Below are 110,790 nucleotides of genomic sequence, written 5' to 3'. Positions count from 1 at the left end.
CCACTACACCGCGATGAAGAGCTGTGAGGCCGCCCTCCGGGCGCTTTGCGATCCGGCGCGGGAGGTTTCGGCCCATTACCTGATTTCGGAGACGGGCGAACTGCTGTCGCTGGTCGATGAGGAGATGCGGGCCTGGCATGCAGGCGCCGGAGCATGGGCGGGCGCCGGCGATGTGAATTCCCGCTCGATCGGGATCGAACTCGCCAATACTGGCTTCGCTCCCTTCCCTGCCCCGCAGATGGATACGCTTGAGACCCTGCTGGCCGGTATCCTTACCCGCTGGAACATCCCGCCGCAAAACGTCATCGCCCATTCCGACATGACGCCCGGACGGAAAATCGACCCTGGTCCACGCTTTGACTGGCGGCGCTTGGCGTTTGGCGGGGTATCTGTCTGGCCCGAAGCCAACGCCATGCAAGAGCCGAACCCCTTGCAGTTTGCCGCCGATGCTGCGCGGTTTGGTTATCCGGAGAGCGATCTCGACCAGCTACTCCGCTCGGTTCGGCTTCGATTCAGGCCCTGGGCGAAAGGCCCGCTTGACGGAGAGGATATGGCATTGATTGCCGATCTCGCGGCCCGCTATGGCGTTGACCGCGAACGGCCAAAGGCCTAGATGAACCCCGCGCGGAGGGTTGGATGGCCGCGAGGCTTTTGTCTCGAGGAAAGTCCGGACTCCCTGAAGCAACGGTGCCGGGTAACGCCCGGGCGGAGCGATCCGACGGAAAGCGCCACAGAAAACAGACCGCCCTCGTTCGCGGGGGTAAGGGTGAAACGGTGGGGTAAGGGCCCACCGCGCTTCTGGCAACAGCGGCGGCACGGCAAGCCCCACCGGGAGCAATGCCAAATAGGGATTTCGCGGGGCCAGACCCCAGGGCCGCTTCAGCCCGAGAGGTCCGGGTTGGCAGCTAGAGCCAACGGGTAACCGTTGGCGTAGAGGAATGGTCATCTAGGGCGGCAACGCCTGGACAAAATCCGGCTTACAGACTCTCCGCGCGATTTCCACTGATCCTTATTGAGCGCCTCCGGCGCAGCGTTTTTGCCTCGCCTTCGCCCTTCGGGCACGGCTCAGGCACCAACCTCAACCGCGCCGACGGCGTTGAGCGTGTCGCAGGCTGCCATGACGCGGTGCCTCCGGCGGCCATATTTGAGAAGCAAAGAGGCAAGCGGTTCGCCTTCCCCGCTATCCGTCTGCCGGCTTCGCGCGGGAAGGCGCCCCATCTTCGCTTACGGTCATCGGCATGGCTGCCTGTACCGCAGTGGCAAAACTACAGCGATCTGGTTAACAAAGGGTAAGGTGCCATCTTTGCTTCAAAAATATGGCGGGGGAGGCGCGAAGCGCCCGGGGGCAGAGCCCCCTCATCAACTACCTATCCTCGCCGCGACCTGAAGAAGTCTCGCAGTAAGAGTTCGGCCCCATCTTCCCCGATACCGCCATAGATTTCTGGCACATGATGGGTCTGCGGATGTTCGAAAACCCGAGGCCCCTGCGCAACGCCGCCGGATTTCGGGTCCGCCGCGCCATAGTAGAGCCGTGACACCCGCGCCGCTGCAATGGCTCCGGCACACGCAGGACAGGGCTCCAACGTCACATAGAGGTCGCAGCCGGTAAGCCGTTCGGAACCAAGAGCCGCTGCGGCCGCGCGGATCGCCAGCATCTCTGCATGGGCAGTGGGATCAGACAGCTCCCGCATCCGGTTGCCTGCCCGCGCCAGCACCTCGTCACCGCGCACGATGACAGCGCCCACGGGCACCTCACCGCGTGTGGCTGCCGCGCGCGCTTCGGCCAAAGCTTCATCCATGAATGTACGAAACCCAGTCATGTGCTCTGGTCTTGCCGCTTTCCTTCGCCCTGTCAAACCGCTAGGCACCGCGCATGAGTGATGAGACCCCCAAAGGCGACCGGATCGCCAAGGTACTGGCCCGCGCGGGCGTGGCGTCCCGCCGCGAGGCGGAGCGGATGATCGAGGCTGGACGCGTGACGGTAAACGGCAAGCGGATCACCAGCCCGGCGCTGAATGTCACCGCCGAGGATTCGCTGAGCGTCGATGGCAAACCCGTGGGAGCGCCGGACCGGGCGCGGCTGTGGCTCTATCACAAGCCGCTTGGCCTGGTGACCAGCAATGCCGATGAGAAGGGCCGGAAAACGGTGTTCGATGCGCTGCCCGAGGGGTTGCCGCGGGTGATGAGCGTCGGGCGGCTCGACATCAACTCTGAAGGGTTGCTGCTCTTAACCAATGATGGCGGGTTGAAACGCAAGCTGGAGCTGCCCTCGACCGGCTGGTTGCGCAAATACCGGGTGCGCGTGAAGGGCACGCCAAAGACCGAGGATTTCGCGCCGCTCCGCAAAGGGGTGACAATTGAGGGCGAGCGGTTTCAGCCGATGGAGGTGGTGCTAGACCGACAGCAGGGCGCCAATGCCTGGCTGACGGTCGGGTTGCGCGAGGGCAAGAATCGCGAGATTCGGCGGGCAATGGGCGAAATCGGGCTGGATGTGAATCGTTTGATCCGCGTCAGCTACGGCCCGTTTCGACTCAACGACTTGAAACCCGGCGAGGTCGAAGAGATCAAACCGCGCGTTTTATCTGACCAATTGGGGGTCCCGCTACCCGAGGGCCATGCGCAGGCGAAGCCGAAACCGAAACGCCCCGGGCTGCGCAAAGCGCCAGCAAAACCAGGCGGCGCTACCCCGCGTCACCCTCGCCCGGCTCCTCGTCGGAAAGGCTGAACCGCTCAATCAGGCGCGCCTGAGTCATGAAGACCACAAAGAGGAAGGCCGGCAAGCCGAAGGTCTCGAAGGTCACCCAAAATTCGGTGCTCTGCGTCCGCCAGACGATCTCATTGGCCAACCCCATCAACGCAAAAGCGCCGGCGAGCCGTTTGGTCAGGATCATCCACCCCTCGTCGCGCATCGGCAGCAGATCCCCCATGACAAATTGCAGCCAGGATTGGCCGCGCAGAAGGCCGATCCCGAGCACCACCGCGAAGAAGCCATAGACCAGCGTGGTCTTCATCTTGAAGAACCGCTCATCGTTGAACCAGATGGTCAGCGCCCCAAACACCACGACCAAGATCGCGGTAAACACTTGAATTCGAGAAATTTTCCGAGTGAGCATCCAAAGTGCTGCGATCGAGGCCAGAAGCAGAGGCACAAACGCCGCCGTGACCAGGATGAACCCGTCATATTCCGTGCCGCCGATCTCCCAGGTCACATCCCGGAACCGCATATAAGCGACAAAGAACAGAAGCGGCGGGCCGAGCTCCAGTGCCGATTTCAGCCAGGGTTTGATGTCGCGTTCTGCCATGCCGGGTTCCTTATCCACCCATCTCAACTATCACCGCCCCCGCCGCAATCAACCCCATCAACGCCACACGGCGCGGACCAACGGTTTCGCGCAGGACGAGCCAGCCGATCAGCGCCGCGAAGACGGTCGAGGTCTCGCGGAGAACGGCGGCCTCGCCGACGTGATCGAGCCGGGTCGCCAGCATGATCGAACCGAAGCTGCCAAAGGCAACCACCCCGCCGATGAACCCGCGCAAGGCCAAGGGGCCAAAGGCGGGTGGGTTCTCCATCCGCAGATAGGCGCGACCTGCGATGATCGGGAAGAGCAACCCGTCGATGAAGAAAAACCAGGCCAAGAAGGTGAAGGGATCCGCCGCCGCGCGGATGCCATACGCATCATAGGTGGTGTAGAGCGCCACGAAGAGGCCCGTCAGGACGGCCAGCCAAAGCGCTGGCACCAATGTGTCCCGCGCGACGGTAATCGTGCGCATATTGTAGATCGCAAGCCCGTAAATCCCGGCCAGCAACACGGCGACGCCCAGCCATTGCACGCCGTTAAACGTCTCGCCAAAGAGCAACCAAGCCCCGATCACCGTGAATAGCGGGCCGGTGCCCCGCATCACCGGATAGACCACCGTGAACGCACCACGCCGATAGCTGGCCAATGCCGCCCATTTGTAAAGCGCGTGAATGACAAACGCGCCCGCAAAGATCGGCCACATATGCGGCTCCGGCCAGGGCACGAGAAAAAATGCGAAGGGGGCGGCCATAAGCCCGTAAGACGCATCAATCGCGCCACGCGCCAGAAGCGGATCATGGCGGCCCTTTTGCAGCGCGCCGAAAAAGGCGTGTAGGAACGCCGCAAGGAGCGCCAACCCCAAAGCCACCCACTCGCCGGAGGGCGTGCCTTCTAAAGAGATGATGAAATCGCCCAAAGCGCGGGATCAGCGCAGATAGCGCGCCATCCCATAGCGCTCGGTAAAGCCGAATTTCGCATAGAGATGTTCGGCGCCCGGATCCGCGATCAGGCTGATATAACAGCCCTTTGGCAGGTAGGTCTCCGCCCAATCCATGAGCGCCGCCATCACCTGCGTCCCAAGACCCTGGCGTTGATGGTCAGGATGCACCGCAATATCTGTGACCTGCGCAAAACAGCCGCCATCGCCGATCAGCCGCCCCATCGCCACAAGCTGCCCTTCGGCATCACGGAACCAGGTGCCGTGGAGCCCTTGCGCTAGCCCGATACGGGCAGCCTTTTCCGGGTATCCGCCCATCCCCGCAGCGTCGCGAAGACCAAGATATTCCGCAACCGATGCGGGCTGATCCGACAGTGCGATCATGCCTCGGCCCCGGTCAGGGCGCGCGCGAAGTCTTCCGGATCAAATGGGGCCAGATCGTCGATCTGCTCGCCCACACCAATCGCGTGGATCGGCAAGCCAAACTTATCGGCCAGCGCGACCAGAACGCCGCCCTTCGCCGTTCCGTCGAGCTTGGTCATCACCAAGCCGGTCACATCGGCCATCTTTTGGAAGGTCTCGACCTGCGAGAGGGCGTTTTGCCCGGTCGTCGCATCAAGCACCAAGAGTGTGTTATGCGGCGCGTCAGGGTCTTTTTTGCGGATGACGCGGACGATTTTAGCCAGTTCCTCCATCAGATCGGCCCGGTTCTGCAGCCGTCCGGCGGTGTCGATCATCAGAAGATCGGCGCCATCAGCCTCCGCTTTGGTCATCGCATCAAAGGCCAGCGCCGCGGGGTCCGACCCCTCGGGCGCGGTCAAAACCGGCACGCCAGCGCGTTCGCCCCAGACCTGCAATTGCTCCACGGCGGCGGCCCGAAACGTGTCGCCCGCCGCGATCACCACCTGTTTCCCGGCGGCTTTGAATTGGCTGGCCAGTTTGCCGATGGTTGTGGTCTTGCCCGACCCGTTGACACCGACCACCAAAACCACCTGAGGTTTCTTCGGATAGATCGGGAGCGGCCGCGCCACGGGCTCCATCACGCGCGCCACCTCGGCAGACAACAAGTCTTTGATATCGCTGGCCGTCATCAGCTTGCCATAGCGCCCCTCGGCCATATTCGCCGTCACACGGAGCGCGGTGTCCACGCCCATATCGGCCGAGATCAACAACTCCTCCAACTGCTCCAACATATCGTCATCCAGAGCCCGGCGCGGCGCAGCACTCCGCCCCATCAAACGCCCCAGGAGACCTGGTTTATCGACGGGTTCTTCCGCAGGTTCTGGGGTCAATTCGACGCGCAGCGGTTCTGATGGCGTTGCGGGGACCTCAGGCTCAGGCTCAGGCTCAGGCTCAGGCTCAGGCTCAGGCTCAGGCTCAGGCTCAGGCTCAGAAATCGCCGCGCTTACCGGCTCGGGCAAGACCTTTTCAATCTCCTCCGGTGTCTCTTCCGCCCCGTCCTCAATAATCGCATCCAGCCCCTCATCAATCTTCGACGAGGATTTGAACATCCGATCCTTGAGCTTCTTGAAAAACGACATCACCTAAGCCCCTTCCACCTGACCCATCCCACCTAATACGCAAGCCAAGCGCTGAAAACCCCAAGCCCGCCCCAAGCGTCGGCCTCAATACCGCCGTCACGCCAGAAACTGGCTTGAAAAGGAATGCGCGGTAGCGCGCCTTTGGATCACGTCACCAGAAATCCAACACTCAGACAGGCGACAGCGGGCCAATAGCTGGCCCAGACCAGATAGGCCAACCGTTGCTTGGCCAATGCCGGAACGCGCTCAAACAGTGACGCCGCAATCAAGGCATCCGAAATGATGAAAAGACTGGCGCCTGCAATCCACCAGAGGTCGCCACTGGCCAAAGCCATAAGCCCCATGCCCAGCAGAAGCGGCACATATATGGCAACGAGGCCGCGCGTTAGAGTCCCGCCCGACCCGAGGCCCAAAGCGACCAAAGCACCTGCAGTCAAAAGCCCAATAAGCGGCCAGGGCGGACCGCCGCCAAGGCCCAGCACCGCCCCGACATCTACGTCGAATCCGAGCACAAAACAGATCTGCGCCACCGCGAATGCCGCCACACCGGCCTGAAACGCGCGCTCTCCAGCGCGCGACAGTGCGAGATCGCCCAATGAGGCCGCCAGCAGCCCGACCACAGCCCAACTGGCCCCACCCTCCCACCAAACGGCGACCGCCAGAACCAAGACGCTGCCGGTTTTGGCAAGCGACCGCCAGATGGCCGGGGGAGAGGGCACCAGATAGAGATAGATCAGGGCAAGGAGCGCACCAAAGAAGCCAAAACCAAGGGGCAAACCGGTCTACACCTCCTCGGGGAAATGCTTCATCACCAGCCGGATTGGGTTCGGCGCCGCCTGCCCTAGACCGCAGATCGAAGCGTCGCCCATCGCCTGGCAGAGTTCTTCCAAAAGCGGCTGATCCCAGCGATCGGCCTGCATCAACTTCACCGCCTTCTCGCAGCCGACGCGGCAGGGCGTGCATTGGCCACAGCTTTCCGCCTCGAAGAAACGCAGCATGTTCAACGCCGCCGCTTTGGCACTGTCCTGATCGCTCAACACCACCACCGCCGCGGAGCCGATAAAGGTCCCGAGCGGCTGCAACGTGTCGAAATCAAGCGGCACATCGTCGATCGACGCGGGCAACAGGCCGGAAGACGGCCCACCGGGTTGATAAGCTTTGAAAACATGGCCCTTGGTCATGCCGCCTGCGGCCTCGATCACGTCCAAAATCGTTGAACCCGCCGGGAGCACGTAAACACCGGGTGCCGCGACCCGCCCCGAGACGGAATAGCTGCGCAACCCTTTGCGCCCGTTTTTCTCGGTGCTGTTCAGCACCTCTGGCCCCTCGCGGCAGACCTTCGCAACCCAATGCAGCGTTTCGACGTTATGAACCAGCGTGGGCCGCCCAAAGACGCCAACTTGCGCCACAAAGGGCGGCCGGTGGCGCGGCAAGCCGCGCTTCCCCTCAATCGACTCGATCATCGCGGATTCTTCGCCGCAGATATAAGCGCCCGCCCCGCGGCGGAGGTCGATATAGCCTTCCTCAACAAGCCCCGCGTCTTCCAGAGCTTTGATTTCGCGCCGCAAAATCTCCAACACCGCCGGATATTCGTCACGCATGTAGATGAAACTGGTTTCGGCCTCCACCGCCCAGGCCGCGATCAACATGCCTTCCAGAAACAGATGCGGCTCACGTTCCAGGTAATACCGATCTTTGAAAGTGCCGGGTTCCCCCTCGTCGCCATTCACCGCCAGATAGCGCGGGCCGTCATTGGCGCGCACAAAGCCCCATTTCCGCCCTGACGGAAAACCGGCCCCGCCCAAGCCGCGCAGGCCCGACGCCAAGACTTGCTCCTGCACCGCCTCCCAATCCCCCTCGGCGCGCAGGTGTTTCAACGCTTCATAACCGCCAGAAGCCGCATAGGCCTCATAGTCCTGATACGCGGGCACATGCGCATGGGTGTCGTCTGCTGCAATCGCCGCCTCGACCTTTGCCAGATCGGCATGATCGATATGGTTGTGGCCCAGCTCCAAAACCGGCGCGGTGTCACACCGGCCCATGCAGGGCGCATTGACCACACGGACCTCCGAGGCATCCAACCCGCCCTCAAGCGCGGCCTTTAGCGCCTCGGCCCCCGCCAATTCGCACGACAGCGAGTCGCAGACCCGGATCGTCAGTGCAGGCGGCGGGGTCTCATCCTCTTTTACCAAATCGAAATGGGCATAGAAGCTTGCCACTTCCCAGATCTCTGCCATCGGCAAGCGCATCTCTTCGCTCAAAGCGCGCATGTGCCGGGCTGAGAGATGGCCATATGCGTCCTGGATCAGATGCAAATGCTCGATCAGCAAATCCCGCCGCCGGGGCTTGTCACCCAGCAGCGTTTGAACCTCGCTCAGCGCGGCATCTTCGTATTGACGACCCTTAGGCGTTTTGCGGCCCTTGCCGCGCCCCGATTTCCAAACCCCTTTGCTGGACCCCGGTTTTTCATCCAACGCCATACCCTGGCCCTCCCAAAAGCTCTGCCTCATGTCATAGCGCGCATGGCTTGCCAAAGCGCGCCAAAACCGACATCGTTTTGCCCCAAAACGCAGGCACCCTACGCGCCCGTCGTGGAATCACTTAGCGCCAACCGTTTGGAGGCCTCATGCCAGTGATCGCCCGCTATGCCGTGGCCACGCTCACCCCCCTGATCTTCTTGATCCTAGGGGCCTTCTTCACCTTGCCTTTCGGCCTGGTCGCGCTGCTCTGGCTCACCCTCATCGCGGCGTTTTTGGATCAGGTCCTGGCCCCGCCCGCCTATGATCCGGAAAGCCACGCACCCTGGTCTGATCGCCTTTCCGCTGTGCTTGCCATTGGGCATTTGGCCCTGATCCCGCTGGTTTTGACCGCATTGGCGGGGCCGACGCTCGACTTCGGCCAGAAACTCGCACTGTTTTTTGCGACGGCCTCGTTCTTCGGCCAAGTCAGCCATCCGAACGCGCATGAGTTGATCCACCGGCACAAACGCTGGCTGAGCAGCCTCGGCGCGCTGGTCTATACCACGATGCTCTTTGGCCATCATACTTCGGCACATCGGCTCGTGCATCACCGCTATGTCGGCACCGAGGATGACCCGAACACCCCCCTTCCGTCAGAAGACTTTTGGGAGTTCGCCCCGAGAGCCTGGCGTGGCAGTTTCCTGGCCGGTCTTGAGCAAGAGATCAGCCGCCTGAACCGGCGCGGCAAATCGGAATGGCATCCTAGCAATCCCTATTGGTTCTGGGTCGGCGGCGGCCTGTTGATGCTGTTTCTGGCAATTGATCTAGCCGGGCTGCTCGGCCTGCTGGTCTTTCTGGCGCTGACCGCGCTGACCCATCTCCAGATCTTACTGAGCGACTATATTCAGCACTACGGGCTCCAACGGCTGGAATTGCCGGGTGGACGCCTGGAGCCCGTCGCGCCGCATCACAGTTGGAATGCCCCGAAAGGGTTCTCCAGCTACCTCATGCTGAATGCGCCCAGCCATTCGGAGCATCACATGCATCCCGACCGGCATTACGATCAGCTCGACACCACGGCCAAGGTTCCGACCCTGCCCTATTCCGTGCCGATCATGGCGATGCTCGCCGCTGTCCCCGCTGTCTGGCACCGGGTGATGGACAAACGCGCGATGAAAGTGATGCAAGCCGCCCAAGATCGCATCAGCCAGATGCCTGCCAAAGAGGCACGACCCGATCCTCAGACGACCCCAGCAAGCGCGCCGGTCACAGAGGAAGATGAGGTCGACGCTCTCATCGCGCGGGTGACGGCAGAACCCGGCACGTAACAAGTTAGAGCGTCACGCCCCGCCGCCCGGCCAAATCGGTGAAATACTGCCAGGCGACTCGGCCTGAGCGCGCGCCGCGTGTCGCCTGCCATTCGATGGCCTCGGCGCGTAGAGTATCGGCGTCGATCTCAACCTCGTAGGCCGCGCAATAGCCCTGAATCATTGCAAGATACTCATCCTGAGAGCACGGGTGGAAGCCCAGCCACAGACCAAAGCGATCGGAGAGCGACACTTTCTCCTCGACGGCTTCGGAGGGATTGATCGCGCTGGAGCGCTCATTCTCGATCATGTCGCGGGGCATGAGATGCCGGCGGTTCGAAGTGGCATAGAAAATCACATTCTCCGGGCGCCCCTCAATCCCACCATCCAGGACGGCTTTCAGAGATTTGTAATGCTGGTCATCATGGGAAAAGGAGAGGTCATCGCAAAACAGCAAAACCCGCACCGGGGCCACGCGCAGCAACGACAGGAGCCGCCCGATGGAGGGCAAATCTTCGCGCTGCACCTCGACCAATTTCGCGGGCAAGTTCTGTGCCAAAACCTCGGCATGTACGGCTTTGACAAGCGAGGATTTTCCCATCCCCCGTGCGCCCCAAAGCAGTGCGTTATTGGCCGGCAGACCTCGGGCGAATTGCAGGGTGTTTTCCAGAAGCGTGTCGCGCGCCCGGTCGATGCCAAGAAGCAGCGGCAAATCCACACGGTTCACCTGCACCACAGGCTCTAATCTGTCGGGATCCGCATGCCAGACAAAGGCCTCCGCCGCTGCCCAATCGGGGGTTTGAGCTGGAGCGGGGCGGAGCCGTTCCAACGCCTCCGCAATCCGCGTCAGGGTCGCATCACTCATACTTTGGCGTCTTCTTCGTCATCTTCATCGTCCAACAGCCCTTCGGCCCGGAGGCGGGCATCGCGCTGTCTCTCCACCAGACGCACCAGTTGGATGGAAATCTCATAGAGTCCGTAAACGACGACAAAGAGGATCAACTGCGTGATGACATCGGGCGGGGTGACCAAGGCGGCCAGAACGAGAATGCCCACCACGGCCCATTTCCGCACATTGCCCAACCCCTCGGCGCTGACCAAACCCGCCTTGCCCATCAGTGTCAGGAGTACCGGGAGCTGGAAACACAGGCCAAAAGCGAAGATGAACTTCAGAGCCAAATCCGTCGACTCGCGGATCGAACCCAAGAAGACCGTGCGCAATTCGGTTGTATCATCCGAGATCGCCGGTGGCTCCGCCCCGGTGATATAAGCGGTCAGAAGCGGTATCGCGTCGGCAAAACCGATGAAGAAATTCATCGCCAGCGGCGTGACGACGAAATGCGCGAAGGATGCGCCCAAAAGGAACAAAAGCGGCGAAGCAATTAGAAACGGCAAGAACGCGTTTTGCTCCGAACGGTAGAGGCCAGGTGCCACAAAGCGCCAGAGTTGATGCCCGATCACCGGAAACGCGATCGCAAAGCCGCCGATCACCGAAATCCGCACCAAGACGAAAAACTGCTCCTGCGGTGCGGTGAAGATCAGTTCCGGGCTTTGCCCACGCGCGACCAGCACGGCGATCAATGGCTGCTGGATGAAGTTCAAGAGCGGTTGCGCAACTGTAAAACAGGCCACCATCGCGATGACAAAGGCCAGAACCGATCGGATCAGCCGGGTTCTCAACTCCGCCAGATGTTCAATCAGCGGTGCCGCGCTGTCTTCGATTTGGTCTTCGCTGCTCATGCTTGGTCGGTTCCGGTCCGCGGCGCGGCGGCGTCATCAGCGATCTCGGCACTGTCCACAGGCGTGGCGCTTGGCGGAGACACCGCCGGCGGCGTATCGGTCTCAGGCATCGCGGCCAGCTTCGCGTTGCGGATCTCGTCCTCGCGCGCTTTGCGTTTGGCGTCGGCTGTCTCGCGTGCCGCTTTGTTATCCGCGGCGCGTTTCTCCGCCAAATTGCGCGTTTCACTGCCTTCGTCGAACTTCGTCGGATCGATATCGTCGAAAGCTTTGTTGACTGCGTCCAGCCCCATCTTCTTGGGGTTGGTCAGGTTGCGCATATCTTTGCTGATATCTTTCAATCCGCTGTCACCGGCTGCGTCATCCATCGCGCGGGTGAAATCCTTGGCCATGCCTCGGACCCGGCCAGTGACTTGACCGAAGGTGCGGAACATTTTGGGCAAGTCTTTGGGACCGACGACGATCAACGCCACGATCCCAACCACCAATAGCTCCATCATGCCGATATCTGGCATAGCCCTGCCCTATCCCTGGATCGCAGCCGCTTAGGCGTTGTCGCGTTCGCGGGGTTCCGGCGTCACATCGCGGGCGGTCTCGCCAGCATCTTCTGCGGCGGAGGCATTTTCGATCTCTTCAGTCGAATCTTTCACACCACGCTTGAACGCGGTGATGCCCTTGCCGACCTCGCCCATAAGCCCGGCAATCTTGCCGCGCCCGAAGAGCACAAGCACCACAACGGCGATCAAAAGCAGACCGGCAGGTCCGATATTGTTGAGCATGGGTTATCTCCCTTGGCGTCTGGCAGGCCCGTTGGGACCCGCGCCGCGCAATACATCTACGATCCATACGTAAGATCATCTGGGGCAGGATCAAAGCCCCAAAGGCAGGTTCATCAGGGGTTTTGGGCCGAATCGCGCGGCGGGGCAAGGAGATTCCCGATTGATCAGCCGTGATGCGGGAAGACAAAACACCTGTCGCGCCGCACGGTTAGCCAAAGCGCTGTCCCCGGTTTCGGTAGGAAAACCGCCGGAACCGTGGCCCGCAAAACCTCGTGATTGAAGTCCATCCGGAACTCCACAAGGCTTTCATGGCCCATAAATCGCGCCCGTTCGACCACACCGCGCGCAGGAACGCCGTCAGCAGGCGTCGGGTTCGGGCCTCGCCCGCCGCGATCGAAATCAATCTTCACATGCTGCGGCCGGAAAATGATCTCGACATCTGATCCGTCGGGAAACCCCGGGGCCAGAAACTGACCAAAGGCCGTATCGGTCAGCGCGCCTTCGACCCGCCCACGGATGATATTCACATCCGAGAAAAACGCCGCCGCCGCCTGATCGCAGGGCGCGTTGTAGATGTTGTAAGGCGCGCCCTGCTGGACGATCTTGCCATCGCGCATCAGCGCGATTTGATCGGCCATGCGCATTGCCTCTTCGGGCTCATGCGTGACGAGAAGGACGGCAGTGCCCTCCTCTTTCAGAAGCTGCAGCGTCTCGTCGCGAATGCCGTCGCGCAGACGGTTGTCGAGGCCGGAAAACGGCTCATCCATCAGCATGACGCAAGGCCGAGGGGCCAAGGCGCGCGCAAGGGCCACGCGCTGTTGCTCCCCACCTGACAGCATATGCGGGGATTTATCACCGTACCCGATCAGATCGACCCGTTCGAGCAACTCGCCAACCCGCGCGGCTTTTTCAGCTTTCGTTCCGGTCAACCCGAACGCAATATTCTGCGCCACACTCAAATGCGGAAAGAGCGCAAAATCCTGGAACATCAAGCCGATCCCACGACCTTCCGGGGGCAAATGGTTGGTGTCATCCGACATCACTTGGCCATCGACCCAGATTGTCCCGGCGGTCTGACGCTCGACACCGGCAATCACCCGAAGCGTCGTGGATTTCCCGCAGCCTGAGGGGCCGAGCAGACACATGATCTCCCCCGCCGCAACGGCAAGAGACACATCACGCACCACCGCGCGCCCATCGAAATGACACGAGATATTATCAACCTTCAGGCGGGAGGCATGTGGCACGGCAGTAAAAACCCGATCAATTCCATCGGGTTTCGCAGGTAACAGGGCGATCCTTGGGTTTCAAGCCTACCCGCCGTCGCTTGCTGTCAGATCGAACTGCACCTCGCCCAGCACGCGCCCATTGACCTGCACCCCAATCCGATGCGGGCCGGGATGCAGGGTGAAGGTGGTGGCATTGCCCTTGAACACATGGGTTTTGGTCAAGGTGAGCGGCGCGTCAGACGCAATCTTGGCTTGCTTGATCTTGAAAACCTTGAAGCTCTCCGCCCCGTTCGGTTTGTGAAACCAAAGCAGGTAGTCGACCAGAACGGGCACTGGCTCTGTTGCGGAAAGGGTCACAGTGATCGTGGCCCGATCGTCAATCGCAACCGGGTCGGGGGAGATCGTCAATGCGTCAAGCGTGACCGGTGCATCTGCACGAAAGCCCAACATCTCCATCGCGCCCGGGTGACCCTGTTTGACCAAGGTTCTAAGCGCGTGACGCGTCATCCAGGCGAGTTCTTTGGCATTCTGCCTGCCGGCTTTGTGCCAGCGCGCAAGTGTATCCAGAACGCGCTCGGCATCGATTTTGCTGATATCGTTCAGATGGTTGGCAACCGATCGCGTCACATAACGCGTGCGGTCGGCATGAAGCGTGTCGAGAAACTCCAGCGGCACCAGCGGATCAAGGGTAATGGCCTTGGCCCAAGGCAATTTCGGTCGGGTCCCCTCACTGACCAACCGACGCACGTGATAGTTGCCGTCTTCGGCCCATCGCCTCAACAGCGCGAGGGTTTCATCCGGCCAGCGGTTCAGGAACGGGCGGATATAGAATTCCATCGAAAACCGCTTGGTGGCCGCTTCAAGCAGATCAAAGGCCCGGTCCCGATGATCCTCCAACCCATGCCGCACGGCCAGAATCCCTGGGACCGCATGGATGAAACGGCCAAAATCATCATCGGTTTTACTTGGGTCCAGTTCCGCTGGCATCGCGGCTTCCAGCGCATCGGCCATCGCCGGGAAATCGCCGGGCAGCCGTGTTTCGACACAATCGGCGATCCACTCAAGCCGTTCCAGAAGCTCACGACCTTCCAACCCTGGCACCACCTCGGCCAGGAAGTCGCTGGCATCAAAGCCGGGCAACCCGGCAGCGTATTCTGCCGCCAGATCGCCCAGAGACTCCGGGTTAAACAGATGATCTTTGAGAGAAAATTTTTCTGTCATATCGTGAAATTGGTACCGCCGCCATCCAAGAGAATATTCTGCCCCACAATAAACCCGGCCTGCCCCGAGCAGAGATAGGCGCACATCTGACCAAACTCTTCCGCCGTGCCATAGCGCCGCGCCGGGATCGTCGCCGCACGTTTGGCGCGGGCTTCTTCCAACGTGATCCCCTCTGCCTTAACCACGCCGCCGTCCAGCGCATCGGCACGGTCGGTGGCATGAATGCCGGGCAGGAGATTGTTGATCGTCACACCATACTGCGCCACCTGCCGCGCCGTGCCCGCGACATAGCCGGTCAGCCCGGTGCGCGCGGCATTCGACAGGCCAAGCTGCGGGATCGGCGCTTTCACCGACTGCGAGGTGATATTGACCACCCTTCCCCACCCCCGATCAATCATCTTCGGCATCAGCGCCGTCATGAGGGCAATGGGTGCGAGCATATTGGCATCCAGCGCGGCAATGAACTCGTCGCGCCCCCAATCATGCCACATGCCCGGAGGGGGCCCGCCCGCATTGGTCACCAGGATGTCGATCTCGCCCGCCGCTTCCAGCAGCGTCGCACGCCCCTCTTCGCTCGTCACATCCGCCGCGACAGTCGTCACCGAGACGCCATGCGTGGCCCGGATCGCCTCGGCCGTGGCCTCCAACGCCTCGGCGCCCCGCGCATTCATCACCAAATCGCAGCCCGCCGCCGCCAAAGCCTCGGCACAACCGCGCCCCAAACCTTTGGACGAGGCGCAAACCAGTGCGCGTTTACCCGAAATTCCAAGATCCATGACATCCTCCAATTCTGTTGCCCAAGACCTAGCAGGCCACCTTCGCGATCACCAGTCCGGCTTGACCGGTCTGCCGCCCCTGCCTAGGCATGGGGGCCAGAGGAGACCCCATGACCCGACGCACGGCCCAATTCACCTTTACGACCTATCCCGCCCAAGACCTAACCGTCACCACCGGGGCCAATGAGAAAGACCCGATTGGTCTGATGAAGGATGTTGTGGCGGGCGATTACTATCGCTTGTCGCGCCAAGCGCACCCGGCAAATCTGGCGATCTGCGATGGAGAAAACGGGCAAGAGGTGGCCGATGGATCGGATGTCGGGTTTCCGGGCGACAGCGTCAACTTGGACCTTTGCCATACATTGATGGCGCCCGACGGATCGATGGTGGAGCTCTTGGTTCTCACCATCTGGTCTGACGCAAAAATGTCCCGCCACATTTTGCCCCTGACGCCGCTGCAGGTGGCCATCGACTACGAGTTGGTTACGTCTGAGACTGAAAGCGCGCCGCGGCGTTTTGCAGATATCGCCTGCGTCAGCTTCCTCGCGGGCACCCATCTGACGATGGCCGATGGCAGCCAAAAAATGGTGGAAGACCTAGCTCCGGGCGATCGCGTTCTGACCCGAGACAATGGCGCGCAGGAAATCCGCTGGATCGGGCAGCAGACCACGCGAGCCATCGGCGCCCTTGCCCCAATCCGTATTGCGGAGGGGACATTGAACGTCGCGCGCGACCTTCGCCTCTCGCCGCATCACCGCCTTTTTATCTGGCAACGCAATGACGAGGTCGGTACAGGTCGCGCGGAACTCATGGTGAAAGCCGGGTATTTGGTGAACGGTCAGACCGTGCTCCGCGAAGAAGGCGGCCATGTGGACAGCTATCAGATCGTCTTCGACGGCCATGAAATCATCTATGCCGAGGGGATCGCAGTCGAAAGCCTCTTGGTCACCAGCCAGACCCGAGCAGCCCTGCCCGAGGAGTTGGACATCGATCCGTCAGAGGCCGACCGCCTGAATGCCGCCGAGATCGAAGTCTCCCGCACGGTGCTTGATGGAAGCGACGACGCGGCCGAAAGACTGACCCGGGCCAGCAAGGGCCTTGCCAAAGACGATCCCTGACACGAGCCGAACCCGTATCAGACGCGGTGTTTTTTTCCTAGATTTGCTGCTTCGTTGTTTTCGCAGCAGGTCTCAATCTGTGCACTGGCAACGCCTTGCAGGCGTCTCGGACTTAGCTCCAGATTTGCTCCCAATACACTTCAAACCTGACAGAAACAGCGGGTCGTGTCGCGCGCTTTGCAATCTGCCCGACCATGATGCCGAAACCCTCCTAAGAAAGAATTTGAACCGCCGGTCCGCTTGCATCGACGCATGTTCAAGATGCGGGAGCCGTGTCTGAGATTGAACAGAACTTAACCATTTTTTGGAGAACAAGATGACCCTTTTTCCAACCACCCTTCGCGCGGTGTTAACCATTTCACTGCTGGCTTTGACCCCAGCTCCGGTCCTCGCATTGGATCTCGATGTGTATGACGGAATCGGCGGCGGCGGCGGTGGCGGCTTTGATGGCCCAGACGACGTGGCGTCACCAAATGATGATGACAGTCCAGACGATCCGCCCCAGATGGAATATGTCGGTCCAAGCGGCGGAGGCGGTGGGGGCGTAGCGAGCGCAAGCCAGCCCGATGGCGCGGGCATTAGCCAAAGAAGTGGCGGCGACCGCTGCCCCGGCGGCGTATCACGGTTCAACTGGGAAGCCGATGATGATGGGCATCCGATCCCGTCGACGATCGCCTGGTATTGCGTCTATCAGTAACGCCAGCCCGATATGGCAGCTGACCGGTTGGCTGAGATACGGCCGACCGGTTTCTCTCTCTCAAGCAAGGGGTATCAATTGCGCCGACGTGGTAAGCCGACTATATCCGCGCCCATGTTGGACAATCGCCCCACCCTGCCGCCCGAAATCGCCCGCCGCCGGACTTTTGCGATCATTTCGCACCCGGATGCGGGCAAAACCACGTTGACGGAGAAGTTCCTGCTCTATGGCGGCGCGATTCAGATGGCGGGCCAGGTGCGGGCGAAGGGCGAGGCGCGCAGAACGCGGTCCGACTTCATGCAAATGGAGAAGGACCGGGGGATTTCGGTCTCTGCCTCTGCCATGTCCTTCGATTTTGGCGAATACCGGTTCAACCTGGTGGACACCCCCGGCCACTCGGACTTTTCCGAAGACACCTATCGCACGCTGACCGCCGTGGATGCGGCAATCATGGTGATCGACGGCGCGAAAGGCGTCGAGAGCCAGACCCAGAAGCTCTTTGAAGTGTGCCGCCTTCGCGATTTGCCGATCTTGACTTTCTGCAACAAGATGGACCGGGAAAGCCGCGATACGTTTGATATTATTGATGAAATTCAGGAAAATCTCGCCATCGATGTGACGCCGGCCTCTTGGCCTATCGGGACAGGTCGGGAGTTCCTGGGGTGTTATGATCTGATCCGTGATCGGCTGGAACTGATGGATCGCGCCGATCGGAATGTGGTGGCTGAAAGCATCTCGATCGAAGGTCTCGATGACCCGAAACTTGCGGATCATATCCCAGAGGCGTTGCTGGAGAAGCTCCGCGAAGAGGTGGAGATGGCGCGCGAATTGCTGCCGCCGCTGGACCATCAAGCCTTTCTTGATGGGACGCTCACACCGATCTGGTTTGGCTCCGCAATCAACTCGTTCGGGGTCAAGGAACTGATGGACGGCATCGCAGGTTATGGGCCGCAACCGCAAGTCCAGTCTGCCGAACCGCGCCAAGTCGCGCCGGAAGAAACCAAGGTCGCGGGCTTCGTCTTCAAAGTGCAGGCCAATATGGACCCCAAGCACCGTGACCGCGTGGCCTTTCTCCGCGTGGCGTCGGGCCATTTCAAACGCGGCATGAAGCTGACCCATGTGCGGTCGAAAAAGCCGATGGCGATCTCGAACCCCGTGCTGTTTCTCGCCTCTGATCGGGAACTGGCCGAGGAGGCTTGGGCGGGCGACATCATCGGTATCCCGAACCATGGCCAGCTGCGCATCGGCGATGCACTGACCGAGGGTGAAGGCCTGCGCTTCACAGGCATCCCGTCCTTTGCGCCGGAACTGCTTCAAACCTGCCGCGCAGGCGATCCGATGAAGGCAAAACATCTCGACAAAGCGTTGATGCAATTCGCCGAGGAGGGGGCGGCGAAGATCTTCAAGCCCACCTTCGGCTCGGGCTTCATCGTCGGCGTCGTCGGGGCCTTGCAGTTCGAGGTTCTGGCCAGCCGGATCGAGCTGGAATACGGCCTTCCCGTCCGGTTCGAAGCGTCGCAATTCACGTCCGCCCGATGGGTCCACGGCCCGAAAGACAAGGTTGACGCTTTCGCCAATGCCAACAAGCAGCATATCGCGACGGATAATGATGGCGATCCAGTCTATCTAACCCGCCTGCAGTGGGACATTGATCGGGTCGAGCGGGATTATCCCGACATTACACTCAGCGCGACGAAGGAGTTGATGGTCTGACCCTGCAAAACCGCGTTCAGCCGACTGGGGAGATTGCCGCCATTCCGGCGCGCGGCCTCTTTACGGGCAATCGTGGCATTATTCATCGCCCCGATGGGACGCTCGGCACCTCCCGGTGGAGCCACAAGCACTGGCTGGTCTGCACCCTGACACACCCAAAGGGCCGCTATCATGGCCCCATGCCTGACCGGGGGTGGTCAGCCTTGTTTTTTCTGGATGAGGCCATCGCGCTGACGGCGGGCCATCGACCATGCCATTATTGCCGCCGCGATGCTTATCGGGCCTGGACGGCGGCATGGGCCCGCGCCACGGGTGCCCCGCCAGAGCGGATGGCGATGGACAGCGCCCTCCACCACGCGCGTGTGACGCGGACGCGCCAACAGGTCCGACATCAGGCCGAGTGTGACACCCTACCGGATTACAGCTTCATCTTGTGGAACGACCGCGCGCATATGGTGCATAATGACGCGCTTCGCCCTTATACGCCCGTTGGCTACGGCACGCCGGTGCCCAGGCCAAAGGGAAAGGTCACCGTCTTAACACCGGCGCCCACGGTCAATGTGCTCGCGGCGGGATATGTGCCGGTGCATCATCCGTCGGTCGAGGTTTAACGGCGAGTTAACCATCTTCCCGCATGGTCCCGACATGTTGGGTCGCAATCTTGTTTGGATCTTTCTTCTGTCGATGGCCTGCACGCCGCTCCTCGAGGGCGAGACATGGCATAGCCCCCACACGGACATCGCCGGCGCGGTCTCGCGGCAAGCGGTTGTCTCAGACGACAGACATCATGTCCTGGTCGGTCAGGTGATGATCCTGAACCGACGCGGCGAGGTGCACTATCTAGCCGAAATCGGTCAGGTCTCGGACGGCGTGCATCGTCGGCTGCGGATGGACAGCGCCTGGCGCGATGGGGATGTATTGCCGTTTCGCGGCCTCAGACGGACCGAGCGGTTTTGCATCGGCTTGAGCAATTGCCAGGGCTTCCGCACTGGCACGTTTGCCTTCAACCCCGAGACATTTGCAGAGGCGGTCGAAGACGGGTTCCGCGCCCATCTGATCGGGCCCGATGCCGTAATCGACATCTACCTCCCACCCGAATTGTTCGTGGATGCGGCGGACCGCGCTGGTGCCGAAGGGGTGATCGCCCCCCCCCTTTTGGCTATCCAACACATCGCGTCCTCCCGTGTAACCACGCCGCATCGCGGGTAAAATTTGACCTCCGCGCCCAATTGCCCTATGTCTCCGGCGGGTTTTGCGACAGGCGCGAGACCTCGCCGCAGAGCGCGAAGATATGCGCTCTATATATCACCGCCGGGCAATCCCGGCCTGACTGGACGCATATGACAAAATTTTCCGATCTCAGCCTTAGCCCCAAGGTTCTCAAAGCCATTGACGAAGCGGGCTATGAAACCCCCACCCCGATCCAGGAAGGGGCGATCCCGCCCGCGCTGGAAGGCCGCGATGTTCTGGGCATTGCCCAAACCGGAACCGGCAAAACCGCCAGTTTCACCCTCCCGATGATCACGATGCTGGCGCGTGGCCGCGCCCGCGCGCGCATGCCGCGAAGCTTGGTACTGTGCCCGACACGCGAGTTGGCTGCTCAGGTCGCGGAGAATTTCGACACCTATGCCAAACATGTCAAACTGACCAAGGCCCTGCTGATCGGCGGTGTCTCGTTCAAGGAACAAGACGTGCTGATCGACCGTGGCGTCGATGTCTTGATCGCCACGCCGGGCCGCCTGCTCGACCATTTCGAGCGTGGTAAGCTCTTGCTTACTGGCGTGCAGATCATGGTGGTCGATGAGGCCGACCGGATGCTCGACATGGGCTTCATCCCGGATATCGAGAAGATCTTCTCGCTGACCCCGTTCACCCGGCAAACGCTGTTTTTCTCTGCCACGATGGCGCCCGAGATCGAGCGCATCACAAACACTTTCCTCAGTGCCCCTGCCAAGATCGAAGTGGCCCGGCAGTCGACAACCTCGGACACAATCGAACAGGCCTTGGTCAGCTTCAAACCAACCCGCCGCGATATGGCCGCAAAACAGAAACGCAACATGTTGCGTGCCGTGATTGAGGCCGAGGGCAAGGCCTGCACCAACGCGATCATCTTCTGCAACCGCAAGGTCGATGTGGATATCGTCGCGAAGTCCTTGAAAAAACACGGGTTCAATGCGGAGCCGATCCATGGCGACCTGGATCAGTCGCAGCGGATGCGGACCTTGGATGGGTTCCGAGACGGGACGATCAAGTTCCTCGTCGCCTCCGATGTGGCCGCACGCGGGCTCGATATTCCGAATGTGAGCCATGTTCTGAACTACGATGTGCCGTCCCATGCCGAAGATTACGTCCACCGGATCGGGCGCACGGGCCGGGCTGGCCGCAAAGGCAAGACGGTGATGCTGCACGTGCCAGCGGACGACAAATATCTGGGCGCGATTGAAAGCTTGATCGGCAATCCAATCCCCCGGATCGATCCGCCAATGCAGATCGAAAGCGGGCGCAAAACAGATGAGACGGGCACAGACGACGCCCCACGCGAGCGCAAACCGCGCCGTAGCCGAAGCCGCCGTGACGACCCTCAAGACACCGCGTCGCCGAAAGCGGCAGACACTGTTCCAGAAGAGGCCGCCACAGAGGCCCCGCGCCCGGCCCGCCAACGGGGCAAGGATACGTCGGACCGGACCGACCGTAATGGGCGTTCCCGTGGTGGTCGTGACCGCAATGATCGGGGCGGCAACCAGGTGGTTGGGATGGGCGATCACATGCCCGATTTCATCTCGCTGAGCTTTGACGAACGCCGGGGTGGCCCCGCCGCCTCCGACGACGCGCCCAAAAAATCAAAGGCGGCCAAAGCCAAGACATCCGAGGCGGACGGTGCCGAGATCGCCGCAGAACCTGTGGCAGAAGAGGCTCCGAAACCCAAGCGTCGCCGGGCAAAGAAGGTGAAAGAGGCCGAAACGCCAACGGAACCGACAAACGAAGACGCCGCCTGAACGGATTGGGCGACACGGCTCCGTGTCGCCCGCACATTGCGAAGACGGTGTGCTTAGCTGGCCATTAACCGGCTCACCAGCACGCTGACTTCGGGCTTCTTGCCGATCTCACTGACGCAGACCTGCCGCACAGCGCGTTTGACCACTTCGTCGAGCTTATCATCATCGCCGACCGTCTGATCATTCAAACGCGGCAGAAGCTCGGCCAGATCATCCTCGATCATCTCAGCCAGATCAGCGCCATTTCCAACCATTTCAGGCAAGCCGCGCAGTTCGACCCAACTGTCTTCGAGAATCTGATCATCCTCATCGACGACCAGGGCCACAATGACCAAACCGTTGATCGCGATCTTCATCCGATCCCGGATCACGCCATCAAAGGCCCCCACATGGGCCGTGCCATCAAGATAGGTCTTCGTCACCTCGATATGCTCGACGACACTTGGTTGATTGCCGGAAAGCTCGACCATCGCCCCATTCGGCGCAACAATACCAAGCAAGCCTTTCTCCATCGCCACTCGTGCATGTTCGCGCAAATGCCGGAACTCGCCATGGTTGGGCAGCAATATCTGCGGCCGGACCAAATCATGCATCGCCTCCAGATCGGGCCGATTGGCATGGCCGGAGACATGGTAAAACCCGGCGCTTTCATCCACAACGCGGACACCCTTTTCGGCCAGTGCATTTTGGATATGGCCGACGGACACCTCATTGCCGGGGATGGTTTTCGAGGAGAAGAGGAACATATCCCCCTCGGCCAGTTCCATGCCGAGGTATTTGCCCCGTGATAGCGCAGCCGAGGCCGCGCGGCGCTCACCCTGGCTTCCGGTCACGATCAGCATTAGATTTTCACGGGGAATATCAGACGCTTCCTCCGGGCTGACGGTTGCGGGGAAATCCGTCAGAACGCCGCTTTCAACGCCTGCGGCCACCATCCGTTTCATCGCCCGGCCCATCAGACAAATGGAACGGCCATTGGCCTTGCCGGCATCAGCCAGCGTTTTCAGCCGCGCAATGTTGGAGGCGAAAGTCGTGGCAACCACCATACCCTTGGCACCCGCAATCAGCTTGCCAATCGGCTCCGGCAATTGGCTCTCGCTCCGGCCCGGATGGCCGGAAAAGACATTGGTGGAATCGCAAATCAGCGCCAAGACCCCATCCTGCGCGACCTGTTTCCACAACTCTTCATCAAAGGGCTCGCCCACGACCGGCTCATGGTCAATTTTGAAGTCGCCGGAATGCACAACCCGGCCCTCTGGCGTGTCGATCACCAATGCAGACGCCTCCGGGATCGAATGCGAAATCGGCGCGAATTGCACGCGAAATGGGCCAGCCTCCACCACCTCAGGATAGGCCTCGACGACCTGTACGATCTCGGGATCTTGGCCCGCATCCTCCAGTTTGCGCCGGGCGTGGATCGCGGTGAAGGCGCGGGTATAGACTGGCGCTTTCAACTGGCTCCAGAGATGCCCAACCGCGCCCACATGATCTTCATGCGCATGGGTTATGAAAATCCCATCAAGCCGGTCCGCGCGCGCCGCCAGCCAAGATACATCCGGCAGGATCAGGTCAACCCCAGGCTGCCCATCCATATCGGGGAAACTGACACCGATATCGACCAGAATGAAACGCTCTTTCCCTTCCGGTCCATAACCATAGAGATAGCAATTCATCCCGATTTCCCCCGCGCCACCGAGAGGGAGATAGATCAGCCGTGCGCGATCACTCATAAGCTGCCGTTTTCCTTGTTATGCGAATAGATGACCGTGAGGCCATGCATCGTCAGATCATCTTCGATCAGGTCAAATAACACATCACCGGTTGAGAACAACGGCGCAAGCCCGCCAGTGCCGACAATCCGCATCGGCTTGTCATATTCGCCGCGAATCCGGTCAGTGATGCCGCGCACCAGGCCCACATAGCCCCAGAAGACGCCGGATTGCATACAGGCCACGGTGTTGGTGCCAATGACCGCTTGCGGTTTGGTCACGTCCACATGCGGGAGAGCGGCGGCGGCGTGGTGCAGCGCCTCCAGACTCAGGTTCACGCCCGGCGCGATCACCCCGCCCACATAGGCGCCATCCTCGGCGACCACATCAAAGGTGGTCGCGGTGCCAAAATCGACGACGATCAGATCGCCGCCATGGCGATCATGGGCCCCGGCGGTGTTGACCAGCCGGTCCGGCCCGACCTGCGTGCCCTCATCGACGCGCGGTGCGGTCGGTAGCAAACATTCCGGTTTGCCAACCACCAGGGGCCGTGTGTCAAAATAGCGGTCGCAGAGCACGCGCAGGTTGAAAACCACACGCGGCACGGTTGATGAGATGATGCAATCGGTGATCTCCACATCCAGCTTTTGGTTCTCCATCAGGGTCGAGAACCAGACGAAATACTGATCCGCTGTGCGTTGATGCTCGGTCGAGGTGCGGAAAGTCGCGAGGAATTCGGTCCCGTTCCAAACCGAGAAAACCGTGTTTGTATTGCCGCAATCGATGCAAAGAAGCATGCGCTCGCTCCCGTCAGAAATGGATCTCCGCCGCCGGGATGGACCGGCGGCCTTTCGGCGTCTCTAGGACCAAGTTACCGTCTTCGTCCACTGTCTCGAACACGCCGGTCGTCTCGTCTTGCGCAGTTCGCGCCGTGATTGTTTCACCCAGACGCGCCGCATGGGCCAACCATTCGGTGCGGATCGGTGCAAACCCATAGGTCGTGAACTGCGCCTCATAACGCGCAAAGGCCGCGGAAAGAAAATCGAGGAAATCTTGCGGCGTGATCTTGAGCCCCGTCTCTCCAAACACACTGACTGGCGGCAGTGCGTGGGCGTCGACCTCCGCCGGTTTCGGAGCAGCGGCCAAGTTGACGCCGATCCCGATCACCAGATGTGAGACGGCAGCGCCCGCACCAAGGCTTTCCAGAAGAATTCCAGCCACTTTACCGCCGTTTAGCAGCACGTCATTGGGCCATTTCAGTGAGATCATATGCTCCGGCACACCCATCGCCAGAAATGCATCGCGAAGCGCGAGAGACGCGACAAAGGACCGAAGCGCGGCCTGCCCTGGCCCGCCGTCGGGGCGCATCACCAAGGAGGCCGAAAAGTTGCCTTTAGGTTGCACCCAGGCGCGACCGCGTCGTCCGCGCGCCGCGGTTTGTTTCAGGGCCAAAATCCATTCAGGCCCCGCCAGCGTCGGCGCAACCCGGGCGGCCTCTAGCATCGTGCTATCGGTTTCGGTCAAGACCCGACGGGCAACGCCATCGGGCCAGATGGGTGGGTTAGCGGACAAGCGTCGCGGCGGCCGCTTCGGCCAGGCCGTCCACGCCAAAAAGGTTGATCACCCCAAAGAGCATGATCGCGGCGGAGGCCATGAGACCCACCCAAGGCACCATCCCCATCTGACCGTCCAGCCCGTCTTCGTCGGCCCCAAAATACATGAAATAGACGATACGCAGATAATAGAACGCGCCGATCACCGAGGCGATCACGCCCGCGACCGCCAGCCAGACCAGGCCCGCATCGACCGCCGCCAGAAGCACCGCATATTTGCCGAAGAAACCGACCAGCGGCGGAACGCCGGCGAGGCTGAACATCAAGACCAGGATCGCCAGTGCCTTCAGCGGCTCTTTCGACGCAAAACTGTTCAGCGATGAGATCTCCGTCACATGCCGCCCATCTTTCTCCATCGACAGGATGAAGGCGAAGGTGCCGATATTCATCGTCACATAGATCGCCATATAGATCAGCATCGCGGTCACGCCTTGCTCGGTCCCCGCGGAGAGGCCCATCAGGGCAAAGCCCATATGGCTGATTGAGGAATAGGCCATCAGCCGTTTGATGTCGGTCTGCCCAATCGCGGCGATGGCGCCGAGGAACATCGAGAAGACGGCGAGGAACGCCACGATTTGTTGCCAGTCGCCCACAACGCCGCCAAAGGCGTCATGCACAACGCGCGCGAACAGCGCCATCGCGGCAACTTTCGGGGCGGTGGCGAAGAAAGCGGTGACCGGCGTCGGCGAACCTTCATAAACATCTGGCGTCCACATATGGAACGGCGCGGCAGACACTTTGAAGGCCATGCCCGCGATGAGGAAGGCCAAACCGAAGAGCAGGCCAAGCGACGCCTCACCGCCGGTTGCCGCCTCGATGATGCCGGAGAAGAGCGTGGTGCCCGCAAAGCCATACACCAGCGACGCGCCGTAGAGCAGAAGACCCGAGGAGAGAGCGCCCAGGATGAAGTATTTCAGGCCAGCTTCGGTCGAGCGCACACTGTCACGTCGCAGCGAGGCAATCACGTAAAGCGACAGCGATTGCAGTTCGAGCCCCATATAAAGCGCCATCAGATCGCCAGCGGACACCATCATCATCATGCCGACCGTCGCCAGCGTGATCAGCATCGGATATTCGAACCTCAGGAGATCAGATTTCTCCATATAGTCATGGCTAACCAAGAGTATCGCCGCGGCGGAGAGCAAAATGGTGATCTTCGCAAACCGCGCAAAGCCATCGTCAATGAACATACCACCAAAGGCAATACGCGTGCCCTCAGCAGTGACGCCAATATAGAAGGCCATCACCACGAAAAGCGCCGCCGTGGCATAGGTCAGCGTCGACGCCATACCGTCTTTCGAGGTGTAGACCGCCCCGATCAACCCCACCATGGCGTAGATGGCGAGAACGATCTCAGGGATCAGGATGGACAGATCCGTGCCGATCATGGCGTTACCTCAATGGCTCGCGATCAACGTGTCGGGCACATGGTGCTCCAACGCGAGATCGTATTGGGTCAAAAGCGCCTCCACCGAGGGGCCGATCACATCGGTCACCAGGCTCGGATAGACGCCCAAAAGCAGGGTCATGACGATAAGCGGCGCAAAAATCGCCCGCTCGCGGCCCGTCATGTCAGTGATGGATTTCAAGCTTTCCTTGATCAGATCGCCAAAGACAACCCGGCGGTAGAGCCACAGCGCATAACCCGCCGAGAGGATCACACCGGTTGCGGCCAGAACGCCGATCCAGGTGTTGACCTGGAACACGCCGATAAGCGTCAGGAACTCCCCGACGAAGCCGGAGGTGCCCGGCAGGCCGACATTGGCCATCGTGAAGAGCATGAACACCGCCGCATAAGCGGGCATCCGGGTCACCAGCCCGCCATAGGCGTCGATATCGCGCGTGTGCATCCGGTCATAGATCACGCCGACGCAGAGGAAGAGCGCACCCGAGATAAAGCCATGGCTGATCATCTGAAAGATCGCGCCATCCACACCTTGTTGGTTGGCGGCGAAAATACCCATGGTCACAAAGCCCATATGGGCGACCGAGCTATAGGCGATCAGCTTCTTCATATCCTCCTGCACCATCGCGACCAGCGAGGTGTAGATAATCGCAATCACGCTGAGCCACATGACCAGCGGCGCCATGATATCGGAGGCAACGGGGAACATCGGGATCGAGAAGCGCAGGAAGCCATAGCCGCCCATTTTCAACAGGATCGCGGCCAGAACGACCGAGCCCGCCGTGGGCGCTTGCACGTGGGCATCCGGCAGCCAGGTATGGACCGGCCACATCGGCATCTTCACCGCAAAACTGGCGAAGAACGCGATCCACATGAGCATCTGCATGCCGCCCGCGATCTGCCATCCCAGGAGCGTGATCGGTCCGGCGCTGAATTGATGCTGCAGCAGGCTCGGAATGTCGGTCGTGCCTGCATCCACATACATGCCCACCATCGCGACCAGCATGAGGACCGAGCCGAGGAAGGTGTAGAGGAAGAACTTGAAGCTGGCATAGATGCGGTTCTTGCCGCCCCAGATACCGATGATCAGGAACATCGGGATAAGGCCTGCCTCGAAGAACAGGTAGAACAGGACCAGATCAAGCGCGACGAAAACCCCGATCATCAAGGTCTCGAGGATCAAAAGCGCGATCATGTATTCCTTGACCCGATGGGTGACGTCCCAACAGGCGGCGATGACCAGCGGCATCAGGAAGGTGGTCAAGAGCACAAACAGCACACTGATCCCGTCCACACCGACCTTGTAGGTCAGGCCCAGAAGCCAATCGTACTCTTCGACCATCTGGAAGCCGGTATTCTGCGGATCGAATTCCAGCAGAACAAAAAGCGAGATCACAAAGGTAGCCGTCGTCGCCGCCAGCGCCAAGCGTTTGGCGTTGAGCTGTGCGGCCGCGTCATTGCCCCGCAGCAAAAGCGCCATGATCAGCGCGGCCACCAGCGGAAGGAAGGTTACGATGGAAAGAAGTTGGTCCATGTCTTGTCTCTTAACCCCCGACCGAGAGGGTGACCCAGGTGATCAAAAGCACGATCCCCAGCACCATCGCAAAGGCGTAATGGAAGATGTAACCGGACTGCGCCCGCCCTGCGAGCCGGGTCAGGAAAGGGATGATCCCCATCGCCAGACCGTTGATGCCCCCGTCGATCACATCACCATCGCCGCGTTTCCAGAGGAACCGGCCAAGCGCCACCGCGGGCCGCACAAAGACCGCCTCGTAAATCTCATCGAAATACCATTTGTTAAGCAGGAACCGGTAAAGGACCGGGTTCGTCTCCGCCCACCGGCGCGGCAGGCTCGGCACCGCGACATAGAACATGTAAGCGACGAACAGCCCGAGCAGCATCGCCACGGCAGGCGACCATTTCACCCAAGTCGGCACCTCATGGGCCTCGTTCAATACATCGTTGTCAGGGCCGGCATGGATCGCACCTTCGCCTGGCGGGCTGGTGAAGACATAATGGGCATAGCCATGGTCGCCCTCGTCCCCATGCGCCGCGTCGGTGGCATAGGCGTCGCCGCCATGGCTCTCCTCGGAGGCGCTTTCCTCGCCATGGCTTTCGTCAGCCCCGTGGCTGTCATCGCCATGGGCCGCATCACCATGCTCACCGGCGACAGCGTACTCGACACCGAAGAATTCGGCCACCTGATCGGTTTTGCCGAAGAAGCTGTTATACCAAACGACGCCCGAGAAGATCGCGCCGATGGCCAGCGCCCCAAGCGGCACCAGCATGGTCCAGGGGCTCTCATGGGCATGATCATGAGTGTGTTTGTCGCCCCGCGGCGCGCCGAAGAAGGTCATGAACATCAGACGCCAGGAATAGAAGCTGGTGAATACCGCCGCGATGATCAGCATCCAGAAGGCGTATTGGCCAAGCCCGCCACCAAAGGCAAAGGCGCTTTCCACCACTGCGTCCTTGGAGAAGAACCCGGCGAAGCCGAAATAGGTGGTCGGGATACCGACCCCGGTAATCGCCAGCGTGCCGATCATCATCGCCCAGAACGTGTAGGGGATCTTCTTCCGAAGGCCGCCATAGTTCCGCATGTCCTGCTCATGATGCATCGCATGGATGACGGAACCGGCGCCCAGGAAGAGCATCGCCTTGAAGAAGGCGTGGGTGAAGAGATGGAACATCGCAACCGAGTAAACGCCAACGCCCGCGGCCACGAACATGTAGCCAAGCTGCGAACAGGTCGAATAGGCGATGACCCGTTTGATATCGTTCTGCACCAGCCCCACAGTGGCGGCGAAGAACGCCGTGGCCGCGCCGATCAGGATGATGAAATTGGTCGCAAACGGCGCGTATTCCATGATCGGCGACATCCGGCAAACCAGGAAGACACCCGCCGTTACCATGGTGGCTGCGTGGATCAGCGCGGAGACCGGCGTCGGGCCTTCCATCGCGTCTGGCAACCAGGTGTGCAAGAAAAGCTGCGCCGATTTCCCCATCGCACCGATGAAGAGCAACATGGCGATGGTGTTGACCGCATTCACCTCATAGCCGAGGAAATTGAACGTCGCCTCCGCCAGTTCCGGGCCCATGGCCAAGACCACATCGAAATTGATGCTATCCGACATCCAGAAGAGCGCGAAAATCCCAAGAAGGAAGCCGAAATCGCCAACCCGGTTGACGATGAAGGCTTTCATCGCCGCAGCGCCAGCCGAGGGTTTGCGGTAGTAAAAGCCGATCAACAGGTAGGACGCGACACCCACACCCTCCCAACCGAAGAAGAGCTGCAAGAGGTTATCGGCAGTGACCAGCACCAACATGGTGAAGGTGAAGAACGACAGATAGGCAAAGAAACGCGGGCGATAGCTCTCGCCCTCTTTGAAATTGTCGTCATGGGCCATGTAGCCGAAAGAATAGAGATGCACGAGCGCCGAGACCGTGGTGATCACGATCAACATGATCGCCGTCAGCCGGTCGATGCGAATACCCCAGGACGTGTCGAGCGTGCCCGAGGCGATCCAGGTGAAGAGCGGCTCGGTGTAATAGCCATTCTCATGCGCACTTGGGTCGAAACTGAGGAAGATGATCCAGCTCAGGAGCATCGAGAGGAACAAGAACCCGGTCGCCGTAGCGCAGGCCGCCTGTTCCCCGATCAACCGCCAGGAAAATCCGCAGATAAGGGCACCAACCAGCGGCGCGAAAAGGAGGATGGTTTCCATGGCGCGCTAGCCCTTCATCACATTGACATCTTCCACCGCGATCGTGCCGCGGTTGCGGAAGAAACAGACCAGAATGGCCAGACCAATCGCCGCCTCGGCGGCAGCAACGGTCAGAACGAACATGGTAAAGACCTGCCCCGTCAGATCACCTAGGAAGCTGGAGAAGGCCACAAGGTTGATATTGACCGCGAGCAGCATCAACTCGATCGACATCAGAATGACGATCACATTCTTCCGGTTCAGGAAAATCCCGAAAATCCCAATGACGAACAGCGCCGCTGCCACCGTCAGGTAATGTTCCAGTCCAATACTCATCTCGTCCCTCCGGGGCGCCGTTGCACGTCCCCATCTGTCGTTCTTCTTCGCCGCCGGAATGCGGCTGGAGCGGGTTTAGAGCCCCTGCCCCGGTTTCACGTCTTTCAATTCCATCGCCTTGGCCGGATCACGCATCATCTGGGCCACCACGTCCTGGCGTTTTATGTCCTGGCGATGGCGCAACGTCAGCACGATGGCACCGATCATCGCCACCAATAGGATCAAACCCGCCAGTTGGAAGAGCAGGATGTATTGATCATAGATCAGCAGACCCAGGGCTCGCGTGTTGTGGATCTCATCCAGCGGCGGCGTGGGGTTGCCCAGGCGCTGATCAATCCCTTCGGAGAACTGCCAAGTGCCAAGCGCCAGCCCCAGTTGCATCAGCAGCACGATACCGATCAGCCCCGCAACGGGGATGTATTTGGCCATCTCCGCCTTCAGCTCGGCAAAATCCACATCCAGCATCATCACCACAAAGAGGAACAGCACCGCGACCGCGCCGACATAGACGATGATCAAGAGCATCGCGACAAATTCCGCGCCCAGCATCACGAACAGGCCCGCCGACGACAGGAAGGCCAGGATCAGCCAGAGCACCGAATGCACCGGGTTGCGCGCCACGACCACGAAAAGCGCCGCCGTCACCACGGTGATCGCAAAGAGGTAAAATGTGAAATCCGCGATGCCCATCGCTTACTCCCCCGCCCCGTCAATGGCGTCTTTAGCCAGTTCCATGGCTTTGTTCATTGCCGGAACCCCGGCAAACATCGCGGCCTGACCGATGGTCTCGGCAATCTCTTGCGGCGTGGCACCGGCCTCGATCGCATGGCGCACGGTCAGCCGGATTTGCGGTTCGGCCACCGCGCCTTGAATGGTCAGCCCCTGCAAGGTCAGCAACAGCCGAGTTTTCGCGTCCAGCCCTTCGGGGTTGAACTGCTTACCCCAGAAGGTCTCCAACACCTCCGATGGGATGGTCGGCCACATCTTGTCAAAGCCTTGCGGCGTGAAACTCGCCATCGCAGGGTTCAGAGCTTTCACCCAATCCTGGGTCATCTCCTGGGTCTGAGCCAGCATCGCGGCAAAGGGGTTCTGCGGGGCGTCATTCATCGGTAGGGCGCATCCAATTCGAGGTTGCGGGCGATCTCCGCCTCCCAGCGCTCGCCGTTTTCCAGGAGCTTGGCCTTGTCATAGAACAGCTCTTCGCGGGTTTCGGTCGCGAATTCGAAATTCGGCCCCTCGACGATCGCATCCACCGGGCAGGCCTCTTGGCAGAAGCCGCAATAGATGCATTTCGTCATGTCGATGTCATAGCGCGTGGTTCGGCGGCTGCCGTCTTCGCGCGGCTCGGCATCAATGGTGATGGCCTGGGCCGGACAGATCGCCTCGCAAAGTTTGCAGGCAATGCAGCGTTCTTCGCCATTCGGATAGCGGCGGAGCGCGTGCTCGCCCCGGAACCGCGGCGAGAGCGGGCCCTTTTCATGCGGGTAGTTCACGGTGGCTTTCGGCGCGAAGAAATACTTCATCCCAAGCCCGAAGCCTTTGAAGAAATCGGCCAGCAGAAAGTACTTCGCAGCGCGATTATAGTCGATCTGAGTCATCGGTTAGCCTCCAATCGCCCAACGGGCATAGGCGCCGCCAAAGAGTTCGAATTTCGCCAGGAAGGACACGATAACAACCCAAGCGAGGGAGAACGGCAGGAACACTTTCCAGCCAAGCCGCATCAACTGATCATAGCGATAACGCGGCGTGATGGCTTTCACCATCGCGAAGAGGAAGAAGAAGAACGCCATTTTGGCGATCATCCAGAGCGCGCCATCCGCGATGCCCGGGATCGGGGAGAGCCAACCACCGAAGAAAAGCAGCGTAATCAGCGCGCACATCAAGAAGATCGCGATATATTCACCTGCCATGAAAAGCAGGAACGGCGTCGCGGAATACTCCACCTGATAGCCCGCCACGAGTTCGGATTCCGCCTCGGGCAAGTCGAAGGGCGGTCGGTTCGTCTCGGCCAGCGAGCTGATGAAGAACAGGAACACCATCGGCAAATGCGGCAGCCAGTACCAGCTAAAGAGCCCATAAGACCCATCCTGCGCCCGCACGATATCGCCGAAATTCATGCTGCCCGTAGTGATGATCACCCCGATGATGATGAGGCCAATCGAGACCTCATAAGAAATCATCTGCGCCGCCGAGCGGAGCGAACCAAGGAACGGGTATTTCGAGTTCGATGCCCACCCCCCCATGATCACGCCATAAACCTCCAAGGAGGACATGGCGAAGACATAAAGGATGGCCACGTTCAGATCGGCCAGAACCCAAGTGTCATTGAACGGAATGACCGCCCAGGCGATGATCGCCAGCACGAACGAGGTCATCGGGGCGAGCATGAAAACCGGCTTGTCGGCGCCGGCAGGCACGACCACCTCTTTCACGATGTATTTCAGCGCGTCGGCCACCGATTGCAGCAGGCCAAAGGCCCCCACCACATTGGGCCCGCGGCGCATCTGAACCGCGGCCCAGATCTTGCGGTCGCCATAAACCAGGAACAGAAGCGAGATCATCACAAAGCCGATGATCAACAGGCTCTGCGCGGCCATGATCAAGATGATGCCAGGGGTTGTTGTAAAGAAGCCGTCCATCAGTCCTCACACCGTCGGTATGCCTTGCTCAGCACAGGCCGCCGCCACCACTTCGGCGTCAAGCGTCTGCAACCCTCGCGGGAGCGCCGGTGAGATGGTGTAAACCGCATCTCCGCGCCAAACGCCACCCTCTTCCTGCACATTTGTGCGGACATGTCGCGCAAAGCCATAGCCCCGGATTAACGTATATTGCGCCGCCGCGCATTTGGCATAGTCCTCCACATCCGCGCGTGTGGCCATACCCGTCATTTGCACCTGAAAATTAACAAGCTCGTCATCGAGAAGCCGAGTCTCGACTCCATCGTAAAACGCCGCGCGATTTGGGCTGTCCACCGGTCGACCATCGACACAGGCCGCCAGCAGGCAGAGCGCGGCAAACCCGGTGACGACAGGAGAGAAACCCAGCCCCGCCAAGCGGCGTTACTCCGCCGCGATTTTGGTCGTGGCGCGGGCCTTCGCGTTGGCGCTGAGTTCAGCCATCAACTGGCTTGCGCGGGTGATCGGGTTGGTCAGGTAATGATCAGCCACGGCATTGACGAAATCCGCATCGCCCGGGGCTTTCAACTCCAACTTTTGCCACTCATTGGCTGGCACCTCGTCGATCATCGCCAGATGCGGTGCCTCGGCCACCAGCGCCTGGCGCAATTGCGCTAGCGAGTCGTAGGGCAAGGTTGCCCCGATCTCGGCTGAGAGGGCGCGTAGGATTGCCCAATTCTCCTTCGCTTCGCCAGGAGCAAAGCTCGCGCGAAGCGCCAATTGCGGGCGACCTTCGGTGTTCACGAAGAGGCCCTGCTCCTCGGTATAGGCCGCGGCGGGCAAAATGATGTCGGCGCGATGCGCCCCCCGGTCACCATGGGACCCTTGGTAAATCACAAAGGCCCCAGCGGCGATCTCCACCTCATCGGCACCCAGATTATAGACCACCTCGGCCCCGTCCACGGCGGCGGCCATGCCGCCTTCGGTCACGCAGCCCGCGTCCATTGCGCCGACACGGGAGGCGGCGGTGTGCAAAACGAGCAGTTGCGAGTCGGTTTCTTCGCAGAGTTGCATGACTTGGCTCAGAACCGCCTCGCCATCGGCCTCGCGCAGCGCGCCCTGGCCCACGATCACCAGGCTCTTCTTGCCCTGAACAGACGGATGCTCCTTGCCAAGCTGCGCGCTCAGGTCTTTGCGGCCCGTGCCCAGATGAACATAGTCATAGGTCAGGTCCACAGCCTCGCCGATCAGGCCGACAACCGCGCCTTTGGTCCAGGCTTTGCGGATACGCGCGTTCAAGACCGGCGCTTCGGCGCGTGGATTGGTGCCGACCAGCATGATCGCCTGCGCGTCATCGATATCTTCAATCGTCGCCGTGCCAACATAGACCGAGCGGTTGCCCGCCGGCAGTTTCGCCCCATCGGTGCGGCATTCGACGCTGCCGCCCTGCCCTTCGACAAGCTGTTTCAGCGCGAAGGCAGCCTCGACCGGGGCCAGATCACCGACCAAACCGACCAGTTTCTTGCCTTTCATAGCTTCGGCAGCCGCGGTCAAGGCCTCGCCCCATCCGCCGGGCCGAAGCTTGCCATTTTCACGGATGTAAGGCGTGTCGAGCCGCTGGCGGCGCAGCCCGTCCCAGACATAGCGCGACTTGTCGGACAGCCATTCCTCGTTCACGCCATCATGGTTGCGCGGCAGAATCCGCATCACTTCGCGGCCCTTGGTATCCACCCGGATGTTGGAACCAAGCGCATCCATCACATCGATGGTCTCGGTCTTGGTCAGCTCCCAAGGCCGGGCGGTGAAGGCATAGGGTTTCGAGGTCAGCGCACCCACCGGGCACAGGTCAACGATGTTGCCTTGCAGCTCGCTATCCAGAGTCGCGCCCAGATAGGATGTGATCTCCGCATCCTCACCACGCCCCGTTTGACCGAGTTCGGGCATACCCGCGACCTCGGTGATAAACCGCACGCAGCGAGTGCAGGAGATACAGCGCGTCATCGCAGTGCCCACCAGCGGGCCGAGATCCATATTATCCACGGCGCGTTTCGGCTCCCGGAAGCGGGAGAAATCGACACCATAGGCCATCGCCTGATCTTGCAGATCACATTCCCCGCCCTGGTCGCAGATCGGGCAATCCAGCGGGTGGTTGATGAGCAGGAACTCCATCACGCCCTCGCGGGCCTTCTTAACCATTGGAGAGTTGGTCTTCACCACTGGCGGCTGCCCTTCTGGGCCGGGGCGCAAATCGCGCACCTGCATGGCGCAAGACGCGGCGGGTTTCGGCGGGCCGCCCACGACCTCCACCAAACACATCCGGCAATTGCCCGCGATCGACAGCCGTTCGTGATAACAGAAGCGGGGGATTTCGACCCCGGCTTGCTCACAGGCCTGGATCAGCGTCATCGCCGGATCCACTTCAATCTCTTTGTCGTCAATGACGATTGTGCGCAGCTCGCTCATCGGTGCGGGTCCTCACTGGCCCAGGTCAAATCAGCCCCAGGTGTGCCGTTCTCCGCCTTCTAACCCTCTCGGAGCAATCTGCCAATTGTAGAACCGGCGGAAATTTCGTCGCGGCCCACCTGACAGATGGTTTCCGGCACGTCCTCCGAGGCGCCTTGCTGCGCCAACCATCGGCGCGCCAGGCCCCGCACCCGCTCTTTTTCGATGTCGTCATCAATATAGGCTGCGATCTCACTCTGAGAATAGCCGAGCGATAAGGCCCGGTTGAACAAGGGAAGCGCCGCCAACCGCGCCGGACCGCGCCGTCTTTCGATCGTCGGGCAATTGTCCTCAATCAGCCGCCCAATCGCGGCGACCAACACGCCGCTCGCGATCTGCGGGTCATCGCGCAACCCCTGCCATCTGTCCTCTTGGGCCATCGCCATCGACGTTAATAAACCGAAGCCCGAGACCAGCACGCAGAGGCCCAGCACTTTCGCATAATGTCTCATCTCAAATCCTTCACGAGATCCGTCCTGCCATCAGGGTGATCTGGGGTTTGCGACATTTGATATTCAATAACGCGGTGCCGATATGGGCGATTTCCCGCGCTTTTCCCCTCGAATACGGGACTTCACGCCGATCTATGACGCACCGTGCTCGAGTCTTTCGGTCTGCGGGTAGAGCAGTTCGAGAGGTCTTGGCCCTAAAGCCGCACGCCCCAAAATGTGATGATGAGGTAGATCGTCGTCGCGATGAATATGAGCGTCAAGATCGAGTAAAACGCCGTCTCCATCCGCTCCGGCGTGTTCAGCATCAGCGCAATGACTGAGGCCAGCATGGCCCCCAGAACCACGCCCAGGATCGAGCCGCCAATACCCCAAGTATAGCCCAGGATCATCCCCGCCACGCAGCAGCAGAGAAAAATCAATGTCAAACCAACGCGATAAACGCTTGCCATGAAACTGCCCCTCGTCATGCATGTCGGCCCGTCATACACTGCGGGCCGGTATTCTTGATTGTTGCCAGAATAGAAAAAATCAGATTTTCAGCAAGATCAGACTGTGCATGTGGCAACTTGGCTGAGTCCGCCGTGCCACAGGGCGCGCCTATCTCTCGTCACCAGTGTGAATCTGACGAGGCGCAAAAGGGCCTAGAGTCCCCGGCGATGGGTCCGATGTGGACGGCCCCCTATCCACTTAATGGGGCTCTAAGCAAAAGCGTTATGGAGAGGAGCAGGCCACCCAGCTAACGGCCCAGCCACGCGATCTTGGAGCGCCCGGACCGGTGAGCGATCTGTGAAACAGCCACACCTGCAAGGCACGATGATGCCAGGATACTGATGATCTCGACGGCCTCAAAAAAACGCTGGCGTCACTCCGCCGCGATGGCTGCGCCGCGTTTATGTTTGATCCGGTCTTCAATCTCGTCACGGAAATGCCGGATCAGGCCTTGGATCGGCCAAGCGGCGGCATCACCAAGGGCGCAGATCGTGTGGCCTTCCACCTGTTTGGTGACGTCGAGCAGCATGTCGATCTCTTCGACATCTGCTTCGCCCTTCACCAAACGGTCCATCACACGCATCATCCAGCCGGTGCCTTCGCGACAGGGTGTGCACTGGCCGCAGCTCTCGTGCTTATAGAATTTCGAGAGCCGCCAGATCGCTTTGATGATGTCGGTGGAGTTGTCCATCACGATCACCGCCGCCGTTCCGAGGCCGGATTGCTGTTCCCGCAGCCAATCGAAATCCATGATCGCGTCTTCGCGCATCACCGAGCCGGGCAGACAGGGCACCGAGGATCCGCCGGGGATCACGGCCTTAAGATTGTCCCAGCCGCCGCGAATGCCGCCGCAATGACGCTCAATCAGCTCGTCAAACGGGATCGACATCTCTTCTTCGACGACACAAGGGTTATTCACATGGCCAGAGATCGCGAAAAGCTTGGTGCCGGAGTTGTTCGGGCGGCCAAACCCCGCAAACCAATCCGCCCCCCGCCGCAGGATCGTTGGCACCACAGCGATGGATTCCACGTTGTTCACGGTGGTCGGGCAGCCATAGAGCCCCGCGCCTGCCGGGAAGGGTGGCTTCATCCGCGGCATGCCCTTTTTGCCCTCGAGGCTCTCAAGCAAAGCGGTTTCTTCGCCGCAAATATATGCGCCTGCGCCATGAGCGAGGTAGAGGTCGAAATCCCACCCCGACCCGGCCGCGTTTTTGCCAAGCAAGCCATTGTCATAGCATTCATCAATCGCGGCCTGCAGCGCCTCGCGCTCGCGGATATATTCGCCACGGATATAGATATAGCTGACATTCGCGCCCATCGCGAAACTCGCGATCAAACACCCTTCGATCAACGTATGCGGATCATTTCGCATAATCTCGCGGTCTTTGCAGGTGCCGGGCTCGGATTCGTCGGCATTCACCACCAGATAGGACGGTCGGCCATCGCTTTCTTTTGGCATGAACGACCATTTCAACCCGGTGGGGAAACCCGCCCCGCCGCGTCCGCGCAGGCCAGACCCTTTCATGATCTCCACAATCTTATCGCGGCCCAACTGCACCAGCTTGTCAGTGCCATCCCAATGGCCACGGCTCTTCGCACCGGCCAATGTCCGGTCATGCATGCCGTAGAGATTGGTGAAAATCCGATCTTTGTCCTGGAGCATCTATCTGTCCTTATCCTCCGTGCCGCGCGCCCGACGGTCGCGCCGCGCCTTATGCACCTGATACGTCACAAAAAGCGCCCAGACCAGAGCCGCGATTGCCGCAAGGTCGAACAAAAACACAAACCGGGCGGGCAATCCCAACTGGCCGCCCAAGAGTTGCGCGCCCATCCAGATCACCATCGTCGCCGCCATAACAATCGCGGCCAGACGAATCTGGCGCACATTGCGGTGATCGGGATCGGTGGATTGAGGCATGGGTCGCGGTCACATTGGTCCTGGCCTGGTGGGTCTATCCCAGATCGCGGGCGGCGCACAATGCACACCGCCCGTTTTGGCGTGACTTACCCGGTCGCCAACACTTTCGCCTGCCCAACCAAGTCGAACCGAGCCACCAGGGCTTTGAAACCCGGTTGCTGTTCGTTCAGCCAATCAATGCCAACCGTGTCCAGCGACGCGATTTGGTCATAGTGGTAGATACCAAATTCGCCCAACGTCTCCGCCAGCTTTGGCCCGATCCCCGAAATGACGGTCAAGTCATCCGCTTTGCCGTCACGCGGCGCGTCCAACAAATGTGGGCTCGCGGCGACCGGCTTGATATCCGGCACCACGTCCGGCTCGGCGGCGATGGGCGCAGCCTCGGCGGGCTGCGGTTTCGAAGCCTCGGCTTTTGGCGCAGGAGCCGGTGCTGGCGGGGTAACATCCAGATTGGCCGGGATCGCCCCGTCACTCACGCGTGAAAGGGCCGACCAAAACGTCACCGGAGCCGTAAGACCCAGATGCGCCCCTTGCAGCGCCGCGGCGCCATAGAACGCGGTGGAATAGTTAACCATGTGAAGAAGGTTTTGCTGGGCCGCGACGGACCCAAGCCAGAGATTCTCTGCCAGTTTCATTTTGCTCTCCTAAGCGGCAGTCACAACTTCCTCCCGAGGGTCAATATACATCGCCTTCGTCAACTTTCTTGGAAAAATCGGTCTCACCCCCTGCGGCCAATAGCTTCGCCTGCTCGACCCAGGTGTCGCGACTGACCCGGCCCTTGAACCCTTTGAGATTGGCATCGACCCAAGCCACCTCATCAGCAGTCCACGCGGCAATCTGATCGAAATGGTAATAGCCCATCTCGTTGAGCATCTGCTCAAGCTTTGGCCCAACGCCTTTGATCTTCTTGAGATCATCTGCGCCACCTTCACGAGCGGCAGCGAGCCCTTGAGGTTGTGTGCCTGCATCGGAAACTGACGTTGGCGCGGGTGTCGATACAGGCGTAGGCTCTACGGCCTCTGTCGGCGCGGGTGTCTCGGGTTCTGCCTCCGGCGCTGGCGTGACCACAGGTGCTGGTGGCGCGCTTGCGGCGGTTGATGCAGGGCGCGCCATGGTCTCACCCGCCGTTTGCGCCCTGTTGCAGAAGAGCATCTTCAGCAGATAGGCCGCGCCAATACCGACCAAAGCGCCGACGATCAGTGCCCCGAAAAATCCCCAACCCGCCGTTGAGATCAAAATGATCATCAGCAGCAGGCCCAAAACGCCACCTGCAATCCAACAGATCGTTGCGCAGCTCGGCGCGCCCGACGTCTCGTTCATCCGACATCTCCCCTAGACTTGTGATGCGTTTTCGCGGTCACAAGCTAGCGTGAGAGATCGGCCCTGTCTTGCCTTATTCTGAAGCGAAACTGCGGGCCTGGGCGATCCAATCATCGCGTTCAATACGACCTTTAAACTTCAACCGGGCATCGACCCAAGCGATCTCGGCCTCGGTCCAGGCCGCGATCTGGTCGAAATGCCAGAAGCCCAACTCGTTCAGCACACCCTCAAGCTTCGGCCCGACACCGCTGATCCGTTTCAGATCGTCGGCCCCACCGTCGCGCGGCGCGCTTAGCGTTTCTGGTGCCACCTCAGCCACCGCCGGCTCAGAGGCAGGCGGAGTTGCCGGTTCTGGTGTCGGCGCGGCTTTGGCGGCAGGCGCAGGCGTCGCTTTGGGTTTCGCGGGCGCCTCAGCGACATCGCCGCCCGACTGACGGCCCCAATTGGCGATCAGCGGCACTTCGGTCCCGTCGATCCGTTTGATCGTGTCGCCAATATCGGTTGCTAAACGGGCCGAGACGTTCAGATCGTCTTTGCCCGCTTCGTAGTCTTTCAGCGAGGTCAGCCCGCCCGCCGGTTCCGAGGCATAGCGCCCGTTTTGCGGCCCGGGTGTCGGCACCCGACCAGCGGCCATCTCGTCGATGATCCAACCGAGCTTCTCCGCCGTCAGGTCTTCGTAGTAATCCTTGCCGATCTGGGCCATCGGTGCGTTGGCGCAAGAGCCGAGGCATTCCACCTCTTCCCAGGAAAACTTGCCATCGGCAGAGAGTTGATGCGGCCGCTTGGCAATCTTTTCCTGACACACCCCGATCAGGTCTTCTGCGCCGCAGATCATACAGGAGGTCGTGCCGCAAACCTGGATATGCGCGACCGATCCGACCGGCTGAAGCTGAAACATGAAATAGAAGGTTGCGACTTCGAGGCCCCGGATATGCGCCATGCCAAGCATATCGCAGACATATTCAATAGCCGGGCGGCTCAGCCATCCTTCCTGCTCCTGCGCCCGCCAAAGCAGCGGAATGATCGCGCTGGCCTGCCGGCCCTCGGGGTATTTGGTGATCTGCGCCTCGGCCCAGGCCTGATTGGCGGGCGTGAAGGCGAAGCTGTCGGGTTGGTCGAGGTGAAGACGGCGGAGCATATCAGGCGCGGTCCTTATGCGTCAGGCCGGGGCGAGCGTGGCACGCGCTGATGCCTCCGGCGGGGATATTTTTGAAGCAGAGAAGCATGGGCGACAACTACCGATCCACCTCGCCAAACACGATATCGAGTGAGCCCAAAATAGCCGAGACATCCGCCAATTGGTGCCCCTTGCAAAGGTGATCCATCGATTGCAGATGCGGGTAGCCAGGCGCGCGGATTTTCGAGCGATAAGGTTTGTTCGTCCCGTCGGCGACCAGATAAACCCCGAATTCACCTTTCGGCGCTTCCACCGCTGCATAAACCTCGCCTGCCGGCACGTGAAAGCCTTCGGTGTAGAGCTTGAAGTGGTGGATCAGCGCTTCCATCGAGGTTTTCATGTCACCCCGGCTTGGGGGTGTGATCTTGCCACGCGCCATAATCTCGCCCGGCTCATTCCGCAGTTTCTCGCAGGCCTGGATGATGATCTTGGCGCTTTCGCGCATCTCAGCCATGCGGCAGAGATAGCGGTCATAACAATCGCCATTCTTGCCAACCGGGATCATGAATTCAAACTCGTCGTAGCATTCATAGGGCTGCGCGCGCCGCAAATCCCAGGCGAGGCCCGATCCGCGCACCATCACGCCGGAATAGCCCCAGTTCTGAATGTCTTCCTCTGTGACGATGCCGATATCGGCATTGCGCTGTTTGAAGATCCGGTTCTCCGTCAGAAGCCCGTCGATATCGTCCAGAACTTTCGGGAACCCCTTGGCCCAGCTATCGATATCCTCGATCAGATCGGGCGGCAGATCCTGATGCACCCCACCTGGGCGGAAATAGGCGGCGTGGAGCCGCGCCCCGCAGGCGCGCTCATAGAAGATCATCAGCTTCTCGCGCTCTTCAAACCCCCAAAGCGGCGGGGTCAGCGCGCCAACATCTAGGGCCTGCGTCGTCACATTGAGGATGTGGTTCAGGATGCGCCCGATCTCGCAATAGAGCACGCGGATCAACTGTGCCCGGCGCGGCACCTCGGTGCCGGTCAGTTTCTCGATCGCCAGGCACCAAGCATGTTCCTGGTTCATCGTGCCGACATAATCCAGCCGATCGAAGTAAGGCAGGTTTTGCAGGTAAGTCCGGCTCTCCATCAACTTCTCGGTGCCGCGATGCAGAAGGCCGATATGCGGGTCGCAGCGCTCACAAATCTCGCCGTCCAACTCCAGAACCAGACGCAACACGCCATGCGCCGCCGGGTGCTGCGGCCCGAAATTGATGTTGAAATTGCGGATTTGCTGTTCGCCGGTCTGCGCGTCTTCGAAGCCGCGCCCGGTATCTGTGCCGCCGTCCATCATTTCGCCGCCTCCTCGGATTTCTCATCCCCGGGCAGGATGTATTCCGCCCCCTCCCACGGCGACATGAAGTCGAACTGCCGATACTCCTGCACTAGGCTCACCGGCTCATAGACCACGCGCTTCAGCTTCTCGTCATAGCGGACCTCGGTATAGCCCGTGGTCGGGAAATCCTTGCGCAGCGGATGCCCGCGGAACCCATAATCAGTCAGAATACGACGCAAATCGGGGTGCCCCGAGAAGAGAATGCCGAACATGTCGAACACCTCACGCTCATACCAATTCGCCGAAGGATAGAGGCTGCTGATCGAGGCCACAATCTGATCCACGCGGACCTGCGCTTTCACGCGAATGCGGTGGTTTTGATACATTGAGAGGAAATGCCAAACGACATCGAAGCGTTTGTCCCGAGTCGGGTAATCCACCGCCGTGATGTCGATCAGGGTCGAAAACGCGCAATTCCGGTCCGTTTTCAGGAACTCGACAAAATCGTCGACCTCGGTCGCCGTGATTTCCACGGTCAGCTCGCCAAAAGCGATCTCGGTTCCGACAACCGCATCGGCTTGCTTTTCGGCGATATGCTCGGCCAGTTCGCGCAGGCTCTCGTCGCTCATTCTCGTCTCTCCTCGCGGGCGTCGCGGCCCTTAGCGGGTGATCGTCCCGGTCCGGCGGATTTTCCGCTGAAGCTGCAAAATACCGTAAAGCAGGGCTTCGGCGGTCGGCGGGCAGCCCGGCACATAGATATCCACCGGCACAATCCGGTCGCAGCCGCGCACCACGGAATAGCTGTAGTGGTAATAGCCACCGCCATTGGCGCAGGACCCCATCGAGATCACATAACGCGGCTCGGGCATCTGGTCGTACACTTTGCGCAGCGCCGGTGCCATTTTGTTGGTCAGCGTGCCGGCCACAATCATCACATCCGACTGCCGCGGGGAGGCGCGGGGCGCAATTCCGAAGCGTTCGGCATCATAGCGCGGCATCGAGGTGTGCATCATCTCGACCGCGCAACAGGCCAAGCCGAAGGTCATCCAATGCAGCGACCCGGTACGTGCCCAGTTGATGATGTCTTCGGTCGAAGTCAGCAGGAACCCCTTATCCTGCAATTCGCGGTTCAATTCTTGCGTGGCCACTTCGCGGTCCGCGCCCGCGGTGTTCGCGCCAGTCATTACTGCCATTCCAACGCTCCCTTTTTCCACTCATAGGCGAAGCCGATCGTCAGGACGGCCAGGAAGACCATCATCGACCAGAACCCCACCATAGATATGTCGGAAAACGCCACCGCCCAGGGGAAGAGGAACGCAACTTCCAGGTCAAAGATGATGAACAGGATCGCCACGAGGTAGAAGCGCACGTCGAATTTCATCCGCGCATCGTCAAACGCGTTGAACCCGCATTCATAAGCCGAGACCTTTTCAGGGTCGGGGTTGCGCACCGCCAAAACCACGGCGGCGAGGATCAATACAATCCCCAAGCCGATGGCCAGAGCCAGAAAAATCAGGATCGGGGCATAGTCTCTGAGCAGGTCTTCCACCTGAGGTCTCCTTGGCTGGACTGCACGCCTGAGGACCATCGGTCCGGTCCTGCTCACCTCTATATCTGGCAACGGAGGGGGTCAACTACAGGCTGTGCGGCAAAAGGGGAGTTATGGGGATGCAACCCCCGGAGAATGATCGAACCATTCTCGCGTTTCAGAATGGCGCGATAGATGTGCGTCCAGGCGTGATCGACCTCTACTCTGCGCGCCCAAACCTCTCCGTGCCAGCAATGTGGCGAGAGCCTGCCGCCACCGATATCTGAATCTTGGATCGGAAACACCCTTCGGAGAAGATGGGCTGAAGAGAGGCGGGCAAGATCTAAATTCGCCCTTTGCACGATCCGGGATCTGATCGCGATGATCGACACACTTTCCATCCTTGTTCTCTTGCTGGCCTTGGGCGGCCCCATTGCGATCGCGCAGATCGGTCAAAGATCGGTCGCAGGTGCCACGCGCCTCTCACTGAACCTGCTCCTGCAACTTCTCCTTGCCGGTTTGGCGATCACTTGCCTTTGGATCGCCCTCGGCCCGCTGCGTGTCCCTGTAAGCGATCTTGGGTTTGGATTACCCGATCTCCATACATGGCTCTGGGGCGGAGCGATGTCCGTATTCTTTATCTTCGGGCTGGGGCCTATTCTCCTCCGCATGCCGTTATGGCTTGATCTCAATGGGTTTGAAGAAACGCTGTCTGCGCTTGCCGACCTGCCGATCTGGTATCTTGTGTTGGCCGTTGTGGTTGGCGGCATTGTCGAAGAGCTTCTTTATCGCGGCATCGCCCTGGCGGCCCTTACGTCCTTGGGCCTTGACCCCATCCTTGCGGCGACATTCGTCGTCACTGTATTCGCTTTGGCCCATATCCCGATGTGGGGCATCGGACCGGCCCTGACCACGGCGATATCCGGCGCGGCCCTGACAGCCTTTTTTCTGTGGCATGGTGATCTTCTGGCCAATATCATCGCCCATGTCGTTACCGATTTTGTTGGCATCGTTCTGGGCCCGCTGCTCGCCCGGCTGCGGCGCTAAAAATCGGTATGGAGAGGGAGGAGCGGATGACGCAGCCCGACGGTAACGCCGTTTATCAAACGATCGTGACGCGAAGCCTGGCAGATGCCGATGTGTCCCTCGGCAAGATGCTTAACGCAGAAAGCCTTCATGCGGCCCATGAGAGGGGCACCTTCCCTCTCACACGGCTCAGAGCGACCGTTCGGCCAGGACATGGGCAAGCCTTTGCGGCCAGTCCGCGCGCCCCGCTGCCGCTTTTCCCAATGCCTGATGCCCAAAATAGAGATGTAAGATCACATCGGCCGTCTCCTCGGCCCCGTCGTGCGTACCATATCGAATCAAAACGCCTTTGATCGCATCCCGCAGCCGGTCGGCCATTCGGCTCGTGCGCGCCTTCACCTCTGGTTGCACCGGCCCCAACTCCACCATCGCGTTGCAGATAAAACACCCCCGCCCCGGGTCCGCCGGGGCCGCGAAGATCAGCGACAGGCACTCACTGGCGGTCTCAGCCTCGCAGGTCTGCAAAGCCCGCACGGTGCGTGAGACCACCTCCCGATCATAATGATCCAGCGTGGTCAGATAGACGCTCTCTTTGTCCTTGAACGCCTTGTAGAAACTGCCGCGCGTCAACCCCATCGCATCCAGAAGATCAGGCAAATTGGTCGCCACATATCCCTGCCGCCAAAAAATATCCATCGCCCCTTTCAGAGCGGTCTCCGTATCAAATTCTCTTGGCCGGCCCATGGGGTTAAGCGCTCCATCCCGTGCGTCAAACATATCAATATCCTCTTCTATCACAGTCAGTTGATTTGTACCAATTGGTTCCTAATGGCACAAAACATCTGTTCCCGGCCACCGCGCCGCGAACATCTCCTCACATAAGCCAAAGCGCAAAGGCGCTCTGGCAAGACAGAAGTGGATAGACCGATGAACACTCTCAAAACTTTCTTCACAGGCGCGGCACTTTCCGTCGCAATCGCAACCTCCAGCATTGCCGCTGGCGTGGAACTCAATGCCTCCTCCACCGGCCTAGCCCTGCAAGGCTATGACCCCGTCGCCTACTTCACCGAGGGCGAAGCCACGCCCGGCGATTGGACGATCACCGCCTCCTATAACGACGCCACGTACCGCTTTGCCAATGAAGAGCACCGGGCCGCGTTTGAGGCCGACCCGGAAGCCTATCTGCCACAATATGGCGGCTACTGCGCCTTTGGCGCCGCGATGGGCTTCAAGTTCGACGGCGATCCGGAACAGTGGCGGATTGTCGATGGTGAACTGTTCCTCAACATCTCCGCCGATATTCAGGAACGCTGGTTGACCGACATCCCCGGCTACGTCGCCCAAGCTGACGAGAACTGGCCCGAGATTGCGAACGTCCCCCCCGCGGATCTGCAGTAATCTCGACTGGTTTCGACAGGGGCCGCGGCGGGACACCGCCGCGGCTCGCTCTGTTCATTGAGACCGATGCCCCACCGCGGGTCTCAACGCTCCGCCCGCAACTCATCCCGCAAAAACCGGCGCAAAATCTTCCCCGAGGCGGATTTCGGCACGCTATCGACAAAGCGGAACTCTGCGGGGTGTTTGTAATGCGCCAAACAGCCTTCCACATGGGCCTGCATCTCGGGCTGGCCGATTTCCGCGCCGGGTGCAGCGACGACAAAGGCAATCGGCAACTCACCGGCCTCATCATCGGGCTTGCCAACCACGGCGGCATCAATCACCTGATCATGCCCGATCAGCGCCGCCTCCACCTCCGCTGGCGCGACCGCGAAGCCTTTGTATTTGATCAATTCTTTCAGCCGGTCGCGGATGAACATATAGCCATCGGCATCGATCACCGCCAAATCGCCCGTCTTTAGCCAGCCATCTTCGGTCTTGGTCGCCGCGGTGGCCTCTGGATTGTTGAGATAGCCCATCATGACCTGCGGCCCGCGCACCCAAAGCTCGCCCTCTTCATCCGGCCCCATATCGCGGCCGGTCTCCGGGTCGACAATCCGGCATTCGGTGTTCGGCACCGCTTGCCCTGAGGAACCGTGGCGTGGCTTCCCGCGATAAGTGGAATGGCTGACCGGGCTCATCTCGGTCATGCCGTAACCTTGGATCGACTCCGCGCCGAGCCGTTTGCCAACCGCCTCCTCCACTTCGGCACTCAAAGGGGCCGCGCCAGAGAAGATCGAATGCACCGAGGACATATCGTATTGATCCACCATCGGATGTTTCGCCAAGGCCAGGGCGACCGGTGGCACGATATAGAGCCGGTTCACCGCATGGGTTTGGATCAACTGCAAAAACAGCTCCAGATCGAAGCGCGGCATGGTCACCAAGCGCGCTTCCCGCGCCAAGGCCAGGTTCATCAACACCGTCATGCCGTAGATATGGAAGAACGGCAGAAAGGCGATCACGGTTTCGCCCGGTCGCATATCGGTTGGCACCGCCAGTTGGTTCACATTGGTCACAATGTTGCGGTGGCTCAGCATCACCCCTTTGGGCCGACCCGTCGTGCCGCTCGAATAGGGTAAAACCACTGGGAAGGTATCGAGATCCACCGCGGCCTGTGCCTCTTGCGGTGCGCCCATCAGATCATCCAGCGAAAGCGCGTCGTCGACCCCGCCCCCGATCACGACCAGCTCCGATGTAGGAGTGTCTTTCATCCCCTCGCGCGCCAAATCGGCCAAAGCCGGGATTGTGATCAACATCGCCGCGCCCGAATCCCGCAACTGATGTTGAATCTCCGGCGCGGTATAGGTCGGGTTCAAGGTGGTGATCGTACCGCCCGCGAAGGCGACCCCATGAAACACCACCGCGTAATCCGGGCAATTCGGCGCCAGAATGGCGATTGTTTTGCCTGGCAAAGAGCCGCGCGCCGTCAACCCGCCCGCCAAGCGCTTGATCTGATCCATCAAGGCGCTCGCCGTCATTGTCTGCCCCGAGGGCCCATCGATGATCGCCACATCATCGGGCCGCCCTTCTAGCCCCTGAAAAAGCCGTTCGGTGATCGACAGATCGCTGAGAGAGACCTCTGGATAGAGGTTTGAAAAAATAGTCATGGATCCTCCCGGTCTGGCCCTCTTTGCGGGGCCGGCTAGGGAAAGCTAGCACAGGTGTCGCAAAAACAAAGCCGCGATCAAATATCGATCACAACAGTTCCGAGTTTTTGCCCGGCCTCAACCAATTCATGAGCGGCGGCGCAATCGGCCAGGCGTCCGCCCGGCACCACCGCATGAGACAGCTCACCGGCCTCCAGCCAGTCTGTCAGCTGCGCCTCGCCCCGCCGATGATCGGCCAGGGCCATCTGATAGCAAATCAGCATGTGCAGTTTCACGTTTTTGAACATGAACGGATAGAACTCGAGCCGTGGCACCTGCTCACTGGCCGAAGCATAGGAGGCGATCACTCCGCCGGGTTTCACCATAGCGAGGCTCATCGCCTGATTGGCGGCAAAATCCACTTCGACAATCCGGTCGACCCCCGCGCCGTCGGTCAGATCCATGACCGCGCTCGCCACATCGTCAGTGCGGTAGTTGATCCAGGTCTCGGCAGTCGAATGCGCGCCTTTCTCTGCCGAGGAGACGGTGGTGATCACCCGCGCGCCCGCCAATGCCGCCATCTGGCAGGCATAGCGCCCCACGGTTCCGGCCCCGCCAGTCACCAAAATGGTCTGCCCCTCGACCGGCCCGTCGCCGCAAACCGCCATCCATGCGGTCATCGCCGGAATGCCGAAACACGCCCCTTCGGCAAAGGAGGTTCCGTCCGGCAAAGGCACCGCCTGCGCGTCCGGCAGAGCGACCAGTTCAGCCGCCGTCCCAAAGGCCCGCTGCCACTGCGCATTCCAAAGCCAGACCCGATCGCCAACCCGGCCCGGATTCACGCCCGCGCCAACCGCCTCGATAATGCCCGCCCCATCGGAATGTGGCACCACGCGCGGATAGGCCATCACGGCCCCCGGGCGCGCGCCTCCCCGGAGTTTTACATCCGAGGGGTTGATCCCCGAGGCTTTGACACGCACCAAGACCTCGCCCGGCCCCGGCTCAGGATCGGCCATCTCGCCAAATGTCAAAACGTCCTTGGCAGGGCCAAATCCTTCATACCAAATTGCTTTCACACCCGGCTCCTCTCATCTTCCCTAGAAATACGCCGCGCTCCGCGGGACACCATCGCAAATTCGTGCTGCGTCCGAGCGTCCGCGAGGACGCCCCGGCGACCGCGCCAGCGGGCGCAATCTCTCAGGGGGCCGCCCAGCCCGGCTTGCGCTTGTCAAAAAACGCCCCAATCCCCTCGGCGCTTTCGGCACTCTCCCACCGGGTCACCAAGGCCTCGACCGACATCGCCACCTCAGCCTCGCCGATCCGCGTGCCAAGCGCGGCAACCACGGCCTTGCCCTCCGCAACAGCGCCCGGGGCCGCATTCAGATAAGGCGCAATCTCACGCTCCACCGCCGCATCTAGCTCTGCCTCGGGCACCACGCGCGCCAGAAGGTCCAGCTCCACCGCCTCTGCTGCGCCAAAGACCCGGCCGGAGAAAAACACCCGCCGCGCCTTTGCCGCGCCCATCCGGGCAACGACATACGGCCCGATGGTCGCCGGGATCAGCCCCAACCGCACCTCAGTCAATCCAAACTTCGCGCTATCGACCCCAATCGCAACATCGCAGACCGACATCATGCCAACGCCGCCGCCAAAAGCCTGCCCCTGCACCCGACCGATCAGCGGTTTCGGCATCCGATCAAGCGCGCCGAGCATATCCGCCAGTTTGCGGGCCTCCGCCGCCCGCGTTGCACCGTCTGCCGCCATCTGCGCCTTCATCCACGTGAGATCACCACCCGCGCAAAAGCTCCGCCCCGCTCCGGTCAAAACCACCACCCGCACCGCCGGATCACGCCCCAGCCGGTCCGCCGTCTCCGTCAACTCCGCAATCATCTGCGCATCAAGCGCATTGTGTTTTTCGACTCGGTTCAGCGTAACCGTCGCCACTCCGCGTCCATCGACTGCAATGGAAAGTGTCTCGGTCATCTCAGGTTCCTTCTTTCAAGTGCATCGGCGGAACCGTGGTCTCCCGATGCCGTCGCTCGGGATCGTTATAAAACGGGTCGCTTCCGGTTGGTTGAATAATGCGCTCGCGATCGGCGAGCCCCTTAGGCGCGACAGAAAGGCGCCAATACTCCTCAGCGATATCATCGGGGTCAAAGAGGCCGCCAGGCACCACCAAACCACAGACCGCGATCACCGCAACATGCACACCTTTCGGCGACAAGTCTTTGTAAAGACTAAAGGACAAACTGCGCAGACCGGCTTTGCCAATTGCTAAGGAGGTCCATTCCGGATACGGCTCAAGCGCAAGCCCGCCGCCAGTGAAAAGAATTGCCCCCCGCCCGGCTGCCACCATCGTAGGCGCGACAGCTTGCGCGGCGGCCAATGCCCCAACCAGATTGACCCGTGTTTCCGCCAGCAAGGTCTCGGGTGCCAATCCCAGCGGCATTTGCGACCGTAGAACCGCCGCGTTGTAGATAAGGACATCTGGTGCGCCCTGCTCCGCGCTCAATTCGGCGATGGCCGCAGTTAACACATCGGGCTGTCCGGCATCCGCAGCCCGCCAAGCTACCGGTTTTTGATAATCAGACCGAAGCTCGGTCGCCATCGTCGCAAGGCGGTCCTCTGCGCGGGCAATCAGGCTCACTTTGGCGCCGCCGCTCAAGAAACGCCGCGCAAGGGCCTCGCCAAGCCCGGGACCGGCCCCCACGATCACGGCATGGCGCGGCGTCATGCCCGCATCGCTTTTGCCGTTTCCGCCGCCGCCTCTACCGCTGCTAAATCCAAGCCGGTCTCATAACCAAGCGCCCCAAGATGCCGCACGACAGCCTCCGTCGCCACATTTCCCGCCGCCCCCGGCGCATAAGGGCATCCGCCCAAACCGCCGACAGCGGCGTCGAACACCCGCACGCCCAGGCTGAGCGAGGCGTCGATATTGTCGAGCGCCCGTCCGCTTGTGTCATGGTAATGCCCCGCCAAGCGCCCAACGGGCACCACATCGCGCACCGCCAAAAGCATGCGCGCGATGCTATCGGGCGTTGCCTGCCCAATCGTGTCACCGAGAGAGATTTCATAACAGCCCATAGCAAAAAGCTGATCGGCGACCTTCGCCACCTGCCCCGGATCGGTCGGCCCATCATAGGGGCAATCGGTGACGCAGCTCACATACCCGCGCACCGGCAGATCGATATGCCGCGCAGCCTCCACCACAGGCCGGAACCGCTCCAGACTCTCCGCAATCGAGGCATTGATGTTGGCCTGCGAGAACCCTTCCGAGGCCGAGCCAAAAATGGCGATCTCATCGGCCTTGGCCGCAAGCGCCGCCTCATAGCCGCGCATATTTGGGGTCAGCGCGGCATAGCGAATGCCGTCGCCCCGGGTAATGCCCGCCAAAACATCGGCGCTATCGGCCATCTGCGGCACCCATTTCGGGCTGACGAAACTCGCCACCTCGATCCGCCGAAACCCCGCCTGGCTCAGCGCATCGACCAGGGCGATCTTTTCTGCCGTCGGAATCTCCCGTTTCTCATTTTGTAGGCCGTCCCGCGGGCCAACCTCGAAAATCTCGACGAACTCACCCATCGCTTGGCACCTCATAAAAATCCTGGCCATAGAATTCCTGCGGGCCTTCAAGCGTCGCTGCCGCTTGAAACGCGGGCCGCGACGAAAGCCGCTCCCAATACGCCTGCAATCCCGGCCATGGATCGAGTTTCACGTAATAGGGCGCGGCAAAGAGGTTGAACCCCATCATCGCATCCGCCGCCGAGAACCCCGAGGGCAGGATGTATTCGCCCGCGATCATCCGATCGAACGCGTCCAATGTCGCCTTCAACCGCAAAGTGTTGAGCTTCACCACCGCAGGGGACGGCTTGGCGGGCGGACGCAAGAACAGATGGTTTAGGTTCAGTTGCTCGATCAGCGAGGCCATGGTCTCGGCAAACCCCATCGCCTCCAAATAGGCCACCCGATCCGGGTCGCCCGGCGCCCGACCGAATCCTAATTCCGGGCGGCTCTCGCAAAGATATTGCAGGACCGCCGCGCTCTCGAAGACCGTGATGCCATCGATCTCCAGCGCCGGGATACGTCCCCCGGGCGAGTGCGCCAAAAGCCCCTCTTCCCGCATCGCTTTGTCGCCGATCCGGTAGCGCACCAAGTCAGGCGTGACCCCCATTTCTTGCAACAACCACAGCACCCGGAACGACCGGGACCACGGGACGTGATGAAGGCGGATCATTGTGCGCCCGCCGGATGGGAGCGCGGAATTTTGCAAAATTCCGGTCCAAATTCTTGCAAGAATTTGCCGCCGCTCATGTCTCCTCCTCCAGAACAATCAGCGCCGCGCCCGCTTCGACCTGTGCCCCGGCCTCGACCAAGACTTCGGCCACCGCCCCGTCGCGCCCGGCACTCAGCGTATGTTCCATTTTCATCGCTTCCAAGACGGCCAGCCGATCCCCCTTGGACACCGCCTGCCCCGCCTCGACGAAAACCGTTTTCACCAGCCCCGGCATGGGCGCTTCAATCCGCCCCGCCGCCGCGCCACCGTCGGCCACGACATCCAAAGGATCGATCAGATCAAAGCCATAATTGTTGCCCCAGAAAACCGAAACACCCGCCGCGTGGCGCTGTATCCGAGCGCCCACCACCGCCCCGTCAATCTGCCATCCGCCAGAGGCGCGGCTCACATCATGGCTGCTGTCATCCCCCGAAACGCGAAACTGTCCAGGCCCTAATGTCTCAACACCGAAGGTCAAAACCTCACCACGATAGCTCAGTTGCACGCTCTGTTTCAGCGGCGCCCAAAGCGCAAACCCGGCCAGTTGGTCATCGCCTTCATCCAACCCCAACGCTCCCAATGCGGCAAGCGCCCGGGTCCGTGTGCATGCCACCGGATCAACGGCCAAATCCTCTAGGTCCCGATCAATCAGTCCGGTATCCACATCGCCCGCGCCAAAGCCCTCATGGCGCGCCAGCTTTCGCAAGAACGCCAGGTTCGTGACCGACCCGGCCACTTCCGTTCCCGCCAGCGCCTGTTCCAACCGGTTCAGCGCCACCGCTCGGGTCGGCCCATGGACGATCAGTTTGGCGATCATCGGATCATACCACGGGCTGATCGTATCGCCGAGCCGGACACCGGTATCGGACCGCGCGCCCTCGGGGAAAGACAAATGCGCCAGCGTGCCCGTCGCGGGCAAAAACCCTTTCGGCACATCCTCGGCATAGAGCCGGGCCTCAAAAGCATGGCCGTTGATCGAAAGCGCGTCTTGTGTCACCGGCAGGTCCTCGCCCGCCGCCACGCGTAGCTGCCATTCGACTAAATCCACCCCGGTGATCGCCTCGGTCACGGGATGCTCAACCTGCAACCGTGTGTTCATCTCCATGAACCAGAACCGATCGGGCCTAAGCCCCTCAGAGCCGTCCACGATAAACTCCACCGTGCCGGCACCCGTATAGCCGATCGCTTCGGCGGCGCGGACAGCGGCCATCCCCATCTCGGCCCGCATCTCTTCGGTCATGCCAGGTGCGGGGGCTTCCTCAATCACCTTCTGGTGCCGCCGCTGCAACGAGCAATCGCGTTCGAAGAGATGCACCGCCTTCGCGCCATCGCCAAACACCTGCACCTCGATATGGCGCGGCTTCTCAACGAATTTCTCGATCAGAACGGCGTCATTGCCGAACGCCGTCGCGGCCTCGCCCTTGGCGCTTTCCAGAGCCTCCATGAACCCGCCGGGCGCATCGACCTTGCGCATCCCCTTGCCGCCACCACCGGCCACGGCCTTGATCAATACCGGGTAGCCAATCGCATCCGCCGCGCCCGCAAGATGCTCCGGATCCTGGTTCTCCCCGTGATAGCCCGGCACAACCGGCACACCCGCCTCATGCATCAACGCCTTGGCCGCATCCTTCAAACCCATCGCGCGGATCGCCTCCGCCGATGGGCCAATGAACGTCAGCCCCGCAGCTACAACAGCCTCCACAAACTCCGGGTTCTCTGACAGAAACCCGTATCCCGGATGGATCGCCTGCGCACCGCTCTTCAGAGCCGCCCGAATGATTACATCGCCCTTGAGATAGCTCTCAGCCGGTGCCGACCCACCGATATGAACGGCTTCGTTCGCCATCTGAACATGCTTGGCCTCCGCATCCGCGTCGGAGTAGACAGAGACGCAGGACACGCCCATCTTCTGAGCCGTTTCCATGACCCGGCAGGCAATCTCGCCCCGGTTCGCGATCAGGATTTTGTTGAACATTAGCGCTGTTCCTCTGCCAGATCTTCGACCATGCGAAACCGCTCACAAACCAGCTCCATCTCTGGATCGAATCCGCCATTGCGTTCGAAGTAACGGCGATGATCTTCTCGCCAGCCATCAAGTGTTTCGTTTTCGCCTTCCGCCAACGCAAAGTCCTCAGTCACATCGCAGTACCGGCAAACCGAGACCTCGACCGTTTCGATCACCAGTGCCGGGCAGTCATCCCACTCCAAAGCGATATCGCGCCGCCCTTTGACAGGCATGTCGGCGCTGCCCTCAGGATAGTCGCGAAGTGCACCGCAAGTCGCGGTCTTAACCCCGGCTCGGACCAACGCCAGAAGTTCGGCGCTCATGGTGGCGCTATCGCCAAACTTGAAAGTCTGCGCACCGGGATACCGGGTTTTGACGTCTTCGAGAGTGCTGCTCATATCACATCCTGAACACGCCAAAGCGTGTCTCCTCTATCGGGGCATTCAACGCGGCGCTCAGGGATAGAGCCAGCACCTCGCGGCTTTTGCGGGGATCAATGACGCCGTCGTCCCACAGCCGGGCGGAGGCATAGAGCGGGTGAGATTGCGCCTCGAACATTTCCAGCGTCGGACGCTTGAATTCGGCCTCTTCCTCAGCAGACCATGTACCGCCCTGCCGCTCGATCCCGTCGCGCTTGACGGTGGCCAGAACGCCTGCTGCCTGCTCGCCACCCATCACCGAAATCCGAGAATTGGGCCAGGACCACATGAAGCGTGGCTGATAGGCGCGCCCGGCCATCCCATAATTCCCGGCCCCGAAGGAGCCGCCCACCACCATGGTGATTTTTGGCACGTTGGTCGTGGCCACGGCGGTCACCATCTTCGCACCATGGCGCGCAATGCCTTCGTTTTCATACTTCCGCCCCACCATAAACCCGGTGATATTCTGGAGGAAAACCAGCGGGATAGAGCGTTGCGAACAGAGCTCCACAAAATGCGCCGCCTTCTGCGCCGCTTCCGAGAACAGCACGCCATTATTGGCGATGATCCCCACGGGGCAGCCCATCAGATGCGCAAAGCCGCAGACAAGGGTCTCGCCAAACCGCGGCTTGAACTCATCAAACCGTGAGCCATCCACAACCCGCGCAATCACCTCGCGAATGTCATAGGGCGTGGTCAACGCGGACGACACGACCGAGAGCAGTTCCTCCGGGTCATAGGCCGGGTCTTCGGGCGATTGCCACTGCACGGTCTGAGGTTTCCTCCGGTTGAGCGATTGCACCGCGCGCCGCGCCAAAGCCAACGCATGGGTGTCATCCTCGGCCAGATAATCCGCCACGCCAGAAAGCCGCGTGTGCACATCGCCGCCGCCCAAATCCTCCGCCGTCACGACCTCACCGGTTGCCGCCTTCACCAGAGGCGGCCCGGCCAGGAAAATCGTCCCCTGCTCTTTCACGATGATCGTCACATCCGACATCGCAGGCACATAAGCGCCACCCGCCGTACAAGACCCCATCACCACGGCGATCTGCGGAATGTCTTTGGCACTCATCCGCGCCTGGTTGTAGAAAATCCGCCCGAAATGATCGCGGTCCGGGAAGACCTCATCCTGGTTCGGCAAGTTCGCCCCGCCGCTATCAACCAGATAGATGCAGGGCAGATGGCATTCCTCGGCAATCTCCTGCGCACGCAAATGCTTCTTGACGGTGATCGGGTAATAGGTCCCACCCTTCACCGTCGCATCATTGCAAACCACCATGACCTCCTGGCCATGCACCCGCCCGACACCGGCAATCGCCCCGCCACAGGGCGCCGCGCCGTCATACATCTCATGGCCTGCCGTCGCGCCCACCTCCAGAAACGGAGAACCGGGGTCGAGCAGGTTCGCCACCCGCTCGCGCGGCAGCATCTTACCGCGCGACAAATGCCGGTCGCGCGCCCGCTCTCCGCCTCCCGCCGCTGCATGTGCAGCCGCGTCTTGCACCAGGGCAAGCGCCTCGAGATGGGCGGCGCGGTTGGCCTTTGCGGTGTCAGATCCCGCCATCAGGTTTGTAGATAATTTCATCGGTTTATCGGCCTCTTAGACATCTTCAACCCCGCTGTTAGCGGCATCATTTCATTCGCAACCATTTTGTCGCAGCGAAACCTTCCAGCATCTTGACCCAGATCAATGTCGCCGCAGCGCAGCAGGCGCAGGACCAGAGCATTCTCAACGTAAAAGGTGACAAAATGAGAACGACCATTTCCGCCCTCGCCATGATTGCCCTGCTCGCTTCCGCAGGTGCGGCGGCGGCGCAGCAAAGAGGCGACTGGACGCTCGGCTTCGGCATCGGCTCGATCAACCCGCAATCCGATACGGGTGTCATTGCTGGTGCCAACTCGACGATCGACGATGACATCCGCCCGACAATCACGTTTGAATACTTCATTCGCGACAACCTGGGCATCGAAGTCCTGGCCGCGACGCCGTTTGAACACACCATCGCCCTGAACGGGACCGACACGGCAACGACGAACCTTCTGCCGCCGACGGTCTCTTTGAACTACCACTTCGCCAATGACAGCCGCCTCACCCCCTATGTGGGCGCGGGTATCAACTACACGGCCTTTCTGGACGTGGATACAATCGGCGGCGGGTCGATTATCGAGCTCGACGACAGCATCGGGCTGGCGTTGCAAGCCGGGCTGGACTACGCGGTGTCGGATCGAGCGGCTGTCCGCTTCAACGTGCGCTGGATGGATATCGACGCCGATGTGCATGTGGATGGTGTCTATCAGGGAACTGCCGAGATCGACCCGATGGTCTACGGCATCTCCTACGTGATGCGCTTCTAATCGCATCACGCGGCCTGCCCCTGTCATGGTGGGGGCAGGTCCGGTGCGCCGTTCATCCCCAACCAAGGACGGCGCGCCGTATTCTTGCGCCTGGGTCATTCAAACACCCTCACGCGCGATACTCCGGGTTCTCATAGTCGAACCGGCACCCTGCTTTCCACGCGCGCCGGTCATTGCCCTCATTCGGCAGACCACCTGCGCCTTTCAGCAGCTTGGCCATATGCATCAGGTTCCAGGTCATGATCGTCGTGTTGCGTTGCGTGAAATCATTGTCGAAGCCGATCTTGCCGCCCGCCCCGTCATCATCGCCATAAGACGCGCCAGGCCCGGCCTCGCCGATCCAGCCGCAATCCGCTTGGGGTGGGATCGTCACACCCAGATGGCTCAGCGCATAGCAGATCGTCATCGCCGCGTGTTTGATCCCGTCTTCATTGCCGGTCACGACACAGCCGCCCACCTTGCCGTAATAGATGCTCTGGCCCTTGTCATTCAGCTCACCAGACATGCCATAGAGCCGCTCGATCAACACCCGGCAAAGCGAGCTTTCCTCGCCCAACCAAAGCGGCGTGCCGATGACCAGAATATCGGCCTCAAGCACCTTCGGCCAAATCTGCGGCCAGTCATCCCGATCCCAGCCGTGTTCGGTCATATCCGGATAGACCCCGGGCACGATCTGATGATCGAACATATGCACGTGCTCGACCGTGACACCGTGTTTTTCCATGATCCCGGCGGATGCGTTCATCAAAAGCTGCGTATGGCTTTCATCTGCCGTGCGCTTCAGAGATGTGTTGAAAAACAAGGCGTTCAGTTTGGAAAAATCGCTCATGTCTGGGGCTCTCCTGCTGTCAGTGAGGCGTCAAGCTCCACCATGACACCCCAATCATTCACAGGATAGAGCCGGGTTTCGCCGCCCTGTGGCATACAAATCAGCACCAAACGCACACCGTTCAACTCTGAAGGCACCGCGTGACAATCTGTCGGCGAACCGCCGGTTTCTGCTACATAGAGCGCCGCCAAACTGTCGATAATCTCGCCCTCGGTCGGCGGCACCGCGCGCAAGCCCATCACCACGCCAAAGAGTGTGGCAGCCAGAACGAGGCCGGCAAGGCTGATCCACATCGGCCGGGTCACCGCTCGGGGTCCTTCCGGATGGCCTCGATCTCGCGGTCGAGGAAGAAGCTGATCGCCGACCGGATCAGCACCAGAAGCCCGAGGAAGATCAGATCGCCAAGCGCGAAGCTGAGCGCGGTGTGAATGATATCGGCAACAATGAAGAGCTCCAGCCCAGCCAGAATGTAGCGCCCAAGCTCCACCCGCTCTTCGTTCAGCATCCGGGCGCGGTCGGTTTTGGCGACCTTGGCCTCGCCACTTATAAACCCGACGAGAAACCGGACCGTGCCGATCAGCATGACGAGGATCGCCAGAATGCTGACCAGCGCCGCAATCCACTCCAGCACCAGGGCCACGCTGCTCAGCTCGCTGTGCAGCACGCCTTCGGTCACGTTGAGATCGCCGAGCGCTTCCATGGGTTTCAGGCCATCAGCGCCATCATTTCACGGCCCACCAGCATCCGCCGGATTTCGGAGGTGCCCGCGCCGATCTCCATCAGCTTCGCATCACGGAACATCCGGCTGACGGCGCTGTCATTCATGAAACCTGCGCCGCCCATCGCCTGCACCGCTTGATGCGCCACAACCATCGCCTCCTCCGAGGCATAGAGGACGCAGGCCGCGGCGTCCTGGCGTGTGACTTCGCCGCGGTCGCAAGCCTTGGCGACCTCGTAAACATAGGCCCGGGCTGAGTTCATTTTCGTATACATGTCGGCGATTTTGCCCTGCATCAGTTGGAAATTCCCGATGCTTTGGCCAAACTGCTTGCGCTCGACCATGTAGGGCATGATTTCATCGAGACAGGCCGCCATGATGCCAGTGCCGATCCCGCTCAACACCACACGTTCATAGTCAAGGCCTGACATCAGCACCCGCACGCCTTTGCCTTCTTCCCCCAAGACATTCTCGAACGGCACTTCGACATCTTCGAAGACCAACTCGGCGGTGTTCGAACCGCGCATCCCCATTTTGTCGAAATGCACCGAGGTCGAGAAGCCAACCATGTCTTTCTCGATCAAAAACGCCGTCATGCCCTTTGATCCGGCCTCCGGGTCGGTTTTGGCGTACACCACAAGGGTGTCGGCATCCGGCCCGTTGGTGATCCAATACTTCGTGCCATTCAGGATATAGCGATCATTGCGCTTCTCGGCCTTCAACTTCATCGAGACCACATCGGAGCCAGCGCCGGCCTCTGACATCGCCAATGCGCCGACATGTGCGCCCGATACCAGCCCAGGCAGGTATTTCGCCTTCTGCTCCGGCGTGCCGTTCAGTTTGATTTGGTTCACGCAAAGGTTCGAATGCGCGCCATAAGAGAGCGAGACTGAGGCCGAAGCCCGCGCGATCTCCTCCACCGCGATCACATGCGCGAGATAGCCCATGCCTGCGCCGCCGAACTCTTCGTCAACGGTGATGCCCAATAGGCCCAACTCGCCCATCTCGGCCCAAAGCGCGGGCGGAAATTCGTTGGATTGGTCGATCTCTGCCGCCATTGGCTTGACCCGATCTTGGGCCCAGCGATGCACCATCTCGCGCAGCGCATTCACATCTTCGCCCACGTCGAACTTCATTGACGCCATGAACATCGCACGGCCCCTCCCCTTAATTGAACGCTTGTTCAATTCATAGCCCAGAGCGGAAAGTGAGTCAAAACCTATCGGCAATCGGCCCGGAGTTTTGCAAAATTCCGGTCAAAATTCTTGTAAGAATTTTGCGCCTCACAGTGCCGCACGCACCTCGTCGCGAATGATTGATGCGATCAATGTCGCATCCTCATCCGAAAAGGTCAGCGGCAGGCGCATATCGACAAGCCCGGCCAAAACCTTATCGGTCTTCGGCAAGCTCTGCGGCGGGGCATAGCGCCAACTGTCATAGCGTGAGGTGAAGGCCACCGGCTCTTCGGCCCCAAACCATTTCAACTCCACGCCGCGCGCCAGACAGCCCGCAATGATCGCTTCGATTTTCTCGGGCGTCGCCTCCGGCAGAAGAAACTGGATCGACGAGCCCACAATTTTCTCCCGCGGGTCGCGCTCGATCACTTTGAGACCGGGCGTGTTCCGCACCCCCTCCTCCACCGCGTAATAGAGCGCATTCCAACGGGCCACCTGCGCTGGCAAATCGGCCAGTTGCGGACGCAGGATCGCGGCGCGCAGATTGTCCATCCGGCCAGAGATATTCGGCGTGACATATTTCACCCGCTCAAACACCTCCGCGGGCGGCGCGGCGCGATGGCGACCGTAAAGCATATAACTGCCGGATTGGATAATGGCCCGCGCCATCAACTCGGCATCATCCGAGATCAGCAGCCCGCCTTCGCCGGAATTCACATGCTTATAGGTCTGCGCCGAGTAACAGCCAAAGACACCATGGCGACCTGAAGGGATACCCTCCCACTCCGCCCCCATCGTATGGGCGCAATCTTCCACCACGGCGATCCCGGCGCGGTCACAAATCTCCATCAACGCACCCATATCGCAGAGATGCCCCCGCATATGCGACAAAAGCAGCACCCGCGCGCCCGATGTCGCGGCTTTCTCCGCCAGATCGGGCAGGTCGATGGTCAAGCTCTCGGTGGTTTCGACAAAAACCGGCTCCGCCCCGACACTGGCAATCGCGCCTGGCACAGGCGCAAGCGTAAACCCGTTTGACAAGACCCGGTCGCCCGGCCCCACACCCAAGGCGCGCAAGGCACAGCCCATCGCATAGCCGCCCGAGGCCACGGCCAGCGCGTATTTCGCTCCGGTGAAGACCGCGAATTCCTCTTCCAGAAGCGCCGTCTCGCCCGCCTCGTCGCCTTGGAGGTTGTAGCGGTGCAAGCGGCCATGGCCGAGCACCTCCAACGCCGCCGCGATGCCCGCCTCTGGGATCGGTTCTTGTTGCGTGAAACTGCCGGTGAAAACTGTTCTATCCATGGTCGGAGGATTATGCGGCCCGCGGCGCGCGTCAATCCCATCTGCGTGCTCTCAGCTCAGAAGATGGTCCACGATCCGATCCAGATCATCGTAATGATCCAAAAGCGCTTCCGGAGCCAACGCTTCAACCCCACGCCCGTCCGGTCCAAATGTGATCAGAACGCTTGGCACACCTGCGGCCCGCGCGGTCTTTCGGTCCGTGTCTGTGTCGCCCACCAAAAGCGCGCTGGTCCGGCTGCCCGCCGCCCGCTCAACCGCCAAAATAAACGGCGCAGGGTCGGGCTTGCGCACCGGCAGCGTGTCGGCCCCAACAAGCGAGTCGAACAGATCGCGCACACCCAACCGGGACATCAAGGTTTCCGCCAGCCCTTCCGGCTTGTTGGTGCAAATGCCCACCGCCACATCGGCGGCGCGCAGCCGCTCAACCGCCGCAATCGCCCCAGGATAAAGCTGCGTATGCACGTCAATCGCCGCCCCATAGGCTTCAAGAAGCAGCGGATAGCCGGCCTCGATCTCTGCTGCTGGTGCCTCAAGCCGCAAGCGCTCAAAACCCAGTTTCAGCATTGCTCGCCCACCGCGAAAAGCGGTCGCATCATCTTGCCCATGAACGAGTTGCGGCGCATGGCCCAGCGCCTCCAAAGCCGCATTAGCCGCCGCGATCAGATCGCCGGAGGTGTCGGCCAATGTCCCGTCCAAATCGAAGATCACCGTGCGCATCCTGCTCTCCTCTTTGGGCAGATTTCCGCCTGCGCCTGAAATGAACCGTAAGCCGATTTGACCGTGCCCTGGCTTGCGCGATGGGGTGGCATGGAACATACCGGGGCCACAAGACAAAAAGAAAATGTGGACAGGCCCATGCCGATCGCCCTTGTCATCCTCGCCGCCGGTCAGGGCACGCGGATGAACTCCGACCGCCCGAAAGTGCTGCACCAAATTGGCGGGGCACCCCTGATCGCGCATGCGATGCACTCCGGCGCGGCGTTGGAACCTGAGCGGGTGATTGTGGTTACGGGGCACGGCGCGGCGGCCGTGGAAAAAGCCGTGGGCGATTTTGACCCCGAGGCCATCTGCATCCGTCAAGACGAACAACTCGGCACTGGCCACGCGGTGCTGCAAGCCGCGCCCGCGTTGGACGGGTTCGCGGGCGATGTCATCGTGCTCTACGGCGACACACCGTTCATCTCGACCGACACACTCAGCCGTATGGTCGACGCCCGCGCAAACCATGACATCGTGGTTCTGGGGTTCGAGGCCGATGATCCGGGCCGGTACGGCCGGTTGGTGATGGAGGGGGATCGTCTGACCCGCATTGTCGAGGCGAAAGACGCGACACCAGACGAACTGGCCAACCCGCTTTGCAATTCCGGGCTTCTCGCCGCCGACGCCGCCACCCTTATGCGCCTTTTGGCCAAGGTCGAAACGAAGAATGCCGCAGGCGAGTATTACCTCACCGACGTGCCCGCTCTTGCCGCCGCCGAGGGGCTGAGCGCCACCGCGATCACCTGCCCCGAGGCGGAAACGCTCGGCATCAACACCCGGGCGGAACTTGCAGGCGCAGAAGCGCTGTTCCAAACCGCCAAACGCGCCGAGATGCTCGACGCGGGGGTCACCTTGACCGCGCCCAGCACAGTACATTTCGCCTATGACACACATATCGGCCGCGATGCGGTGGTCGAACAAAACGTGGTCTTCGCGCCGGGCGTCACGGTCGAATCCGGCGCCACGATCCGCGCCTTTTCGCACCTCGAAGGCGCCCATGTGGGCGCTGATGCCATTGTCGGGCCTTACGCGCGTCTTCGCCCCGGCGCAGAGTTGGGCAATGACGCACGGATCGGCAATTTCGTTGAAGTGAAAGCGGCCCAGATCGGTGAAGGCGCGAAGGTCAATCACCTGAGCTATATCGGCGACGCGACCATCGGCACAGCCAGCAACATTGGTGCCGGCACCATCACCTGCAACTACGATGGGGTGATGAAGCACCAAACACAGATCGGCGCGCGGGCCTTTATCGGCTCCAACACGATGCTGGTCGCGCCGGTCAAAGTCGGCGCGGACGCGATGACCGCAAGCGGATCGGTGATCACCGAAGATGTGCCGGATGAGGCGCTGGCCGTCGCACGCGGCAAGCAGATCAACAAACCCGGGCTCGCGGCCAAACTGATGGCCCGGCTCCGCGCGATCAAAGCCAAGCAAAAAGGGCAGTAGAGCATGTGTGGCATTGTCGGTGTTCTGGGCGATCACGAGGTCGCGCCAATCTTGGTAGAAGCCCTCAAACGGCTCGAATATCGGGGCTATGACAGCGCCGGTTTGGCCACGGTGCAAAACGGCACGCTTGACCGCCGCCGCGCCGTTGGCAAACTGGTCAATCTCAGCGATGAATTGGTGCACAATCCGCTGCCCGGCAAATCCGGCATTGGCCACACAAGATGGGCCACCCATGGCGGGCCAACCGTCGCCAATGCCCATCCCCATCGCGCAGGTCGCGTGGCCGTGGTCCATAACGGGATTATCGAGAATTTCCGTGAACTGCGCGACCGGCTGAACGGCGCGGCGTGGGAAAGCGAAACCGATACGGAAACCGTCGCGCAACTTTGCGAGCATTACCTCAACCAGGGCATGACGCCGCGCGACGCCGCCGTCGAGACGCTGAAACATCTCGAAGGGGCCTTCGCGCTGGCGTTCCTGTTCCAAGGCGAAGGTGATTTGATCGTGGCGGCGCGCAAAGGCTCACCGCTCGCTATCGGCCATGGCGATGGCGAGATGTATGTGGGCTCCGACGCCATCGCGCTTAGCCCGATGACCAACCGGATCACTTATCTCGAAGAAGGCGACTATGCCTTTGTCACTCGTGAAGGGGCCGAGATTTATGATGCCAAAGGCCGCCGGGCCAATCGGGAATTGCGGGAAATCGCCGCCCAGGCGACGCAGATCGACAAGGGCGGGCACCGGCATTTCATGGCCAAAGAGGTGTTTGAGCAGCCCACGGTTCTGGCCGATTGCCTGGCGCATTACGCCCAGGGCGACACGGTGCAGATACCAGAGGGCGATGTCGATTTCAGCGAGACGGATCGGGTGATCCTCGTCGCCTGCGGCACGGCCAACTATGCCTGTTTGGTGGCAAAATACTGGTTCGAACAGCTTGCGGGCCTGCCCTGCGACGTCGATATCGCCAGCGAGTTCCGCTACCGCGAGCCGCCGGTTTCCGACAAAGCGACCGCGCTTTTCGTCAGCCAATCGGGGGAGACCGCCGACACGCTGGCCGCGCTGCGCTATGCCGAGGGCAAAGCCGCCCGGATTCTATCGGTGGTGAATGTGGCCGAAAGCTCTATCGCCCGGGAAAGCGACCTGGCGCTGCCGCTCAAGGCCGGGGTTGAGGTCGGCGTCGCCTCCACCAAAGCGTTCATCTGCCAACTGGGCGTGTTGGCCAACCTCGCGATCTTGGCCGGCCGGCAAAGAGGCCGGATCGATGCCGCGCGCGAAGCCGACATGCTGCGGCAGCTCCGCGCCCTGCCGGCGCTGATCAACCAAGCGCTTGCGTTGGAGGATCAGATCAAGCGCCATACGCGGACCTTGGCACGCGCCCAAACTGTGCTGTTCCTGGGGCGCGGCGCGATGTTCCCTCTAGCGCTAGAGGGCGCGTTAAAGCTCAAAGAAATCAGCTATATACATGCAGAAGGCTACGCCTCGGGCGAGTTGAAACACGGTCCAATCGCCTTGGTCGACAAAACTGTGCCGGTGGTGGTTCTGGCGCCGCGCGACGCGCTTTTCGACAAGACCGTCTCGAACATGCAGGAGGTGATGGCGCGCGACGGCAAAGTCTGGTTGGTGACCGACAAACCCGGCGCGAAACAGGCCTCGGACGGCGCGTGGAAAACCCTGGTCATGCCCGAGGTTGACCCGTTCTTCGCCCCGATCCTCTACTCCATCCCGGCGCAGTTGATCGCCTATCACACGGCAGTTCATAAGGGCACCGATGTGGACCAGCCGCGCAATCTGGCGAAATCCGTGACGGTGGAGTGATGGCCAAACAATTCGAGAAAATCGAAGAAGATCACCAGAGGTTCATCGCTGAGCAGCCTCTATTCTTCTCCGGCACGGCAGGCATCGATGGGCGGGTGAACATCTCCCCCAAGGGTATGGAGTCTCTGCGCGTTCTCGGGTCCAACCGGATTGCCTGGCTGAACCTCACGGGTTCGGGAAATGAAACCGCCGGGCACCTTCTGGAACAGCCGCGGATCACCCTTATGTGGTGTTCCTTTTCCAAACGCCCGTTGATCTTGCGCTGCTATGGCACCGCCCGGGCTGTCCATCCGGTCGATCCCGACTGGGCCGAGATGGCCGCGCTCTTCCCGCCCCATCGCAGTGCGCGACAGATTTTCGATATTAATGTGGATTTGGTGCAAACCTCCTGCGGCTACGCCGTACCCTTCATGGATTATGTGGGGGAGCGACCGACGATGCAGCAATGGGTCGACAGCAAATCCGACGCCGATATCCGCACCCATTGGGCGAAGCAGAATACCGAAACCATCGACGGCAAGCCCACCGGCATCCCGGTATGACCGTCGAAGACGCTTTGCGCGCCCTGAGGGTCCATGCGGACCCGGAGCGTGCGGCGCAGATGCGCGCCTATCACAAGGTGGACCGGGAGTATCTGGGGCTATCCAATGCGATCACCGGCGATCTGGCCGCGCAATGGCGGAAGTCCCATGATCTGCAGGGCTTGGTTACGCTGGCCAACGGACTGTGGGCCAGCGACATTTTTGAAGCGCGGGTCGCGGCGGGAAAGCTCTTCCTGCAAGCGCGGATCAAACCGGATGACGGCCCAGCCTGGGACTGCATCAAAGGGTTTGTGCCGGAGTTCGATAGTTGGGCCATTGCTGACGCCGTTGCACAAGGCGGACAGAAGCGGCTTCTGGCCGATCCCACCCGTCTTGATGACGTCGAGACCTGGACCCGCTCAGACCATCTTTGGACCAAACGCGCAGCCTTGGTTTTCACACTGCCGTTCTGCAAATCCCGGCACCCCAAACCGGCGGAGCAAGCCGCGCGCACCCGCATTCTCGGCTGGTGCGCCGACTATGTGGCGGACCCGGAATGGTTCATCCAGAAGGCGGTGGCCTGGTGGCTCCGCGATCTCTCAAAACGCGACCCCGACACGGTCCGCGCCTTTATCGCAACCCATGGCGAGAAGATGAAACCCTTCGCTCGGAAGGAGGCTAGGAAACACTTGCCCTAACGGGCGGGGGCCGTTTTTCGGACGAAAAACGGATCGGAAATTTGAAATTTCCGGGTCCCTCACACCTCTGGTACACCCCCACCCAAGACCGTCAGGAACCACTCGGTATCGATGTTCCCACCGCAGAGGATCACACCCACCTTCTTGCCGCGCATCTGGTCTTTTTCCTTCAGCAATCCGGCCAGTGGCGCGGCCCCTGCCCCTTCGGCCAGATTATGGATGTCGCGGTAATAGATGCGGATCGCCTCGGCGACCTCCTCATCGCTGACTGAGATGATCCGCGCGGCTCCCTTGGAATAGATCTCAAACGCCTCGGCCACCGGCACCCGAACCGCCATGCCATCCGCAAAGGTCGCGGAACTCTCTGTCTCGATCAACCGCCCGGCCTCAACCGACTGCTTCACGCAATCGGCCCGCTCTGAGACCACGCCGACAATCTTCGTCTTCGCCCCCAAAGCGTCCCGCGCCAGGATGTTGCCGCAGATGCCCGAACCACAGCCGACGGGCACATAGATCACGTCCAGATCTGGCACGGCCGACAGCAATTCATAGGCATAGGTCGCAACGCCACGCACAATCTCTGGGTGGAACGGCGGCACGATGACCAAGCCCTCGGCCTCAGCCACGCGAAACGCCTCCTCCCGCGCGGTATCGAAATCCTCTCCGAATTCGATCACCTCGGCACCGAAGGCCCGCATCGCGGCGTTTTTCTCAACCGAGTTTCCATGCGGCACATAGACCTTCGCGGTCAGCCCCGCCGCCACGGCTTGGCGTGCCTGGCCTTGTCCGTGATTGCCGCGCGTCGCGGTGCAGATGCCTTTGGCCTCCGGATAGGTCCGTTTCACCCAATCGATGAAGGTAATGGCGCCGCGCGCTTTGAACGATCCGGTCGGCGTGTGGTTCTCATGCTTGATCCACACCTCCGCCCCGGTCTCTGCGGCGAGTTGCGGCCAGGCATATTGCGGCGTCGCCTGCATCTGTGTGTAAACCAGTTCCGCCGCCGCTTCTAAATCCGCCAATGTCAGTTTCATGTCAGCCTTCCTGTCCCAATCAGGCCCAACCTAGCGACACTCCCGCCCCTTGTCAGCCCGAACGCCCCCGCTTATGACCCGGCCCGGACCAATCGAAAGGGTTTCGGGCACATGCCCCTTCTGGTGATGAAATTCGGCGGCACCTCTGTCGCCACGCTCGACCGCATCCGCCGCGCGGCCAAACGCGTCGGGCGCGAGGTGGCCAATGGCTATGATGTGATCGTCATCGTCTCTGCGATGTCGGGGGAGACCAACAAGCTTGTCGGCTATGTCGATGAGACCTCGCCGCTTTTCGATGCGCGCGAATATGACGCCGTCGTCTCTTCGGGCGAGAACGTCACCGCCGGGCTGATGGCGCTGACCTTGCAGGAAATGGACGTGCCCGCCCGCAGTTGGCAGGGCTGGCAGGTGCCGCTCAAGACCACATCGGCCCATGCCGCCGCACGGATTGAGGAAATCCCAACAGAGAATATCAACGCCAAATTCGATGAAGGTATGAAAGTCGCTGTGGTCGCCGGCTTCCAAGGGATCAGCCCCGAGGGGCGGATCACCACCCTTGGCCGGGGCGGGTCCGACACCACGGCTGTGGCTTTTGCCGCCGCCTTCGGCGCGGAACGCTGCGACATCTACACCGATGTGGATGGCGTCTATACCACCGACCCCCGCATCACCTCGAAAGCGCGCAAACTGGAAAAAATCGCGTTCGAAGAGATGCTGGAGCTGGCCTCTCTCGGCGCGAAAGTGCTGCAAACCCGCTCCGTCGAATTGGCGATGCGTTATAATGTGCGCCTGCGGGTGCTGTCGAGTTTTGAAGACAACAATGAAAATGCGGGCACGCTTGTTTGTGCCGAGGAGGATATCGTGGAAAGCAATGTGGTTGCCGGTGTCGCCTATTCCCGTGATGAGGCGAAAATGACCCTGGTCTCGGTCGCAGACCGCCCCGGGATCGCCGCCGCGATCTTCGGCCCCTTGGCCGAGGCGGGCGTGAATGTCGACATGATCGTGCAGAACATCGCCGAAGAAGGCCGGACCGACATGACCTTCTCCTGCCCCACCGATCAGGTGAAACGCGCCGAAGCTGCGATGAATGGGGCGAAAGAGAAGGGCGAGATCAACTTCCACGATCTGGTCGCCGATACCGATGTCTGCAAAGTCTCCATCGTCGGGATCGGCATGCGTTCCCATGCCGGTGTGGCGTCGAAAATGTTCTCCACGCTCCGCGACGAGGGGATCAATATCAAGGTGATCACCACCTCCGAGATCAAGGTGTCAGTGCTTGTCGACCGGAAATACATGGAACTGGCTGTCCAAGCCCTCCATGACGCGTTCGGATTGGAGCAGGCCGCTTAAGCGCGGCCTGTGGTGCGACGCGGCCGAAGACGGCCAGACAGTCGCAACCCCTCCCGAATGCTCAACCCGATCAGGATGATGTTTGTTGCGCCCGCGACAAGCTCTACGCCTTGGACGGCGTAAAAAGCGGTATCAAACAGACCGTCCCGCGCGCGATCGGCCAAGAACAAGGCCGAGGGCACCAAGACCAAGAGCCCGTTCAGGGCAATCCAGCGCATGCGCCGCGCCTTCTTCCCAAGCAGGCCGCCGCGGCGCCCCTTCGCGCGGGCCAATCCGGTTCCGCCGACGCCCGCCATAGCCGGGATCAGCACTAGAAACCCCCAGGGGATCGCCGTTTTCACGGCGGTCACCATCTCCACCGATCCGAACAGCTCCGAGATCAGCGTCGCGCTGAAAAACACAACAATCAGGGAAAACGCGAGGCCCCCGGCGATGGGGTGCAGAACACGGGTCATATCATGTCTCCTTTTGCATAGCGAGCTATATAAAATCGCGCGGCGAATCGTTTGGGCCGGCGCACTGTGCCATTATATAGCAAGCTATTGATCATTGCATAGCCTGCTATCCAAAGTTACGCTGCGGCATGGTGTTCGACAAAACAGACTCGGCGGGATACCTCGCCAATCACATGGCCCGGCTCTTCGCGCGTGCCATTCATGCCCGGATTAAGCCGCTCGGGCTCAGCCCTGGCAATTTCCCTGCAATGCTGGAGTTATGGGCCCGGGACGGTCAGACACAATCCGAGTTGGTCCAGCGCCTCGATATCGAACAGGCGACGATGGCAAACACACTGACTCGGATGGAACGCGATGGGTTGATCACGCGCACCAAGGACGCTGATGATGGGCGGCTTCAGCGGATATGGCTGACCGAGCGCGGCAAATCCCTGCAAAACCCGGCCACCGAGGCCGCCCGATCGGAAAACGCCCGCGCGCTGCAAGGCCTCACTGCCGAAGAACAAGACGCCTTCTTGGCCCTGATGCGACACGTCATCCAAACCCTCCGCGATCCGTCGAAGACGCCTTAACCGATACCTTCAGGGCGAAATGGCGTCATCTGACACCTGGGCCAACCAATCCATCACGTCATCCACAACGGGCCGTCGATGGGCTTTGGACCTCGCCAACATATGAAAGTCTCTATCGCCGACCAGACGGCCCGCAACAGGTTGCACCAATCGCCCCGCCGTCAGATCCTGTTCCACCAGAAACCGGCTGGCCAAGGCCACGCCCTGCCCCGCCAGCGCCGCATCAAGCGTGAGCGTCGTCTGGCTAAATCGCACGCCGCGCTGGCGGGCCAGATCGTCTAGCCCCATCACCTCCCGACGAAAGCGCGGCCACAAATCATGGGTGTCGTGCAGCGGTGGCAGCTTGGTCAACTCATCGGGAGAAAGCGGCAAATCCGACCCGGCGACCAGCCCGGGCGCGCACACGGCAATCACCTCATGACGGAACAACAACCGGGTATCGAGGCTCGCGCCAAAAGGCGGTCGCGCTTGCCGAATTGCCAGATCGATACCGTCCGCCTCAAAGCTCGACACACCCTCCGTTGCCAAAATGCGCAGATCGATCTCTGGATACCGCTCCGCAAAGTCAGGCAGGCGGGGGATCAGCCATTTTGAGGCAAAGGTGGGGGTCACGCTGATTGTGACCCGTTTCGGCGCGGGGCGCAGGGTTTCGGTGGCGCGGTGCAAAAGCCCGAAGGCTGCCGCGATCTCGGCATGATACGCGCGGCCTGCTGAGGTAAAGGCCAGCCCTTTCGGCAGGCGCTCAAACAGCTTCAGGCCCAGATTGTCCTCCAAGCCGCGCACCTGTTGCGCGACGGCCCCCTGGGTCACGCCCAGTTCTTCCGCCGCCGCCCGGAAATTCAATCGCCGACCGGCGGCTTCAAAGGCCCGCAGGCCATTCAACGGCGGAAGAGGAATTTGCTTTGGCAATAGGTTTTCTATCCTCAGATCGCAGAAGACATGCGTCGTCTCTGCGCCGAAACACTCATATCCTGGCTAGGAAATCAAGCTATCCAATCTGAGGTGAAGCTGATGACTGTAGAGAAAGTCGCCCTGATAACGGCGGGCGGGTCCGGCATGGGCGCCGATGCCGCCCGGCAATTGGCCCGCGATGGCTTTCATGTGGCTGTGCTGTCTTCTTCCGGCAAAGGGGCGGCCTTGGCCGAGGAACTGGGCGGCGTCGGCGTCACCGGATCGAACCTCGACAACGAGGCCTTGAAACAACTCGTCGACCGGTCGGTCGACCGATGGGGCCGCATCGACGTACTTGTCAACTCCGCAGGCCACGGCCCTAAAGGCCCCGTTCTGGAAATCTCCGACGAGGATTGGCATCAAGGGATGGAGGTCTACCTGATGAATGTGATCCGCCCGACCCGTCTCGTCACCCCAGTGATGCAGCAAAACGGCGGCGGCGCGATCATCAACATTTCCACCTTCGCAGCCTTTGAACCCGACCCTCTGTTCCCGACCTCGGGCGTGTTCCGCGCAGGCCTCGCCGCTTTCACCAAGCTCTTCTCCGACAGATACGCAGCAGACAATATCCGCATGAACAACGTGCTGCCGGGCTTCATCGATAGCCTGCCCGAGACCGAAGACCGCCGCGCCCGCATCCCGATGGGGCGGTATGGGCATGCCGCCGAGGTGTCGTCACTGATCTCCTATCTTGCTTCAGAAGGCGGCGCCTATATGACCGGCCAGAATCTCCGCATCGATGGCGGGCTCACCCGTTCGGTCTAACATGACGGCACGTTGGCATATGTAGCACGGGCTGATCGCCGCCATGACAGCAACCGTCTTCGCCCATACGCCGCCGCAGCGTCGCTCCGCCGGTTAACCGCTCCGCCGTTGCGCCCTGCCCCCACGCCGCGCTATGCGTAGGGCGACGGAAGGCGCAGGGGTTACGGCGGGATGCCCGAACAAACCGAAAGCGAAAGCCGCAAGCTGCTCAGCCGCTTGCAGGCCACTCTGGCCGAGGCAGGAGCGGGGCAGGAGCGGCTTGATCGGATCACCCATCTGATCGCCGACTCCATGGGCACCGAAGTGTGTTCCATATATCTGCTGCGCGATGCCGACACTTTGGAGCTTTGCGCCACCGAAGGCCTCGCGCCGGAATCTGTGCATGTGACCCGGATGCGCATGGGTGAGGGTCTGGTCGGTCGGGTCGCCTCCCGCGCGCACGCAATCAATACCGCCAATGCCCCGGCCGAGCCTGGATTCCGCTATATGCCAGAGACGGGGGAAGAGCGGTTCTCCAGCTTCTTAGGTGTGCCGATCCAGCGTCTGGGCGAACGTCTCGGTGTTTTGGTGGTGCAGTCGAAAGAGGCCCGGCAATTCTCCGATGACGAGATTTACGCTCTCGAAGTCGTCGCCATGGTGATTGCCGAGATGACCGAACTTGGCGCCTTTCTGGGCGAAGGTGCCGCCCTCTCACCACGGCATCAGCAACAGGTGTTGCTCCGTGGCGGGTCTGCCCAGGAAGGTGTGGCCGAAGGCCGGGTCTATCTGCACGAGCCTCGTGTGGTTGTGACCAACCCGATTGCCGAGGACCCCCATGCAGAATTGGTCCGCCTGCGCGATGCCGTGGATCAACTGCGTGTCTCGGTTGATGAGATGCTGACGCAGGCCCCCAAAGGCGATGGCGAACAGATGCAGGTCTTGGAAGCCTATCGCATGTTCGCCAATTCGCGGGGTTGGATGCGCCGGATGGAGGAGGATATCGCCCGCGGCCTCTCCGCCGAGGCTGCCGTGGAAAAAGAACAATCGACGGCGCGCGCGCGGATGGAAACCGTGCCGGATGCCTATCTGCGAGAACGGTTGCAGGATCTCGACGATCTCTCGAACCGGATGCTGCGGCTTTTGACCGGCCAAGGCGCGGACGCGGGCGCACAGATGCCCGACAATCCGGTTCTGGTCGCGCGCAATATCGGCCCCGGCGATCTGCTCGATTATGGCCGCTCATTGAAAGCCGTGGTCTTGGAAGAGGGTTCTGTCGGCAGCCACGCCGCAATTGTCGCGCGCGCCTTGGCTATCCCCTTGGTTGTCAACGCAAAACGCATCACGGCGGAGGCGCTGAACGGCGATCCGATCTTGGTCGATGGCGATCAGGGCATCGTGCATTTGCGCCCTGAGGAAACCGTCGCCGCCGCGTTCCGCGATAAGATGGCGATGGTCGCGGCGGCGCAGGAACGCTACGCCTCGATCCGTGACAAACCGGCAGAGACACTCTGCGGCACGGTGGTCTCCTTACATATGAATGCCGGGCTGATGGCGGATCTGCCTTCCCTGCCCTCCTCGGGGGCGGAAGGCGTGGGCCTGTTCCGGACCGAGCTGCAATTCCTGACCCGCAACAAGGTTCCGCGCCGGGGTGAGCTGGCCGCCCTCTATGCCCGCGTGATGGACAGCGCCGGGGGAAAACGCGTCGTGTTCCGCACGCTAGATATCGGCTCCGACAAAGTGCTGCCCTATATGAAGCCGCAGGATGAGCCGAACCCGGCGCTCGGCTGGCGCGCGATCCGTGTGGGTTTAGACAAGCCCGGCGTGATGCGGATGCAGTTGCAAGCGCTGATCCGCGCAACGAATGGTCGACCCTTGACCATCATGTTCCCATTTGTGGCGCAATTTGAAGAGTTTATCCAGGCGCGCGATCATCTGCTGCGGGAGATTGACCGCGAGGATTCGCTTGGCCACACCCTGCCCTCCGCGGTTGAGATCGGCGCGATGCTTGAAACGCCCAGCCTCGCCTTCGCACCTAGGCATTTCTTTGAGATGGCCGATTTTATCTCTATCGGCGGCAACGATCTGAAACAGTTCTTCTTCGCAGCGGATCGCGAGAATGAGCGGGTGCGGCGGCGGTATGACACGCTAAACGTGTCGTTTCTGACCTTCCTGGAGCAGATCGTGCATCGCTGCGACGACACCGACACGCCGCTCAGTTTCTGCGGCGAGGATGCCGGGCGGCCAATTGAAGCGCTCTGCTTTGCGGCCATGGGGCTGCGCAGCCTGTCGATGCGCCCGGCTTCGATTGGCCCGGTCAAAAGCTTGCTGCGCCGGGTCGATCTGCGCGAGGTCCGCAATGTGATCAACGATGCCCGCGCAACCGGTGCGCAATCGGTTCGCCCTGCGGTGATGGATTGGTTCCGGCAGCAGGGTTGAGCGTTCGCAACTCGAAAATGGGTTACAAAAATCCGCACTCGCGTCGATTTTCGTAACCTATTCGGCTGCCGTCCAAGCTTCCTGCGCCACCACCATCCGGGTCAGCAGTCCCGCCAAATCGCGCCGCTCCTCCTCCGAGAGCGGCCCGGCCAATTTCCCGTTCACACCGCTGACCACGGCATAAAGCTGCGGCGCGATCCGCTGCCCCAATTCGGTCGGTCGGATCACATGCGCCCGACGGGAGGCCGGATCGGGATGGCGGGCGAGATATCGGAGCGCTTCAAGTGTATCGAGCGACCGGCTGACCTTATACGGCGCCATCTGCAACCGCTCGCCAATTGCGGCCTGGCTGAGCGGGCTGCGTTCCAACACCGTCATCATGATCGCGAAGGACGCCAGATCGAGCCCGAGCGGTGCCAGATTCGCGTTCATCTCGTCATCCAGTCGGGCGGCGAGGCGTTTGATCATCCAACCAAACGAACTCTCCCGCACCTGCTGCGTTGTTTTTTTGACATCCATACCAGCGCCTCAACTCGCCTCGCGCGGCTACGCTACTGTTGCCATGGCAACAATAGCGTCAGCAAGATATACTGTCACCCGACTCAGTGCAGATCGAAAGGTACAGCTTATGACCCGCTATCATCCGATCCTTGTCACATTACACTGGCTTCTCGCCGCGATGATCATCGGTGGTTTGATCATGGGCGGGCAGGTCCTGGCGGCGACGCCAAATGACGACCCGTTCAAGTTGATCTCACTCCGCATGCATATGGGGATGGGCATCGCGATCCTGGCGCTGATGCTGACCCGGTTGATCGTGCGCTTGGTCACTGCAAAGCCACCCGAGGCCGATATTGGTAATGCGGTACTGAACAAGGGCGCGCGTGCCGCCCATTGGCTGTTCTATCTGGTCGTTTTCGCCATGTGTGGCTCGGGCATTGCGATCTCGGTCATGGCCGGTCTGCCAGCGATTGTATTTGGCGGCTCGGGCGATCCGTTACCCGTTGATTTCTCCGCCTTTCCGCCCCGTGCCGTGCATGGCGCCCTGGCCACGGTTTTGGGGCTCTTGATCCTCGCCCATGTCGGCGCAGCCCTTTATCACCATTTCATCCGCCGCGACGGATTGCTGCGCCGCATGTGGTTCGGCAATCGGCAGGGATAAGTCCGCGCACGGGGTGCAGGTCGCCCTCGCCTAGTGAGCCCAAGACATGACCTGCCCGGTCACACCCGGCCAATCGCCAAGGCCAAGGACCCGATCTGGGTTTGTCGGCGGCGGCATCTGTACGCCCCGAAGCGGCAGAAAGCCGAACTTCGCATAATACGGCGCATCGCCGACCAGCATCACGCGGGACCAACCGGCCTCGCGCGCGCGGCTGAGCCCCTGCTCCATCAATAATCCGCCCAACCCCTCGCCTTGGCGGGTCGGATGCACCGCGATGGGGCCGAGCAACAACGCCTCCACGCCAGATTCCCCCACACGAATAGGCCAAAACCGCACCGCACCCGCCAAGATGCCATCGCCATCCCGCGCCACATGGCAGAGATCGCGCACCGCGGGCACGCCATCGCGCAGACGATAGCTCGACAGCGCCTCGCGCCCGGGCGCGAAACATAGATCGTAAAGCGCCTCGACCTCCCATCGGTCATCAGGCTCTTCGCGGAGCAGGTGATACATGGAGGCCCGTGTCGTTCATTTGTCTCTGGCCTTGGCCCTAACACGCGGCTAACTCCTTGCCAAATTAGAGAGGCTTATCGACCATGTTCTACAGACCAGAAGACGGCCATGGGCTGCCGCATAACCCGTTCAACGCCGTGGTGACGCCGCGCCCGATCGGATGGATTTCCACACGCGCCGCAGACGGATCCGAGAACCTAGCGCCCTACTCCTTTTTCAACGCCGTCGCTTATGTCCCGCCGCAGGTGATGTTCGCCTCCACCGCTGCGAAACCTGACCGGGGCGATACCAAGGACAGCGTCGCCAATATCCGCGACACCGGCGTCTTCTGCGTCAATATCGTGGAATATGCGGCCCGCGACGGGATGAACCAGACCTCGGGCGACTGGACGAAGGAAACCGACGAATTCGCGCTGGCCGGGATTGCGCGCGCCGAATGCGAGACGATCGCCTGTTCCCGCGTGGCCAACGCACCGGCCAATCTGGAATGCAAACTGACGCAAATCGTCCAGCTGCCGGGGGCAGCAAATTTCGTGGTGTTTGGCGAGGTCACGGGCGTACATTTGCGGGAAGATTGCCTGGTCGACGGGATCTTCGACGTCACCAAATTCCGTCCGTTGGCCCGGCTTGGCTATCGCGATTACACGGCGGTCGAGGAGGTCTTTTCACTCTCTCGACCTGGAGAGTGACCTTGCACATGGTCGGCGCATTGCCACGATGAGTGGGGGAGCGCCCGGAGCGGTTGTCGGCCCGCTCCTCTGCCGATAGCTTGATCACAAACCGGATGCGAGGGGACGACAGATGGAGACGATGATCGGCGTCATTGGCGGCTCGGGCGTCTATGAGATTGACGGGCTTGAGGATGCAACCTGGACGGAGGTCGCCAGCCCCTTCGGCGCGCCCTCTGATGCGATTTTGGTTGGGCGTTTAGACGGCGTCAAAATGGCGTTTCTGCCGCGTCATGGCCGGGGTCACGTGCATACGCCTTCGTCGGTGCCTTATCGCGCAAATATCGATGCGTTGAAGCGCTTGGGCGTGACGGATCTGATTTCGGTCTCGGCTTGCGGGTCATTTCGGGAAGAGATGGCGCCGGGTGATTTTGTCATTGTGGATCAATTCATTGACCGGACGATTGCCCGCGAGAAGAGCTTCTTCGGCCCCGGCCTTGTCGGTCATGTTAGCGTCGCCCATCCAACCTGCGCCCGACTTGGCGCGGCCTGTCTTGAGGCGGCGCATGCGTCGGACATCACCGTCCATGACGGCGGCACCTATCTGGCGATGGAGGGGCCGCAGTTTTCCTCCCTCGCAGAGTCGATCATGTATCGCGACGCCTGGGGCTGCGACGTCATCGGCATGACGAACATGCCGGAGGCGAAGTTGGCGCGCGAAGCGGAGCTTTGCTATGCCTCGGTGGCGATGATCACCGACTATGACAGTTGGCATCCCGATCATGGCGAGGTTGATATCGCAGAGATCATTGCGACACTGAGCGGCAATGCCGGCAAAGCGAAATCCCTGGTTTCCAAACTGCCAGACCTCTTGGGGCCCGAGCGCGCGCCCTGCCCGCATGGCTGCGACCGCGCTTTGGAGTTCGCGATCCTGACCGCGCCCGACAAGCGTGATCCGGCGATGGTTGAGAGGCTCTCGGCCGTGGCCGGGCGGGTTTTGTGAGGCTCGACGGGCTTGATCTGGCGCGCTTTGCGGCTTTTGCCGGGATGGTCTTTGTAAATTTCCGGCTCGCCGCGCAGGTGGTGCCGGGGGACGACATCTACTCCGCCTTCACCGGATTGCTGGAGGGCCGCGCGGCGGCGCTTTTTGTGGTCCTGGCGGGTGTAGGCTTCGCCCTCGGGCGCGGCGAGATGCGGGGGACCCTGATCCGCGCCGGGCTGCTTTTCGTCCTCGGCATGGCCAATATGGTGCTGTTCGACGCCGATATCCTGCATTTTTACGCGGTCTACTTCCTGGTCGCACTGATGTTTGTCGCCGCCTCCACCCGCATGCTTTGGCTCGGCGCTGCGGGGTTCATTCTGGCCGCGCTGATCGGACTTATCCTGTTCAACTATGAGCGCGGGTGGGATTGGCAGACGCTTACATATGCGGATTTCTGGACCCTACCCGGGTTTCTCCGCCACACATTCTACAATGGCTGGCATCCGGTTATCCCATGGGCCGCGTTTTTCCTAATCGGCATGGCGCTTGGACGGATGAATTTGGCGCAGCGCCGGGTCCAAATTCAGTTGCTGCTTTGGGGGAGTGCGGTTGCGCTCATCACCCCCTGGCTGGCGGGCCTGCTTGCGGCCACTGACCCCGAACTGGCCGAATTGCTGACCACTGCCCCGGTCCCGCCCGGTCCCGCCTATATGCTCGCGGCCTCAGGGAGAGCGGTTGCGGCTATTGGGGCCGCCCTTCTGGTGGCCTCCTATCTCGGCAAAGTGCTCGGCTGGTTCACCCGTCCGGGGCGCCAAGCCCTGACGCTCTACTTCGCGCATATCTATCTGGGCATGGGTGTGATGGATGAAATCGGCCTGCTGAACGGGCAGCTTGACCCGGCAGAGGTCTTCTGGATTAGCTCCGGTTTTATCGCTTTGACCGTGGTCTATGCCTGGGCTTGGCAGTTCGTTGCCCGATATGGACCGCTTGAGGCGGCGATGCGGGCGCTGTCGCGTCACCCGGTCGCAGAAGGAGATCGAAGATGAGTTTCGAGATTTGGTTGGCCTTTACCGCGGCCTCAACCGCTTTGCTGCTGATCCCCGGGCCAACGGTGCTTCTGGTCCTGTCCTATGCCCTCAGCCAAGGCCGCCGGGTCGCCGTCTCCACCGCCGCCGGGGTGGCTGTTGGTGATCTGGTGGCGATGACCGCTTCGCTGGCCGGGCTTGGCGCGTTGGTCTTGGCCTCGGCCACGCTCTTCACAATCCTGAAATGGGCCGGCGCGCTTTACCTGATCTGGCTTGGGATCAAGCTGATCCGCTCTGCGAGCGCCTCCGGTCTGACCCATTTGCCAAACACATCCGAGATCACGGCCGGAAAAACCTTCGGCCATGCCGCCACTGTGACCGCCCTGAACCCGAAATCGATTGCATTTTTCATTGCCTTCGTGCCGCAATTCATCGATCCGAACGCGGCGCTGATCCCGCAATTCGCCATCCTGATCAGCACCTTTGTGGCGCTGGCGACGATCAACGCCCTGGCCTATGCGCTGCTCGCCGATCAACTCCGCAGCCGCCTGACCCGGCCCGGCGTGATCCCCTGGCTGACCCGCGCGGGCGGCGCCACATTGATTGGCATGGGCGTGCTGACCGCAACACTCCGCCGCGCCCAAGCGTAACGCGCCACCGGACGCGGCACAGCCGTGGCAACGCGCGCGGCGGAGGGCTCCCGAAGGGGGCGTGACGGCGCGCGCCCTCCGCGCAACAGTTCCACCAAAGTGCCCGTTTGCAACTTGAACCCGGCGCCACGCTCGCCCATCACATACCCCATGCTGACCCGCCGCACATTTCTTGCCGCTCTCGTCCCGTTGCCCGTGGCGGCACAGGAATTCATCGCCGTCCCCGGATTGATCAGCGACGAGGCGTTTTACCGCCTGGTCACCTGCGGTGCAGAACCCGATGGCGCCTGCTCCAAGCCACAAATCCGCTGGCCCGAAGCGCAGCAGTTGCGCCTGCGCGTTGGTATTGCGCAGGTTGGCTTCACCTTCCCAAGCTACAAGCTCGATCTGGTGGATACTGCGCTGGATCAGGCAATTGATGAGATCAACGGCTCCGGCGCGCGGCTGTTCCTGGAACGGGTCTATGAGGGTGAGTTCGATATCCCCGTCTACCTGCTCGACACCGCGCAAGGCGGGCAGATTACCGGCACCGGCAATGGGGAGTTGGATGGCACGAACATCTCCATCGGCCGTGTCGCGCTCCGCTCGCGTGGCGATGAAATCACCGCCGCCGCCATCGCTATCAGCCGGGATATCCGCCGCCGCGAGATCGCGAGTGTCGTGCTCGAAGAGCTTGTCCAGGCGCTCGGCCTGCATACCGATATCGCCTCCCCCGCCTATCGCCGCTCGATTTTCTCGGAAGAGAGCAATTCCGTCACCCGGCTGTCCGGCCAAGACCTGGAAGCGCTTCGACGCCACTACCCCCGCCTATGACGCAGCGATAAACGCTGTTCCCAAAGGCCGAAGCCGCTACACTCCCCCCGGCCGCCCACGCAAAGGACCCGCTCGCAGATGCTCGACCAAAAACAGGTGCAAGACTACATCCGCACGATCCCAGATTTCCCGCATGAGGGCATCCTATTCCGCGACGTCACCACCTTGTTCCAAGATCCGCGCGGATTTCGCTTGGCGGTGGACCAACTCCTGGCCCCATTTGTCGGGCAACAGATCGATAAAGTTGCGGGGCTTGAGGCGCGGGGCTTCATCCTGGGCGGCGCGGTGGCGCATCAACTCTCCAAAGGCTTCGTGCCGATCCGCAAGGCCGGCAAGCTGCCGGCCAAGACCATCTCGCAGGATTACGAGTTGGAATACGGCCAGGCCACGGTCGAGATCCATGACGATTCCTTCAGCCCGGGCGAGGCCGTCTTGCTGGTCGATGATCTTCTGGCGACTGGCGGCACCGCCGAGGCCGGGATCAAACTGATCGAACGTTTGGGCGCGCAGGTTGTCGGCACCGCTTTCGTAGTGGATTTGCCGGATCTCGGCGGGCGGGCCAAGCTGGAGACGATGGGTATGTCCGTCCATGCGCTTTGCAGCTACGCAGGCGCCTGATCCAAAGGCTTACCCGTCAAGCCGTCGGCGGATCGCGGTCCAAATCTGCACCTCGGAAAGCCCGTCACTGGCGATCACCTCGCCATCAAGTACGACGGAGAAGAGCGCCGAAGGGGCAACCGCCCGTGTCCGCGCCGCTTGCGCCGAATCCAGACGCTCATGACGCGCCGCCAAACCATCAGCCCGCGCCAGCCCCAGAAGGGCTTCCGCACGCGCCTCCAAATCTGAAGACAGCCCGGTGCTTTGGACCACGAGGCCCGGCCCAAGACGTTCCGCGCGGAGCGCCCAATCTTTCGGAATCCGTGGCAGAGAGATCGGCCCCTGTAGAACCTTCCCCATCAACCGGGTCTTCCCCGGCCCCTCGTCCAGACAGACATAGCGCCGCCCGGTGATCATATCCGGCGGGATCAGGCCGAGGGCCGAACCCGAGAGCGCCAGAACCGACGAAAATCCGTAAAACCGCGCCCACTCCTCCACCGCAGTCCACAATCGGCGGACCGTCTCGGGGGCGGTCGACTGCGCCCCAACACGGAGGTCATGCACCACCACGGCCTCTTCGGCGCCGGCAATCGGCACCCAGGCCGCCCGGCCAGGCGTGAAGGCGATGAGACCCAGGTCGGGCGCCCGCAGCATGCGCAATTGCAGCCCTTCCTGAAACCGCGCCAACAGCCAGTCGCGCCGCATGGCAGGCCCGGTTATCGCTAGGGCCTGGTCAATCTGATCAAATCCAAACCGCTCCAATGTGGGCGGTGTGACGGTTAGCAATTCTTTGCGTTGTCGGACCATCATGGCCTCCGTCAGATTGGCGCGTTTCCAAATATTAGTATGACTTGAAAAATTTCAGCTGCCTTGATCTGCCGCAAATCTTCTGCGTTGCGCGATTTCCGACTGAATGAACCCTTGGGCAGATGTACCGTAGACGGTTGTGCCTGTCTCTTTTAGGCGCGGTTTGATTGTCGGAGCTGTTTGGAATTGCGGTCCATTGCACGGCAGCTCTCGACCTTCGGGAAACGGGCTTGTATGGCTTTTCTCGTGGCCGCTTGCTGGAATTGGTAGACAGACCGGACTTAAAATCCGAGGCTTTCGGGCGTGTGGGTTCGAGTCCCACAGCGGCCACCATCCGAATCTTGTTTTCTAGGGGAAATATTTGGTCCCGAGAGCTAGATCCGTGACGAGAACTCCGGTCAGACTTTCGCCGCCTCCGCAAGCTTCCGTCCGACCCGCGTCATCACATGAAAGAAGGGCGGCGCATCCCCACGCCGCCCCTCCAGGCCTGTTGATCCGTGAATGACGCTCAGGCGACGGCGCGATCCATTGGGAGGCCCGCAACCGGCTCCCATGTCAGATCACCCGTATAACGGAGTGCGACTTGGCCGCTGGCATCCATCTGGAAGAGATGCAGCCAACCATTGTCCAGCAGGTCCCGCAAACCCTCATGTTTCTCAATCACCGCATTCATCGCGTCGACCGGTGCTTCGACCACTGCGGAAAGCCGCATCGGCTCGTGGATCAACCGCTCACCATCATGCACCGATTGCAGGGGGAGGCCGGGCCGAAGATCGCCGCCCGTGCCCTCCAAAACGCCAACCAGGCCCGAGACATTGTGCAGGACTTTGTTGCCAGCCCCGAAGACCTTGTTGTCGACCGAAGAGCCGTAATACTGCAGGTTGATCCAGCTGGCCACGACCAGGGGCGCCGTCAGGATCAACTCCAAAACACCAAAGCCGTTTTCCGCATCCGCCTGCCATTCATAGGAATGCAGGAAGGAGCGGCCCGCCAAATCGGTGCCTTGGGTCCGGTGACGCGGGGCAGCAATAAACGCTGCGCAGCCCGCGAGCGCCCATTCGGGCCGCACCTGCGACCAATCCCGCGCCCGGGCCGCAATCGCCCCATCCAGGTCGAGACCCTTATCAAGTGACAGAAGCGATGCGCGCTCCGCCCGGGCTAGGCCGCCCGCCTCTTTCAACGCTTTCTGCAGCTGAGCAAGGTCATCGGCATGGCTCTCAACCACATTGTCGATGTCAAACAGCGCGACTTGATCAGTGGTGGTATCATGCAAGGCCGCGATGAACACCGTATCCGAGGGAAGGTTGATCCCATGGTCGGGCAGTTCGGCCCGCACTTGGGGGTCGTTCAAGAGCTTGGCCACCAGCCGGGCATTCGCCTCGCCTGTGTGACCCCCGCAGGCACCACAATCCAGGCCCGCCGCATGGGGATTGTTGAGGCTCTGCCCGCCATGCCCGGCCAGCATCACAATCCGCGCAAACGGCCCCTTGGCCATCGACATCGCACCCAGGATGGTCGCGGCAGTAGCGGCCCGATCTGCGGGTGGGATCACGTCGAGAGAGGGGGTCAAGGTGGCCGCTTCCGCATCGGTCAAACCTGCATTGCCTTGGCCCAGCGCCGTGGTGCCGCGCAGCGACTGCGCCAGCAGCTTGGGCGCATAGCTCAACCCAAGCGCCTCGACATAACCGAAACTGGCCACAGCGGCTTGCTTGAAGCGAGTCCAGAGCGATTTCGCCGCAATCCGGCCCTGGCGTGTGGCAGCGAGCTCTGCATTGGTCTCATCGGACGCCTCGCCCGCCGGGCTCAGCAGAACCGGGCACCGCGCGGTGGAGTGTGCCGCGCCAAGCGGACGGTAAGACAATGCCGCGCCGAAGAACCCTGCAAACCCGATGGTCTCGACCCCGGGAAGCGTGGTTTCAAGTGCCCGCCGGAAAACCTCGGAGCGGACATCGATACAGAAAGCCGCCTGTACATTGGGACGCTCGGGTGCGGCGGGTGTCTCCTGCCCCAGTTCCGCAAACACCTCCCGCTGCCAACCATGCTCATAGGCGATTTGCAGCGCCAGTGCGGCGCGATCTTCAAAGCCCGCTTTGGGCAGATCGGCGTAGGCAGCTTTCACCTGCTCCCAAGCCGCGCGATCCACATGGGGCAGAAGCAGCGCCTCCCAAACCATCCGAACCGTCAGGAGGTCACGGAGCGAGTTATCAGTCTCGCCCGCCAGTTCCGCCTGCCAGAGATGATACCGGGCATGCCCTGCCCAGCCAGAAATCGTGTAAAGCGCCCGGGTGAAGACCTCGGCCAACACGGCTTCGGACAATCCAAGCTCACCCGCGGCCCAGAGTAGTGCCGCCTCCGCATCGTCGGGCAAGGCGGTGATTTTTGCACGCGCCCCGGTGACGCCAAGGATCTCGGCGCTGGCGTCATGGGCGGCCTCCGCCTTCCACGCGGCCCAGAGCCCGCCAGCCCCGGCCAGTTTCCAAGCGGCCTGGCCTGCGTCGAAATGCGCGGCTGCGAAGCTTGCGATCCGCTCGGTCACATGGGCTGGCCAATCCCTACCAGTCGCTTCGACCGCCAGATCGGCCACGGTCTTCCAAGGTGTTTTACCTTCCGGGCCGGCCTCATCGGCCAAACGACCCAAAGCCAATCCATCCACCGCCACGTCCGGCATTTGCGCCACTGCATAGTCGAGATCGGCGCCGGTGATCCGCCCGGTCGTGATCGCGTTGGCATATTCTTTCCGCGGCAAGGTCATCTGCGCCCCAGCGATTTTGCCGACATAGGCCACGGCTTCGTCAAAGGGCCGGTCGGCCAGGCCCAGGAACGGGTTCACGGCGACAAAGCTGCTGAGCGGCCAGATTGGTGCCAGGCGGCGGCCCGCGCTATCGGCGGCGGTGGCGATGGCCTGCGGTGTCAGATCGGCGGTGATGTCGGTCATCAAGGTCATTGGTTTGGTCCTTCCGCGTGCATCAAGCTTTGAGCGAGGGCGCCAGCGCCCGATTGAGGGTGGTGGTAGCGTAGAAGCCATTGCGCAGATGCACCGCGAAGGCCTGCCAGCGGCCCGACGACACGGCACGGGGGGCGGCAAGCTGTATCCATGCGGTGAGCGCGAAGACCGCCAGCATCAGCCCCATCAGGAGCGCGGTGCCGAAGGAGACGGCGCCTGTCACCGGAACGGCGCTTGCCACCAGGGCTTCGGTGCCCAATTGCAGCCCGAAATAGAGGGTGGAGAGCATAACCGAGGCCAAAGCCGCCTTGGCCACCAGAGCACCGCGCGCCTGCTGCCCCAGGGCCAGCGCCATCAGATGAGCGAGGCCAAAGACCAGGATGGCCCCAAGGACGACCAGCGCCGGTTTGCTCTCCAGCGTCACACCGAAGGCCCATCCGGTGCCCAGGACCGCGAGCGCAGCCACACCAAGTGCCAGACCCATATCGGAGAGTTTCGGCAGCGCCAGCCGGTGGCCCAACTTGGCCCGTGCCTGATCAACCACCGAACCGGAGCCGAGGAAGGCATGCGCTTTGTAGAGCGAGTGCGCCACGATATGCAGGAGTGCGGTCGAGAAGGCCCCGAGCCCGCATTGCAGCAGCATGAAGCCCATTTGCGCAACCGTGGACCAAGCCAAGCTCACCTTGATCGAGGTTTGTGCCAGCATCACCAGCGAGGCCAGCGCGGCCGTCAACCCGCCAACGATGGCCAGCAGATGCATGGCCGGGACGGCGACCAGGAACAGATCGGCGAAGCGGATCACCAGGAAGCCGCCCGCGTTGATCACGCCAGCATGAAGCAGGGCCGAAACTGGCGTCGGCGCGTCCATCACTTCGGTCAGCCAGCCATGGGTTGGGAATTGCGCCGATTTCAGAAGCGCGGTGATCGCCAGGAAGATCGCGGCCCAGGTCAGGCCGCCGGGGATCTCGCCGGTCTGGAGCTGTGCAGTGATCGCGGCGATCTCTCCGGTGCCGAAGCTTTGGAACAGGATCACGGCCGCCGAGATCAGGAACACATCCCCAATCCGCGCGAAGAGGAATTTCTTCCGCGCGGCGAGCCGTGCAATCGGGCGCTCGCCATAGAAGGTCAAAAGCCGATGCAACGACAGGCTGGTCAACATCCAGGCCAAGACCAGTTGCAGGATATTGCCCGACATCACCAGAAGCATCACCGCGCCAAGTGTCAGGGCCAGCCCGCCGGAAAACGCCCCCTGCCGCACGTCCCCATCCATGTAGTTCCGGGCATAGCGCAGCACGACCCAGCCAATGAAGCTGACCAAAGCCGTCATCACCGCTGAGAGCGCATCAAGCCGGAGTTGCAGTCCGAGACCATTGGCACCAATCAGCGCGGAGTTTGTTGGCCCCTGCAACATCACCGTCACCGCGATAGCCGCAGCGACAACGAGCGCCAGAAGGCTCGCGGCGTTGATCAGGGCCAAGCTGCGCGCTGGGCGCATGCCCGGGCCCGCGAAGGCGACAATTGCGGCGGCAATCAGGGCCAGCGGCGCAAGATAGGCGAGGAAAGTCATGGGGCACGTCTCCGGTCAGTCTGTTCTGCGTTCGGGGAGATGTAGCGGCGACGCGAATAGAATAAAAATATATTGTTATGCGAGTAACGTTCTATATTGTAGAACGCATGGCAAAACTGAATTACACCCATCTGCGCGCCTTCCATGCCGTTGCGCATGAAGGCAACCTGACCCGGGCCGCCCAGACCCTGGGCGTGGCCCAATCCGCTGTCTCGACCCAGATCAAAACACTGGAGGCCCGTTTGGGCCATGCGCTCTTTGAACGGCGCGGGCGGGTGCTGCACCTGACCGAAGCCGGGCGCATCGCGCTGGATTGCGCCGATACGGCCTTTGAGGCGGGTGAAGAGTTGCTGGAGACGCTCGCTGGCCGGGTCGCCGCACGGCAGGTGCTCAGGGTCGGTGCCTTGGCCACGCTGTCGCGGAACTTTCAGCTTACGTTCTTGCGACCACTCTTGGGCGCGCCCGATGTCTCGGTGGTACTCCGCGCGGGGTCTTTGGCGGAACTGCTGGCCGAATTGGAAGCGCTCCGCCTTGACGTGGTGCTGCTCAACGAAGCCCCGCGCCATGATGCAGCCACGCCGTGGCGCAGCCACCGGATCGACGATCAACCTGTGCGGTTGGTGGGTCATCCCCATCGTCTGCCAAACGGTCGGCCCGTTGCGGAGATCTTGCGCGATACGCCGCTGATCCTGCCCAGTGAGGGGAACACGCTGCGCACCCAGTTCGACCGGATTTGTGAGCGCCTGGACGTCACGCCCGTGATCGCGGCGGAGGCTGATGATATGGCGATGATGCGTCTCTTGGTGCGGGAAGATGCCGGTTTGGCACTGGTCCCGCCGATCGTGGTCAGGGATGAGTTGGAGAGTGGCCTTTTGGTCGAAGCCCCGCAGTTGGAAGACCTGCATGAGGAGTTTTGGGCAATCACCCTGCCCCGGCAGTTCCCAAACCCGCTTGTCTCAAAGGTTTTGGCATCGCCAAACTGAAAAGCGCGCCCCAGAGGGACGCGCTTTTCAAGCAGCTTTTCCTGTGGTGTGGATCAGGCGGCTTCGGCCTGGTTCCGGCGTTCGCTTTCTTCGCGGCTGAGCGCGACGGAGGTGCGCACACCATTGCCCACAAAAGCCATCAGCCCCGACACAACCCGCTCATTGGGGTCGATACCGGCACAGCTCAGCACTTCGCGCCCATCGCGGGAGCGCGCCCAACGGGCGATCTGCTCTGGCCCGTTGCCATATTTCTTGTCGTCGGCAATCGCATCATCCAACGCAGCCAGTACAACAGCGGCAAACAGTTTGCGCGACCGTTGGCCTTGCTCAAAGTTGAAGGCAGTGCCATCAACGAAATCTCGCATTTCGTCGTCCTTTTTATTGCTCTTGCATTTTCGGCGTGACGCCTCTTATGCCGCTTTCTTGTGCGATTCTGTGATGCAATCTTTGCATACATGATATTCGCCAAACGCATAGCTTGGCGAAAAACTGCACTGAACTCGGTGTATTGCCACCCCGCTAGCCGCCAGATATAGGTCGGCTCAAGCAAATCACAAGGTTTTGCCACAGTTTTGACAGGGTTCGGACGATGCCAAAGATCAACGGAAATGAGATTCGCCCCGGAAATGTGCTTGAACACAATGACGGGTTATGGGCGGCGGTGAAGGTGGACCATGTGAAGCCTGGCAAAGGTGGGGCCTTTGCACAGGTCGAACTCAAGAATCTGCGCAATGGGTCGAAGCTGAACGAGCGGTTCCGCTCCGCCGACAAGGTCGAGCGGGTGCGTTTGGAGCAAAAAGACCAACAATTTCTCTATGAATCCGATGGGATGCTGGTGTTCATGGATGCCGAAACCTATGAGCAGATTGAGCTGCCCGCCGACCTGCTTGGCGACCGCCGCCCATTCCTGCAGGACGGCATGACCATCGTCGTGGAGTTCTATGAAGACGAGGCGCTCAATGCGACAGTGCCGCAGAAAGTAACCTGCAAGATCGTCGAGACGGAGCCGGTCGTGAAGGGTCAAACAGCGGCCAACAGCTTCAAACCAGCGATCTTGGACAATGGTTTGAAAGTCATGGTGCCACCCTTCGTCGGGCAAGATGAGGACGTCATCATCAACACTGAGACAATGGAGTACTCCGAACGCGCCTGATGTGGCCGGGTCGAGACTGGATGGACGGGTCGTGGTGGCGCGTTTGAGTCGGATGCCTGCTTTGCGGGACGAAGCGGACATTTGTTGCGATTGCGCCAACGACTGCTGTCTTGAACGTTTTGGTGAAGGTCTCGAATGCGTCACAGCAAGCGCGCTCTTCGTTCATAATGCTCGTTCAAGCCAGCCTATATTGGAGTATGCCCCAAGTTCGCACTCTTCAAGACTGGCATAATATCCCGACATTTCTGGACAGGACCAGTACCCGCCATCTGGGTGGTAGAGCAGTTCGTCTTCATCTACGGCAATCCAGACTTTTTCGTAGTATCGAAAGAGCTTGCGATCAGGACTGGCTCGTATCTCTACGTTGCGTGTCCCGCCCTCGCCTTCCAGGCACTTCTCTAAAGTCCAAATCTCCATGACCTCAACCTAACAGTCTTGTGGACAAAACTCTTCCAAAAAAGGAGCCTGCCTAGCAAGCCGACATTCGCCACAGAGCAGAAACATGACACCTTGGGCTCCAATTGCCTATCCGCAGGCCGCACCGCAGCCATTCGCACCAGACGTCTAGTCCTGCCCGCCCGTCCAAGGAGATCTCGGCCCGCGTCTGGTACCAGTGCGCGGCACCCGGCTGAGATCTCCCAAGGGTCGGTCATCGGCGCCGCGCGGCGCGCTTCGGCGTTGCATGCGGGGGATGCCGCTGCGGCGCGTCACACGGTATTCGACGTCTTCATGCGGTGGTTTGCCGTGAGTCTCGGCCCAATACCCGGCCCCGCCCCGGCGAAACCAAACCGGGAGCATAAACAGCACACCGGCCACAAAGCCACCCGCATGCGCCCAATAGGCGACACCGCCACCGGTCGCATCGATGGCGATCCCGTTGAAGAGTTGCAACGCGAACCAGAGCCCCAGCATCAGCCAAGCGGGAATGGTGAAAATCTTGATGATGACCACAATGATCACAAGAACATCGATCCGCGCCCGCGGGAACATCAGGAGATAGCCGCCCATGACACCTGCAATGGCGCCGGACGCGCCAACCATCGGCACGGTCGAGTTCGGATCAGACAGGATCTGCCCAAGCCCGGCCGCAGCCCCAGATGCAAGATAGAAGATCAGAAAGCCAAAATGACCCAGAAGATCTTCGAGATTATCGCCAAAAATCCACAAAAACAACATGTTGCCGATGATGTGCATCCAGCCACCATGCAGAAACATCGAGGTCAGCAGCGGCAGGGCCTCGCCGTCCCGCAAAAGCTGGGCCGGGACCAATCCCCATTCGTCGTAGAACCCTGCCAACTGCACCGGGCTGTTTGCCAGGCCGGGGTAATAGCTGAGAAAAATCACGACGTTCATCGCGATCAGTCCATAGGTCACGATGGGTGTGCGATCAGATGGGTTATGGTCGCGAATTGGAAACATTGCGCATAAGAGTGACGCCTCGGCCTAAGAGGTCAAGGGAAACCCGTCTCGAAAGGGTCGCTTGTTACTCGAGCTCTTCGGCGGCTAGCGCCATGCGGATTTCACGGCGGACCATTTTGCGGACATTGCGGGTGATCCGCTGGCCCAAAATGCCCTGCATCTCCTCGCGCACAACCTCGGCCACAATCTCGCGGAGCACCTCCTCGTCGATCTCCGTCGCGGCCTGCTCGGGGAAGGTGAAGAGACCCGGCTCCTCGCCCAAATCCTCCACATCTTCCAACCCGTCTTCACCAGAGGGTTCCTTCAGTTGCGCGCCCAAATCCACAACCCGGTCGCGGGCTGCGGTGCGGCTGAACATAGGGGCGGTGTCAGGCTCTGCCTCGGCGTGCTCTTCGGCTTCGACAGGTTCGTCAAGGCTCTCGGGCTCCGACCAATCTGTCTCATCGGCGTTTTGCTCGGCCTGCTCCTGAAGGTCGTGATCTTCTGCAGCGGGCTCGTCGGAGTCTGCGTGGTCTTCGGCCAACTCGGCGGCCTCACCGCCCGCGTCATCATCCTCGGCAACCTCGGCCGGCGCTTCCACCTCGAGAGCGCCCTCGTCCTGATCCGGCTCGCCCTTGCGCGCCTGGCGCAGCGCTGCGATGTCGAGCGCGGCGTCGCCGCTGGTCGCGTCAGGCCAGTCATTATCCCCCTGCTCGGGTTCAAACGGACCAGGCTCGACAGCGGCTTCTTCGGGACCCCCGTCGGTTTCGGCAACAGCCGCTTCTATCTCCGCGATGGCCTCTGCGGCGGCCTCGTCCGCTGCCGCTGCCTCGGGGTCAGAATCGTCTGCGATCTCATCCTCGGACATATCCGTTGACGAGTCATCATCCACGGCAGTTTCGGGATCGTCGTGATCGTCCGTCTCCTCGCTGACTGAAATCGGCCGCCACGGATCGTCAGGGTCGGCGATGCGCAGAGCTGGTGTTAGAACCAATTTCCCCTCGGCATCTGCCGGGGCCTCCGCTCCCTCGACGGGAGCGGCCTTGCTTTCAGTGGCAGGGTGGTTTTCGGAGACAAGCCGACGGATTGACGACAAAACATCCTCAATCGCTTCTGATTTTGCTGGATCAGACATGCGCAACCTCTCCTCGACTCGCCTCGATTCCCCGCATGGGCGGGTGTTCTTGTAGGAGCGAGGATAACCGCAGCCGCGATCTCACACAATGGATAGCTCAATATCCGCAGAACCTGGCAGATTACGCCAGTGCCTTGTCACTCGCGGCCAAGACGCTCCAACACGCTGTCCAGCCGGTCCCCGCGGACCGTCGGCGATCGCGGAGGTCCGCTGCCATAGGCGTTGTAATACGCACTTGGGTCATATTGCGGCACATCGAGATCAAGATGATCAACCGTCAGCAATCCTACACTGGCAAGCGCCGAATAGGCCCCGACATAGAGATCAGCCTGCGCCTGGATACGGCTGATCCGCGCATCCAGAAGATCCTGCTCCGCGTCCAACACATCAAGGGTGGTTCGCGCGCCAAGCGCGGCCTCTTCCCGGACCCCTTCAAACGCCAGACGCGCAGCGCGAATCTGTTGATCGGAGGATTGGATTTGCGCATTGGCGATGCGCAGTTGCGCGTAAGCATTGCCAACGGTTTGGATGATCACCCGAACCTGCTGCTGCAACTCGAACTCCGTTGCGCTGAGTGTGGCGATGGCGGTGCGTTCCAGCGAAAAGAGCTGCCCACCGCGATAGATCGGCTGCGTCAGGGTTAGGCTGAGCGAGCTGCTTTCGCCATCATTTCGATCGCCCCAGGTTTCCCCAGCTTCCGCGCGAAGCGAGAGAGAGGGGCCATAATCCGTCCGGGCGGCAGCCAGAGCAAACTCATCGGCGCGCACTTCGTGCTGCAAGCCCAGGATGGTGGGGTGCTGTTGCCGCGCCAGGCTATCGGCATCGGACTCGGTATCTGGCAAATCCGGTAGTGCACCCGGACCGATAAGGCCCTCAGATGGACGCCCGACCGCGATGGTGAAGAGTTCCCGGCTGATCTCAAGCTGACCACGTGCGGCGGCCAGAGCGGAGCGCGCGGCGGCCAGTTGGGCCTCGGCCTGCGCCACATCTGTCCGCGTATCCTCTCCAACCTCGAAGCGGTCACGGGCAGCGCGAAGCTGTTGCGTCACGACCCGCACGTTGCTTTCGCGAACCTGCACCACCTGAATATCGCGCCAGACATTCATATAAGCTCTGACAGCATCGAGCAGCACTTGCTGCTCCAGCGCGATCAGGCTCTGCCGCGCCGCCAAAACAGATTCCTCTGCCGCATCAACGAGACGGCGCGTCCCCCCGCTATCGTAGATCAGAAGATCTGCGACCAGAGACAGGCTGTTGGTGGTGGTGTCGGTGATTGAATTCCAACTGCTGTTGGCAACGAAATTGACAATCGGACGCAGACCCGAAATCTGCCGCGCTACGCCTTCGTCCTGCAACCGCAGGAGATAGCGGTTTTGCTCCAAGATGCTGGAATTCTCATAAGCATCGCCCAATGCATCGCGCAGGTTGTCCGCCTGAGCGGCTTTCGGTGCCGCACCAAGGCTCAGGGCAACCCCTAGAGCAGCCGCCGCGGTAACAATGGATCGAGTCATATGTCCTGCCTCATGATGGCCCGACGCGGGCCGCAATGTTGGTCTAAAATTGGAAACTCGGCACTGCTTCGAAACCGGATAAGATCGGCGCCGTTGCGTTAAAGGCCATCCGCCAGTTCATCCGGCCATCAACCTTGCGGCCAATGCGGCATTCGCCCAAAGCCCCGTCCATGAAAATAGCGGCGATACGGCCACCTTCCTTCAACTGATCAATGATCGCATCGGGCAGAGTTTGTACCGCCCCCTGAATGCAGATCACGTCATACGGCCCGTGCTTCGCGCTGCCGTCTGTCAGCGGCGCCTCGATCACTGCGGCATTGTCGACGCCTTGTTGCCCAAGGATGTTTTCTGCTTCTTTTGCAAGCGTCGGGTCTTCCTCAACCGCGACCACAGCCTCGGTCATCCGCGCCAAAATCGCTGTGGAATAGCCCAACCCTGGCCCAATATCGAGCACCAGATCACCGGGCTCCAAATCAAGGGCATCCAGCATTTTTGCCAAAACACGCGGGTCCAACACGACGCGGCCAGGCGCCAGATCAACATGCGCACCGACATAGGCCAGATCCAACTTGTCATCGGGCATATAGGCTTCACGCGGGATGGTGAGCATCGCATCGATGATCGGGAACTTGGTCACATCGGATGGGCGCACCTGCGTGTCGACCATAATTGTGCGGCGGGACGCGAAGTCGGTCATGAACTGAACCAATGAGTATAGTTTCGTTTGTGCCGTGATGGCACAAGCGCCCAGACTTCGCAATAACTATGGCGGGGACCGCGACCATTCTCCGCTGGCCTGCCGATTGTTCGAAGCTTTTACCGCTTGCACCGTCTCCCCCAATTCGCTACCTCCGGGCAGCACCACGGAGGGCGAGTTGGCGGAGTGGTGACGCAGCGGATTGCAAATCCGTGTACACCGGTTCGATTCCGGTACTCGCCTCCACATCTCTGCAATATCGCGCTCAACCTGCGGCTCCTGACACAAAGCATTGTGACATGAGCGGTTTAGACCGTTTCCGCCGCACGTCGCTCAGCCCAGTCTTTTACAGGGCACCAATCCCCCGGCATCCGGTTACACGCGAAATCGGAACATCCATTCGGGCTCAGAGCCGCTCTATGATCGTCGCTGTGCCCATCCCGCCTCCGACGCAAAGGGTGGCTAGGCCCGTGCCTAGCCCCTTGCGCTCCATCGCGTCCAGGAGTGTGCCGAGGATCATCGCGCCGGTCGCGCCGAGGGGGTGGCCCATGGCGATGCTGCCGCCATCGATATTTGTCTTGTCGTGATCTGCACCGACCCCCTCCATAAAGGACAGCGCCACCGAGGCGAAGGCTTCGTTGATCTCAAACAGGTCAATATCGCCCGCTGTCATCCCGGCGCGGGCCAGCGCCCGTTGAGATACGGCTGTTGGGCCGGTCAGCATGATTGTCGGCTCCGATCCGATCGACGCCATGGCCCTGATCCGCGCGCGCGGGGTCAGGCCCAAACGCTGACCGATCTCGGCGGTTCCGATCAGCATCGCCGCCGCGCCATCGACGATGCCGGAGGAGTTGCCTGCCGTGTGATCGTGCTGAATGCGCTCCACCTCGGGATAACGTAACAGTGCACGCGCGTCCCAACCTTTCTCTGCTCCGATTTTGGCGAAGGCGGGCGGCAATGCGCCCAGGCTTTCGACGGTCGTTTGGGGTCGCGGATGTTCATCGCGATCCAACACCAGGTCTCCGTTCAGATCATGGACCGGCACAATCGACCCATCGAAAGACCCGGCCTGCGACGCCGCCGCCGTCCGGCGTTGGCTTTCGGCGGCGAAGCTGTCGAGATCGTAACGCGTGTAGCCATGTTTGGTGGCGATCAGATCGGCCGAGATACCTTGCGGCACGTAATATGTCTCGTAGGTCTCATGCGGATCCGCCTGCCAGGAGCCGCGATCCGAGCCCATTGGCACCCGGCTCATGCTTTCGACACCGCCGCCAACCGTCAGATCGGCCTGCCCCGCCATGACGCGGGCTGCCGCCATATTCACCGCCTCCAAGCCGGAGGAGCAGAAACGGCTCAGTTGCATGCCTGGGACCGATTGATCCCAATCCGCCGCCAAAACCGCCGCCCGCGTGATGCATCCGCCCTGCTCGCCCGTCGCCACGACACAGCCATAGACCACATCTTCCACCGCTTCCGTGGCCAACTCGTTCCGCGCGGCCAGGGCCCGGAGCGGTGTTGCCGCCAATTGAATCGGGCTGATCGAGGTCAGCGCGCCGCCGCGCAGCTTGCCGCGCGGGGTCCGCACACTGTCATAGATGAAGGCTTCGGCCACGTTTGTCTTCCTTCTCGGTTGCAACAGGGTCATCTCACATGCGATGCTATAGTGAAATCATTTTTCGCAGAACGAAACAAGTGCCGTTCTATCCTTATAGAAAGGGGTTGCCTTGAGTGATATTTTTGCGAAATATGATTTCGTCTATCGGAATATCTTGTCGCAAGACCGCATCTTAGGGAAAGACCAATGACCATACAGAGCCCTGATCCGTTGTTGCGCAGCGCAACCGATGATGCCGGCATTCGCACGCTGACCATAGACGTCTCCGACCGGCCGATGAATGTCTTGAGCCCGCCTTTGCGCCTCGAATTGATCGCCGCGATGGACGCAGCGCTCGAAGATGACACCGTGACCGGGATCATCCTGGCGTCGGATCGGCCGGAGTTCATCGCGGGCGCTGATCTCAGTGCCTTGTCTGAGATGCGCGGGAAACCGGCCGCTGAGGTGCGGGCATTTTCCGATGGGTTCCGCGCGATGCTGCGGCGGATGGAGTTGGGCGGCAAGCCGATTGTCGCGGCGATCAACGGCACCGCGCTTGGCGGCGGGTTTGAGCTTTGCCTGGCTTGCCATCACCGGATCGCGGCGGATGTCGAGGGTGCCGTGATCGGTCTGCCCGAGGCGTCGTTGGGTCTGCTGCCGGGCGCGGGTGGCACGCAGCGCTTGGGGCGGATGATCGGCATTGCAAAAGCGTTACCTCTGGTGCTGAACGGCAGCCGCTTATCCCCTGGTGCCGCCTATGAGGCCGGGCTGGTTGATGATCTTGTGCCGCTTGACGGCCTGCTCGCGGCGGCCAAAGCCTGGATCAGCGCCAACCCCGCACCGCAAAAGCCATGGGATCAACGCGGATTTTCCATTCCCGGCGGCGGACCCGAAGCGCCGCAAAATCATCGCTTATTCATTGAGGCGGGGGGAAAGGCGCAGGCCGAGACTGGCCCGAACGATGCGACCGCAAGTGCAATCCTGTCCTGCTTCTTCGAAGGCTTGCGCGTCCCCTTCGACACTGGGCTCGAGATCGAGGCGCGGCAGTTTTCCGGCTTGGCACGGGGCGATGTGGCGCAAAACCGGATTCGCTCGTTTTTCTCGATGACGGCGGCACGTAAGGCGGCAACCCGTCCCGCCGACATCCCCCGGTTCGCACCCAAAAAGATCGGTATTTTGGGCGCGGGGTTGATGGGTAGCGGCTTGGCCGAGGTTGCCGCGCGCAAAGGCCTCTCGGTTGTGCTGCTCGACCGCGATGTTGAGGCGGCCCGCGCCGGGTATCAGGCCGCCGCCAAGTCGATGGAGAAATCCGTGACACGCGGCAAGCTGACATCCGAGGCCGCCAGCGCGGCGCTTGGCCGGATCGACCCGGTCAGCGATATGGCCGCGCTGTCGGGCTGCGACGCGATTATCGAGGCCGTCTATGAAGATCGGAGCGTCAAGGCTGAGGTCACCCGCGCGGCGCTCGCCGCCACAGGCCCGGATGTGCTCTTTGCCAGCAACACCTCAAAACTGCCGATCACCGGGCTGGCCGAGGCCTCACCCGCGCCGGACCGCTTTATCGGCATGCATTTCTTCAGCCCGGTGCCGCGCATGGCGCTCGTTGAGATTATCTTGGGCGATGCCACTGGTGCCGCGGCCCATGCCCAGGCTTTGGACCTGGCCAAGACGCTTGGCAAAATCCCGATCGTTGTTCGGGATGGGCGCGGCTTTTTCACCTCTCGCGTGTTCTCGACCTATATCAACGAAGGCCTTGCGATGCTGTGCGAGGGCGTTGAGCCCGCGCTGATCGAAAACTCGGGGCGTCAGGCGGGCTATCCGCTTGGCCCCTTGGCGATGGCCGATGAGATCAGCCAGGAAACCATGCTGCGCATCCGCAGCCAGGAGCGCGACGATCTGGGCGCGGATTGGATTGAAGGATCCGATTTCGCCGTTGTCTCACAGTTTGTCGAGATGGGCCGGATCGGCCGCCGCGCGAAAGCCGGGTTTTATGACTATCCGGAGGAGGGCCCGCGCCATCTTTGGGCTGGGCTGGCCGATCTGTATCCTGTCGCCGCCGATCAACCCGACCCAAAAGCGCTCCGGCAGCGGTTCTTGCACATCCAAGCAACCGAAGCGGCGCGGGCCTGGGATGAAGGCGTGATCGACGATCCGCGAATGGCCGATGTGGGCTCGCAATTGGGCTGGAGCCATCCGTCCTGGACCGGCGGCGTGATGTCTTACATCGATCAAGAGGGCGGTGTTGCGGCATTTGTCGCCGAGGGCGAGCGCTTGGCCAAACTGCACGGGCCGCGCTTCACCCCGCCGCCACGCCTTGTGGCCTTAGCTGCCGAGGGCAAATCGCTTTATGGCTGATGATGCGCAGACGCTCGACCGGCTGAACCTGATGCTTGATCGCATCGGGGCGCATCCGTTTTATGCCGGGCGTCTACCGAGCCGCATTGACACACTCAAGGCGTTTGCCGCGCAGGTGCCGTTGATGACAAAGGCGGACCTGCAAGCCGAGATGGCCCAACCGGGGTTTGGCGCGATGGCCCCGCATGTGCCCGTGCAACGGATGAACATGACGCCCGTCGGTGGCGGGTTGATGCCGGTCCTGTCCAGCCGACGCGATATCGAGCAGATGGTCGCGGCCTGTCGCAGCCATTTGGACATCTGCGGCATCGGACCGGGCGACACCTGTTTGATCACCTTCGGTTATCACCTGTTTGTGGCTGGTCTGTTTTATCAGACGCAGATGGAGGCCCAGGGCGTCGCCACCATTCCGCATGGCCCGGGCGACCCGGCGCGGATTGCCCAAATCTGCCGCGATCATCATGTGACGGTCTTGGCCGGAAACCCGTCCTTCGCGCTGAAAGCCATCGCCGAAGGTATGCCACCGCCGCGTGTGTTCTTTGCCGGTGGCGAACCCTTTACCGGGAATAAGACGCTTTACGCCGCTGTCCGCGCGGCGATGCCGGACACGCAGCTGATCGACGCATTCTCGCTCTCAGAGATCCTGCCCGTCGCGCGAACCGTTCCAAGCGGCACAGGCGTGCATGTGTTCGACGAATGGGTCCATGCCGAGGTGATCGACCCTGAGACATTGGCCCCGGTCCCCGATGGTACGCGCGGCGAGTTGGTTTTGACCCATCTGACCAAAGAACTGATGCCTCTGGTGCGCTATCGGACCGGCGATTTGACCGTAATGCAGCGCACCGCGCCGGTTCATGGCCGCACCGTTTGCCTGCCGCAGGTCGTGTTTGGCCGCACCGACCAAATGGTGAAGGTCAAAGGCGTGAAGCTGTTCCCGTCCGAAATCGGCAGCTTGCTTTTGGGTAACCCAGATCTAACCGGTAAATACGCCCTGACACTCGCGCCCGGCGACAAAATCGCCCTCTGTCTAGAGGGCACAGCCGCGCCTGAGGCCTGCGAAGCCATCAGCGCGGCTTTCAAGACCCAGACTTTGCTGAGCCTCGATGATCTGACCACGGTCGAGCGCCTGCCCGACGGCCCAATTCTAACGGATAAAAGATCATGACAAGGACCCACATGCCCCATGCCCCCTGGCGCCTGGTGATTTCGCGCGACGCATACCCTGCGTTCTCCACCTCGACATCTCCGGCCATTGAACAGGCGGTTGTGGCGGGCGACGTGCCCTCGACCGTGATCCTCAATTTCTTCGAGGATGATGGGATCACCATTGGCGTGAATGAAGACCCAACCCAGGTTCTCGACCTGGATTTCTGCCATGAGAAGGGCATCCAGGTGATGCGCCGGGTGAATGGCGGCGGCGCGGTCTATGGCGGCAAAGGGTCGGCGTTCTTGGTACTGATCCTGCGCCAATCCGATGCCGATTTGCCGGTCACGGCGGGGCTGGCTTTCCCCCGGGTCCTGACCAGCATGGCCGAGGTTTTGGAGCGCCGCTTCGGCATCGCCGCAAAGTATCGACCACTGAATGATGTCGAGGTGGAGGGGCGGAAACTTATGCCCACCTCGGTGAAGATCGAAAACGGCGTCATGACCTTCCGTCTGCTCCTGAATATCAGTGGGATCGACACTGATCTGGCTGGCACAGCAATGCCGATGCCACCGGAAAAAACCCGCGATAAAGTGCATAAAACGCTGCAATCCCGCTTCACCTATCTCGAAAAAGAGGTTGGTCGTGCCGTTGGAGAAGACGAGTTGATCGCCCTGTCGCATGATCTGATGGCCGAGGCGTTCGGCGTCTCCGATCTGATGCCCGGGGAGCTGACCGGTGCAGAACGCGCCTCGGCGCGGGCGTTTTTCAGAGAGCTCAGTCAAGATGACTGGTTCTATGGCAAAAGCCTCGCCCTGCGGCTCGGTGACGACACGCGCCCCGGAGATCGCGTCGGGCATGGGCGGGAAAAGGCACCGGGCGGCTTGATCTGGGCCAGCCTGGTCGTCCGGGACGGGGTGATCCACCACGCGGTGTTGAATGGAGATTGGCACCCACGCCCGATCGAAAGCGTCAGCTGGTGCGAGCAAGGATTTCGCGGCGTGGCCGCCACGGAAGCTGCCATCGAGGCCTATCTCAAAGACTTCCTGGCGCGCGAGGATGTGGAATGGGCCGGGGTTGAGCTTTCTCATCTCATGACGGCCCTTGGAAAAGCCTTGGACGGCGCAACATCGGAGATGTCGACATGAGCACAGGCGTCTCGATCATCGCGGCGGGGCAGAGCAGCTATGGCCTGTTCCCGGATCGCACGTTGAAAGAGCTGTTCTATGACGCGCGCATCTCCTGCTTCGACACGCTCGACCGCAGCTTGGAACCCTCTGCCATCGACGAAGCCTTCATCGGCACGCTCGGCACCGGCGGGTCGCAACTCGGCAACTTTGCCCCTCTGATGATGGAGGCCGCCGGTCTGGTGGGCCCGCCCGCAACCCATGTGGAAAACGCCTGCGCCTCCGCCGGTTTCGCGTTTCGCGCCGCCGTGATGGCGGTGGCCAGCGGTCAGGCGCAGATCGCGATGGCCGGTGGGATAGAGAAGATGTCGGACCTACCGCGCGAGCGGAACCGCTCTTGGCTTGGCGTGTCTGGTGATGTGGAATGGGAACGACTGGCGGGCACGAACTTCCCCGGCATCTATGCAATGATGGCCCGGCGGCACATGTTTGAACACGGGACCACCAAAGCGCAGATCACCGGTGTTGCGGTGAAAAACCGCCAGAACGCCATCGCCAACCCGAAAGCCCAATTCCGTCGCGCGCTCGACCTGGAAAAGGCGCTTGGCGCCCCGATGTTGGCCGATCCGTTCACCCTCTCGGACGCCTGCGGTATCACCGATGGCGCCTCGATGATTATCGTCGCGCGCGATGACATCGCGCAGCAATATACGGATAGGCCAGTAAAAGTCTTGGGCGTCGGCGGCGGCACCGATTATGTCGCCGTTCATGACCGCCCGACAATGACCGAACTGGCCGCCGCCCGCCGTGCCGCCAAGCAGGCCTATGATATGGCGGGGCTTGGGCCTGATCAGATCAGCCTGGCCGAGGTGCATGACTGTTTCACCATCGGCGAGATTCTCTCCTATGGCGATCTCGGCTTTTGCGAGACGGCGGATGCCGGGCGCATGATCAGCGATGGGACAACCGCCGCCGATGGCCGCTTGCCCGTGAATGTCTCCGGCGGGCTGATCGGCAAAGGACACCCGATTGGCTCCACCGGCACCGGGCAAATCTATGAACTGTTCCACCAATTGCGCGGCACCGCCCAGGGCGAGGGGCGACAATTGCCCAATCCAAGCGTGGGATTGGCGCATAATGTGGGCGGCTCCGGCGGCGTGGTCGCGGTGACCATCCTTGGCGCGGCATGAGGGAGACGCAGATATGACCAGCATTCTTGCCTATGCAGCCGAACTTCCGACTCTGCGCCTGTCGGCTTCGGCCTATGTCGCGGCCTGGGGGTCTTGCGCGGCCTCGGGGCTGAAACGCAAAACGGTCTGCGCCTATGATGAAGACCCGGTGACGCTCGCCATCGCCGCCGCGCGGCGAGCGCTGGCAGTCGCTGGCGACCCAGACATCGCGGCCGTCTATGTCGGGGCGACCACCCTGCCCTATGAAGAAAAACCGTCCTCCGCGACGATCTTGACCGGACTGACCGGTGCCCCCGCCGCCGTTTATGAACTGCGCGGCTCGCCGCAAGCCGGTCTGCAAGCGTTGCGTCTTGCAGGTATGGAAGCCGAGCGCCTGCCCGAAGGCCAGGTCGTGCTGGCCATCGCCACCGATGCACCTGCCGCCGCGCCCGACACGCCGCTGGAACAAGCCCTTGGCGCGGGGGCCGCTGCGTTTGTGCTTGGGTCGGGCCCCGGCATCGCAACGCTTGGCCCCTCGATGACGATCAGCCATGAAAGCTTTGGTGCACGGTTCCGGCGGGCAGGATCACCCCTTTTGCAGGACCTGGAATTGCGCACCCAAGACGACCGAAAAGCCGCCGATCTCTTGGCCAGTCGCTTTGACCTCACCGCCGATCACCTGGCGACAGGTCTATCGCCTCGGGCCGCGAAGAGGCTCGAGACCGCCGCGGGAGCCGAGAGCGACCGGCTTTGGCCAATCCTTGGCGATGCGGGTGCGGCCTCGGCGCCTCTCGCGCTCACCGACCGTCTGGATCAGGCGCAGGCCGGGGCGACAATCACCGCCGTCGCCCTCGGCGCGGGTGTGGCGGCGCTCAAACTCACCGTCGATCGCCCTCGCCCGACCAGCCGCCCGGTCGCGGCCCAAGCCGAAAGCGGTCAAGAGATTGATTATGTTGCCTATCTGAAGCACCGCCGGATGCTGAGCAGCCGCTTTGGAGACACGCTATGAGTTCCTATATCTCCCTGCCGCTCTATGCGGCCTCCATCAATGCACGGTTGCGGCTTGAAGGCGGGCGCTCTCCCTCAACCGACGAGTTGGTCTATCCGCCGCGCACGGTCGGCATCACCTCCGACGCGCAGGATTTCGAACCCGAGACGTTGGCCGAGACCGGGACCATCTATAGTTTCACCGTCATCGCCCGCGGCGGCGCACCGGCGGAGTTCGATGACCAACAAACCATGACCGGGACCATCGTGGTCGGCGTGATCGAGATGACTGACGGCCCCCGGATCATTGGCCAAATCGTCGGGGCAGATCCCGATACGCTGGCCATTGGCGACCCGGTCAACGCGACCGTGCGGCGGCTCTATGACCAGGAGGGCATTGTCCGTTACGGGGTCAAATTCGCCCCGGCCACCCCCACATGAGTGCCGCGACGAAGCCTGTCATCGGCGTAATCGGCGCTGGCACGATGGGGCGCGGCATCGCACAGGTATTTGTTCAAGCCGGGCATCGCGTTCTGTTCCACGACACCTCCACGCCCGCGCTTGAGGCCGCCTGCACCTTCATCGGCGATATGTTGACCCGCGCGGTCGCGAAAGATCGGATAACCCAAGCCGAGGCGGATGCGGCCATCGCACGGCTGGAGCCAGTTGACAGCCTGAACGGTTTTGTACCATGCGATGTAGTGATTGAGGCGATTGTCGAGGCGTTGGAGCCGAAACAGGCCCTGTTCACCAAGCTTGCCGACATCCTCCGCAATGATGCGATCCTGGCCACCAACACATCGTCGCTCGCCGTCACACGGATTGCCGCGCCGGTGCCGGGGTCCGAGCGTGTGGTCGGTCTGCATTTCTTCAACCCTGTGCCGTTGATGAAGCTGGTTGAGGTGATCCCTGGCCTACGCACAAGGCCCGATCTCGTGGCCGAGATGACTACCCTGATCGACGGGATCGGACATACGCCGGTCACGGCCACAGACAGCCCCGGGTTTCTGGTCAACCATGCCGGGCGCGGGCTTTACACCGAAGGGCTCCGCCTGCTGCAGGAAGGTGTCGCCACACCGCATCAGATTGACGATGTGATGCGCGAGGCGGCGGGGTTCCGGATGGGGCCGTTTGAGCTTCTGGATCTGACGGGGCTCGATGTGTCCTTCCCGGTGATGCAGTCGATTTACGAACAGTTCTGGCAAGAGCCCCGTTTTCGGCCCTCGCCCACGCCACCCTTGCGCGTCGCGGCGGGCCTTTTGGGCCGGAAAACCGGCGAGGGCTTCTATTGCTATGATGCGGGCAAGATCATCCGGCCCACGCCGGTCGACGCCCCCGATATCCCACTCCCACCGATCTATGTGGCGCCCGGCGACGGCGCGGCGGAGCTTGCGCAGACCTTGCTCGACGCAGGTGTAACGCCTTGCGACAGTCCTGCACCCGAGGCGCTTTTACTGGTCTCTCCGCTTGGAAGGGACGCGACCAGCACGGCCCTGGATTTGGACCTCGACCCGACTCTCGTCGTCGCGGTCGATCCGCTTTTCGGCCTCGCCGGGCGGCGCACGGTGATGACGACGCCGGTCACCCGGCCCGAGATGCGTGACGCCGCCTTTGCCGCCCTGGCCCGGGGCGGCAAGGGTGTGACCGTGATCCATGACAGCCCCGGATTTATCGCCCAACGCATGGTTGCCACGATCACCAATATCGCTTGCGAGATCGCCCAAGCCCGGATCGCGACGCCGGAAGATATCGACCGCGCGACCATGTTGGGCCTCGGCTATCGGATCGGCCCCCTGGCGCTTGGGGATCGGCTTGGACCGGCCCGGATCATGACGATCCTCACTGCGCTGCAAGAGACTACGGGCGATCCACGCTACCGCCCCAGCCTATGGCTGAAACGGCGCGCGGCCCTTGAGGTCAGCCTGCTGACGCCAGAGGGCTAGGACGCAAACCGCGCCGCGAGCGCACTTTTCAGGATTTTGCCGGTGGGTCCGATGGGCAAGTCTTCTTGGATAAGCTCTGTCGGCACCTTGTAGCCCGAGAGGTTCTCGCGGCAATGCTGCCGCAGCGCGTCGAGATCAAGCGTCACACCGGCTGCGGCCTGGACATAGCCAACGACCTCTTCATCTCCGGGCACTTTTCGGCCGACCACCGCTGATTGCATCACGCCTGGAAACGCATTCAAGACGCCCTCAACCTCAACGGGATAGACATTGAAACCAGAGCGGATGATCAGCTCCTTGCCGCGCCCAACGATGTAGAAGCTTCCCTCCGCATCACGCCGCGCCATATCACCGGTTCTGAGCCAGCCATCCGGCGTGATCGTCGCCGCCGTCGCCTCGGGGTCCTTGTAATAGCCATCCATGCGCGACGGCCCCCGCGCCCAAAGCTCCCCCACCTCATCATCGGCGGCTTCGGACCCATCGGCGCGCACCACTTTCACCTCACAGCCCGGCGAGGCGATGCCAATGGCGTCACCTGAGGCTTCCACCCCATCCGGCACGCGGGCAATCGGCGTCATCTCGGTACAGCCATAGCCATTGCGAAATGGCAGGCCGAATATACTCTTCATCCGCTGCATCAGGCTTAGGTCGACCGGCGATCCGCCCGTGCCGGTAAAGCGCAACCGGGTTGTCTGGCTCAGGTCGATGCCATGGGCGTCGGCATAATCGAGCAGTTTGGCGTAAATCTGCGGCACCGCGACCATAAAGCTGATCCGATCTTCGGCAATTGCATGGGCCAATGCCTCCGGTGAAAAACGCGGTGCCAGCATCGCCTCGGCCCCGCCAATCGCCGCGGTGATCAGGTTCGACCCAAGACCGATGGCATGGCTGATCGGCGCGACGATATAGAGCGTATCTTCGGTTGAAATATTGCGGCTAACCACCTGACTGGCCCCTTGATAGAGGATCGCCTGATGGCCGAGTACGACTCCTTTCGGCCGCCCCGTGGTGCCGGAGGTAAACATAATCACGGCGGGCAGATCACCCGTCTCCGGCACCGCCTCGTCATTCAACGCGCCGATGGCAAATTGGCCGATTACGGGATCGGTCTCGGGCACGGCGCCGGCCTCTTCGGCATGGGTCGCGGCGGCGGCGCTATCGGTGGCGTAGAGAATGCAGCGTGGCACAAGATGGCCCAGCATCACCGCCACTTCACGCGGCGAGACACGAGCATTGATCGGTGAGGCGATGGCCCCTGCCGCGCTGACCGCATAGATCAACACGGCGGAGGTCACGCCATTTTCATTGATCACCGCAACCCGGTCACCCGGGCGAACACCGTGCGCCACCAGCCGGGCAGCCGCCGCCGAGATCGCCGCGCCCAATTCAGCATAAGTTAGCCGCCGCGTTGGATCGGAGATTGCAATCCCATCGGGTGTGTCCGCCGCCCATCTGAGCGGAGCTTCATGGAGTTTGCGCGGCAGCGTGTCCAGAAACGCCTGCGTCTCTGGGTCGTCAGAAGCCGAAAACGGCTTAGTGTGCGTCATGTCCGGTTTGTCCTTCAACAAGCGGCGGGGCCGCTTTGTCTTGCGTAATCCAGGCGAGGATCAGAGCCAAGACCGCAAAGCCAGCACCAATCGCAGACGTGACCAGCGGCCCGATACCCGCCATCGGCAAGCCTGGCGCGGCGAAGGCCAGCCCGCCGATAATCATCAAGCCGCGCACAACCCATCCAATGGGTCCCTGTGTCACCGGTCCGATGCCATAAATATAGCCCTGCAATCCGTTGGCCAGAACCGCGACGCCGATGATCGCCGACACCGTGACGGAAATGATCTCCTGCGGTGTTCCGATCAAGAGGAGCGCCGGGTTGAGGACGAAGAAAAACGGCACGAAATAGATGATCGCGCCGAGTTGCACGGCCTTGAACCCCGTGCGCATCGGGCTGGTCCGCGCAACCGAGGCCGCGGCAAAGGCCCCGATGGCGACCGGCGGCGTGATGAAGGACAGCATGCCCCAATAGAGGATGAACATATGCACCGCCAGCGGGTTGAGGCCCGCCTGAATCAGCGATGGCGCGAGGACAACGGCCAAGAACACATAAGCCGCCGTGACCGTCATGCCGATGCCCAGGATAAAGCTTGCCAACGCGCCCATGACCAGAAGCGCCAGGACCGAGCCGCCCGCAATATGGACCAGCGCATTGGTCAGCCCGCCGATCATTCCGGTCACGACCAGCGCGCCGACCACAAGGCCGATTCCGGCCAGGATCGCGGCGATCTCGACCAGGAGCCGCCCAACAGCCAGCAGATAGGACTTGAACCGGTCCCATGTCATCCGGTCGCGCTTGGAAAACACCTGATTGATGACCAGCAACAGACCCGTGGCATAGAACGGTGCCGCCGCTTCACGGCCCAAGCCGATCAACATCCAGATCAGAAAGGCGAAAACGGCGATGTAGTACCAGCCCTCGCGCATCGCTTTGCGGAGGCTCGGGAGTTCTTCCTGCGGCAAGCCCTTGATTTCGGCTTTCGCCGCGAATGCATCGGCACCGATAAAGAGGCCGAAGAAATACAGCACCGAGGGGATGATCGCCGCCGTTGCCACCTCCAGATAGGAAATGCCGAGGAAATTCGCCATGACAAAGGCCGTGGCCCCCATGATCGGCGGCATCAATGTGCCGCCGGTGGACGCGCACGCCTCAATCCCCGCCGCATAGAGCCTCGGGAAACCGGATTTTGTCATGGCCGGAATGGTCAGCGTGCCAGTGGTCAACACATTCGAGGTGACCGAGCCCGACATTGAGCCCATTAGACCGGAGGCAAACACCGCGACTTTTGCCGCGCCGCCCCGGACATGGCCCAGAAGCGCGAATGACATATCGAGAAAGAACCGCCCAGCGCCGGTGAATTGCAACGTAACCCCGAAGAGCAGGAACCCGACGACCAGCGAGGCAAAGGCCTTGATCGGCAAGCCCAGCATGCTCTGCGTGCTCATGATGTGATACATGCCGGTCTGCTCGACCGTCATCGCAAAGCCCGAAAACACGCCCGGCATTGAGGCGGCATAGACCGGATAGAAAGACAGAACGCCGACAACAATCAGGATCGCCAAACCACCCGCGCGGCGCGTGACCTCCATCACCAGGAACCACAAAAGAAGCGAAGCCCATCGGGCCGGTTCAGGGGCCGTATATTCCCAAGCCTGGCGCACCATCGTCTCGGCGTTCCAGGCGAAATAGCCAAGGATCCCCGCAGTGGCCAGCGCCATGAGTAGGTCTAGCGGCCAGATCCAGCGACCTTTGATCGTCAGAGGAAAGACAAAGAAGGCCAGCGGCAGAAGACAGGCCAGAAGCCAATAGAGATAGGCGTTTTCCAGCAGCATCACGCCGGTGGCGCGCCCGAGGATAAACACCTGATGGATCGTCAGAACCACCGCCAAGACTGCGCCCAGGATTACGACAGCGGAGACCCATTGCGGGTGCGCTCCGTGGCGCGTGTCAGTCTCAGCGGTGGTCATTTTTGATGCGTCCGTAAAGCGTTACCAGGTTTCGAAGAACGGGTTGAACCCGGCCTCGGACAGTGCCTCGAACCGCGCCGCTTGCCAAGCTGCCGCGAAGGCTCCGTCATCGGCATGATCCTCGGCAATCACCGCGGCCCAAGTATCCGCTAGAACCTGCTGACGCCGCAGAAGTTCGTCGTGATTGGCCTGATCCGCGTCGGTCCACATACCAGCCTCTTGCCAATAGCGGATCGCCCCATCGTGGAACGGCATGACATAAGACAGCGATTGACGCTCCGCCGCCCAACCATAGGCGCCCGGTGCAGCATCCTCATATTGTGGGAAGAACTCCACCATGGCGCGGGTGAACTCATAGACCATCTGCTCTTCCGCCTCGGCATAGGTGACGAGGTTCGGATAATGATAGACCGCGAAGGGCAGACCATCTTCCGGCACATTGTTGCCAGCGGTCACCGTTTTCGGGAAGAACCACGGGGCAAACTCCGTAATCCGCTCCCAGCCCTCGGTGTCGTCGGTTGGAAAGAGGACCCAATCCATACCCCGGTTACTGGCCGCAAGACGCCCCGATGTGCCACTGTCGCTGACCGCGATCCCGGCATCGACCTGCCCGGCCACATAGCCATCAAGCCAGGCGCCAAAGCCAGGGAATTCAACAACTTCGACATCGTCCCAAGTCAGCCCACCAAAGGCCAGATAGGCTTCAACCAAGAGGTTCAGAGCAGGCGAACCGACAATGCGCGCGACCCGGACACCTTCCATCTCGGACGGGTCGGTGATGCCAAGCGCCGGGTCGATGGCAAAGCCGATGCCGCCATCAGAGACATTCGACATGACCAGGCGCACAGGCTGCGGCCCCCACTGGCCGCGATCGGCGAATTCGAAGACGCCTTCCTGGCTGTAAAACACGCCAAACCCGGTGGAGCTGAACTGCGCCACACCTTGTTGCAACGGCGCTTGGCGCGAAATGTCATTGTCGCCGGGAATAGGCCGCAGATTGACACCCAGCTCTGACTGCAACACGCCCCCGATCGCGACCATCTGCGCGAAACCGGCGGAGGTTGTGGAATAGGTGGTCACCGCGATTGTCGATGGCATTTCCGCAATCGCGGGGGTGCCGATCCCGACCGCCAGCACAGCCGCAGCCATACGCTTCAACAGCGCATTATGCATCTTGAATTCCTCCCAAATGATGTGATGGCGCCAGGCCCTCCCGGCGGCACCGTCTCTTCATGTTTCCACACTAGGCTACTGGACGCGGGATGCAAAACAAAATTAAAGTTCGCAGAGCGAAATATTGATTGGAGCGCGATATGTCAGGCGATTCTGTGGATTTGGGTGTGGATGTCACAACCTCTGGTGGTGTTGCGACGGTCACCATGCGCTATCCGGCGCGGCGCAACGCGTTGTCGCTCGAATTGCGCGAGGTGCTGCATGACGCGGTCTTCGATCTGATGACCGATCCCGAGGTGCGGGTCTTGGTTCTGACCGGAGCCGAGGGTGTGTTTTCCGCCGGCGGTGACATCTCTGGCATGGACAATCTGACGACGATGGCCGGGCGGGCGCGGCTGCAACGCCTGCACCGTCTTGTCCGCTTGCTGATCGAGGGCGAAAAGCCAGTGATCGCCGCGGTCGAAGGCTACGCGGTTGGGGCAGGCATGTCGCTGGCGGCGGCCTGCGATGTGGTTGTGGCCGCCGAGGACGTGGTTTGGAATTGCGCCTTTAACAAGCTCGGGCTGATGCCCGATATGGCGGCAATCTGGACGCTACCCGCCCGGATGGGGCTGGGTCGGGCAAAACGTTTGATGCTGACCTCGGAACAATTCGACACCGACTCGGCGGCCGATTGGGGGCTGGTCGAGGAAGTGACTGAACCGGGCGCAGCGCTGGCGACGGCTCAAGGCATCGCCAAGACCATCGCGAAACGCGCGCCGGCCGCCGTGGCGCTCACCAAAACCTGGCTGTCGCGCGGCCCCATGGGTCTCAACGAGGCTTTGGCCGCCGAAGCAGATGCGCAGGCCGTGTTGTTTCAAACCGAAGACTTCACCGAAGGGCGGACCGCGTTCATGGAAAAACGCGTGCCCGAGTTCAAAGGCCGCTAAGGCCAGGTGATATGACGAAACACCCCATGGCCGGTGGCAATCACCGTGACTTCATTGGCGTCGGTCACCTGCACGCGGACGGTTTTGAGCTTCCGCCCGCCACCGACCACCCAGGCCTCGCAGACGATCTCTTCGCCCTCGCGAAACGGCGCAAGATAGTTCAGCGAGAACGACACCGTCACCACCCGGCCTTGCCGTTTGCCATTCTCGTCGGCGGTAAGCGCCACGCCGCAGGCCGTATCCATGACGCTGGCCACAACGCCGCCATGCGCCACACCGGACATATTCGTGAAGCTGGGCTGCCAGGCGCAGCGGAGCCGGGCGTAATCAGGCTCCGCGCGGTCGACGCGAAGCCCTAAGAGCTCGGAAAACGGGCTCATATCGGTCCAGTCATGCTTCATTTGCTCGGCTTCGCACCGCTGGCCATCGCCGCCCAATCCTCATCGGTCAGCGCATCAAGTTCCGAGAAAGACGCCGCCTTCTTCAACCAGTTGCCGCCGTCGATGATCACTTGCTCACCATGAATGAAGCCGGCCTGATCGCTCAACAGATAGGCCGTCAGATCGGCGAATTCGTCGTGACGGCCCGGGCGACCGACCGGCGGCCGCTGTTCCATGATCTTGCCGAGGCCGGGCCGCGGATAGAGATTGTCCCACGCACCGGGTGTCGGGAACGGCCCCGGCGCGACGGCGACAAACCGGATGCCTTTCGGGCCCCATTCGGCAGCAAGCGACCGGGTCATGGCCAACACGCCGGCCTTGGCCATGGCCGAGGGCACCACATAAGGCGCGCCGGTGAAGGCATAGGTGACGGTGATCGACATGACCGTCGCCTTCATACCCGCCGCCAACCAACGCTTGCCGCAGGCCAGCGTCATATAGGCCGTGCCATGGAGCACGATGTTCAACACTGCATCCACGGCACGTGGCGAGAGCGACTCATATTTCGCGGTGAAATTGCCCGCCGCGTTGTTGATCAAGATATCGGGCGGGGTGTCGTCCCAAATCGCATCCAGCGCCGCATCGATCGCAGCAGCATCGCGCACATCCAGCGCCGCATAGCGCACCCGGCGGCCATATTTCGCCTCGATCTCTTCGGCCGCGGTTTTCAGAACCTCTTCGCGGCGGCCAAAGATGATCAGTTCCGCGCCCAGTTCGGCGAGACGCTCGGCCATCGTCCGGCCCAGCCCCGTGCCGCCGCCAGTGATCAGGGCGCAGCGCCCGTCATAAAGCCCTGGTTCAAACATGTCTTACCCCTGTTGGAAGGCGCGGCTCATCTGGCGCGCGATAATCAATTGTTGGATCTGGCTCGTGCCTTCGTAAATCCGCAGGAGCCGCACGTCGCGATAGAACCGCTCCACCGGATAGGCGGCCATATACCCCGCCCCACCGTGGATCTGCACGGCGCGGTCCGCGACCCGCCCGACCATCTCGGTACAGAAATACTTGGCACAGGCCGCCTCCTGGATCGCCTTGCCCTCGCGGTCATAGATCTCGGCGGCATCGGTCACCATTGTGCGACCCGCGTAATACTCGGTCTGGCTGTCGGCGAGCATCGCCTGGACCAGTTGAAAATCTGCGATGGCGCTACCAAAGGCTTTGCGCTCATGGGCATAGGCCAACGCCTCGTCGATCAGACGCGACGCCATACCGACCGAGGTCGCTGCGATATTGATCCGGCCCCGATCCAGCACCTTCATCGCGGTCTTGAATCCACGGCCCGGCACGCCGCCGATAACGTTTTCCGCCGGCACCCTAACATCTTCGAGGATGATATCGCTGGTCTTGGTCCCGTGCTGCCCCATTTTCCGGTCCGCAGGTGCGATGGTGATCCCGGGCAGATCGGTCGGGACCAGGAAGGCCGAGATGCCGGCGGCCCCTTTCTGATCCGGCTCGGACCGCGCCATCAGCGTCAGCAGCCCGGCGCGCGGGGCGTTGGTGATATAACGTTTGGTACCGTTCAGAACATAGTCGGAGCCATCCAGGCGCGCCGTCGTGCGGATCGCGGCGGCATCCGATCCGGCATCGGGTTCGGTCAACGCAAAGGAGGAGATGATTTCGCCGGTCGCCAGCTTCGGCAGATAATGGGCCTTCTGCGCCTCGGTCCCGTCCATGATGATGCCTTGCGAGCCGATGCCCACATTTGTGCCGAAGACCGACCGGAACGCCGCAGAGGTCCGCCCGGTGATCTGCATCACCTGCGCTTCCTGGCTCAGGCTGAGGCCAAGGCCGCCATATTGCGTTGGGATCGACAGGCCGAAAAGCCCCATCTCACGCATATCTTGCACGATCTCCGGCGCGATATCGTCGTCCAGCTCGACTTGCTCTTCCGCTGGTATCAGCCGCTCTTCGACGAACCGCTGCAACGCGGCGCAGATCTGCATGAAGCTGTCGTTGTCAATTCCCATCGTTTGTCCCTTTGTCCTCGTTACGCGGGCGCCAAGGCCGGGGCGATCCGGTCTCGGGCTGATCTCAGGGCGGTTTCGGCATCCG

General features: G+C 61.3%; 114 protein-coding genes, 2 tRNA genes and 1 other RNA gene (2 of these 117 running past the window's edge). 41 read left to right on the top strand and 76 right to left on the bottom strand.

Annotated elements, in window-relative coordinates:
• On the top strand, nucleotides 1-613 hold the 3' portion of the coding sequence (locus tag GTF44_RS05065; RefSeq protein ID WP_171558637.1) for an N-acetylmuramoyl-L-alanine amidase. 62 nt of this gene lie to the left of the window's left edge; 613 of the gene's 675 nt are visible here — the last part of the coding sequence; the start codon falls outside the window, past its left edge; its stop codon occupies nucleotides 611-613.
• An 11-nt stretch (nucleotides 614-624) separates the two neighbouring features.
• An RNA gene (rnpB, locus tag GTF44_RS05060) (RNase P RNA component class A) lies at nucleotides 625-996 on the top strand.
• A gap of 371 nt (nucleotides 997-1,367) precedes the next feature.
• Here rnpB and GTF44_RS05055 read toward each other — a convergent pair.
• Nucleotides 1,368-1,820, bottom strand: a complete 453-nt coding sequence (locus GTF44_RS05055) for a nucleoside deaminase (RefSeq protein ID WP_253261153.1) — start codon at nucleotides 1,818-1,820, stop codon at nucleotides 1,368-1,370.
• A 53-nt stretch (nucleotides 1,821-1,873) separates the two neighbouring features.
• Here GTF44_RS05055 and GTF44_RS05050 point away from each other — a divergent pair, with 53 nt between their 5' ends.
• A complete protein-coding gene (locus tag GTF44_RS05050; protein ID WP_171557990.1) occupies nucleotides 1,874-2,725 on the top strand; it encodes a pseudouridine synthase in 852 nt (283 codons plus the stop codon).
• Here the strand turns inward: GTF44_RS05050 and GTF44_RS05045 are convergent.
• The 6 genes from GTF44_RS05045 to GTF44_RS05020 form a co-directional block, all read right to left on the bottom strand.
• Nucleotides 2,682-3,302, bottom strand: a complete 621-nt coding sequence (locus GTF44_RS05045) for an inner membrane-spanning protein YciB (protein ID WP_171557989.1) — start codon at nucleotides 3,300-3,302, stop codon at nucleotides 2,682-2,684. The genes GTF44_RS05050 and GTF44_RS05045 overlap by 44 nt on opposite strands.
• A gap of 10 nt (nucleotides 3,303-3,312) precedes the next feature.
• Complete coding sequence (locus GTF44_RS05040) at nucleotides 3,313-4,215, bottom strand: EamA family transporter (protein ID WP_171557987.1); 903 nt, start codon at nucleotides 4,213-4,215, stop codon at nucleotides 3,313-3,315.
• A 9-nt stretch (nucleotides 4,216-4,224) separates the two neighbouring features.
• Complete coding sequence (locus tag GTF44_RS05035; RefSeq protein WP_171557985.1) at nucleotides 4,225-4,620, bottom strand: GNAT family N-acetyltransferase; 396 nt, start codon at nucleotides 4,618-4,620, stop codon at nucleotides 4,225-4,227.
• Complete coding sequence (gene ftsY / locus GTF44_RS05030; RefSeq protein WP_171564027.1) at nucleotides 4,617-5,777, bottom strand: signal recognition particle-docking protein FtsY; 1,161 nt, start codon at nucleotides 5,775-5,777, stop codon at nucleotides 4,617-4,619. The genes GTF44_RS05035 and ftsY overlap by 4 nt, the downstream gene beginning before the upstream one ends.
• 146 nt (nucleotides 5,778-5,923) lie before the next feature.
• Nucleotides 5,924-6,553: a lysoplasmalogenase family protein gene (locus GTF44_RS05025; RefSeq protein WP_171557982.1), complete on the bottom strand. Its 630-nt coding sequence runs from the start codon at nucleotides 6,551-6,553 to the stop codon at nucleotides 5,924-5,926.
• Nucleotides 6,554-6,559: 6 nt separating this feature from the next.
• The gene (locus GTF44_RS05020; protein WP_171557980.1) at nucleotides 6,560-8,257 is read right to left on the bottom strand and encodes an NAD(P)H-dependent oxidoreductase subunit E; all 1,698 of its coding nucleotides are present in this window, start codon (nucleotides 8,255-8,257) and stop codon (nucleotides 6,560-6,562) included.
• A 146-nt stretch (nucleotides 8,258-8,403) separates the two neighbouring features.
• Here GTF44_RS05020 and GTF44_RS05015 point away from each other — a divergent pair, with 146 nt between their 5' ends.
• Entirely contained in the window at nucleotides 8,404-9,564 is a 1,161-nt protein-coding gene (locus GTF44_RS05015; RefSeq protein ID WP_171557979.1) for an alkane 1-monooxygenase, read from the top strand.
• A gap of 4 nt (nucleotides 9,565-9,568) precedes the next feature.
• Here GTF44_RS05015 and GTF44_RS05010 read toward each other — a convergent pair whose 3' ends face one another.
• From GTF44_RS05010 to GTF44_RS04980, 7 genes are all read right to left on the bottom strand, one after another.
• A complete protein-coding gene (locus GTF44_RS05010) occupies nucleotides 9,569-10,408 on the bottom strand; it encodes an ATP-binding protein (protein ID WP_171557978.1) in 840 nt (279 codons plus the stop codon).
• Nucleotides 10,405-11,283 carry a twin-arginine translocase subunit TatC gene (gene tatC, locus GTF44_RS05005; RefSeq protein WP_171557976.1) on the bottom strand — a complete coding sequence of 293 codons (879 nt, stop codon included), beginning with the start codon at nucleotides 11,281-11,283 and terminating at the stop codon, nucleotides 10,405-10,407. The genes GTF44_RS05010 and tatC overlap by 4 nt, the downstream gene beginning before the upstream one ends.
• Nucleotides 11,280-11,795, bottom strand: a complete 516-nt coding sequence (gene tatB / locus GTF44_RS05000; protein WP_171557974.1) for a Sec-independent protein translocase protein TatB — start codon at nucleotides 11,793-11,795, stop codon at nucleotides 11,280-11,282. Before tatB ends, tatC begins: the two co-directional genes overlap by 4 nt.
• Nucleotides 11,796-11,825: 30 nt before the next feature.
• Nucleotides 11,826-12,059: a twin-arginine translocase TatA/TatE family subunit gene (locus tag GTF44_RS04995; RefSeq protein ID WP_171557972.1), complete on the bottom strand. Its 234-nt coding sequence runs from the start codon at nucleotides 12,057-12,059 to the stop codon at nucleotides 11,826-11,828.
• Nucleotides 12,060-12,223: 164 nt separating this feature from the next.
• Nucleotides 12,224-13,246, bottom strand: a complete 1,023-nt coding sequence (locus GTF44_RS04990; protein WP_367383453.1) for an ABC transporter ATP-binding protein — start codon at nucleotides 13,244-13,246, stop codon at nucleotides 12,224-12,226.
• Nucleotides 13,247-13,372: 126 nt separating this feature from the next.
• Entirely contained in the window at nucleotides 13,373-14,509 is a 1,137-nt protein-coding gene (locus GTF44_RS04985) for a hypothetical protein (RefSeq protein WP_171557971.1), read from the bottom strand.
• Nucleotides 14,506-15,285 carry an SDR family oxidoreductase gene (locus GTF44_RS04980; RefSeq protein ID WP_171557969.1) on the bottom strand — a complete coding sequence of 260 codons (780 nt, stop codon included), beginning with the start codon at nucleotides 15,283-15,285 and terminating at the stop codon, nucleotides 14,506-14,508. The genes GTF44_RS04985 and GTF44_RS04980 overlap by 4 nt, the downstream gene beginning before the upstream one ends.
• A 110-nt stretch (nucleotides 15,286-15,395) precedes the next feature.
• On the opposite strand from GTF44_RS04980, the gene GTF44_RS04975 reads away from it, so the two are divergent.
• The 6 genes from GTF44_RS04975 (at nucleotide 15,396) to GTF44_RS04950 (ending at nucleotide 21,809) form a co-directional block, all read left to right on the top strand.
• Nucleotides 15,396-16,403, top strand: a complete 1,008-nt coding sequence (locus GTF44_RS04975; RefSeq protein ID WP_171557967.1) for a Hint domain-containing protein — start codon at nucleotides 15,396-15,398, stop codon at nucleotides 16,401-16,403.
• A 316-nt stretch (nucleotides 16,404-16,719) separates the two neighbouring features.
• Nucleotides 16,720-17,100, top strand: coding sequence for a hypothetical protein (locus tag GTF44_RS04970; protein ID WP_171557965.1), 381 nt, complete (start codon nucleotides 16,720-16,722; stop codon nucleotides 17,098-17,100).
• A 114-nt stretch (nucleotides 17,101-17,214) separates the two neighbouring features.
• Entirely contained in the window at nucleotides 17,215-18,813 is a 1,599-nt protein-coding gene (locus GTF44_RS04965) for a peptide chain release factor 3 (protein WP_171557964.1), read from the top strand.
• 203 nt (nucleotides 18,814-19,016) lie between these two features.
• Nucleotides 19,017-19,424 carry a hypothetical protein gene (locus GTF44_RS04960; protein WP_253261152.1) on the top strand — a complete coding sequence of 136 codons (408 nt, stop codon included), beginning with the start codon at nucleotides 19,017-19,019 and terminating at the stop codon, nucleotides 19,422-19,424.
• A 34-nt stretch (nucleotides 19,425-19,458) separates the two neighbouring features.
• The gene (locus GTF44_RS04955; RefSeq protein ID WP_171557962.1) at nucleotides 19,459-20,022 is read left to right on the top strand and encodes a hypothetical protein; all 564 of its coding nucleotides are present in this window, start codon (nucleotides 19,459-19,461) and stop codon (nucleotides 20,020-20,022) included.
• Nucleotides 20,023-20,153: 131 nt separating this feature from the next.
• Entirely contained in the window at nucleotides 20,154-21,809 is a 1,656-nt protein-coding gene (locus GTF44_RS04950; RefSeq protein WP_171557961.1) for a DEAD/DEAH box helicase, read from the top strand.
• A 53-nt stretch (nucleotides 21,810-21,862) separates the two neighbouring features.
• On the opposite strand, the gene GTF44_RS04945 is transcribed toward GTF44_RS04950, so the two are convergent.
• The 24 genes from GTF44_RS04945 to GTF44_RS04830 all read right to left on the bottom strand — a co-directional run bounded on the left by GTF44_RS04945 (nucleotide 21,863) and on the right by GTF44_RS04830 (nucleotide 43,868).
• Nucleotides 21,863-23,539: a ribonuclease J gene (locus GTF44_RS04945; RefSeq protein ID WP_171557959.1), complete on the bottom strand. Its 1,677-nt coding sequence runs from the start codon at nucleotides 23,537-23,539 to the stop codon at nucleotides 21,863-21,865.
• Entirely contained in the window at nucleotides 23,536-24,315 is a 780-nt protein-coding gene (locus GTF44_RS04940) for a type III pantothenate kinase (RefSeq protein WP_145211065.1), read from the bottom strand. Before GTF44_RS04940 ends, GTF44_RS04945 begins: the two co-directional genes overlap by 4 nt.
• A gap of 13 nt (nucleotides 24,316-24,328) precedes the next feature.
• Nucleotides 24,329-25,090 carry a biotin--[acetyl-CoA-carboxylase] ligase gene (locus tag GTF44_RS04935; RefSeq protein WP_301270748.1) on the bottom strand — a complete coding sequence of 254 codons (762 nt, stop codon included), beginning with the start codon at nucleotides 25,088-25,090 and terminating at the stop codon, nucleotides 24,329-24,331.
• Nucleotides 25,080-26,519 carry an NADH-quinone oxidoreductase subunit NuoN gene (nuoN, locus tag GTF44_RS04930; protein WP_171557957.1) on the bottom strand — a complete coding sequence of 480 codons (1,440 nt, stop codon included), beginning with the start codon at nucleotides 26,517-26,519 and terminating at the stop codon, nucleotides 25,080-25,082. The genes GTF44_RS04935 and nuoN overlap by 11 nt, the downstream gene beginning before the upstream one ends.
• Before the next feature lie 9 nt (nucleotides 26,520-26,528).
• Nucleotides 26,529-28,070, bottom strand: a complete 1,542-nt coding sequence (locus GTF44_RS04925) for an NADH-quinone oxidoreductase subunit M (RefSeq protein ID WP_171557956.1) — start codon at nucleotides 28,068-28,070, stop codon at nucleotides 26,529-26,531.
• Between the two features lie 10 nt (nucleotides 28,071-28,080).
• Entirely contained in the window at nucleotides 28,081-30,261 is a 2,181-nt protein-coding gene (nuoL, locus tag GTF44_RS04920) for an NADH-quinone oxidoreductase subunit L (protein ID WP_171557954.1), read from the bottom strand.
• Nucleotides 30,262-30,267: 6 nt separating this feature from the next.
• On the bottom strand, nucleotides 30,268-30,576 hold the full coding sequence (gene nuoK / locus GTF44_RS04915; RefSeq protein WP_145211076.1) for an NADH-quinone oxidoreductase subunit NuoK: 309 nt from the start codon (nucleotides 30,574-30,576) through the stop codon (nucleotides 30,268-30,270).
• Between the two features lie 75 nt (nucleotides 30,577-30,651).
• On the bottom strand, nucleotides 30,652-31,260 hold the full coding sequence (locus tag GTF44_RS04910) for an NADH-quinone oxidoreductase subunit J (protein WP_171558628.1): 609 nt from the start codon (nucleotides 31,258-31,260) through the stop codon (nucleotides 30,652-30,654).
• Between the two features lie 9 nt (nucleotides 31,261-31,269).
• On the bottom strand, nucleotides 31,270-31,683 hold the full coding sequence (locus GTF44_RS04905; protein WP_145211079.1) for a carboxymuconolactone decarboxylase family protein: 414 nt from the start codon (nucleotides 31,681-31,683) through the stop codon (nucleotides 31,270-31,272).
• Entirely contained in the window at nucleotides 31,680-32,174 is a 495-nt protein-coding gene (nuoI, locus tag GTF44_RS04900; RefSeq protein ID WP_145211082.1) for an NADH-quinone oxidoreductase subunit NuoI, read from the bottom strand. Before nuoI ends, GTF44_RS04905 begins: the two co-directional genes overlap by 4 nt.
• 3 nt (nucleotides 32,175-32,177) lie before the next feature.
• Complete coding sequence (gene nuoH, locus GTF44_RS04895) at nucleotides 32,178-33,215, bottom strand: NADH-quinone oxidoreductase subunit NuoH (protein WP_145211085.1); 1,038 nt, start codon at nucleotides 33,213-33,215, stop codon at nucleotides 32,178-32,180.
• A gap of 6 nt (nucleotides 33,216-33,221) precedes the next feature.
• Nucleotides 33,222-33,578: a hypothetical protein gene (locus GTF44_RS04890; RefSeq protein WP_253261173.1), complete on the bottom strand. Its 357-nt coding sequence runs from the start codon at nucleotides 33,576-33,578 to the stop codon at nucleotides 33,222-33,224.
• 57 nt (nucleotides 33,579-33,635) lie between these two features.
• Entirely contained in the window at nucleotides 33,636-35,654 is a 2,019-nt protein-coding gene (gene nuoG / locus GTF44_RS04885; RefSeq protein WP_171557950.1) for an NADH-quinone oxidoreductase subunit NuoG, read from the bottom strand.
• Nucleotides 35,655-35,713: 59 nt separating this feature from the next.
• The gene (locus tag GTF44_RS04880; protein WP_145211094.1) at nucleotides 35,714-36,145 is read right to left on the bottom strand and encodes a DUF5333 domain-containing protein; all 432 of its coding nucleotides are present in this window, start codon (nucleotides 36,143-36,145) and stop codon (nucleotides 35,714-35,716) included.
• Between the two features lie 194 nt (nucleotides 36,146-36,339).
• Entirely contained in the window at nucleotides 36,340-36,594 is a 255-nt protein-coding gene (locus GTF44_RS04875) for a hypothetical protein (RefSeq protein WP_171557949.1), read from the bottom strand.
• Nucleotides 36,595-37,007: 413 nt separating this feature from the next.
• Nucleotides 37,008-38,297 (bottom strand): NADH-quinone oxidoreductase subunit NuoF, encoded by a 1,290-nt coding sequence (gene nuoF / locus GTF44_RS04870; protein ID WP_171557947.1) that lies wholly within the window; start codon nucleotides 38,295-38,297, stop codon nucleotides 37,008-37,010.
• Nucleotides 38,298-38,552 (bottom strand): DUF5337 domain-containing protein, encoded by a 255-nt coding sequence (locus tag GTF44_RS04865; protein WP_171557946.1) that lies wholly within the window; start codon nucleotides 38,550-38,552, stop codon nucleotides 38,298-38,300.
• An 86-nt stretch (nucleotides 38,553-38,638) separates the two neighbouring features.
• Nucleotides 38,639-39,187, bottom strand: coding sequence for a hypothetical protein (locus GTF44_RS04860; RefSeq protein WP_171557944.1), 549 nt, complete (start codon nucleotides 39,185-39,187; stop codon nucleotides 38,639-38,641).
• Between the two features lie 40 nt (nucleotides 39,188-39,227).
• Nucleotides 39,228-39,872, bottom strand: a complete 645-nt coding sequence (locus GTF44_RS04855) for an NADH:ubiquinone oxidoreductase (RefSeq protein WP_171557942.1) — start codon at nucleotides 39,870-39,872, stop codon at nucleotides 39,228-39,230.
• 73 nt (nucleotides 39,873-39,945) lie between these two features.
• Nucleotides 39,946-41,010, bottom strand: coding sequence for an NADH-quinone oxidoreductase subunit NuoE (nuoE, locus tag GTF44_RS04850; RefSeq protein WP_171557941.1), 1,065 nt, complete (start codon nucleotides 41,008-41,010; stop codon nucleotides 39,946-39,948).
• A 97-nt stretch (nucleotides 41,011-41,107) separates the two neighbouring features.
• Nucleotides 41,108-42,337: an NADH-quinone oxidoreductase subunit D gene (locus GTF44_RS04845; protein ID WP_145211117.1), complete on the bottom strand. Its 1,230-nt coding sequence runs from the start codon at nucleotides 42,335-42,337 to the stop codon at nucleotides 41,108-41,110.
• On the bottom strand, nucleotides 42,334-42,948 hold the full coding sequence (locus GTF44_RS04840; protein WP_171557939.1) for an NADH-quinone oxidoreductase subunit C: 615 nt from the start codon (nucleotides 42,946-42,948) through the stop codon (nucleotides 42,334-42,336). Before GTF44_RS04840 ends, GTF44_RS04845 begins: the two co-directional genes overlap by 4 nt.
• A 30-nt stretch (nucleotides 42,949-42,978) precedes the next feature.
• Entirely contained in the window at nucleotides 42,979-43,503 is a 525-nt protein-coding gene (locus tag GTF44_RS04835) for an NADH-quinone oxidoreductase subunit B family protein (RefSeq protein ID WP_171558626.1), read from the bottom strand.
• Entirely contained in the window at nucleotides 43,503-43,868 is a 366-nt protein-coding gene (locus tag GTF44_RS04830; RefSeq protein WP_145211126.1) for an NADH-quinone oxidoreductase subunit A, read from the bottom strand. The genes GTF44_RS04835 and GTF44_RS04830 overlap by 1 nt, the downstream gene beginning before the upstream one ends.
• 119 nt (nucleotides 43,869-43,987) lie before the next feature.
• Between GTF44_RS04830 and GTF44_RS04825 the strand changes: the two genes are divergently transcribed.
• Complete coding sequence (locus GTF44_RS04825) at nucleotides 43,988-44,134, top strand: hypothetical protein (RefSeq protein WP_171557937.1); 147 nt, start codon at nucleotides 43,988-43,990, stop codon at nucleotides 44,132-44,134.
• Nucleotides 44,135-44,228: 94 nt separating this feature from the next.
• Entirely contained in the window at nucleotides 44,229-44,894 is a 666-nt protein-coding gene (locus GTF44_RS04820) for a CPBP family intramembrane glutamic endopeptidase (protein ID WP_171557936.1), read from the top strand.
• Nucleotides 44,895-45,062: 168 nt separating this feature from the next.
• Here GTF44_RS04820 and GTF44_RS04815 read toward each other — a convergent pair whose 3' ends face one another.
• Complete coding sequence (locus tag GTF44_RS04815) at nucleotides 45,063-45,650, bottom strand: TetR/AcrR family transcriptional regulator (RefSeq protein WP_171557934.1); 588 nt, start codon at nucleotides 45,648-45,650, stop codon at nucleotides 45,063-45,065.
• A gap of 150 nt (nucleotides 45,651-45,800) precedes the next feature.
• Here GTF44_RS04815 and GTF44_RS04810 point away from each other — a divergent pair, with 150 nt between their 5' ends.
• Nucleotides 45,801-46,271, top strand: a complete 471-nt coding sequence (locus tag GTF44_RS04810) for a YHS domain-containing (seleno)protein (RefSeq protein ID WP_171557932.1) — start codon at nucleotides 45,801-45,803, stop codon at nucleotides 46,269-46,271.
• Nucleotides 46,272-46,354: 83 nt separating this feature from the next.
• Here GTF44_RS04810 and GTF44_RS04805 read toward each other — a convergent pair whose 3' ends face one another.
• The 9 genes from GTF44_RS04805 to GTF44_RS04765 form a co-directional block, all read right to left on the bottom strand.
• Nucleotides 46,355-47,920 (bottom strand): AMP-binding protein, encoded by a 1,566-nt coding sequence (locus tag GTF44_RS04805; protein WP_171557930.1) that lies wholly within the window; start codon nucleotides 47,918-47,920, stop codon nucleotides 46,355-46,357.
• A 77-nt stretch (nucleotides 47,921-47,997) separates the two neighbouring features.
• Nucleotides 47,998-48,975 (bottom strand): SDR family NAD(P)-dependent oxidoreductase, encoded by a 978-nt coding sequence (locus tag GTF44_RS04800; RefSeq protein WP_171557928.1) that lies wholly within the window; start codon nucleotides 48,973-48,975, stop codon nucleotides 47,998-48,000.
• A 121-nt stretch (nucleotides 48,976-49,096) separates the two neighbouring features.
• Nucleotides 49,097-49,882 carry a crotonase/enoyl-CoA hydratase family protein gene (locus GTF44_RS04795; protein ID WP_171557927.1) on the bottom strand — a complete coding sequence of 262 codons (786 nt, stop codon included), beginning with the start codon at nucleotides 49,880-49,882 and terminating at the stop codon, nucleotides 49,097-49,099.
• Between the two features lies 1 nt (nucleotide 49,883).
• Entirely contained in the window at nucleotides 49,884-50,633 is a 750-nt protein-coding gene (locus GTF44_RS04790; protein ID WP_171557925.1) for an SDR family NAD(P)-dependent oxidoreductase, read from the bottom strand.
• A complete protein-coding gene (locus GTF44_RS04785) occupies nucleotides 50,630-51,481 on the bottom strand; it encodes a hydroxymethylglutaryl-CoA lyase (RefSeq protein ID WP_171557923.1) in 852 nt (283 codons plus the stop codon). Before GTF44_RS04785 ends, GTF44_RS04790 begins: the two co-directional genes overlap by 4 nt.
• Nucleotides 51,474-52,133, bottom strand: coding sequence for a glutathione S-transferase family protein (locus GTF44_RS04780; RefSeq protein WP_171557921.1), 660 nt, complete (start codon nucleotides 52,131-52,133; stop codon nucleotides 51,474-51,476). The genes GTF44_RS04785 and GTF44_RS04780 overlap by 8 nt, the downstream gene beginning before the upstream one ends.
• Nucleotides 52,134-52,206: 73 nt before the next feature.
• Nucleotides 52,207-54,147 (bottom strand): acetyl/propionyl/methylcrotonyl-CoA carboxylase subunit alpha, encoded by a 1,941-nt coding sequence (locus GTF44_RS04775; protein WP_171557920.1) that lies wholly within the window; start codon nucleotides 54,145-54,147, stop codon nucleotides 52,207-52,209.
• Nucleotides 54,147-54,575, bottom strand: coding sequence for an ASCH domain-containing protein (locus GTF44_RS04770; protein WP_171557918.1), 429 nt, complete (start codon nucleotides 54,573-54,575; stop codon nucleotides 54,147-54,149). Before GTF44_RS04770 ends, GTF44_RS04775 begins: the two co-directional genes overlap by 1 nt.
• 1 nt (nucleotide 54,576) lies before the next feature.
• Nucleotides 54,577-56,181 (bottom strand): carboxyl transferase domain-containing protein, encoded by a 1,605-nt coding sequence (locus GTF44_RS04765; RefSeq protein ID WP_171557916.1) that lies wholly within the window; start codon nucleotides 56,179-56,181, stop codon nucleotides 54,577-54,579.
• A 164-nt stretch (nucleotides 56,182-56,345) separates the two neighbouring features.
• Between GTF44_RS04765 and GTF44_RS04760 the strand changes: the two genes are divergently transcribed.
• A complete protein-coding gene (locus tag GTF44_RS04760) occupies nucleotides 56,346-56,951 on the top strand; it encodes an OmpW family protein (protein WP_171557914.1) in 606 nt (201 codons plus the stop codon).
• A 109-nt stretch (nucleotides 56,952-57,060) separates the two neighbouring features.
• Here the strand turns inward: GTF44_RS04760 and GTF44_RS04755 are convergent, their stop codons facing one another.
• The 6 genes from GTF44_RS04755 to GTF44_RS04730 form a co-directional block, all read right to left on the bottom strand.
• Nucleotides 57,061-57,780, bottom strand: coding sequence for a flavodoxin family protein (locus GTF44_RS04755; RefSeq protein WP_301270749.1), 720 nt, complete (start codon nucleotides 57,778-57,780; stop codon nucleotides 57,061-57,063).
• Complete coding sequence (locus tag GTF44_RS04750; RefSeq protein ID WP_171557913.1) at nucleotides 57,777-58,085, bottom strand: hypothetical protein; 309 nt, start codon at nucleotides 58,083-58,085, stop codon at nucleotides 57,777-57,779. Before GTF44_RS04750 ends, GTF44_RS04755 begins: the two co-directional genes overlap by 4 nt.
• Nucleotides 58,082-58,480 carry a DUF1622 domain-containing protein gene (locus GTF44_RS04745; protein WP_171557911.1) on the bottom strand — a complete coding sequence of 133 codons (399 nt, stop codon included), beginning with the start codon at nucleotides 58,478-58,480 and terminating at the stop codon, nucleotides 58,082-58,084. The genes GTF44_RS04750 and GTF44_RS04745 overlap by 4 nt, the downstream gene beginning before the upstream one ends.
• Nucleotides 58,481-58,485: 5 nt before the next feature.
• Nucleotides 58,486-59,649, bottom strand: a complete 1,164-nt coding sequence (locus tag GTF44_RS04740; RefSeq protein WP_171557909.1) for an isovaleryl-CoA dehydrogenase — start codon at nucleotides 59,647-59,649, stop codon at nucleotides 58,486-58,488.
• A 132-nt stretch (nucleotides 59,650-59,781) separates the two neighbouring features.
• The gene (locus GTF44_RS04735) at nucleotides 59,782-60,975 is read right to left on the bottom strand and encodes a DegT/DnrJ/EryC1/StrS aminotransferase family protein (protein WP_171557908.1); all 1,194 of its coding nucleotides are present in this window, start codon (nucleotides 60,973-60,975) and stop codon (nucleotides 59,782-59,784) included.
• A gap of 51 nt (nucleotides 60,976-61,026) precedes the next feature.
• Nucleotides 61,027-61,692, bottom strand: coding sequence for an HAD-IA family hydrolase (locus GTF44_RS04730; RefSeq protein ID WP_171557906.1), 666 nt, complete (start codon nucleotides 61,690-61,692; stop codon nucleotides 61,027-61,029).
• Between the two features lie 138 nt (nucleotides 61,693-61,830).
• On the opposite strand from GTF44_RS04730, the gene glmU reads away from it, so the two are divergent.
• Genes glmU through GTF44_RS04710 form a run of 4 tightly spaced genes read left to right on the top strand, consistent with a single transcriptional unit; the run spans nucleotide 61,831 to nucleotide 66,214 of the window.
• Entirely contained in the window at nucleotides 61,831-63,180 is a 1,350-nt protein-coding gene (glmU, locus tag GTF44_RS04725; RefSeq protein ID WP_171557904.1) for a bifunctional UDP-N-acetylglucosamine diphosphorylase/glucosamine-1-phosphate N-acetyltransferase GlmU, read from the top strand.
• A gap of 3 nt (nucleotides 63,181-63,183) precedes the next feature.
• Nucleotides 63,184-64,995: a glutamine--fructose-6-phosphate transaminase (isomerizing) gene (glmS, locus tag GTF44_RS04720; RefSeq protein WP_171557902.1), complete on the top strand. Its 1,812-nt coding sequence runs from the start codon at nucleotides 63,184-63,186 to the stop codon at nucleotides 64,993-64,995.
• Nucleotides 64,995-65,537: a pyridoxamine 5'-phosphate oxidase family protein gene (locus tag GTF44_RS04715; RefSeq protein ID WP_171557900.1), complete on the top strand. Its 543-nt coding sequence runs from the start codon at nucleotides 64,995-64,997 to the stop codon at nucleotides 65,535-65,537. Before glmS ends, GTF44_RS04715 begins: the two co-directional genes overlap by 1 nt.
• Entirely contained in the window at nucleotides 65,534-66,214 is a 681-nt protein-coding gene (locus GTF44_RS04710; protein WP_171557898.1) for a DNA alkylation repair protein, read from the top strand. The genes GTF44_RS04715 and GTF44_RS04710 overlap by 4 nt, the downstream gene beginning before the upstream one ends.
• A gap of 59 nt (nucleotides 66,215-66,273) precedes the next feature.
• On the opposite strand, the gene GTF44_RS04705 is transcribed toward GTF44_RS04710, so the two are convergent.
• The gene (locus tag GTF44_RS04705; RefSeq protein WP_171557896.1) at nucleotides 66,274-67,245 is read right to left on the bottom strand and encodes a threonine dehydratase; all 972 of its coding nucleotides are present in this window, start codon (nucleotides 67,243-67,245) and stop codon (nucleotides 66,274-66,276) included.
• Nucleotides 67,246-67,356: 111 nt separating this feature from the next.
• On the opposite strand from GTF44_RS04705, the gene GTF44_RS04700 reads away from it, so the two are divergent.
• Nucleotides 67,357-68,595: an aspartate kinase gene (locus GTF44_RS04700; protein ID WP_171557895.1), complete on the top strand. Its 1,239-nt coding sequence runs from the start codon at nucleotides 67,357-67,359 to the stop codon at nucleotides 68,593-68,595.
• On the opposite strand, the gene GTF44_RS04695 is transcribed toward GTF44_RS04700, so the two are convergent.
• Nucleotides 68,592-69,050, bottom strand: a complete 459-nt coding sequence (locus GTF44_RS04695; RefSeq protein ID WP_171557893.1) for a hypothetical protein — start codon at nucleotides 69,048-69,050, stop codon at nucleotides 68,592-68,594. The two genes, GTF44_RS04700 and GTF44_RS04695, sit on opposite strands and share 4 nt — an antisense overlap.
• Before the next feature lie 128 nt (nucleotides 69,051-69,178).
• Between GTF44_RS04695 and GTF44_RS04690 the strand changes: the two genes are divergently transcribed.
• Complete coding sequence (locus tag GTF44_RS04690) at nucleotides 69,179-69,622, top strand: MarR family winged helix-turn-helix transcriptional regulator (RefSeq protein ID WP_171557891.1); 444 nt, start codon at nucleotides 69,179-69,181, stop codon at nucleotides 69,620-69,622.
• Nucleotides 69,623-69,631: 9 nt separating this feature from the next.
• On the opposite strand, the gene GTF44_RS04685 is transcribed toward GTF44_RS04690, so the two are convergent.
• On the bottom strand, nucleotides 69,632-70,531 hold the full coding sequence (locus GTF44_RS04685; protein ID WP_171557889.1) for a LysR substrate-binding domain-containing protein: 900 nt from the start codon (nucleotides 70,529-70,531) through the stop codon (nucleotides 69,632-69,634).
• A 102-nt stretch (nucleotides 70,532-70,633) separates the two neighbouring features.
• Between GTF44_RS04685 and GTF44_RS04680 the strand changes: the two genes are divergently transcribed.
• The gene (locus GTF44_RS04680; RefSeq protein WP_171557887.1) at nucleotides 70,634-71,338 is read left to right on the top strand and encodes an SDR family oxidoreductase; all 705 of its coding nucleotides are present in this window, start codon (nucleotides 70,634-70,636) and stop codon (nucleotides 71,336-71,338) included.
• A 171-nt stretch (nucleotides 71,339-71,509) separates the two neighbouring features.
• On the top strand, nucleotides 71,510-73,753 hold the full coding sequence (ptsP, locus tag GTF44_RS04675) for a phosphoenolpyruvate--protein phosphotransferase (protein ID WP_171557885.1): 2,244 nt from the start codon (nucleotides 71,510-71,512) through the stop codon (nucleotides 73,751-73,753).
• 57 nt (nucleotides 73,754-73,810) lie between these two features.
• Here the strand turns inward: ptsP and GTF44_RS04670 are convergent, their stop codons facing one another.
• Nucleotides 73,811-74,272 carry a MarR family winged helix-turn-helix transcriptional regulator gene (locus tag GTF44_RS04670; RefSeq protein WP_171557884.1) on the bottom strand — a complete coding sequence of 154 codons (462 nt, stop codon included), beginning with the start codon at nucleotides 74,270-74,272 and terminating at the stop codon, nucleotides 73,811-73,813.
• A 109-nt stretch (nucleotides 74,273-74,381) separates the two neighbouring features.
• Between GTF44_RS04670 and GTF44_RS04665 the strand changes: the two genes are divergently transcribed.
• On the top strand, nucleotides 74,382-74,915 hold the full coding sequence (locus GTF44_RS04665) for a cytochrome b (protein ID WP_171557882.1): 534 nt from the start codon (nucleotides 74,382-74,384) through the stop codon (nucleotides 74,913-74,915).
• Nucleotides 74,916-74,945: 30 nt separating this feature from the next.
• On the opposite strand, the gene GTF44_RS04660 is transcribed toward GTF44_RS04665, so the two are convergent.
• Nucleotides 74,946-75,428 (bottom strand): GNAT family N-acetyltransferase, encoded by a 483-nt coding sequence (locus GTF44_RS04660; RefSeq protein WP_171557881.1) that lies wholly within the window; start codon nucleotides 75,426-75,428, stop codon nucleotides 74,946-74,948.
• 83 nt (nucleotides 75,429-75,511) lie between these two features.
• On the opposite strand from GTF44_RS04660, the gene GTF44_RS04655 reads away from it, so the two are divergent.
• The 6 genes from GTF44_RS04655 (at nucleotide 75,512) to GTF44_RS04630 (ending at nucleotide 80,184) form a co-directional block, all read left to right on the top strand.
• Complete coding sequence (locus GTF44_RS04655; protein ID WP_171557879.1) at nucleotides 75,512-76,117, top strand: flavin reductase family protein; 606 nt, start codon at nucleotides 75,512-75,514, stop codon at nucleotides 76,115-76,117.
• A gap of 112 nt (nucleotides 76,118-76,229) precedes the next feature.
• Nucleotides 76,230-77,099: an S-methyl-5'-thioadenosine phosphorylase gene (locus GTF44_RS04650; protein WP_171557877.1), complete on the top strand. Its 870-nt coding sequence runs from the start codon at nucleotides 76,230-76,232 to the stop codon at nucleotides 77,097-77,099.
• A complete protein-coding gene (locus GTF44_RS22485) occupies nucleotides 77,096-78,124 on the top strand; it encodes a heparan-alpha-glucosaminide N-acetyltransferase domain-containing protein (protein ID WP_171557875.1) in 1,029 nt (342 codons plus the stop codon). Before GTF44_RS04650 ends, GTF44_RS22485 begins: the two co-directional genes overlap by 4 nt.
• Nucleotides 78,121-78,753 (top strand): LysE family translocator, encoded by a 633-nt coding sequence (locus GTF44_RS04640; protein ID WP_171557873.1) that lies wholly within the window; start codon nucleotides 78,121-78,123, stop codon nucleotides 78,751-78,753. The genes GTF44_RS22485 and GTF44_RS04640 overlap by 4 nt, the downstream gene beginning before the upstream one ends.
• Before the next feature lie 150 nt (nucleotides 78,754-78,903).
• The gene (locus GTF44_RS04635) at nucleotides 78,904-79,566 is read left to right on the top strand and encodes a DUF2927 domain-containing protein (RefSeq protein ID WP_171557872.1); all 663 of its coding nucleotides are present in this window, start codon (nucleotides 78,904-78,906) and stop codon (nucleotides 79,564-79,566) included.
• Nucleotides 79,567-79,644: 78 nt separating this feature from the next.
• The gene (locus tag GTF44_RS04630; protein ID WP_145211244.1) at nucleotides 79,645-80,184 is read left to right on the top strand and encodes an adenine phosphoribosyltransferase; all 540 of its coding nucleotides are present in this window, start codon (nucleotides 79,645-79,647) and stop codon (nucleotides 80,182-80,184) included.
• Nucleotides 80,185-80,193: 9 nt separating this feature from the next.
• Here GTF44_RS04630 and GTF44_RS04625 read toward each other — a convergent pair whose 3' ends face one another.
• Nucleotides 80,194-80,973: a hypothetical protein gene (locus GTF44_RS04625; protein ID WP_171559556.1), complete on the bottom strand. Its 780-nt coding sequence runs from the start codon at nucleotides 80,971-80,973 to the stop codon at nucleotides 80,194-80,196.
• Between the two features lie 245 nt (nucleotides 80,974-81,218).
• Between GTF44_RS04625 and GTF44_RS04620 the strand changes: the two genes are divergently transcribed.
• Nucleotides 81,219-81,303, top strand: a tRNA-Leu gene (locus GTF44_RS04620).
• Between the two features lie 175 nt (nucleotides 81,304-81,478).
• Here GTF44_RS04620 and GTF44_RS04615 read toward each other — a convergent pair.
• Nucleotides 81,479-83,914: a YbcC family protein gene (locus tag GTF44_RS04615; RefSeq protein ID WP_171557868.1), complete on the bottom strand. Its 2,436-nt coding sequence runs from the start codon at nucleotides 83,912-83,914 to the stop codon at nucleotides 81,479-81,481.
• Nucleotides 83,915-83,936: 22 nt separating this feature from the next.
• Complete coding sequence (locus GTF44_RS04610) at nucleotides 83,937-85,481, bottom strand: NADH-quinone oxidoreductase subunit L (RefSeq protein WP_171557867.1); 1,545 nt, start codon at nucleotides 85,479-85,481, stop codon at nucleotides 83,937-83,939.
• A 107-nt stretch (nucleotides 85,482-85,588) separates the two neighbouring features.
• Between GTF44_RS04610 and GTF44_RS04605 the strand changes: the two genes are divergently transcribed.
• Nucleotides 85,589-86,464: a LysR family transcriptional regulator gene (locus GTF44_RS04605; protein WP_171557865.1), complete on the top strand. Its 876-nt coding sequence runs from the start codon at nucleotides 85,589-85,591 to the stop codon at nucleotides 86,462-86,464.
• A gap of 53 nt (nucleotides 86,465-86,517) precedes the next feature.
• Here GTF44_RS04605 and GTF44_RS04600 read toward each other — a convergent pair whose 3' ends face one another.
• The gene (locus tag GTF44_RS04600; protein ID WP_121899636.1) at nucleotides 86,518-86,829 is read right to left on the bottom strand and encodes a DUF6280 family protein; all 312 of its coding nucleotides are present in this window, start codon (nucleotides 86,827-86,829) and stop codon (nucleotides 86,518-86,520) included.
• Nucleotides 86,830-87,053: 224 nt separating this feature from the next.
• Between GTF44_RS04600 and efp the strand changes: the two genes are divergently transcribed.
• Nucleotides 87,054-87,617, top strand: coding sequence for an elongation factor P (gene efp / locus GTF44_RS04595; protein WP_171557863.1), 564 nt, complete (start codon nucleotides 87,054-87,056; stop codon nucleotides 87,615-87,617).
• A 162-nt stretch (nucleotides 87,618-87,779) separates the two neighbouring features.
• On the opposite strand, the gene GTF44_RS04590 is transcribed toward efp, so the two are convergent.
• From GTF44_RS04590 to GTF44_RS04570, 5 genes are all read right to left on the bottom strand, one after another.
• Nucleotides 87,780-88,034: a hypothetical protein gene (locus GTF44_RS04590; protein WP_171557862.1), complete on the bottom strand. Its 255-nt coding sequence runs from the start codon at nucleotides 88,032-88,034 to the stop codon at nucleotides 87,780-87,782.
• A 147-nt stretch (nucleotides 88,035-88,181) separates the two neighbouring features.
• Nucleotides 88,182-89,036, bottom strand: a complete 855-nt coding sequence (locus GTF44_RS04585) for a rhomboid family intramembrane serine protease (protein ID WP_171557860.1) — start codon at nucleotides 89,034-89,036, stop codon at nucleotides 88,182-88,184.
• Between the two features lie 64 nt (nucleotides 89,037-89,100).
• Nucleotides 89,101-90,150: a hypothetical protein gene (locus GTF44_RS04580; RefSeq protein ID WP_171557858.1), complete on the bottom strand. Its 1,050-nt coding sequence runs from the start codon at nucleotides 90,148-90,150 to the stop codon at nucleotides 89,101-89,103.
• Between the two features lie 137 nt (nucleotides 90,151-90,287).
• Nucleotides 90,288-91,661 (bottom strand): TolC family outer membrane protein, encoded by a 1,374-nt coding sequence (locus tag GTF44_RS04575; RefSeq protein ID WP_171557856.1) that lies wholly within the window; start codon nucleotides 91,659-91,661, stop codon nucleotides 90,288-90,290.
• Between the two features lie 43 nt (nucleotides 91,662-91,704).
• Complete coding sequence (locus GTF44_RS04570) at nucleotides 91,705-92,358, bottom strand: protein-L-isoaspartate O-methyltransferase (RefSeq protein WP_171557855.1); 654 nt, start codon at nucleotides 92,356-92,358, stop codon at nucleotides 91,705-91,707.
• A gap of 172 nt (nucleotides 92,359-92,530) precedes the next feature.
• On the opposite strand from GTF44_RS04570, the gene GTF44_RS04565 reads away from it, so the two are divergent.
• A tRNA-Cys gene (locus GTF44_RS04565) sits at nucleotides 92,531-92,604 on the top strand.
• Nucleotides 92,605-92,764: 160 nt separating this feature from the next.
• Here the strand turns inward: GTF44_RS04565 and GTF44_RS04560 are convergent.
• Nucleotides 92,765-93,970, bottom strand: a complete 1,206-nt coding sequence (locus GTF44_RS04560) for an acetyl-CoA C-acetyltransferase (RefSeq protein ID WP_367383359.1) — start codon at nucleotides 93,968-93,970, stop codon at nucleotides 92,765-92,767.
• Nucleotides 93,971-94,159: 189 nt separating this feature from the next.
• Here GTF44_RS04560 and GTF44_RS04555 point away from each other — a divergent pair, with 189 nt between their 5' ends.
• The 7 genes from GTF44_RS04555 to GTF44_RS04525 are packed head-to-tail and all read left to right on the top strand — an operon-like array spanning nucleotide 94,160 to nucleotide 102,677.
• A complete protein-coding gene (locus GTF44_RS04555; RefSeq protein WP_171557851.1) occupies nucleotides 94,160-96,307 on the top strand; it encodes a 3-hydroxyacyl-CoA dehydrogenase NAD-binding domain-containing protein in 2,148 nt (715 codons plus the stop codon).
• The gene (locus GTF44_RS04550) at nucleotides 96,300-97,472 is read left to right on the top strand and encodes a phenylacetate--CoA ligase family protein (RefSeq protein WP_171557849.1); all 1,173 of its coding nucleotides are present in this window, start codon (nucleotides 96,300-96,302) and stop codon (nucleotides 97,470-97,472) included. The genes GTF44_RS04555 and GTF44_RS04550 overlap by 8 nt, the downstream gene beginning before the upstream one ends.
• Nucleotides 97,469-98,599 carry a hypothetical protein gene (locus tag GTF44_RS04545; protein WP_171557848.1) on the top strand — a complete coding sequence of 377 codons (1,131 nt, stop codon included), beginning with the start codon at nucleotides 97,469-97,471 and terminating at the stop codon, nucleotides 98,597-98,599. The genes GTF44_RS04550 and GTF44_RS04545 overlap by 4 nt, the downstream gene beginning before the upstream one ends.
• Nucleotides 98,596-99,768: a beta-ketoacyl synthase N-terminal-like domain-containing protein gene (locus tag GTF44_RS04540; protein ID WP_171557846.1), complete on the top strand. Its 1,173-nt coding sequence runs from the start codon at nucleotides 98,596-98,598 to the stop codon at nucleotides 99,766-99,768. The genes GTF44_RS04545 and GTF44_RS04540 overlap by 4 nt, the downstream gene beginning before the upstream one ends.
• 13 nt (nucleotides 99,769-99,781) lie before the next feature.
• Nucleotides 99,782-100,756 carry a hypothetical protein gene (locus tag GTF44_RS04535; protein WP_171557844.1) on the top strand — a complete coding sequence of 325 codons (975 nt, stop codon included), beginning with the start codon at nucleotides 99,782-99,784 and terminating at the stop codon, nucleotides 100,754-100,756.
• A complete protein-coding gene (locus tag GTF44_RS04530) occupies nucleotides 100,753-101,175 on the top strand; it encodes a Zn-ribbon domain-containing OB-fold protein (protein ID WP_171557842.1) in 423 nt (140 codons plus the stop codon). The genes GTF44_RS04535 and GTF44_RS04530 overlap by 4 nt, the downstream gene beginning before the upstream one ends.
• On the top strand, nucleotides 101,172-102,677 hold the full coding sequence (locus GTF44_RS04525; protein WP_171557840.1) for a 3-hydroxyacyl-CoA dehydrogenase: 1,506 nt from the start codon (nucleotides 101,172-101,174) through the stop codon (nucleotides 102,675-102,677). The genes GTF44_RS04530 and GTF44_RS04525 overlap by 4 nt, the downstream gene beginning before the upstream one ends.
• Here GTF44_RS04525 and GTF44_RS04520 read toward each other — a convergent pair.
• From GTF44_RS04520 to GTF44_RS04510, 3 genes are read right to left on the bottom strand one after another with little or no spacing between them, the layout of a single operon-like run.
• Nucleotides 102,674-104,224, bottom strand: coding sequence for a class I adenylate-forming enzyme family protein (locus tag GTF44_RS04520; RefSeq protein ID WP_171557838.1), 1,551 nt, complete (start codon nucleotides 104,222-104,224; stop codon nucleotides 102,674-102,676). The two genes, GTF44_RS04525 and GTF44_RS04520, sit on opposite strands and share 4 nt — an antisense overlap.
• On the bottom strand, nucleotides 104,211-106,196 hold the full coding sequence (locus GTF44_RS04515; protein ID WP_171557836.1) for a TRAP transporter fused permease subunit: 1,986 nt from the start codon (nucleotides 106,194-106,196) through the stop codon (nucleotides 104,211-104,213). The genes GTF44_RS04520 and GTF44_RS04515 overlap by 14 nt, the downstream gene beginning before the upstream one ends.
• Nucleotides 106,197-106,217: 21 nt before the next feature.
• The gene (locus GTF44_RS04510) at nucleotides 106,218-107,369 is read right to left on the bottom strand and encodes a TAXI family TRAP transporter solute-binding subunit (RefSeq protein WP_171557834.1); all 1,152 of its coding nucleotides are present in this window, start codon (nucleotides 107,367-107,369) and stop codon (nucleotides 106,218-106,220) included.
• A gap of 140 nt (nucleotides 107,370-107,509) precedes the next feature.
• On the opposite strand from GTF44_RS04510, the gene GTF44_RS04505 reads away from it, so the two are divergent.
• Nucleotides 107,510-108,298 carry an enoyl-CoA hydratase/isomerase family protein gene (locus GTF44_RS04505; RefSeq protein ID WP_171557832.1) on the top strand — a complete coding sequence of 263 codons (789 nt, stop codon included), beginning with the start codon at nucleotides 107,510-107,512 and terminating at the stop codon, nucleotides 108,296-108,298.
• On the opposite strand, the gene GTF44_RS04500 is transcribed toward GTF44_RS04505, so the two are convergent.
• The 4 genes in view from GTF44_RS04500 to GTF44_RS04485 are tightly spaced (at most 20 nt apart) and all read right to left on the bottom strand, a layout consistent with a single transcriptional unit that may run on beyond the window.
• On the bottom strand, nucleotides 108,295-108,699 hold the full coding sequence (locus tag GTF44_RS04500) for a PaaI family thioesterase (RefSeq protein WP_171557830.1): 405 nt from the start codon (nucleotides 108,697-108,699) through the stop codon (nucleotides 108,295-108,297). The genes GTF44_RS04505 and GTF44_RS04500 overlap by 4 nt on opposite strands.
• Nucleotides 108,696-109,544 carry an SDR family oxidoreductase gene (locus GTF44_RS04495; RefSeq protein WP_171557829.1) on the bottom strand — a complete coding sequence of 283 codons (849 nt, stop codon included), beginning with the start codon at nucleotides 109,542-109,544 and terminating at the stop codon, nucleotides 108,696-108,698. Before GTF44_RS04495 ends, GTF44_RS04500 begins: the two co-directional genes overlap by 4 nt.
• Nucleotides 109,545-109,547: 3 nt before the next feature.
• Nucleotides 109,548-110,705, bottom strand: coding sequence for an acyl-CoA dehydrogenase family protein (locus tag GTF44_RS04490; protein WP_171557827.1), 1,158 nt, complete (start codon nucleotides 110,703-110,705; stop codon nucleotides 109,548-109,550).
• 20 nt (nucleotides 110,706-110,725) lie between these two features.
• Nucleotides 110,726-110,790: the final stretch of a nitronate monooxygenase gene (locus tag GTF44_RS04485; RefSeq protein ID WP_171557825.1), read on the bottom strand. The gene runs 931 nt beyond the window's last position; only the last 65 of its 996 coding nucleotides appear in the window; its start codon lies off the right edge, out of view; it ends in the stop codon at nucleotides 110,726-110,728.

Source organism: Roseobacter sp. HKCCD6576-2 (assembly GCF_013179285.1).
GTDB classification, from domain to species: Bacteria; Pseudomonadota; Alphaproteobacteria; order Rhodobacterales; family Rhodobacteraceae; genus Rhodophyticola; species Rhodophyticola oceani.
This window is presented reverse-complemented; position numbering and strand designations above follow the sequence as displayed.

Bases quoted from the DNA above. Each gene is read 5' to 3' on its own strand.
- GTF44_RS04600 (WP_121899636.1), bottom strand. From the start codon at position 86,829: ATGCGAGATTTCGTTGATGGCACTGCCTTCAACTTTGAGCAAGGCCAA.
- tatB (WP_171557974.1), bottom strand. From the start codon at position 11,795: ATGCCAGATATCGGCATGATGGAGCTATTGGTGGTTGGGATCGTGGCG.
- GTF44_RS04715 (WP_171557900.1), top strand. From the start codon at position 64,995: ATGGCCAAACAATTCGAGAAAATCGAAGAAGATCACCAGAGGTTCATC.
- GTF44_RS04760 (WP_171557914.1), top strand. From the start codon at position 56,346: ATGAGAACGACCATTTCCGCCCTCGCCATGATTGCCCTGCTCGCTTCC.
- GTF44_RS04705 (WP_171557896.1), bottom strand. From the start codon at position 67,245: ATGAAACTGACATTGGCGGATTTAGAAGCGGCGGCGGAACTGGTTTAC.
- GTF44_RS04580 (WP_171557858.1), bottom strand. From the start codon at position 90,150: ATGTCTGATCCAGCAAAATCAGAAGCGATTGAGGATGTTTTGTCGTCA.
- GTF44_RS04535 (WP_171557844.1), top strand. From the start codon at position 99,782: ATGACCAGCATTCTTGCCTATGCAGCCGAACTTCCGACTCTGCGCCTG.
- glmU (WP_171557904.1), top strand. From the start codon at position 61,831: ATGCCGATCGCCCTTGTCATCCTCGCCGCCGGTCAGGGCACGCGGATG.
- GTF44_RS04505 (WP_171557832.1), top strand. From the start codon at position 107,510: ATGTCAGGCGATTCTGTGGATTTGGGTGTGGATGTCACAACCTCTGGT.
- GTF44_RS04975 (WP_171557967.1), top strand. From the start codon at position 15,396: ATGACCCGACGCACGGCCCAATTCACCTTTACGACCTATCCCGCCCAA.
- GTF44_RS04740 (WP_171557909.1), bottom strand. From the start codon at position 59,649: ATGTTCATGGCGTCAATGAAGTTCGACGTGGGCGAAGATGTGAATGCG.
- GTF44_RS04735 (WP_171557908.1), bottom strand. From the start codon at position 60,975: ATGGATAGAACAGTTTTCACCGGCAGTTTCACGCAACAAGAACCGATC.
- nuoH (WP_145211085.1), bottom strand. From the start codon at position 33,215: ATGGACGGCTTCTTTACAACAACCCCTGGCATCATCTTGATCATGGCC.
- GTF44_RS04785 (WP_171557923.1), bottom strand. From the start codon at position 51,481: ATGGGTGAGTTCGTCGAGATTTTCGAGGTTGGCCCGCGGGACGGCCTA.
- GTF44_RS04550 (WP_171557849.1), top strand. From the start codon at position 96,300: ATGGCTGATGATGCGCAGACGCTCGACCGGCTGAACCTGATGCTTGAT.
- nuoI (WP_145211082.1), bottom strand. From the start codon at position 32,174: ATGACTCAGATCGACTATAATCGCGCTGCGAAGTACTTTCTGCTGGCC.
- GTF44_RS04590 (WP_171557862.1), bottom strand. From the start codon at position 88,034: ATGGAGATTTGGACTTTAGAGAAGTGCCTGGAAGGCGAGGGCGGGACA.
- GTF44_RS04625 (WP_171559556.1), bottom strand. From the start codon at position 80,973: ATGATGGTCCGACAACGCAAAGAATTGCTAACCGTCACACCGCCCACA.
- GTF44_RS04795 (WP_171557927.1), bottom strand. From the start codon at position 49,882: ATGACCGAGACACTTTCCATTGCAGTCGATGGACGCGGAGTGGCGACG.
- GTF44_RS04925 (WP_171557956.1), bottom strand. From the start codon at position 28,070: ATGGACCAACTTCTTTCCATCGTAACCTTCCTTCCGCTGGTGGCCGCG.
- GTF44_RS04650 (WP_171557877.1), top strand. From the start codon at position 76,230: ATGGAGACGATGATCGGCGTCATTGGCGGCTCGGGCGTCTATGAGATT.
- GTF44_RS04710 (WP_171557898.1), top strand. From the start codon at position 65,534: ATGACCGTCGAAGACGCTTTGCGCGCCCTGAGGGTCCATGCGGACCCG.
- GTF44_RS04940 (WP_145211065.1), bottom strand. From the start codon at position 24,315: ATGCTTCTTTGCATCGATTGCGGCAATACAAACACGGTTTTCTCGGTT.
- GTF44_RS04585 (WP_171557860.1), bottom strand. From the start codon at position 89,036: ATGTTTCCAATTCGCGACCATAACCCATCTGATCGCACACCCATCGTG.
- GTF44_RS05015 (WP_171557979.1), top strand. From the start codon at position 8,404: ATGCCAGTGATCGCCCGCTATGCCGTGGCCACGCTCACCCCCCTGATC.
- GTF44_RS04525 (WP_171557840.1), top strand. From the start codon at position 101,172: ATGAGTGCCGCGACGAAGCCTGTCATCGGCGTAATCGGCGCTGGCACG.
- tatC (WP_171557976.1), bottom strand. From the start codon at position 11,283: ATGAGCAGCGAAGACCAAATCGAAGACAGCGCGGCACCGCTGATTGAA.
- GTF44_RS05055 (WP_253261153.1), bottom strand. From the start codon at position 1,820: ATGACTGGGTTTCGTACATTCATGGATGAAGCTTTGGCCGAAGCGCGC.
- GTF44_RS04500 (WP_171557830.1), bottom strand. From the start codon at position 108,699: ATGAAGCATGACTGGACCGATATGAGCCCGTTTTCCGAGCTCTTAGGG.
- GTF44_RS04865 (WP_171557946.1), bottom strand. From the start codon at position 38,552: ATGCCTCAATCCACCGATCCCGATCACCGCAATGTGCGCCAGATTCGT.
- GTF44_RS04575 (WP_171557856.1), bottom strand. From the start codon at position 91,661: ATGACTCGATCCATTGTTACCGCGGCGGCTGCTCTAGGGGTTGCCCTG.
- GTF44_RS04905 (WP_145211079.1), bottom strand. From the start codon at position 31,683: ATGAATGACGCCCCGCAGAACCCCTTTGCCGCGATGCTGGCTCAGACC.
- GTF44_RS04670 (WP_171557884.1), bottom strand. From the start codon at position 74,272: ATGGATGTCAAAAAAACAACGCAGCAGGTGCGGGAGAGTTCGTTTGGT.
- GTF44_RS04810 (WP_171557932.1), top strand. From the start codon at position 45,801: ATGAACACTCTCAAAACTTTCTTCACAGGCGCGGCACTTTCCGTCGCA.
- GTF44_RS04765 (WP_171557916.1), bottom strand. From the start codon at position 56,181: ATGAAATTATCTACAAACCTGATGGCGGGATCTGACACCGCAAAGGCC.
- GTF44_RS05020 (WP_171557980.1), bottom strand. From the start codon at position 8,257: ATGGCGTTGGATGAAAAACCGGGGTCCAGCAAAGGGGTTTGGAAATCG.
- GTF44_RS04955 (WP_171557962.1), top strand. From the start codon at position 19,459: ATGTTGGGTCGCAATCTTGTTTGGATCTTTCTTCTGTCGATGGCCTGC.
- GTF44_RS04745 (WP_171557911.1), bottom strand. From the start codon at position 58,480: ATGGAAGCGCTCGGCGATCTCAACGTGACCGAAGGCGTGCTGCACAGC.
- GTF44_RS04635 (WP_171557872.1), top strand. From the start codon at position 78,904: ATGCTGACCCGCCGCACATTTCTTGCCGCTCTCGTCCCGTTGCCCGTG.
- GTF44_RS04520 (WP_171557838.1), bottom strand. From the start codon at position 104,224: ATGACGCACACTAAGCCGTTTTCGGCTTCTGACGACCCAGAGACGCAG.
- GTF44_RS04660 (WP_171557881.1), bottom strand. From the start codon at position 75,428: ATGTATCACCTGCTCCGCGAAGAGCCTGATGACCGATGGGAGGTCGAG.
- ptsP (WP_171557885.1), top strand. From the start codon at position 71,510: ATGCCCGAACAAACCGAAAGCGAAAGCCGCAAGCTGCTCAGCCGCTTG.
- GTF44_RS04665 (WP_171557882.1), top strand. From the start codon at position 74,382: ATGACCCGCTATCATCCGATCCTTGTCACATTACACTGGCTTCTCGCC.
- GTF44_RS04835 (WP_171558626.1), bottom strand. From the start codon at position 43,503: ATGACTGGCGCGAACACCGCGGGCGCGGACCGCGAAGTGGCCACGCAA.
- nuoF (WP_171557947.1), bottom strand. From the start codon at position 38,297: ATGCTCCAGGACAAAGATCGGATTTTCACCAATCTCTACGGCATGCAT.
- GTF44_RS04495 (WP_171557829.1), bottom strand. From the start codon at position 109,544: ATGTTTGAACCAGGGCTTTATGACGGGCGCTGCGCCCTGATCACTGGC.
- GTF44_RS04610 (WP_171557867.1), bottom strand. From the start codon at position 85,481: ATGACTTTCCTCGCCTATCTTGCGCCGCTGGCCCTGATTGCCGCCGCA.
- GTF44_RS04615 (WP_171557868.1), bottom strand. From the start codon at position 83,914: ATGACCTTGATGACCGACATCACCGCCGATCTGACACCGCAGGCCATC.
- GTF44_RS04530 (WP_171557842.1), top strand. From the start codon at position 100,753: ATGAGTTCCTATATCTCCCTGCCGCTCTATGCGGCCTCCATCAATGCA.
- GTF44_RS04950 (WP_171557961.1), top strand. From the start codon at position 20,154: ATGACAAAATTTTCCGATCTCAGCCTTAGCCCCAAGGTTCTCAAAGCC.
- GTF44_RS04690 (WP_171557891.1), top strand. From the start codon at position 69,179: ATGGTGTTCGACAAAACAGACTCGGCGGGATACCTCGCCAATCACATG.
- GTF44_RS04540 (WP_171557846.1), top strand. From the start codon at position 98,596: ATGAGCACAGGCGTCTCGATCATCGCGGCGGGGCAGAGCAGCTATGGC.
- ftsY (WP_171564027.1), bottom strand. From the start codon at position 5,777: ATGTCGTTTTTCAAGAAGCTCAAGGATCGGATGTTCAAATCCTCGTCG.
- GTF44_RS04790 (WP_171557925.1), bottom strand. From the start codon at position 50,633: ATGACGCCGCGCCATGCCGTGATCGTGGGGGCCGGTCCCGGGCTTGGC.
- GTF44_RS04655 (WP_171557879.1), top strand. From the start codon at position 75,512: ATGTTCTACAGACCAGAAGACGGCCATGGGCTGCCGCATAACCCGTTC.
- GTF44_RS04680 (WP_171557887.1), top strand. From the start codon at position 70,634: ATGACTGTAGAGAAAGTCGCCCTGATAACGGCGGGCGGGTCCGGCATG.
- GTF44_RS04555 (WP_171557851.1), top strand. From the start codon at position 94,160: ATGACCATACAGAGCCCTGATCCGTTGTTGCGCAGCGCAACCGATGAT.
- GTF44_RS04985 (WP_171557971.1), bottom strand. From the start codon at position 14,509: ATGACAGAAAAATTTTCTCTCAAAGATCATCTGTTTAACCCGGAGTCT.
- GTF44_RS04820 (WP_171557936.1), top strand. From the start codon at position 44,229: ATGATCGACACACTTTCCATCCTTGTTCTCTTGCTGGCCTTGGGCGGC.
- GTF44_RS04630 (WP_145211244.1), top strand. From the start codon at position 79,645: ATGCTCGACCAAAAACAGGTGCAAGACTACATCCGCACGATCCCAGAT.
- GTF44_RS04880 (WP_145211094.1), bottom strand. From the start codon at position 36,145: ATGAGACATTATGCGAAAGTGCTGGGCCTCTGCGTGCTGGTCTCGGGC.
- GTF44_RS04490 (WP_171557827.1), bottom strand. From the start codon at position 110,705: ATGGGAATTGACAACGACAGCTTCATGCAGATCTGCGCCGCGTTGCAG.
- GTF44_RS04945 (WP_171557959.1), bottom strand. From the start codon at position 23,539: ATGAGTGATCGCGCACGGCTGATCTATCTCCCTCTCGGTGGCGCGGGG.
- GTF44_RS04515 (WP_171557836.1), bottom strand. From the start codon at position 106,196: ATGACCACCGCTGAGACTGACACGCGCCACGGAGCGCACCCGCAATGG.
- GTF44_RS04875 (WP_171557949.1), bottom strand. From the start codon at position 36,594: ATGGCAAGCGTTTATCGCGTTGGTTTGACATTGATTTTTCTCTGCTGC.
- GTF44_RS04605 (WP_171557865.1), top strand. From the start codon at position 85,589: ATGGCAAAACTGAATTACACCCATCTGCGCGCCTTCCATGCCGTTGCG.
- GTF44_RS04695 (WP_171557893.1), bottom strand. From the start codon at position 69,050: ATGACCCGTGTTCTGCACCCCATCGCCGGGGGCCTCGCGTTTTCCCTG.
- GTF44_RS04845 (WP_145211117.1), bottom strand. From the start codon at position 42,337: ATGATGGACGGCGGCACAGATACCGGGCGCGGCTTCGAAGACGCGCAG.
- glmS (WP_171557902.1), top strand. From the start codon at position 63,184: ATGTGTGGCATTGTCGGTGTTCTGGGCGATCACGAGGTCGCGCCAATC.
- GTF44_RS04860 (WP_171557944.1), bottom strand. From the start codon at position 39,187: ATGAAACTGGCAGAGAATCTCTGGCTTGGGTCCGTCGCGGCCCAGCAA.
- GTF44_RS05050 (WP_171557990.1), top strand. From the start codon at position 1,874: ATGAGTGATGAGACCCCCAAAGGCGACCGGATCGCCAAGGTACTGGCC.
- GTF44_RS04815 (WP_171557934.1), bottom strand. From the start codon at position 45,650: ATGTTTGACGCACGGGATGGAGCGCTTAACCCCATGGGCCGGCCAAGA.
- GTF44_RS04855 (WP_171557942.1), bottom strand. From the start codon at position 39,872: ATGAACGAGACGTCGGGCGCGCCGAGCTGCGCAACGATCTGTTGGATT.
- GTF44_RS04805 (WP_171557930.1), bottom strand. From the start codon at position 47,920: ATGACTATTTTTTCAAACCTCTATCCAGAGGTCTCTCTCAGCGATCTG.
- GTF44_RS04770 (WP_171557918.1), bottom strand. From the start codon at position 54,575: ATGAGCAGCACTCTCGAAGACGTCAAAACCCGGTATCCCGGTGCGCAG.
- GTF44_RS04995 (WP_171557972.1), bottom strand. From the start codon at position 12,059: ATGCTCAACAATATCGGACCTGCCGGTCTGCTTTTGATCGCCGTTGTG.
- GTF44_RS04700 (WP_171557895.1), top strand. From the start codon at position 67,357: ATGCCCCTTCTGGTGATGAAATTCGGCGGCACCTCTGTCGCCACGCTC.
- nuoK (WP_145211076.1), bottom strand. From the start codon at position 30,576: ATGAGTATTGGACTGGAACATTACCTGACGGTGGCAGCGGCGCTGTTC.
- GTF44_RS05035 (WP_171557985.1), bottom strand. From the start codon at position 4,620: ATGATCGCACTGTCGGATCAGCCCGCATCGGTTGCGGAATATCTTGGT.
- GTF44_RS04640 (WP_171557873.1), top strand. From the start codon at position 78,121: ATGAGTTTCGAGATTTGGTTGGCCTTTACCGCGGCCTCAACCGCTTTG.
- GTF44_RS04775 (WP_171557920.1), bottom strand. From the start codon at position 54,147: ATGTTCAACAAAATCCTGATCGCGAACCGGGGCGAGATTGCCTGCCGG.
- GTF44_RS04570 (WP_171557855.1), bottom strand. From the start codon at position 92,358: ATGACCGACTTCGCGTCCCGCCGCACAATTATGGTCGACACGCAGGTG.
- nuoG (WP_171557950.1), bottom strand. From the start codon at position 35,654: ATGAGCGAGCTGCGCACAATCGTCATTGACGACAAAGAGATTGAAGTG.
- GTF44_RS04545 (WP_171557848.1), top strand. From the start codon at position 97,469: ATGACAAGGACCCACATGCCCCATGCCCCCTGGCGCCTGGTGATTTCG.
- GTF44_RS04840 (WP_171557939.1), bottom strand. From the start codon at position 42,948: ATGAGCGACGAGAGCCTGCGCGAACTGGCCGAGCATATCGCCGAAAAG.
- nuoN (WP_171557957.1), bottom strand. From the start codon at position 26,519: ATGATCGGCACGGATCTGTCCATCCTGATCCCTGAGATCGTTCTCGCC.
- nuoL (WP_171557954.1), bottom strand. From the start codon at position 30,261: ATGGAAACCATCCTCCTTTTCGCGCCGCTGGTTGGTGCCCTTATCTGC.
- nuoE (WP_171557941.1), bottom strand. From the start codon at position 41,010: ATGCTCCGCCGTCTTCACCTCGACCAACCCGACAGCTTCGCCTTCACG.
- GTF44_RS04510 (WP_171557834.1), bottom strand. From the start codon at position 107,369: ATGCATAATGCGCTGTTGAAGCGTATGGCTGCGGCTGTGCTGGCGGTC.
- GTF44_RS04965 (WP_171557964.1), top strand. From the start codon at position 17,215: ATGTTGGACAATCGCCCCACCCTGCCGCCCGAAATCGCCCGCCGCCGG.
- GTF44_RS05010 (WP_171557978.1), bottom strand. From the start codon at position 10,408: ATGAGTGATGCGACCCTGACGCGGATTGCGGAGGCGTTGGAACGGCTC.
- GTF44_RS05045 (WP_171557989.1), bottom strand. From the start codon at position 3,302: ATGGCAGAACGCGACATCAAACCCTGGCTGAAATCGGCACTGGAGCTC.
- GTF44_RS04825 (WP_171557937.1), top strand. From the start codon at position 43,988: ATGCAACCCCCGGAGAATGATCGAACCATTCTCGCGTTTCAGAATGGC.
- GTF44_RS04755 (WP_301270749.1), bottom strand. From the start codon at position 57,780: ATGAGCGATTTTTCCAAACTGAACGCCTTGTTTTTCAACACATCTCTG.
- GTF44_RS04980 (WP_171557969.1), bottom strand. From the start codon at position 15,285: ATGGATCTTGGAATTTCGGGTAAACGCGCACTGGTTTGCGCCTCGTCC.
- GTF44_RS04970 (WP_171557965.1), top strand. From the start codon at position 16,720: ATGACCCTTTTTCCAACCACCCTTCGCGCGGTGTTAACCATTTCACTG.
- GTF44_RS04780 (WP_171557921.1), bottom strand. From the start codon at position 52,133: ATGATCCGCCTTCATCACGTCCCGTGGTCCCGGTCGTTCCGGGTGCTG.
- efp (WP_171557863.1), top strand. From the start codon at position 87,054: ATGCCAAAGATCAACGGAAATGAGATTCGCCCCGGAAATGTGCTTGAA.
- GTF44_RS04730 (WP_171557906.1), bottom strand. From the start codon at position 61,692: ATGCGCACGGTGATCTTCGATTTGGACGGGACATTGGCCGACACCTCC.